The sequence below is a fragment of the Leclercia sp. M-A074-M genome, assembly GCF_965195605.1.
Lineage (GTDB): Bacteria > Pseudomonadota > Gammaproteobacteria > Enterobacterales > Enterobacteriaceae > Enterobacter.
Genome location: NZ_CBDAHM010000011.1, coordinates 1 through 115343, shown reverse-complemented (window position 1 = coordinate 115343; position 115343 = coordinate 1). Strand labels below are relative to the sequence as shown.

The window sequence follows — 115343 nt, the reverse complement described above, 5'->3', positions numbered from 1 at the left end:
AAATACTTCACAACCCTATGACACAAACAATCCCATCCGAATTTAACTTTACGCCCGACGAGAGCGCGACCTTTGTCCCCATGCGGGGCCTGTCGAATCGACACCTGCAGACCATGCTGCCGCGTCTTATCCGTCGTAAAGTGCGTTTTACCCCTTTCTGGCAGCGCCTTGACCTGCCGGATGATGACTTCGTTGACTTAGCCTGGAGCGAAGATCCGCTTCAGGCACAGCACAAACCCCGGCTGGTGGTCTTTCACGGTCTGGAGGGCAGCCTGCACAGCCCCTATGCTCATGGTCTGATTGAGGCGGCGAAAGCGCGCGGTTGGCTGGGCGTGGTAATGCATTTCAGAGGCTGTAGCGGCGAACCCAATCGCCAGAAACGCATCTATCACTCTGGCGAAACAGAAGATGGTACCTGGTTCCTGCGCTGGCTGGCAGAGACTCACGGCCCTGCCCCCACCGCTGCGGTAGGCTATTCGCTGGGGGGAAACATGCTGGCCTGCCTGCTGGCAAAAGAGGGGGACGCTATTCCGCTGGACGCCGCCGTTATCGTTTCTGCTCCGTTTATGCTGGAACAGTGCAGCTATCATATGGATAAGGGCTTTTCGCGCGTCTATCAGCACTACCTGCTTAACCTGCTGAAAGGCAACGCCTCACGTAAACTGAAAGCCTATCCGGGCTCGCTGCCGGTCAACCTGGAGCAGCTCAAGCGCATGCGACGCATTCGTGAATTTGACGATCTGATCACCGCGAAAATCCATGGCTTTGCCGATGCGATTGACTACTATCGCCAGTGCAGCGCCATGCCGTTGCTGAATCAAATCACCCGGCCTACGCTGATTATTCACGCGAAAGACGATCCGTTTATGGATCATCACTCGATTCCGGCGCCGGAACATTTACCGGCAAACGTAGAGTATCAACTGACCGAACATGGTGGGCACGTGGGCTTTATCAGCGGAACGCTGCGTAGACCGCAGATGTGGCTGGAGACACGTATCCCGGACTGGCTAACCCCCTATCTGGAAAAATAGACATGATCATTCCCTGGCAGGATCTGGCTCCCGAAACGCTGGATAATCTGATTGAAAGCTTTGTGTTACGCGAAGGCACCGATTATGGTGAAGAGGAACGTTCGCTTGAGCAGAAGGTCGCTGATATCAGGCGCCAGCTGCAAAGCGGTGAGGTGCTGGTCGTATGGTCCGAGTTGCACGAAACTGTCAACATCATGCCTCGCAATCAATTTCGCGGTTAACCGCGACATCTTTCCACTCAGGGAGTTGCTATGTCCGCCAGACATCCGGTTATCGCCGTCACAGGGTCGAGTGGTGCAGGTACCACCACCACCAGCCTCGCCTTTCGTAAGATCTTCTCGCAACTGCATCTGCGTGCCGCGGAGGTCGAAGGCGACAGCTTTCACCGCTACACCCGCCCTGAGATGGATATGGCCATCCGCAAGGCCCGTGATTTAGGCAAACATATCAGCTACTTTGGCCCCGATGCTAACGACTTTGGCCTGCTGGAGCAGACCTTCGCAGAGTACGGGCGAAGCGGCACGGGCCAGTCGCGCAAATACCTGCATACCTATGACGAAGCGGTACCGTGGAACCAGGTTCCGGGCACCTTTACGCCCTGGCAGCCGCTGCCAGAACCCACCGACGTGCTGTTTTATGAAGGTCTGCACGGCGGGGTCGTCACGCCGCACCATGACGTGGCGCGCCATGTCGATCTGCTGGTGGGCGTCGTACCCATTGTAAACCTGGAGTGGATCCAGAAGCTGACGCGGGATACCAGCGAACGCGGCCATTCCCGAGAAGCGGTGATGGATTCGGTGGTTCGCTCCATGGAAGATTACATTAACTTCCTCACGCCGCAGTTTTCCCGCACCCATATTAATTTCCAGCGCGTCCCGACTGTGGACACCTCTAACCCCTTTGCCGCAAAAGCGATCCCGTCGCTGGATGAGAGCTTTGTGGTGATCCATTTCCGCAATCTGGACAATATCGATTACCCCTGGCTGCTGGCGATGCTGCAGGGCTCGTTTATCTCGCACATGAATACGCTGGTGGTCCCGGGCGGGAAGATGGGACTGGCGATGGAGTTGATCATGACGCCGCTGGTACAGCGGTTAATGGAAGGGAAGAAGATCGATTGAGGCTTGTAGGCCGGGCAAACGAAGTGCCGCCCGGCGTTTGATCCGGGACTTACGCCTCGATCACTTCATACGAATGGGTAATATTGACCGCTTTTTCCAGCATCAGCGCCACGGAGCAGTACTTCTCCGCAGAGAGATCCACCGCGCGGGAGACCGCAGCATCTTTCAACGCTTTGCCAGTGACCACGAAATGAAGGTTGATATGGGTAAAGAGACGCGGCGCTTCATCCCGGCGCTCTGAGGTCAGTTTCACTTCGCAGTCGGTCACATCGTGACGCCCTTTTTGCAGAATCGAGACCACGTCGATAGCGCTGCATCCCCCTGCCGCCATCAGAACCACTTCCATCGGGCTGGGTGCTTTATCACCGGAGTTGCCATCCATCAGAATCTGGTGCCCCGAGGCGGACTCACCGAGGAACGTTAACCCTTCAACCCATTTCACACGTGCTTGCATTTTAACTCACTCCAGGCTTGCATTTTTTCTGTCAGATTACGCGCCAGTAACAATTCTGGCAAAGGAAGTCGACCTGCATCAAGCTGAAGCGAGACACCAGGAGACACGCGGCAAAACCTATGCTAAAACAGTCGTGATGCTACAGTAATACATTGACGTTGCACATGTATGCAGAGGACATCACACATTACAGGCTGCTAATTATTGTGACAGCCAGATCCCCAGGTAAGGGGAAGAATTCGATTGCAACCCCAGAGCGAAGGTAGAAAGCCTGACTCTGGAGACAGCTTATAACAGAGGATAACAGCGCATGGTGCTTGGCAAACCGCAAACAGACCCGACTCTCGAATGGTTCTTGTCTCATTGCCACATTCATAAGTACCCATCGAAGAGCACGCTGATTCACCAGGGTGAAAAAGCGGAAACGTTGTATTACATCGTCAAAGGCTCAGTGGCAGTGCTGATCAAAGATGAAGAAGGCAAAGAGATGATCCTCTCTTACCTGAATCAGGGAGACTTTATCGGTGAACTGGGCCTGTTTGAAGAAGGTCAGGAGCGTAGCGCCTGGGTCCGGGCAAAAACTGCGTGTGAAGTGGCTGAGATCTCTTATAAGAAATTCCGCCAGCTGATCCAGGTTAACCCGGATATCCTGATGCGCCTCTCTTCGCAGATGGCTCGCCGTCTGCAGGTCACCTCTGAGAAAGTGGGTAACCTCGCCTTCCTGGACGTGACGGGCCGTATCGCTCAGACGCTGCTGAACCTGGCGAAACAGCCAGACGCCATGACCCACCCGGACGGTATGCAAATTAAAATTACCCGTCAGGAGATCGGTCAGATCGTCGGTTGTTCCCGTGAGACAGTGGGTCGTATTCTGAAAATGCTGGAAGATCAGAACCTGATTTCCGCCCACGGTAAAACCATCGTGGTTTACGGAACACGTTAATTCCGCTCAGACGGCGTGGCATCGCATGATGACACGCCGTTTTTGTCTCTCTCACCCATGTGGCGCAGGCTCATTTATCACCCGGAAGTTAACTACGCACTACGGCAAACCCTGGTGTTGTGTCTCCCTGTGGCTGTGGGGTTAGTACTCGGTTATCTGCAATACGGCCTTCTGTTTTCTCTTGTTCCCGCCTGCTGCAACATTGCGGGTCTCGACACGCCCCATAAACGCTTTTTTAAACGCCTGATAATTGGCGGCTGCCTGTTTGCTGGCTGTAGTCTGGCGGTACAATTGCTGCTGGCGCGTGATATTCCGCTGCCCCTCATTCTGACCGCACTGGCGATGACGTTAGGGGTCACGGCGGAGATCAGCGCCCTCCACGCCCGCCTGCTGCCCGCCTCGCTGATTGCGGCCATCTTTACCCTGAGCCTGGCGGGGAATTTACCGATCTGGGCGCCGCTGCTGATCTACGCCCTGGGGACACTCTGGTACGGGCTGTTTAACTGGTTCTGGTTCTGGCTGTGGCGGGAGCAGCCGCTGCGTGAATCCCTGAGCGTACTCTACCGCCAGCTGGCTGATTACTGTGAAGCCAAATATACCCTGCTGACCCAGCACACCGACCCGGAAAAATCGCTGCCGCCGCTGCTGGCGCGCCAGCAGAAGGTGGTGGACCTGATTAGTCAGTGTTACCAGCAACTGCATATGCTGGCGGCGAACAGGAATCATGAATACAAGCGGCTGCTGCGTATCTTCCAGGTGGGGCTGGATCTGCAGGAGCATATCTCCGTTAGCCTGCATCATCCGCAAGAGGTGCAAAAGCTGGTCGAGCGCAGCCACGCTGAAGCGGTGATCCGCTGGAACGCGCAGACCGTCGCCGCCCGGCTGCGGGTACTGGCCGACGATATTCTCTATCACCGCTATCCCACCCGCTTTAACATGGACAAACAGCTCGGCGCGCTGGAGAAAATTGCCCGCCAGCATGCGGATAACCCGGTCGGCCAGTTCGCCGCCTGGCACTTCAGCCGTATTGCCCGCGTGCTTCGCACCCAACGCCCGCTCTACCCGCGTGACCTGATGGCGGATAAGCAGAAGCGCCTGCCGCTGATCCCCGCCCTGAGAAGCTATCTGTCGCTAAAGTCTGCCGCCCTGCGTAATGCGGCACGTATCAGCGTCATGCTGAGTATCGCCAGCCTGATGGGTATGGCGCTGCACCTGCCTAAGCCTTACTGGATCTTAATGACCGTTCTGCTGGTGACGCAAAACGGCTACAGCGCCACGCGGGTGCGCATCCTCCACCGGGCAGGCGGCACGATGGCGGGGCTGATTATTGCGGGGATCACCCTGCACCTTCACGTCCCGGAAGGCTATACCCTGACGGGTATGCTGCTGGTAACGCTGGTGAGTTACCTCATCATCCGTAAGAACTACGGCTGGGCGACGGTGGGCTTTACGCTGACCGCGGTCTACACCCTGCAACTGATTACGCTCAATGGTGAGCAGTTTATTATCGCCCGGCTGGCAGATACGCTGATTGGCTGCCTGATTGCCTTTGGCGGCATGGTGTGGCTGTGGCCGCAGTGGCAGAGCGGATTGCTGCGACAGAACGCCCACGACGCGCTGGAGGCCGACCAGGAGGCCATCCGCCTGATCCTCAGCGACGATCCGCAACCCACGCCGCTGGCCTGGCAGCGCATGAAGGTCAACCAGGCGCATAATGCCCTGTTCAACTCCCTCAACCAGGCGATGCAGGAGCCGGGCTTCAATTCGGCCTATCTGGCGGATATGAAACTGTGGGTGACGCACAGCCAGTTTATCGTCGAGCATATCAACGCAATGACGACCCTGGCGCGGGAGCATACGATGCTGACGCCAGACCTGGCGCAGCGTTATTTGCAGTCGTGTGAAATCGGCCTTCAGCGCTGCCAGCAGCGCCTGGAGTATGATGAGCCGGGTGAGAGTGGGGACAGCAATATTCTGGAAGCGCCAGAGACGCTGACGCACGGCCCGATGAGCACGCTGGAACAACATCTGCAGCGCATTCTGGGGCATCTGAATACTATGCACACCATTTCGTCGGTGGCCTGGCGCCAGCGTCCACATCATGGCATCTGGTTGATCCGGCGTTTGAAACGCACACCGTATTAAACGCCGGGTGGCGCTGCGCTTACCCGGCCTACGGTCTTGTAGGCCCGTGCAAGCGTAGCGCCGCCGGGCTACACAGCTACTGCTGAACCACCCGCTTCACCGCCTGCGCAAAGCGGGTCATCCCCTCTTCGATATCCTGGCTTTCCACCAGCAGCGACGGCGCAAAGCGCATCACGTCCGGCCCGGCGTTGAGCACCATCGTCCCTTCGCTGGCGGCGGCGTAGAGAAAATCGCGCGCCCGGCCTTTGTACTGCGGCTTCAGTTCGGCACCAATCAACAGTCCCATGCCACGGATATCACTGAAGACATCGTACTGCGCATCGATCTGCTGGAGATGCTTCACAAACTGCTCGCGCTTCGTATTGACGCCGCTCAGCACTTCCGGGGTATTGATGATATCGAACGCCGCTCCGGCAACCGCGCACGCCAGCGGGTTGCCGCCATAGGTCGAGCCGTGAGAGCCCACGTGGAATGCCGATGCGATATCCTGCGTGGTGAGCACGGCGCTCACCGGGAAGCCACCCCCGAGCGCTTTGGCGCTGGTCAGGATGTCCGGCGTCACGCCGTAGTGCATATAAGCAAAGAGATCCCCAGTACGGCCCATGCCGCTCTGCACTTCGTCAAAGACCAGCAGGGCCTGGTGCTGATCGCACAGATCGCGTAGCCCCTGCAGGAATTCTGGCGTTGCCGCCATCACGCCGCCTTCACCCTGGATCGGCTCAACCACCACCGCGCAGGTGTGATCGTCCATCACCGCTTTTACCGCATGCAGATCGTTAAACGGCACGTGGATGATGTCGGCCGGTTTCGGGCCAAAACCATCGGAATATTTTGGCTGACCGCCCACGGTCACGGTAAACAGCGAACGGCCATGAAACGCATTGTGGAAGGCGATGATTTTGGTTTTAAACGGGCTGTGGCGGGTGGAGGCGTAATAACGGGCCAGCTTGAAAGCGGTTTCGTTGGCTTCGGTGCCGGAGTTCATAAACAGCACACGCTCGGCAAAGGTAGCCTCGATGATTTTGCGCCCGAGACGTAGCGCAGGTTCGTTGGTAAAGACGTTGCTGGTGTGCCACAGGGTTTCGCCCTGGGTTTTCAGCGCCTCGACCAGCGCCGGGTGGCAGTGACCTAACGCCGTCACCGCAATGCCGCCCGCAAAATCAATGTACTCTTTGCCCTGCTGATCCCAGACGCGGCTGCCTTTCCCCTTCACCGGGATAAACTCAGCCGGTGCATAAACTGGCAGTATCACTTCATCGAATGTTGCGCGCGTAATTGCAGATTGTTCAGTTGCCATGTAACCCCACCCTTTTTTAAGTACAAAGCAGAAGTGAAAATATAATCACGAAATATGCTTAAAAAATCACTTTATGGCAACTAAAAATCAACGATTGAGGAAATTAGCCAGCAGCTGGTGGCCCTGTTCGCTGAGAATGCTTTCGGGGTGGAACTGCACCCCTTCCAGATCCCATTCACGGTGACGGATACCCATGATCTCCTGCGTTTCGCTCCAGGCGGTGACCTCAAAGCAGTCGGGTAAGGTGGGCGGATCGATAATCAGTGAGTGATAGCGGGTGACGGTAAGGGGGTTGTTCAGACCGCAGAAAACTCCGACGCCGTTGTGCGTCACCGGGGAGGTTTTGCCATGCATCACTTTCGCTGCCCGCACAATGGTGGCGCCAAAGACCTGGGCGATGGCCTGATGCCCGAGGCAGACGCCCAGAATCGGCACTTCACCGGCATAGCGCTGGATCACCGCCAGCGAGATGCCAGACTCATCCGGCGTGCAGGGGCCGGGGGAGATAACGATTTTTTGCGGATTGAGCGTGGCGACATCCTCCAGCGAGAGTGCGTCGTTGCGCCGGACCACCACCTCCGCCCCCAGCTCGCAAAAATACTGGTACAGGTTCCAGGTGAAGGAATCGTAGTTATCAATCAGCAGAATCATGGCGGCTCCTGAAAAAATGGCCGCCCTATTCTACTCAATTTCCCCGGCTTCGCTTACCACTTTACTGAAGATTGCGTTCAACGCGCTCAGATCCCCCATCGCACCGCTCTGGTTGGCCTGCGCCCACTCTTCCGGATCGATATCGCGCCAGTCAAGCTGGTAGCCCGCATGGATCGCCAGCTGCTCAAAGAAGATGCGCTGAACAATACCGTTGCCGATGCGGAACGGATGCAGAACGTTGATCTCGCAATAGTAGTGGCTGAGGCGGTTAATGAACTCCTCTCTCTCCAGCCCAACGAGATAGCCCTCCTCCTCCAGATCCTGCATCAGGGCGTTGCCCTCTTTTTCGATGTAGGCGAAGTGGCAGAAGCGGGTATCGCCCTGGTAAATATCCATCTCACGAATATCACCCGCCCAGTCAAAGATATCCTGATAGATATGCTGATGAATGGCGCACAGATGTGGGAGGCCGCGCAGCAGCGGCCCCAGCCCCAGGGTTGCCGCTCGCAGTGCGGTAAATTCATACGCCGCCTGCGCCAGACGCTCCGCCTGGCGGATGCCCAGCCGGTTACGCATGACATTCAGGCCGGGATAGAGATAGGGATCGCGATCGTTGCCGTATTTATCGCTCATACTGCCTCCTGAGCTCCTCAAGACGCAGTTCTGCCTCGTCGGCATTGAGCGTGACTAAGGGACTATCGACGCCTTCAAGACGGCGACTGGCCTGAAAATTCGCGTTTCGCTGTTGTTCCCAAAGACGGGATTTTTGCTTATCAGTGAGTTTTTTCACCCTTTTCCTCCCTGCTTGTGCCCGTGTTGCCACAAGTATAAGCAGCAAACTGCGGTTTCGCAGGGAGGTAAAGGCAACGCGGGCAAAACCTGCCCGCGCCATTACGGATTAAGGCAGGACTTTCGCAGAGAGGATAACTATCGGTTTTGACGGCACATTCTGGTAAGGGCCGACGTCGTGCGTCTGCACCTGAGAAATTTTATCGGCTACATCCATGCCTTTCACAATTTTACCAAATACCGCATAGCCAAAGTCACGCTGGCCGTGGTCAAGGAAGGCGTTGTCCGCCACGTTGAGGAAGAACTGGCTGGTTGCGCTGTCTTTATCGGCGGTACGCGCCATAGAGATGGTGCCGCGGGTGTTACGCAGGCCGTTATCCGCTTCGTTCTTGATTGGCGGGTTTGGCTGCTTCTGCTGCATCTGATCGTTGAAGCCGCCGCCCTGCACCATAAAGCCCGGGATCACACGGTGGAACGTAGTGCCGTTATAAAAACCGCTGTTGACATAATCGAGGAAGTTTTTCACAGAAACGGGAGCTTTCTGACTGTTCAGTTCCAGCTCAATGTTGCCGGCAGAGGTGGTCAACAGAACGTGCGGGTCTCCTTTCGCTGCCAGCGCAGCAGGAGAGAGGGCTGAAAGAGCGAATACAGCCGCGACAGCCGCCAGAGTTGATTTGAGCATGAGAATTCCTTAACAAAGCGCAGTAAAGAAAGCGAATGGCTTGATTCTAAAGAGCAGTATGAATCCAGGCCAGCCCTTTACCTAATTTTACCTATTTGAAACAGATGTAACCGCCCGGCAAAGTCGTGCCAGCACCATTAACGTGATTAATATCACTATTTATAATGCAATGAATGATTAATTTGACCTAAAAGATTTAATTAGATCACATTCACGATTAAAATCTGGCCGCTCGCAGCGCAGCCAATGCGCTTTACACTTCTCTTCACAGGCCAGTCATGACTAACAGCAATCGTATCAAGCTCACATGGATCAGCTTCTTCTCCTACGCCCTCACCGGTGCGTTGGTAATTGTCACCGGGATGGTGATGGGAAATATCGCAGACTATTTCAACCTGCCCGTTTCCAGCATGAGTAACACCTTCACCTTTCTTAACGCCGGGATCCTGATCTCCATTTTTCTCAATGCCTGGCTGATGGAAATCGTCCCACTGAAAACCCAGCTGCGTTTTGGCTTTGTGCTGATGGTGCTTGCCGTGGCGGGTCTGATGCTCAGCCATAGCATCGCATTGTTCTCCGCCGCCATGTTTGTGCTGGGTCTGGTCAGCGGCATCACCATGTCGATTGGTACCTTCCTCATTACCCACATGTATGAAGGCCGTCAGCGCGGCGCGCGACTGCTCTTCACCGACTCCTTCTTCAGCATGGCAGGGATGATCTTCCCGATTGTGGCCGCCGCGCTGCAGGCCCGCAGCATTGAGTGGTACTGGGTTTACGCCTGCATTGGTCTGGTCTACGTGGCGATCTTTATTCTGACCTTCGGCTGTGACTTCCCGGTCCTGGGCAAAAAAGCGCAGACCACCAGCGAGCCGGTGGTGAAAGAAAAATGGGGGATTGGTGTCCTGTTCCTCTCCATCGCCGCCCTCTGCTACATCCTGGGTCAACTGGGCTTTATCTCTTGGGTGCCGGAGTATGCCAAAGGTCTGGGGATGAGCCTGAACGATGCCGGTAAGCTGGTGAGTGACTTCTGGATGTCCTACATGTTCGGCATGTGGGCGTTCAGCTTTATCCTGCGCTTCTTCGATCTGCAGCGGATCCTCACCGTGCTGGCGGGCGCCGCCACCGTGCTGATGTACCTGTTTATCAACGGCTCTCCGGAGCAGATGCCGTGGTTTATCCTGACGCTCGGCTTCTTCTCCAGCGCCATTTACACCTCGATCATCACTCTGGGCTCCCTGCAGACCAAAGTGGCTTCGCCGAAGCTGGTTAACTTCGTGCTGACCTGCGGCACCATCGGCACCATGCTGACCTTCGTGGTAACCGGCCCGATTGTGGCGCACAGCGGCCCGCTGGCAGCGTTACACACCGCCAATGGTCTTTATGCCGTGGTATTTGTAATGTGCCTGGTGCTGGGCTTCGTCACCCGCCACCGCCAGCATAACGCGGCGGCAGCGACGCACTAATCCTTATGCCCCTTTGCGCTCAGTAAAGGGGCTGTTTTTGGTAAAGCATACCTCTTCCCCACCGCTGTCCATCTGAACCCATGTCTGGGCTAACTGCGTGGCGGCAATGACCCTGCCCTGACGAATCGACCAGCGCACAGGCACCTGACAACGCACCGCCTCAAAGCCACTTTCCGCGGGCAGAATCACCAGATTCGCCGGATTCCCCGTCTCAATACCGTAATCGCTCAGCCCAAACGTTCTGGCGCTGTTATAGGTGATCAAGTTAAGTCCGCTATCAATTTGCTGATACCCCATCATCTGACAGACATGCAGCCCCATATGCAGCACCTGCAACATATTGCCGGTGCCCAGCGGATACCACGGATCAAACACGTCGTCATGGCCGAAGCAGACGTTGACGCCCGCCTCAAACAGCTCCTTCACGCGGGTAATGCCGCGCCGCTTCGGATAATCATCAAAGCGCCCCTGCAGATGGATATTCACCAGCGGATTGGCCACAAAGTTAATCCCGGAGAGCTTCAGCAGACGAAACAGCCGCGAAGTGTAAGCCCCGTTATAAGAGTGCATGGCGGTGGTATGGCTGGCAGTGACGCGCGGGCCGATCCCGGCCTCATACGCCAGCGTCGCCACCGTTTCGACAAACCGTGACTGTTCATCGTCGATCTCATCGCAGTGAATATCCAGCGGCCGGTCGTACTTCTTCGCCAGTTCAAAGGCGATATGCAGGGACTGGACGCCATACTCCCGGGTGAATTCGAAGTGCGGGATGGCGCCCACCACATCCGCCCCGAGCTTTAAGGCCTCTTCCAGCAGCGCCGCGCCATTCGGGTAAGAGAGAATCCCTTCCTGCGGGAAGGCCACAATCTGCAGCGTCACCCACGGGGCGACCTCCTGCTTCACCTCCAGCATCGCTTTCAGGGCGGTCAGCGTCGGGTCGGAGACATCCACATGGGTGCGCACAAACTGGATGCCGTTGGCGATCTGCCACTTCAGGGTTTTCCAGGCCCGGGCTTTGACATCCTCATGGCTGAGCAGCGCTTTGCGCTCTGCCCAACGCTCTATGCCTTCAAACAGCGTCCCGGACTGGTTCCAGTTCGGCTCACCTGCGGTCTGGGTGGTATCCAGGTGGATATGCGGTTCGATAAAAGGCGGGATGGCTAACCCTCCGCGGGCATTCAACACTTCATAGCTCTCACCCTGCTTTTCGCCCGTCGGGGTGATTTCGCCAAAACGACCGTTCTCAATAGCCAGTTGCCAAAAGCCTTCACGGCCCGGTAAACGGACGTTCTGAATAAGCCAAAGCGGTGCTGTAGACATCATATTCTCCCTAAGATGGGGGCTGAAATTCAGGAGTAGCTGAAATTAAAAATTAGCCTCCTGATTTGTACACATAATCATCGATTATGAAAAGCCTGCGATTTCCACGACTTATAAAAAACCTGACAAATCAGGCATCTACCCACTAAGGAGTAGTTGAAGGCGTATTTGATTTGCATCAATAAGCGCCGTTGCTGAATCGTTAAGGTAGGCAGTAATAGAAAAGAAATCGAGGCAAAAATGAGCAAAGTCAGACTCGCTATTATCGGTAACGGCATGGTCGGTCACCGCTTTATTGAGGATCTACTCGATAAAGCCGATGCCGCCCAGTTCGACATTACCGTGTTCTGTGAAGAACCCCGTAAGGCGTACGACCGCGTGCACCTCTCCTCCTATTTCTCTCACCACACCGCCGAGGAGCTCTCTCTGGTGCGCGAAGGTTTTTACGAGAAACATGGCGTGAAGGTGCTGGTGGGCGAGCGCGCTATCACCATCAACCGTCAGGAAAAAGTGATTCATTCCAGTGCGGGACGCACGGTTTTTTACGACAAGCTGATCATGGCGACTGGCTCCTATCCGTGGATCCCGCCGATCAAAGGCTCGGAAACCCAGGACTGCTTCGTCTATCGCACCATTGAAGATCTCAACGCCATCGAATCCTGCGCCCGTCGCAGTAAACGCGGCGCGGTGGTCGGCGGCGGCCTGCTCGGCCTCGAAGCCGCTGGCGCACTGAAGAACTTAGGCGTTGAAACCCACGTCATCGAATTTGCCCCGATGCTGATGGCAGAGCAGCTTGACCACATGGGTGGCGAGCAGCTCAAACGCAAAATTGAGAGCATGGGTGTGAAAGTTCACACCAGCAAAAATACCAAAGAGATCGTGCAGGAAGGCACCGAGGCGCGTAAAACCATGCGCTTTGCCGACGGCAGCGAGCTGGAAGTCGACTTTATCGTCTTCTCCACCGGTATTCGCCCGCGCGACAAGCTGGCCACCCAGTGCGGCCTGGCGGTTGCCCAGCGCGGCGGGATCATGATCAACTCTACCTGCCAGACCTCCGATCCGGATATCTACGCCATCGGCGAGTGCGCCAGCTGGGAAAACCACGTCTACGGTCTGGTCGCCCCTGGCTACAAAATGGCGCAGGTCGCCGTTGACCATATCCTCGGCAATGAAAACGCCTTCGAAGGCGCGGACATGAGCGCCAAGCTGAAACTGCTGGGCGTGGACGTAGGCGGTATCGGCGATGCGCATGGCCGTACGCCAAACTCCCGCAGCTACGTCTATCTCGACGAAAGCAAAGAGGTCTATAAACGTCTTATCGTCAGCGAAGATAACAAAACCCTGCTCGGCGCGGTGCTGGTGGGTGACACCAGCGATTTCGGCAACCTGCTGCAGCTGGTGCTGAACGCTATCGAACTGCCGGAGAACCCGGATGCGCTGATCCTGCCTGCTCATGCGGCCAGCGGCAAACCCTCTATCGGTGTCGATAAGCTGCCGGACAGCGCGCAGATCTGCTCCTGCTTCGATGTCACCAAAGGCATGCTGATTTCTGCCATCAACAAAGGCTGCCACACCGTGGCGGCGCTGAAAGCGGAAACCAAAGCCGGTACCGGCTGCGGCGGCTGTATCCCACTGGTGACCCAGGTGCTCAACGCCGAGCTGGCGAAACAGGGTATCGAAGTGAACAACAACCTGTGCGAGCACTTCGCTTACTCTCGCCAGGAGCTGTACCACCTGATCCGCGTGGAAGGCATCAAATCCTTCGACGAGCTGCTGCAAAAACATGGCCAGGGTTATGGCTGTGAAGTGTGTAAACCGACCGTCGGTTCTCTGCTGGCCTCCTGCTGGAATGAGTATGTGCTCAAACCACAGCACACGCCGCTGCAGGACACCAACGACAACTTCCTGGCGAACATCCAGAAAGATGGCACCTACTCGGTGATCCCACGCTCTGCCGGCGGCGAAATCACCCCGGAAGGGCTGGTGGCGGTCGGCCGCATCGCCCGCGAATTTAACCTCTACACCAAAATCACCGGCTCCCAGCGTATCGGCCTGTTCGGTGCGCAGAAAGATGACCTGCCGGAAATCTGGCGTCAGCTGATTGAAGCGGGCTTCGAAACCGGTCACGCCTATGCCAAAGCGCTGCGTATGGCGAAAACCTGCGTCGGCAGCACCTGGTGCCGTTACGGCGTGGGCGACAGCGTCGGCTTCGGCGTCGAGCTGGAAAACCGCTACAAAGGTATTCGTACCCCGCACAAAATGAAGTTCGGCGTCTCCGGCTGTACCCGTGAATGTGCCGAAGCGCAGGGTAAAGATGTGGGCATCATCGCCACTGAGAAAGGCTGGAACCTGTACGTCTGCGGTAACGGCGGGATGAAACCACGCCATGCAGATCTGCTGGCGGCGGATATCGACCGTGAAACGCTGATCAAATACCTCGACCGCTTCATGATGTTCTACATCCGTACCGCGGACAAACTGACCCGTACCGCGCCGTGGCTGGATAACCTGGAAGGCGGCATCGACTACCTGAAGTCCGTCATCATCGACGACAAGCTCGGCCTGAACGCGACGCTGGAAGAAGAGATGGCTCGCCTTCGCGACGCCGTGATTTGCGAATGGACAGAAACCGTCAACACCCCGTCGGCGCAGGTTCGCTTCAAACACTTTATCAACAGCAACCAGCGCGATCCGAGCGTGCAGGTCGTGCCTGAGCGCGAGCAGCATCGCCCGGCAACGCCGTATGAACGTATTCCGGTGATGCTGGTGGAGGAAAACGTATGAGCCAGTGGGTAAACATCTGCAACATCGACGAGATCCTGCCTGCCACCGGCGTATGCGCGCTGTTAGGTCATGAGCAGGTTGCCATTTTCCGTCCGCGCCACGACGAACAGGTTTTTGCCATCAGCAATATCGACCCGTTCTTTGAGGCCAGCGTGCTTTCCCGTGGGATTATCGCTGAGCATCAGGGGGAGCTGTGGGTTGCCAGCCCGCTGAAAAAGCAGCGCTTCCGCCTGAGCGACGGCCACTGTATGGAAGACGAAACCCGCTCCGTTAAACACTATGACGTTCGCGTGAAGGACGGCAAGGTGCAGCTGAGAGGCTGATTGAAACGGGGGCGCAATGCCCCCGCTATTTGTTTTGATTTTGATGTTGTAGGCCCGGCAAGCGCTGCGCCGCCGGGCAGTTGCCGGGTGGCGGAGCAGGCTCCTTATCCGGCCTACAACGTATTTATTCTTTCTTTCATTACTATTCTGGATAATCAAATGTTTACAGACACCATCAATAAGTGTGCGGCTAACGCTGCCCGGATTGCACGCCTCAGTAAAAACAGTCCTCTCGGCTTCTGGATCAGCTCCGCCATGGCGGGCGCCTATGTCGGCCTGGGGATCATTTTAATTTTCACTCTTGGTAACCTCGTCGACCCGTCTGTGCGTCCGCTGGTGATGGGCGCCACCTTCGGGATCGCTTTAACCCTGGTCATCATCGCCGGTTCTGAACTGTTCACCGGTCACACCATGTTCCTGACGCTGGGTGTCAAAGCGGGCACCATCACTCAGGGCCAGATGTGGGGCATTCTGCCGCAGACCTGGCTCGGTAACCTGGTGGGCTCGGTGTTTGTCGCGCTGCTGTATAGCTGGGGCGGCGGAAGCCTGTTGCCGGTCGATACCAGCCTCGTGCACACCGTCGCGCTGGCAAAAACTACCGCCCCGGCGATGGTGCTCTTCTTTAAAGGCGCGCTCTGTAACTGGCTGGTTTGCCTGGCTATCTGGATGGCAATCCGTACTGACGGCGCCGCGAAGTTCATCGCTATCTGGTGGTGTCTGCTGGCCTTTATCGCCTCTGGCTACGAACACTCCATCGCCAACATGACGCTGTTTGCCCTCTCCTGGTTCGGTCACCACAGCGAAGCGTATACCCTGTCAGGTATCGGCCATAACCTGTTGTGGGTAACGCTTGGCAATACCCTTTCCGGGGTTGTATTTATGGGTTGGGGTTACTGGTATGCTACCCCTAAAGCGGAGCGTCCGACTCCTGCAACCATCGCAACCGTTCAGGCGAAAGCCAACCAGTAAGAGGTAATGTCGTGGATCACCTGCCAATATTCTGTCAATTACGCAATCGTGACTGCCTGCTCGTAGGTGGTGGCGATGTGGCTGAACGCAAAGCCCGCCTGCTGTTAGACGCAGGTGCCCGACTTACCGTCAACGCCCTCGACTTCGCCCCGCAATTCACCGTGTGGGCGCAGGAAGGGATGCTCACCCTCGTTGAGGGTGAGTTCAACGAAACGCTGCTCGATACCTGCTGGCTGACCATCGCCGCCACCGACGACGATGCGGTTAACCAGCGCGTCAGCGACGCCTGTGAAGCGCGGCGGATCTTCTGCAACGTGGTGGATGCGCCGAAAGAGGCGAGCTTTATCATGCCGTCGATTATCGACCGCTCGCCGTTGATGGTCGCTGTCTCCTCCGGTGGCACCTCGCCGGTACTGGCGCGCCTGCTGCGTGAAAAGCTGGAAGCCATTCTGCCGCAGCATTTAGGCCAGGTGGCCCAGTATGCGGGGCAGCTGCGAAGCCGTGTGAAAAAGCAGTTTGCCACCGTGGGCGAACGCCGTCGTTTCTGGGAAAAATTCTTTGTGAACGACCGGCTGGCGCAGTCGCTGGCGAATCAGGATCAAAAGGCCGTGGATGAAACCACCGAGCAACTGATCAATGCCCCGCTCGATCACCGGGGCGAAGTGGTGCTGGTGGGTGCCGGTCCGGGTGATGCCGGCCTGTTAACCCTGAAAGGGCTACAGCAGATCCAGCAGGCGGATATCGTGGTCTATGACCGCCTGGTCTCTGACGACATTATGAACCTGGTGCGCCGGGATGCCGACCGGGTGTTTGTCGGCAAGCGCGCAGGTTATCACTGCGTTCCGCAGGAAGAGATTAACCAGATCCTGCTGCGTGAAGCCCAGAAGGGTAAACGCGTGGTGCGGCTGAAAGGCGGCGATCCGTTTATCTTCGGGCGCGGCGGCGAGGAGCTGGAGACGCTATGCGAAGCGGGCATTCCCTTCTCGGTGGTGCCGGGCATTACCGCAGCCTCCGGTTGCTCCGCCTATTCCGGCATTCCGCTGACCCATCGCGATTACGCCCAGAGCGTACGTCTGGTTACCGGCCATCTGAAAACCGGCAGCGAGCTGGACTGGCATAACCTGGCCGCAGAAAAACAGACTCTGGTCTTCTATATGGGGCTGAACCAGGCGGCGACGATACAGGCGAAACTGCTTGAACATGGCATGGATGCAGAAATGCCGGTTGCGCTGGTAGAGAACGGCACATCGATTAAACAGCGCGTGGTCAGCGGCGTGTTAACCCAGTTGGGCGAGCTGGCGCAGCAGGTTGAAAGCCCGGCGCTGATCGTGGTGGGTCGCGTGGTGGCGCTGCGTGACAAACTCAACTGGTTTTCAAACCATTAAGCCAGGCTGAACATATTCCCCGCTAAATGAGTAGTCCTGTAATGGACTACTCCTCTCCTGACGCTGCCGATAACATACCTTCCGCGAAAGCACATTTTCTATATATTCCCTCACGTTACAGACAAGGAAGCGTTATGTTTAAACTGGCAAAGATTGCCCTGGTTGCAGGCATCTTAACAACCCTGACGGCGTGCACTGGCCACGTGCAAAACACCAAAAATAACTGCAGCTACGATTACCTGCTGCACCCGGCGATCTCCATCTCTAAGATCATCGGTGGCTGCGGCCCGGCAGCGAATCAGTAACCGTTTCGCAGGCAATAAAAAAACCGGGAAATTCCCGGTTTTTTTATATCCCGTAGGCCGGGTAAGGCGAAGCCGCCACCCGGCAAACAAGCTTAAGGCTTCGCCACAAACCCAATCGCTTCGTAGACCGCTTTCAGGGTTTCTGAGGCGCGTGCGCTGGCCTTCTCGGCGCCCTCTTTCATCACCTTCTGCAGGTAAGCTTCGTCATTGCGGAACTGGTGATAGCGCGCCTGCAGCTCGGTGAGCATGCCGGAAACCGCTTCAGCCACTTCACCTTTCAGATGGCCATACATCTTACCTTCGAAGTGCTGCTCCAGCTCCGGAATGGTACGGCCCGTCACGCCAGAGAGAATATCCAGCAGGTTAGAGACGCCCGCTTTGTTCTGCACGTCGTAACGCACCACAGGCGGCTCGTCCGAATCGGTCACCGCACGCTTGAGCTTTTTCACCACCGCTTTCGGATCTTCCAGCAGGCCGATAACGTTGTTGCGGTTATCGTCCGACTTGGACATCTTTTTGGTCGGCTCCAGCAGGGACATCACGCGGGCGCCGGACTTCGGAATAAACGGCTCCGGCACTTTGAAGACATCACCATACAGCGCGTTAAAGCGCTGGGCGATATCGCGGCTCAGCTCCAGATGCTGCTTCTGATCTTCACCCACCGGCACCTGGTTGGTCTGGTAGAGCAGAATGTCAGCGGCCATCAGCACCGGGTAATCAAACAGACCGGCGTTGATGTTTTCCGAATAGCGGGCCGATTTGTCCTTGAACTGGGTCATGCGGCTCAGTTCGCCAAAGTAGGTGTAGCAGTTCAGCGCCCAGCCCAGCTGCGCATGCTCCGGCACGTGAGACTGAACGAAAATGGTGCTTTTCTCCGGGTCGATACCACAGGCCAGATAGAGCGCAAGCGTATCCAGCGTGGCCTTACGCAGTTTCTCAGGATCCTGACGCGCGGTGATAGCGTGCAAATCCACGATGCAATAAATGCAGTGGTAATCATCCTGCATGCCAACCCACTGACGCAGCGCACCCATATAGTTGCCAATGGTCAGTTCACCTGAGGGCTGTGCGCCACTAAATACGATGGGCTTAGTCATTTTTCAATTCCTGATTTTCACTGTGCGAAAGCCCGAGAACGGGCAACAAATCTTTGAAGTGGTCGAAGACAAAATCCGGCTCACTCAGCGTAATGGATTCACCGTAGTTATAGCCATAAGTCAGGCCAACGGACGGGCAGCCTGCGGCCCTGGCAGCCAGAATATCATTGCGCGAATCACCCACAAAGAGCAGCGCTTCAGGCGGTAAGGATAATTTTCCTGCCACCAGCAGTAGCGGTTCGGGATGCGGCTTCTTGTTCTGCACATCGTCGCCGCCGACAATAACCGAGAAATAGTGAGCGATATCGAGCGCTTCCAGCAGCGGGGCGACGAACGCCGTCGGCTTGTTGGTCACCAGCCCTAGCGGCAGACCCTGAGCATGCAGCGCGCTCAGCGTAGCGGCCACATCCGGGAACAGGAAGCTACCCTCTTCCACCGTCTCTTCATAAAAACGGTTAAACAGCTTACGCAGGATACGCACCTGCTCTTCCTGAGGGATGTCTGCATGATCGACACCCGGCTTGCCCTGCGCCGCACGTTGAACAGCACGCTCCTGGCGCGCCCAGGTCAGCGCGCGCTCCATCAGCACGTCAGCCCCGTTACCGATCCACGTCACCACACGTTCTTCGCCCGCCACCGGCAGCTCCAGCGCGTACAGCGCCTGATCGACCGCCGCGGTTAAACCCGGTGCGCTGTCCACCAGCGTACCGTCGAGGTCAAATGCAACACCCCGAATTGCCTGCAAATTATCCATGACTTACCTTCGCCAGTTCACTGCGCATTTCATCAATGACTTTTTTGTAGTCCGGCTGATCGAAAATAGCCGAACCCGCGACAAACATATCTGCCCCCGCCGCCGCGATTTCGCCGATGTTGCTGACCTTCACGCCGCCATCCACTTCGAGGCGGATATCAAAGCCAGACTCGTCGATACGGCGACGTACTTCCCGCAGTTTATCCAGCGTATGCGGAATGAAAGACTGCCCGCCAAAGCCCGGGTTAACGGACATCAGCAGGATCACGTCCAGCTTGTCCATGACGTAATCCAGGTAGCTCAGCGGCGTGGCCGGATTGAAGACCAGGCCCGCCTTACAGCCGTGCTCTTTGATCAGCTGTAGCGTACGGTCAACGTGTTCGGAGGCTTCAGGATGGAAGGTGATGATGCTGGCACCCGCGGCGGCAAAATCTGGCACGATGCGATCGACCGGTTTTACCATCAGGTGCACGTCAATCGGTGCGGTCACGCCATAATTGCGCAGCGCCTTCAGGACCATCGGGCCGATGGTCAGGTTAGGCACGTAGTGGTTATCCATAACGTCGAAATGAACGACATCCGCACCGGCAGCCAGTGCTTTCGCGGTATCTTCGCCCAGCCGGGCAAAATCAGCCGAAAGAATTGAGGGTGCAATCAAATACTGTTTCATCCGCATCTCCTTGAACTTTGTTTAACGGCGGGCGAAACGGCTCAGGGCAGATAGAGTGCCAGCAGTTCGTCCACCTTTTTACGTGTGCCGCCGTTGCTGCTGATGCTGCGCCGGACTTTGACCTGAAAATGCTCCGCGGCCTTGTACCATTCGCGCGTATCGGGCGTATCGTGATTCGAAATTAACACCGGGATACTTTTGCTGACCAGCTTTTCCGCCATCCCCGCCAGATGCGCCTGCTCGGCAGGGCTAAAGCTGTTGGTGTGATAAGCGGTAAAGTTCGCCGTAGCAGACAGCGGTGCGTACGGGGGGTCACAGTAAACCACCGAATTGACGTCAGCAAGGTTCATACACTCTTCATACGAGAGGCAATAAAACTCTGCATTCTGCGCTTTTTCAGCAAAGTGATACAGCTCGGCCTGAGGGAAATAGGGACGCTTGTAGCGGCCAAACGGCACATTGAATTCACCACGCAGATTATACCGGCACAGGCCGTTGTAACCGTGGCGATTAAGATAGAGGAACAGCAGCGCACGGCGGAACTTATCCTGGCACTGATTAAACTCAGCGCGGTGCTGATAGTAAACGTCCGGGGTGTTGTTCTCTGGCGTAAACAGCTTGCGCGCCTCATCGACGTACTCATCGGTACGCTCTTTTACGATGTTGTAAAGACTGATCAGGTCGCTGTTGATATCCGCAAGGATATAGCGGGAGTAGTTGGTATTGAGAAATACCGAGCCCGCACCAACAAAGGGTTCGACAAGACACTCGCCGTCTGGCAGGTGTTTTTGAATATCATCGAGCAGGGGGTATTTCCCCCCTGCCCATTTCAAAAAAGCGCGATTTTTTTTCATGCTGACTAACTGATTACACCTTCTCCGGCTGTGGAGAAAGCTCCGACAGCATCCTGCGCTTCACAGATTACTTCAAATCGGACTGAACCTGACGGATCGGCTTCGCCCACGGATTTTTCGCCTGAACGTCGGCTGGCAGTGTGGCAACCGCGCGTTTTGCTTCGTCTTTCGATGAGTACACACCGCTTACCAGCACATACCATGGCTGACCGTTACGGGTGGTCTCATAGACAACAAAGTTTTTCAGGTTCGATTTTTTCGCCCAGCCGTTGAGGTTGTCATAGCTGGAAGAGCTGCTCAGCTGCAACGTGTAGTTGGTGGACGGCGCAGACTTCAGTGAACTCACGTTCCCTGTCGATTTACCGGTGCTGGCAGAAGCCGCCGGGGCGCTCGCCGCTGGCGTCGATGCTGTTGCGGTCGGCGCTGGCGTTGCTTTCGGTGCCGTCGCGGTTGTCGCAGGCGCTTTCGCCGGGGCGCTGGTTGCCGTCTCAGTGTGCTTCGGCTGCGCGGCTGCTTTAGGCGCTTCTGCTTTCGCAACAGGCTGCGGCTTCGCTTCACGCTTCGGCTCAATTACCGCCTGCTTACGCTCCTGATGCTGCGCAGGTTTAGTCTGACGTGGCGCAGATTCTGCCGCCGCCGTCTGCTGTTGCCCGGTAGCACCACGGATTGGCGCTACGGTCGCAGGCTCGGTCGGCAGGGTGGAGTTCACCACTACATTGTTAACCTGCTGCTCGCTCTGCGGCTGCGTCAGGGCGTTATTCAGATTGCCCTGAACCTCAACGCGCTGCTGGCCTTCAGGAGTAGCCGGAGACTGGCCCTGAGTCGGCGTGGAGGCAACAGGCGGCAGAGAGATCTCCTGCTGCGTATTCTCTGCGGAGGTAGCGCCTGGCGCTGGCTGCGAGCCATTTGCCTGGTCGGCAGCGCTGCCGGAAAGATCGATACTCTTCTCGCCGGAAGCAGTTTGTTCAGCAGGCGAGGTGGACGGGGCTTTCAGTGCGGAGCCGACGCCGATAATCAGCAGCAGCAGGACCAGCACCCCCAGGCCCATCATAATATACTGGCGGGAAGCGGGTTTCGCCGCAGCGGCCTTACGCTTGCGCGGGCGACGCTGTACGGGCGCTTCGTCCATTGAATCATCTTCGGACTCATAATCCTCTTCTTCACGCTCCTCGCGGGCGGCGCGGCCACGCGAAGGACGAGGATCGTCATTGTCCAGATCGACCTCATCAAAGTTGATTTGCGGCTCGTTATCGCGTTCTGAAGATTGGCGAGTACGACCAGTACGACGATCGCTGGGATCGGGTTTCAGCTCGTCTTCTGGTTTGAATTCATCCATTTAACACCCCACTAAAAGGCTTATGCCTACGACTTTGCACATCACCTGAAGCAAAATGGCTACGTATTACCGCAGCCGGACCTTTCTAATAGTTACGCTTGCTGGCAATCAGCAATAGCGCCAAGAACGACATCGTGCGGCACACCGCCACGAACTTCACTCTTTCCGATTGCAAGCGGGAGTACCAGACGCATCTCGCCTGCTAATACTTTTTTATCACGCATCATGTGCGGCAAGTAGGCCTGCGCTGACATTTCGCGCGGTCCCGTCACCGGTAACCCGGCACGCTCAAGCAACGTGATAATGCGTTGTGTATCCGCCTTGCTGAACTGACCCAGACGCTCCGAGGTGCGAGCGGCCATCACCATCCCTGCCGCCACGGCCTCGCCATGCAGCCAGTTACCGTAGCCCATTTCGGCTTCGATAGCATGGCCATAGGTGTGCCCCAGATTCAGTAAAGCACGTAAGCCTGTTTCGCGCTCGTCTGCGGCAACCACTTCTGCTTTCAGCTCACAACAACGGCGAATACAGTACGCCATCGCCTGACCATCCAGGCGCAATAAGGCGTCCATATTCTCTTCAAGCCAGCTAAAGAACTCGCCATCCAGAATAATGCCGTACTTGATCACTTCCGCCAGGCCAGATGCCAGCTCGCGCTTCGGCAGCGTTTGCAGGCAGTCGAGATCCACCACCACCGACGCGGGCTGATAGAACGCGCCAATCATGTTTTTGCCAAGCGGATGGTTTACGGCGGTTTTGCCGCCAACAGAAGAGTCAACCTGCGACAACAGCGTGGTCGGGATCTGAATAAAACGGACGCCACGCTGATAGCTTGCTGCCGCAAACCCGGTCAGATCGCCAACAACACCGCCGCCTAATGCCAGCAGTGTTGTGTCGCGACCGTGCGGTTTTTGCAGTAATGCGGTGAAGACGGTATCAAGTACCGTCAGGCTTTTATACTGCTCGCCATCAGGCAGAATCACACTGTCGACCTTCACGCCAGCCTGTTCAAGCAGCTGACGTACGCGGTCGAGATAAAGCGGAGCCAGCGTCTCATTGGTGACCAGCATTGCCTGATCACCCGCTTTCAGTGGTAAGAAGGAAGCTGGGTCGTTAAACAAACCAGCCGCGATAGTGATAGGGTAACTCCGTTCACCGAGAGTGACTGTAATCCTCTCCATAGCGCGACATCCACCTTAAATACTTTTTACCCGCAGGCGAGTATATATAAAGCCAGAATCAGTTGCTTTCCAGCATATGAATAATCTGGTTTGCGACCACTTTAGCGCTCTGATCGTCTGTGCGAATGGTGACGTCAGCAATCTCTTCGTACAGGGGATTGCGTTCATCTGCCAGCGCTTCCAGAACTTCACGTGGAGGCGTCTCAACCTGCAGCAACGGGCGTTTTTTATCACGCTGCGTACGCGCCAGTTGTTTTTCGATGGTCGTTTCGAGATAGACCACGACACCGCGGGCGGAGAGACGGTTGCGAGTTTCGCGAGATTTTACAGAGCCGCCGCCAGTAGCCAGCACAATGCCCTGTTTTTCCGTAAGTTCATTGATGACTTTTTCTTCTCGGTCACGGAAACCCTCTTCGCCTTCTACATCGAAGACCCAGCCCACATCAGCTCCGGTTCGTTTCTCAATCTCTTGATCAGAATCGTAAAATTCCATATTGAGTTGTTGAGCTAACTGGCGCCCAATAGTGCTTTTGCCGGCACCCATAGGCCCAACCAGAAAGATATTGCGTTTCTCTGCCATTTTTTCGGTACTACTAAGACTATTCGTTAATGGTAAACCCGCTTCGCCGATACCTGGCGTAACAGGACATGAACTGAAACCTCATATGCGATAGAGCGAGAGTCAGACTAAAAATTATCTCAATACTCCAGCTTGTTTGGCAACAGAATAAATCACCCTGCCTGCCGCTTAAGTTGTTAAGGTGTGAGATTGAGTAGGCTGATTCTCAAATCGGTACTCCTTGTATGCTAATTAATGCCCCACGTCAAACATCTGCAACAAACAGAATGCAAAATCAGGTGGGGCGTTACCGCTTATCAGGGTGTCGCAACCAGACGAGGGGTAATAAAAACCACTAATTCCCGGCGCTCGTTGTCTTTACCCTGATGGCGAAAAAACTGCCCCAGGATAGGGATACGGCTCAAGCCTGGCACATTTTCACTCCCGCTTTTATGTCTCTGAGAAAAAATTCCACCTAAGGCCAGCGTTTCACCACTTTTGACCTCTACCTGGGTTTCGATCTCCTGCTTGTCTATTGTCATGGTTTCACTGTCGGCCTGCTTCAGCACCTGGCCCGGGCTGTTCTCGCTGATGCGCAGCTTCAGGCGTACACGTCCATTGGCCAGCACCACCGGGGTCACCTCCATACCCAGTACCGCCTCTTTAAATTCCACCGACGTCGCGCCGCTCTCTCCGCTGGAGACCTGATAGGGAATTTCACTCCCCTGTTTAATGCTGGCAGGCTGCATGTGCGACGCCAGCAGACGCGGGCTGGCGATAATATCCACCTGCTGTTTTTGTTCCAGGGCGGAGAGCTCAATATCCAGCAACCGGCCATTAATCCGGCCGATAGTGAAACCCACCTGCGTCGTGGCGTTGGTCACCGCAAGATCGCTGTTGAGTATCGTCAGCTCACCGGGCTTACCGGGCTGCTGCGCCTGCCCCAGACTCCACTTCACGCCCAGCTCCCGCAGGCTTTTTTCACTCATGCTGACAATGTGTGCCGCCAACTCGACCTGGGCTACCGGCAGATCCATCTGCCCCACCCAGTGCTGTAACGCATCCAGCGCAGTCCGGCTGTCGCGCACCAGCAGACGGTTGGTGCGTTTGTCCACCGCAAGGCTGCCTTTTGGGCTGAGGAACTTTTCGGCAGCCTGCCTGAGATCGCCCGCATCCGCATAGGAGAGAGAAAAACTGCGCGCCTCCAGCGGCACACTGAGCTGACGCTTAGCGCGCTCCGCCTCTTTTCTGGCCTGCTGCTGTTGTTGCCAGGCGGCGCTGTGGATATAAAAGATGCCCTCCTGCTGGCGCATCACCAGCCCGGCGCTGGTCACCACCGTCTGTATCGCCTGTAACCAGGGAACCTTTTGCAGACGCAGAGAGACATTGCCGCTCACGTCCGGTGCGATAATCATATTGCGGTTCTCCTGCTCCGCCAGGGCCTGCAGAAGCTGGGCGACCGGCACATCATCCACGACCAGATTCACGGCCAACGGTTCCGCTGCCAGCGTCTGGCCGCCGATCAGCAGCAATGCCACCATCCCTCTTTTCATCCTGTTTCGTTCCTTGTCGTTGCCATCGCCATAACGGCGGTTCACACGCCTCAGACGTGTCGATGACCAACTCCTTTTCATCCAGCACCCTTACCCGCCAGCCCTGAGGCAACGTGTCGCCGCGACGCACCCGCAACCAGCGGGACTTTTCATCCCTGACGATGCCCACCGGCACCGCGCCGGATACCAGCCCGGCATAATGCCACTGGCTCAGGGCTGCATCGGGGCAGCGTGACACCGGAGCCTGAAACGGATCGCGCATGCCGAGAAGAAGCGGCAGCAGAAGCAGTACGCCACCGCTAACCCGCATTCTGGCGCTCCAGGTGCAGGGTGAGGCGCAGCTTTTGCTGTTCTGGCTGGAGCGTGAAACGCGCCACCGCCACGTCGCGTTGGGCGAGAGTGGCAAACAGCCCGGGGATCTGCCCCCAGACCGCCTCGACCACCAGTTCGCCTCCAGCACTGACGGGTTGCCAGCGCACCATGCGTAGCTCACCGGTATCGAACTCCAGCGGCGAAAAGGGCCGTGACGCCACGGACGATGGCGCCTCCTCAACGGGCGAGAGCTTACGCACCGCGGTCCATAAGCGGCCGTTGATCGCCGCGTCACGCGCGTGCTGAGCCTGATGCGTGGCAAGCTGTTGCTGCTGCATGCCTAGCTGCCCCCCGATCACGCAGAGCAGCATCAACCCTGAGCTGAGGCCCCAGCACAGCCAGCGCCAGCGCGGGGACAACGCGTACCAGATGTCAGGAGGGATCCGCATCAGCCTGCTCCTTGCGGGTCAGCGCCCAGCTAAATTGCCAGCGCCCCTGCGCGTCCTGGCGCATCTCGCCGGGCGCGGCGGGGGTAAACCCCGGCAGCTGGCGTAGCGCTCTCTCCAGCGCCGCAAGCGCCGGTAACGTGGCGGCGTAGCCACTCAGGGAGAGGGTAGAGTGCTGGAAACGGAGCTGCGCCAGCCATGCCTGCTCCGGCAGGGCGCGGGCCAGGGCGATGAGGATCGTCTGCCATGCCTCCGTCTGCGCTTTTTTTTGCGCCCAGCGCTGCTGTTGCTGGCGCTGAACAATACGCGCCGTCCACTGCGTTTGCCGCTGCGCCAGCGCCTGCCTCAGCGCCACATCGCTGGCCTGTCGCTGCGCGAAAACCTGCGCTTGCAGCGGGGCGTCGGCCCGCCGGGCGGTCCAGAGCCCCAGCGTTACCAGCAGCGAGCCGGTGAACAGCAAGCCCCAGAAGCGCAGGCAGTGGCGTTTTTGTTGCTGACGCCACGGCAGCAGATTGGCCGCGCTCATCGCGCATAGCCTCCCGTCGCCAGCGCTAACGCCAGTGCGACGCTAAAATCCGCGCCATTTTCAGGCAGCGGCGGTTGCCGGTGGGACAACACGTTCCAGGGGTCGAAACTGCGCATATCGCAGCAGGCGATCTCCTCAACCCTTAGCGCCAGCAGGGCTGCAAGGCTTTCAACATCGGGCGCCTCCGCCAGCCCACGCCTGCCCCACTGGTGACGCATCGCCCATAGCCATTGATCCCGATCGCGCCAGGCAACGCACTGGGCAGGCGCGTCTACAAAAGGCAGAAAATGGGCCAGCGCCCCGGCATCGGGTGTGATCGCGGTCAGCCGCAGACGCAACACCCGGGCCAGCTCCAGCAGCGTGGCGATCTCTTTATTTTGTGCCGCGGTAACCTGATACCCCTGGCTGAACGTATCTTCCGCATAATCAAAACGCAGGGCATCGGGTGCCATCTCCAGCTCGCGGCTCAAGGCCGCGCCAATCCAGGCCGTCTCTTCGCTGTCGCGCAGGGTTATCGCCGGGCGCGGAAAGGTGCGTTGCAGGGTGCGGGCGGCCGGAAAGGCGAGAAGTACCTGATGCTGGTAAGGCAGCCACTGTCGCCACTCGCGCAGCGCTGCAGCCAGTTGTTCGGGCTGAAGAATTTGCCCGTCGCGGATAACACCCTCCGCGAGGGGGAGCTGCCACCAGCGGCGCAGCCCCCAGCCCGACTTTCTGCGTACCAGCGCGACGGCCAGCACCTTATCCTGTTGAATATGAACGCCTGTTCGCCATGTTTTAAATACCATGTTTCACGATCTCCTTATCGTCCGGGGGGATAACGGCTATATCAATGCTACAGGCTTGCCTTTATACTACCGCGCGATTGTTTAGAAACTGCCCAGTTCAAACTAAATGGGAAATCTCCAGTGAAGTTCGTAAAGTATTTATTGATCCTTGCAGTCTGTTGCATTCTGCTTGGAGCAGGCTCGATTTTTGGTTTGTACAAATATATTGAGCCGCAACTGCCTGATGTCGCTACGCTTCGTGACGTACGCCTTCAGATCCCGATGCAGGTTTATAGCGCCGATGGCGAGCTGATTGCCCAGTACGGCGAAAAGCGGCGTATCCCGCTGACGCTGAATCAAATTCCGCCAGAAATGGTGAAAGCCTTTATTGCCACAGAAGATAGCCGCTTTTATGAGCACCACGGCGTCGACCCGGTGGGGATTTTCCGTGCCGCAAGCGTGGCGCTCTTCTCCGGCCATGCTTCGCAGGGGGCGAGTACCATCACCCAGCAGCTGGCGCGTAACTTCTTCCTGAGCCCTGAAAAAACGCTGATGCGTAAGATTAAGGAAGTCTTCCTGGCGATCCGCATTGAGCAGCTGCTGAATAAAGATGAGATCCTTGAGCTTTACCTCAACAAGATCTATCTCGGCTACCGTGCCTATGGCGTGGGCGCGGCGGCGCAGGTCTATTTCGGTAAATCCATCGAACAGCTGACCCTGAGTGAAATGGCGACCATCGCCGGTTTGCCGAAGGCGCCTTCTACCTTCAACCCGCTCTACTCGCTGGATCGCGCGACAGCACGTCGCAATGTGGTGCTGTCGCGTATGCTGAGCGAGGGCTATATCAGCCAGACGCAGTACGATCAGGCGCGCAGTGAGGTGATTGATGCCAACTATCACGCGCCGGAAATTGCCTTCTCCGCTCCCTATCTGAGTGAAATGGTTCGTCAGGAGATGGTCTCCCGCTACGGCGAACAAGCCTACGAGGATGGCTACCGCGTCTACACCACCATCAGCCGCAACATCCAGCAGGGCGCGCAGCAGGCGGTGCGTAACAACGTCATTGATTACGATATGCGCCACGGCTACCGCGGCCCGTCAAACGTGCTGTGGAAGGTGGGTGAATCCGCCTGGAGCAGTAAAAAAATTACCGACACCCTGAAGCCGCTGCCGGGCTATGGGCCCTTCGTGGCGGCGGTGGTGACCCAGGCCAATCCGCAGGAAGCCACGGCGATGCTCGCCGACGGCACCTCCGTGTCGCTGCGGATGGAAGGGGTACGCTGGGCACGTCCGTATCGCTCTGATACACAGCAGGGCGCGACGCCACGCAAAGTGACCGACGTAGTACAGGTGGGCCAGCAAATCTGGGTCCGCCAGGTTAATGACGCCTGGTGGCTGGGACAGATCCCGGACGTTAACTCGGCGCTGGTCTCTATCGACCCGCATAACGGCGCGGTCCTGGCGCTGGTGGGCGGCTTCGACTTCAATCAGAGCAAGTTTAACCGTGCCACTCAGGCGCTGCGTCAGGTCGGTTCCAATATCAAGCCGTTCCTCTACACCGCGGCAATGGACAAGGGTCTAACCCTCGCCAGTATTCTCAATGACGTGCCGATCTCCCGCTGGGATGCCGGGGCCGGTTCCGACTGGCGGCCAAAAAACTCACCGGCAGAGTACGCGGGTCCGATTCGCCTGCGTCAGGGACTGGGGCAGTCGAAAAACGTAGTGATGGTGCGCGCCATGCGTGCCATGGGCGTCGATTATGCGGCGGAGTACCTGCAGCGCTTCGGCTTCCCGGCGCAGAATATTGTGCATACCGAGTCGCTGGCGCTGGGCTCCGCGTCGTTTACCCCGCTACAGGTCGCCCGCGGTTATGCGGTGATGGCCAACGGCGGCTTCCTGGTCGATCCGTTCTTCATCAGCAAAATCGAGAACGACCAGGGCGGCGTGCTGTTCGAGGCCAAGCCGAAGATCGCCTGCGCCGAGTGTGACATTCCCGTCATCTATGGCGATACGCCTAAGTCAGACGCACTGAACAACCAGGACATGGAGGATGTGGCGATTTCACAGGAGCGGCAAAATGCGGCGGTGCCGATGCCGCAGCTCCAGCAGGCGAACCAGGCGCTGGTCGCCCAGACCGGTGCTCAGGAGTACGCCCCGCACGTGATTAACACTCCGCTGGCGTTCCTGATCAAGAGCGCGCTGAACAGCAACATCTTTGGTGAACCGGGCTGGCAGGGTACAGGCTGGCGTGCCGGTCGTGATTTGCAGCGCAAGGATATCGGCGGCAAAACCGGCACCACCAACAGCTCCAAAGATGCCTGGTTCTCAGGTTATGGCCCGGGCGCGGTCACTTCGGTGTGGATCGGCTTTGACGATCACCGTCGCGATTTAGGTCGTACCACGGCTTCCGGGGCGATTAAAGATCAGATCTCCGGTTACGAGGGCGGAGCCAAAAGCGCGCAGCCCGCGTGGGATGCCTTTATGAAGATCGTTCTTGATGGCGTACCGGAAGAGCCGCTCACGCCACCGCCGGGCATCGTAACGGTCAATATCGATCGCAGCAGCGGTCAGCTGGCTAACGGGGGTAACAGTCGTGAGGAGTATTTCATCGAAGGTACGCAGCCAACGCATCAGGTGGTGCATGAGGTGGGTACAACGTTGATAGATAACGGCGAAACGCAAGAACTCTTCTGATCTATCTCCCCCTTCCCTGTGGAGGGGGACTTTCCGCTACAGCCTTCCCTGCCCTTTCAGCCACTCCCGCACCAGAAACAGTGCGCTCACGTTTCGGGCTTCGTTAAAATCGGGCTCTTCAAGCAGATCCATCAGATGCGCCAGCGGCCAGCGTACCTGCGGCAGCGGTTCAGGTTCATCGCCTTCCAGCGATTCAGGATAGAGATCTTCCGCCAGCACGATATTCATCTTGCTGGAGAAATAGGAGGGCGCCATGCTGAGTTTTTTCAGGAAGGTAAGCTCCTTTGCGCCAAAACCTACCTCTTCTTTCAGTTCACGGTTCGCAGCTTCATAAACCGACTCGCCGGGATCGATAAGTCCTTTGGAGAAGCCCAGCTCATAAGATTCCGTTCCCACCGCGTATTCGCGGATCAGGATCAGATGCTCGTCGACAATAGGCACAATCATGACGGCTTCGCGCGTGGAGGGACGCATACGCTCGTAGACGCGGCGCACGCCGTTACTGAACTCCAGGTCCACGCTCTCAACGTTAAACAGCCGCGATTTGGCGACGGTCTCCACATTCAGGATAGTGGGCTTTTGTAAGGGTTTGCTCATTTTGACGGGTCTTTGCTGGGTGAACTGGCCTCATTGTGCGATACGCCGCACGGTTTCGGCAATGTCATTCGCGCTTTATTTACATTTGTGCAACCTAATCAGATTCATTACGCATTTCAACACAAAAGTCAATAGGTTGAAATTATTCCAGGAATTTGCTGATATTCCGCCACGGTTGCCTTTGCTATCATCAGCGAACACTGGGATGCGCTTCAAATTGCTCAAGTTCAACGCCTTACATGCCGATAGCCAACCACAGACACGCATTCACTGTTATAAGGTGCTACTGACTACACCTGTAAGAAAAGTAAGATGGGGAAAGCATGAGCACCATTTTAATAATTATCGCTGCTATGCTGGCCTGCGCATTGATTGCAGGGTGGTTGTTCAGACGTCGTTCGCAGCGTCGATATCGCCTGCCTTATCTCAACGCCTTTACCGGGGCGAGCACACGTAAACTCGCCGCCGAAGAGCGCAGCGCGATTGAGCAATATCTCGAGTCGTTTAACCGCATTCAGCAGATGCCTGCGACAGGTGCCAGCGCGGCCCCGGTCTCGTTAAGCCTGAACGCTGAGAGCAATACCGTGCTCTGCCTGACGCGCTCCATTACCCGCTATGGCATTACTACAGACGATCCCAATAAATGGCGCTACTACCTCGACTCCATCGAAGTGCACCTGCCGCCGTTCTGGGAGCAGTACATCAATGATGAAAACAGCGTTGAGCTGATCCACACCGACACTATCCCGCTGGTGATTGTCCTGAACGGCCACTCCATCGCCGAGTATGTCCAGGAAGCGCCGCATCTGGCGCTGGAACATGTCAGCTCAACCCAGGCGTCGATTCGTGGCGAAGAGACAGAGCAGATCGAGCTGCTGAACATTCGTCAGGAGACCCACGAAGAGTATGCCCTCAGCCGCCCGGATGGCATTCGTGAAGCGCTGCTGATTGTCGCCGCCTTCCTGCTGTTCTTCTTCTGCCTGCTGAGCCCGGATGTGTTTGCTCCGTGGCTTGCCGGTGGCGGCGTGCTGCTGCTGGCGGCGGGCTTATGGGGATTATTTGCCCCGCCAGCGAAAAACGCGCTGCGTGAGATCCACTGCCTGCGCGGAACGCCAAAGCGCTGGGGTCTGTTTGGCGAAAACGATCAGGATCACGTCAACAACATCTCGATGGGCATTATTGACCTGATCTACCCGCGCCACTGGCAGCCGTGGCTGGCCCAGGATTTAGGGCAAAAGACCGACGTTGATATCTATCTGGACAGGCATGTGGTGCGCCAGGGACGTTACTTATCCCTGCATGACGAAGTGAAAAACTTCCCGCTGCAGCACTGGTTGCGCAGCACGGTGATTGCCTGTGGCGCAGCGCTGGTGCTGGCGATGCTGATTTTCCTCGTGCCGCTGGATATGCCGATTAAATTTACCCTGTCGTGGATCAAAGGCGCCCAGACCATCGAGGCCACCAGCGTCGAGCAGCTTGAAAACGCCGGCGTGCGTGTCGGCGATACGCTGAATCTGAAGGGAACGGGAATGTGTAATATCCACGCGCCGGGCAACTGGAACGCCCGCCAGAGTTCGCCTTTTGCGCCTTTTGACTGCTCGCAGCTGATCTGGAATGACGCGGCCCCGCTGCCGCTGCCGGAATCGGACACGGTTAACAAAGCCACGGCGCTGACCCAGGCCCTGAGCCGACCGCTCCATCCAAAACCGGAAGATATAACGCGAGTCAGCCCGGCGTTGCGCTCCGCCATTCAGAAATCGGGCATGATCCTGCTGGATGATTTTGGCGATATCGTACTGAAGACCCAGGATCTGTGCGCAGAGGCGGATGAGTGCATCCGGCTGAAGAACGCGCTGGTGAACCTCGGCAACAGCAAAGACTGGGAAGCGCTGGTGAAACGTGCCACGAATGGCCGTCTTGATGGTGTTAACGTCCTGCTGCGTCCGGTGAGCGCCGAGTCGCTGGAAAACCTGGTCGCCACCTCTACCGCGCCATTCGTTATGCGCGAAACTTCACGTGCCGCGCAGGCGCTTAACAGCCCGGCACCCGGCGGCTTTGTGATTGTCAGCGATGAAGGCAGCGATCTGGTCGATCAGCCCTACCCGCCGGTAGCGCTGTATGACTACCCTGCGCAGGAGCAGTGGGAAGAGTTTCAACGACTGGCGCAGATGCTGATGCGTACGCCGTTCAGCGCCGAAGGGATTGTCACCGGCATCTTTACCGATGCCAATGGCACCCGTCATATCGAGCTGCACCGGATACCGGATAGCGCCGTTTTATGGCGCTACATTGCCACTTCGCTGCTGATGCTGGCGATGGTGGTCTGCATTATCTGGAACGGCGTGATGGCGTTACGCCGCTACCAGCGCTCGCGCACCCGCCTGGCGGAGATCCAGCAGTACTACGAAAATTGCCTCAATCCGAAGCTTGTTCCTACCCCTGAGAGCCTGATCGGATAACCTCTGTGCGCGAGCAGATATGCTACCCTGTCGCGCACGATTCTTCTGGCTGGAGTTGGAGTATTCCCTATGCATCTTGATATCGCCTGGCAGGACGTTGATACCGTTCTGCTGGATATGGACGGCACGCTGCTGGACCTCGCGTTTGATAACTACTTCTGGCAAAAACTGGTGCCGGAAACCTACGGCGAGCAGCAAGGGATCACCCCGCTGGAGGCGCAGGAATTCATACGCCAGCAATATACCGCCGTACAACATACGCTAAACTGGTACTGTCTGGACTACTGGAGCGAACGCCTTGGTCTGGATATTTGTGCCATGACCACTGCTCAGGGCCCGCGCGCCGTTTTGCGTGAAGATACCGTCCCCTTTCTGGAGGCACTCAAAGCCAGCGGCAAGCGGCGCATTTTGCTGACCAACGCGCACCCGCATAATCTGGCGGTGAAGCTGGAACATACCGGGCTGGGTTCACACCTTGATTTATTACTTTCCACCCACACATTTGGTTATCCGAAAGAGGATCAGCGATTGTGGCAGGCGGTGGCAGAAGAGACCGGCCTGCAGCCAGAAAGAACGTTGTTCATTGATGACAGCGAACCCATTCTGGATGCGGCGGCAAAATTTGGCATTCGTTATTGCCTTGGCGTGACCAATCCTGATTCTGGCCTGGCTGAAAAAAGCTATCTGCGACATCCGGGGATGAACGACTATCGCCGGATGATCCCCTCACTCACCGTGAAGGAGACGCCATGAAAGAGAAACCCTCTGAAGGGGTAAGACTGGATAAATGGTTATGGGCTGCCCGCTTTTACAAAACGCGCGCCCTCGCCCGCGAAATGATTGAAGGCGGCAAGGTGCATTACAACGGGCAACGCAGCAAGCCGAGCAAGCTCGTGGAGCTGAACGCCACCCTGACCCTGCGTCAGGGCAACGACGAGCGGACGGTGATCGTGAAGAACGTGACCGAACAACGTCGCCCGGCAGTGGAAGCCAGCACCCTGTACGAAGAGACGGCAGAAAGCGTGGAGAAGCGCGAAAAGATGGCGCAGGCGCGAAAGCTGAATGCCCTGACCATGCCGCATCCCGACAGACGCCCTGACAAGAAAGAACGTCGCGATCTGATTAAATTTAAAAATGGCGAGAATGAGTGATTCTTGCTGAACGAGAGATGACTATGGCCCAACACGACCAATTACACCGCTATCTGTTTGAACAATTTGCCGTTCGCGGCGAGCTGGTTACCGTATCCGAAACCTGGAAACAGATCCTGGAAAACCACAACTACCCGCTGCCGGTGAAAACCGTGCTGGGCGAGCTGCTGGTCGCGACCAGCCTGCTGACTGCGACCCTGAAATTTGCCGGTGATATCACCGTGCAGCTGCAGGGTGATGGCCCGATGAGCCTGGCGGTGATCAACGGCAACAACCAGCAGCAGATGCGCGGCGTGGCGCGCGTACAGGGCGATATCCCTGAAAACGCAGACCTGAAAACGCTGGTGGGCAATGGCTACCTGGTGATCACCATCTCCCCGGAAGAGGGCGAGCGCTATCAGGGGGTCGTCGGTCTGGAAGGCGATACGCTGGCAGCCTGCCTGGAAGACTACTTCCTGCGCTCCGAACAGCTGCCGACGCGCCTGTTTATCCGTACCGGCGAAGTCGACGGCCAGCCGTGTGCCGGCGGGATGCTGCTCCAGGTACTGCCAGCCCAGAACGCGCAGGCAGATGATTTCGATCACCTGGCCACCCTGACTGAAACCATCAAAGCCGAAGAGCTGTTCACCTTACCGGCGAACGAAGTACTGTGGCGTCTGTATCACGAAGAAGAGGTGACGCTCTACGATCCGCAGGATGTCGAGTTCAAGTGCACCTGTTCCCGTGAACGCTGCGCGGGTGCGCTGAAAACATTGCCGGATGAAGAGATTGACAGCATCCTGGCAGAAGATGGCGAAATCGACATGAACTGCGATTACTGCGGCTCTCACTACGTCTTTAACGCAATGGACATTGCCGAGATCCGCAACAACGCCTCCCCGGCCGATCCGCAGCTGCACTAAGTCCTGCCGTTAACTGCCCTCTTGAGGGGGCAGTTAACCTTTCCCCCTCCCCTACTCATTAATTTCATTCACTATTTACCCCAATCTGCTGAATCGTTATCAGTGATGTAAGACTTTCGTAATTTTCTTTCATGTATGCGCTTACATTCACATTCTCGCAGTTTAATTTATCGCTCATTAACCTTTTCGGAACATTTTCCCCAACCGAAAAGTGATTCCTGCCATAATCTGCACCGCAAAGTGACAGGAGTCACAGCGTTTTCCGTCATAAAGGGTTTTTGTCCAGATACGCAAATCTATGAGCCCGGTCGCGGTTAACATTCGAAGAAAACCCCTACAATTTCAGGCAGTATAAATTGGCTAAGGAGCAGTGATATGCGTGTTAATGGTTTAACCCCGCAAGATCTCAAGGCTTATGGTATCAACGACGCTCGCGATATCGTCTATAACCCTGATTACGATACGCTTTATCAGGAAGAGCTCAATCCAGCACTCGAAGGATACGAGCGCGGTATATTGACGACGACCGGCGCTATCGCTGTCGACACCGGTATTTTTACCGGCCGTTCGCCGAAAGATAAGTACATTGTTCGTGACGACACCACCCGCGACACCTTTTGGTGGGCGGATAAGGGCAAAGGGAAGAACGACAACAAAGCGATCTCCCCTGAAATCTGGCAGCATCTGAAATCCCTCGTCACCCAACAACTTTCCGGTAAACGTCTGTTCATTATCGACGCTTACTGCGGTGCCAACGCCGATACCCGCCTTTCCGTTCGTTTTATCACTGAGGTCGCCTGGCAGGCCCATTTCGTGAAGAACATGTTCATTCGCCCGACCGAGGAAGAGTTACAGAGCTTCGAGCCTGACTTTGTGGTGATGAACGGTGCGAAATGCACCAACCCGCAGTGGAAAGAGCAGGGGCTGAACTCGGAAAACTTTGTCGCCTTTAACCTGACGGAGCGTATCCAGCTTATCGGCGGCACCTGGTACGGCGGCGAAATGAAGAAAGGGATGTTCTCGGTGATGAACTACCTGCTGCCGTTAAAAGGTATTGCCTCCATGCACTGCTCGGCGAACGTGGGCGAGAAAGGCGACGTGGCGGTCTTCTTTGGCCTCTCCGGCACCGGTAAAACTACTCTCTCCACCGATCCGAAACGCCGCCTGATTGGCGATGACGAGCACGGCTGGGATGACGACGGCGTGTTTAACTTCGAAGGCGGCTGTTACGCCAAGACCATTCGTCTGTCGGCTGAAGCGGAGCCGGATATCTTCCAGGCGATCCGCCGTGATGCGCTGCTGGAGAACGTGACGGTACGTGCTGACGGCACGGTCGATTTTGACGATGCGTCAAAAACGGAAAACACCCGCGTCAGCTACCCTATCTACCACATCGACAATATCGTTAAGCCTGTTTCAAAAGCGGGCCACGCGACCAAGGTGATCTTTCTCACCGCCGACGCGTTTGGTGTGCTGCCGCCGGTTTCACGCCTTACCGCCAGCCAGACGCAGTATCACTTCCTCTCCGGGTTTACCGCCAAGCTGGCCGGTACCGAACGGGGTGTGACTGAGCCGACGCCTACCTTCTCCGCCTGCTTTGGCGCAGCCTTCCTGTCGCTGCACCCGACGCAGTACGCCGAAGTGCTGGTGAAACGCATGCAGGCCTCGGGTGCCCAGGCGTATCTGGTCAACACCGGCTGGAACGGCACTGGCAAACGTATCTCCATCAAAGATACCCGCGCCATTATCGACGCCATTCTGAATGGTTCGCTGGATGATGCGGAAACCTTCACCCTGCCGATGTTCGATCTGGCAATCCCGACCGAACTGCCGGGCGTGGACAGCCATATCCTCGACCCACGCAACACCTACGCGTCGCCGGAGCAGTGGCAGGAAAAAGCCACCACGCTTGCGAAGCTGTTTGTGCAAAACTTTGAGAAGTACACCGATACGCCAGCGGGTGCGGCGTTGGTGAGTGCGGGTCCGAAGCTGTAAAAATTGTGCCGGGTAGCGCTGCGCTTACCCGGCATGCCCATAAAAACGGTAACCTGCGGGTTACCGTTTTGCTGTTAACTCTCTTTCGCCTGCCCCGCGCGGAAATGGAACCGGCAGCCAGGCGCGGATACTCAACCCACCCCGTTCGCTGGTGCCAATCTCCAGCAGACCGTTATGGTTATCCACAATACGCTGCACAATCGCCAGACCTAAACCGGTGCCGCTGGTGCTGCGCGCGCTGTCGCCGCGCACAAACGGCTGGAACAGGTGTTTACGCTGCTCCGGTTTGATCCCCGGGCCGTCATCTTCCACCTGGAACCAGGCGCGGCTCAGCTCGGAGCCGCTGCTGACCTTGATCCAGCCGTTGCCGTACCGGGCGGCATTGACCACCATATTCGCCACGGCGCGCTTAATGGAGAGCGGGTGCATCCGCACGGTGATATCGCCCGGCTGCAGATCGGTTTCGATCTCACGCTCGTAGCCGCTTTCGGCCGCCACCACTTCACCCAGCACCGCGTTCAGATCCGCCATCTCCATCGGCATCTCCTGCCCGGTGCGCAGGTAGTCGATGAACTGCTCGATAATGGCGTTGCACTCTTCGATGTCCTTGTTGATGGACTCCGCCAGGTAGCCATCTTCCTCGCCCATCATTTCGGTCGCCAGACGGATACGCGTTAACGGGGTGCGCAGGTCATGGCTGACGCCAGCCATCAGCAGGGTACGGTCATCGGCCAGTTGTTTCACCCCCGCCGCCATATGGTTGAACGCGCGGGTAACGGAACGCACTTCCGACGCACCATATTCGCGCAGCGGAGGAGGAATAATCCCTTTACCGACCTGGAGCGCCGCATGCTCCAGGTCGACCAGAGGTCGGTTCTGGATGCGGATAAACAGCCACGCGCCGCCTATCGCCAGCAGCATGATCGCCAGGGTGTAGCGGAACAGCGGCGAGAAGTCGCCCTGATGGATTTCGGTGAGGGGCACGCGTACCCAGATGTTGGGTGAGAGCCAGGTTTTTAGCCAGACCACCGGCGAGCTTTTGTTGACCTCAACGCGTACTTCCGTTGGGCCGCCCAGCTGCTGCGCCATCTGCTGGCTTAAAAATTCATAATGTTGCGCCCAGCGCAGACCTGCGTCTTCCGCCGCTTCGTTAGAGTAGAGCGATATCCCCAGCTCACGGTAGATTTCACGGCGAAACGCAGGGGGAACCACCAGCTGCGTGCCATCTTCCAGCTGCAGTTTATCGGTCATCAGCATACGCACTTCGTAGGCCAGGACCTTATTAAACTGCTGAAGGCTCGGTAGGATCGCAAAGTTCAGCACCACCAGATAGGTCGTCACCAGGCTGACAAACAGCAGGGTGACGATCAGTAACAGGGTGCGGGCAAACGAGCTTCGCGGCGAAAAACGCATTCGCCTCATGCTTTAGAGCCGTCCGGGACAAACACGTAGCCCAGACCCCAGACGGTCTGGATATAGCGCGGATGCGCCGGATCCTCTTCCACCATGCGGCGCAGGCGGGAGATCTGTACGTCGATGGAACGCTCCATCGCGGAGTACTCACGGCCACGGGCCAGATTCATCAGCTTATCGCGCGACAGCGGCTCGCGCGGGTGGCTGACCAGCGCTTTCAGCACCGCGAACTCACCGCTGGTGAGCGGCATCGGCTCATCTTCGCGGAACATCTCGCGGGTGCCGAGATTCAGCTTGAACTTACCGAAGGCTATTACCGCCTCTTCCTGCGACGGTGCGCCAGGCAGTTCGTTCGCCTGACGGCGCAGTACGGCACGGATACGCGCCAGCAGCTCACGCGGGTTAAACGGTTTTGGAATGTAGTCGTCGGCGCCAATTTCCAGCCCCACGATACGGTCAACCTCTTCCCCTTTCGCCGTCACCATAATGATCGGCATTGGGTTGCTTTGGCTGCGCAGACGACGGCAGATAGAGAGGCCATCTTCGCCCGGCAGCATCAGATCCAGCACCATCAGGTGGAAGGATTCGCGGGTCAGCAGGCGATCCATCTGTTCGGCGTTAGCCACGCTACGAACCTGGAAGCCCTGCTCGGTCAGATAACGCTCAAGGAGCGCACGCAGGCGCATGTCGTCATCCACCACCAGAATCTTATAATTCTCTTGCATTGTCAGTACTCCCAAAGGTTCGGATAATCTTGCAGATGCGTATTCTAAAAAAGTGCGCGTCTACGACCAGCTAATTCTGGTATAAATTCTAGTCGAAATTGTTACAAAGCATATTTAACAGCAGCTTATATATACATTCCATCACATAACTCATTATTAATCCTGTCTGTTAAGATAAGTGATACGTAATGTGCGCAAGGTAAGCAACCTCGTCGTAAGGCAAAAGAATGAAAACGCCCCTGATCACCCGCGAAGGGTATGAAAACCTGAAGAAAGAGCTGGACACCCTGTGGCGGGAAGAGCGCCCGGAAGTGACGAAAAAAGTGACCTGGGCAGCAAGTCTCGGCGATCGCAGTGAGAATGCCGACTACCAGTACAACAAAAAGCGGCTGCGCGAAATCGACCGCCGGGTGCGTTATCTGACCAAATGCCTCGAGAACCTGAAAATCGTCGACTATTCCCCGCAGCAGGAGGGCAAAGTCTTCTTCGGCGCATGGGTCGAAATTGAAAACGACGATGGCGATCTCAAGCGCTTTCGTATCGTCGGTTACGATGAAATTTTTGGTCGTAAGGATTACATTTCTATCGATTCGCCAATGGCCCGCGCGCTGCTGAAAAAAGAGGTGGGCGATCTGGCTATCGTCCAGACCCCGGCGGGAGAAGCCAGCTGGTATGTAAATGAAATCGAGTACGTAAAATAGTCCTGGAGCGCCCTCCGCGACTGGCATTTTGCTGTGCCAGTCCGTATAACTATCCCCTGATTTTTTGACCCACAAGATGAAATAGCCATGATGAAAGATTCGCTCTGCCGCATTATTGCGGGTGAACTTCAGGCAAGGGCTGAACAGGTAGAAGCTGCCGTTCGCCTGCTTGATGAAGGGAACACCGTGCCGTTTATTGCACGTTATCGTAAGGAAGTCACCGGCGGTCTGGATGATACGCAGCTGCGTAACCTGGAGACCCGCCTTGGCTATCTCCGTGAGCTGGAAGAGAGGCGCCAGGCGATTCTGAAATCCATCGGCGAACAGGGCAAGCTGACCAGCGATCTGGAAAAAGCCATTAATGGCACCCTGAGCAAAACCGAGCTGGAAGACCTCTATCTTCCCTATAAACCCAAGCGCCGTACCCGCGGGCAGATTGCCATCGAAGCCGGCCTGGAGCCGCTGGCCGATCTGCTGTGGAACGAACCCGCACACGACCCGGAAACCGAAGCCGCGAAATTTATCGATGCCGATAAAGGCGTGGCCGATACCAAAGCCGCCCTTGATGGCGCTCGCTACATCCTGATGGAGCGCTTCGCCGAAGATGCAGCCCTGCTGGCAAAAGTGCGTGATTATCTGTGGAAGAATGCCCATATCGTCTCCACCGTGGTCAGCGGCAAAGAGGAAGAAGGGGCGAAGTTCCGCGACTACTTCGATCACCATGAACCGATTTCAACCGTGCCCTCTCACCGTGCGCTGGCGATGTTCCGCGGTCGCAACGAGGGCATTTTGCAGCTCTCCCTGAACGCCGACCCGCAGTTCGACGAGCCGCCGAAAGAGAGCCACGGCGAGCTGATCATCACCGATCATCTCGGTCTGCGCCTGAACAACGCCCCGGCAGACAGCTGGCGCAAAGGGGTGGTGAGCTGGACCTGGCGTATCAAGGTGCTGATGCATCTCGAAACCGAACTGATGGGCACCGTGCGCGAGCGCGCCGAGGACGAAGCGATCAACGTCTTTGCCCGTAACCTGCACGACCTGCTGATGGCTGCCCCTGCCGGCCTGCGCGCCACCATGGGCCTCGATCCGGGTCTGCGTACCGGCGTGAAGGTCGCCGTGGTGGATGGCACCGGCAAGCTGGTGGCCACCGATACCATTTATCCGCATACCGGCCAGGCGGCAAAAGCTGCGGTCGCGGTTGCGGCGCTGTGCGAAAAGCACAACGTCGAGCTGGTGGCGATCGGTAACGGCACCGCCTCCCGCGAAACCGAGCGTTTCTTCCTCGATCTGCAAAAGCAGTTCCCGAAAGTGACCGCCCAGAAGGTGATTGTCAGCGAAGCGGGGGCCTCGGTCTACTCGGCGTCCGAACTGGCTGCGCAGGAGTTCCCGGATCTCGATGTTTCCCTGCGCGGCGCGGTCTCTATCGCCCGCCGTCTGCAGGATCCGCTGGCGGAGCTGGTGAAGATCGACCCGAAATCCATCGGCGTGGGCCAGTACCAGCATGACGTCAGCCAGACCCAGCTGGCGCGTAAGCTGGACGCGGTGGTGGAAGACTGCGTGAACGCCGTGGGCGTTGACCTGAATACCGCCTCCGTTCCCCTGCTGACCCGCGTGGCGGGCTTAACCCGCATGATGGCGCAGAACATCGTCGCCTGGCGTGATGAGAACGGTCAGTTCCAGAACCGCCAGCAGCTGCTGAAGGTAAGCCGTCTCGGGCCGAAAGCGTTTGAGCAGTGCGCGGGCTTCCTGCGCATCAACCACGGCGATAACCCGCTGGACGCCTCCACCGTTCACCCGGAAGCCTACCCGGTGGTCGAGCGCATTCTGGCCGCTACCCAGCAGGCGCTGAAGACGCTGATGGGCAACAGCAGCGAGCTGCGTAACCTGAAAGCCGTTGACTTCACCGACGAGAAATTCGGTGTGCCGACCGTGACCGACATCATCAAAGAGCTGGAAAAACCTGGCCGCGACCCGCGTCCGGAGTTCAAAACCGCGCAGTTTGCGGAAGGCGTCGAGACGATGAACGACCTGCTGCCGGGTATGGTGCTGGAAGGCGCGGTCACTAACGTCACCAACTTTGGCGCGTTTGTGGATATCGGCGTGCATCAGGATGGCCTGGTGCATATCTCCTCTCTGGCCGACAAGTTCGTGGAAGATCCACATACCGTGGTGAAAGCTGGCGACATCGTAAAAGTGAAAGTGCTGGAGGTGGATCTGCAGCGCAAGCGTATCGCCCTCACCATGCGTCTGGACGAGCAGCCTGGCGAGACCAACGCCCGTCGTGGCGGCGGTAACAGCGAGGCACGTCAGCAGCGTCCGGCGGCGAAACCGCGCGGGCGTGAAGCACAACCCGCCGGCAACAGCGCGATGATGGATGCGCTGGCGGCGGCGATGGGTAAGAAACGCTAGCTTACGTAATGCCCGGTGGCGCTTCGCTTACCGGGCCTACGGTTTTGTCGCCCAACGCACGAATTACATTAAAATGTACTCACTCATTTCTTTATCAATATGTAACCTATTGCACATCCATATTTAAACCGATAATTATCACTCCGTTAACAATAAATCTTTTTATCTCTTCCCTTCAGCGCCGTAAATATTGAGCAAGGTCAACCAGGCTGCAAATTAATAGCGCCATGCACATTCCGTCACATATTTAATATTGATGATAGAAACCATTCTCATTACCATTGTGTCTGTTGATTATTTAACCTTCCGTTAAGTAGGCACTATGCAATTTACTCCAGACAGCGCGTGGAAGATCACCGGCTTCACCCGCGAAATCAGCCCGGCCTATCGCCAGAAGCTGCTCTCTTTGGGGATGCTTCCCGGCTCCTCATTCCACGTTGTACGTGTGGCCCCGCTGGGCGATCCGGTCCATATCGAAACCCGACGTGTGAATCTGGTTCTGCGTAAGAAAGATCTCGCCTTAATAGAAGTTGAAGCTCTGTCACAATAAAACGCCAGCTCTCGTAGCGAGTCTGAAAAAATGAAAAAATTAACCATTGGCTTAATTGGCAACCCCAATTCCGGCAAGACAACGTTATTTAACCAGCTTACCGGCGCCCGTCAGCGCGTCGGTAACTGGGCGGGCGTCACGGTCGAGCGTAAAGAGGGCCAGTTTACGACCACCGACAATCAGGTCACCCTCGTCGATCTGCCCGGCACCTACTCGTTAACCACCATCTCCTCCCAGACCTCGCTCGATGAGCAGATCGCCTGCCACTATATTTTGAGCGGCGACGCCGACCTGCTGATCAATGTGGTGGACGCCTCAAACCTTGAGCGAAACCTCTACCTCACGTTGCAGCTTCTGGAGCTGGGTATCCCCTGCGTGGTGGCGCTGAACATGCTCGATATTGCGGAAAAACAGCAGATCCGCATCGATGTCGACGCGCTTTCCGCCCGTCTCGGTTGCCCGGTGGTGCCGCTGGTCTCAACCCGCGCCCGCGGTATCGACGCCCTGAAGCTTGCCATTGACCGCCACAGCCGCAATGCTGAGGTGGAGCTGGTGCACTATGCCCAGCCCCTGCTGCGTGAAGCCGGGATCCTCGCAAAGGCAATGGCGCACAGCATGCCGTTCAGACAGCGCCACTGGCTCGGCCTGCAAATGCTGGAAGGCGATATCTACAGTCGTGCCTATGCCGGTGATGCCGCCCACCAGCTGGATGCCTCCCTTGCGCGACTGAATGACGAGCTGGACGACCCTGCCCTGCACATTGCCGATGCCCGCTATCAAAGCATCGCTGCCATTTGCGACGTGGTCAGCAATGCCCTTACCGCCGAGCCGAGCCGTTTTACCCAGGCGATGGACACGGTCATCCTCAACCGTTTCCTCGGTCTGCCGGTCTTTCTGCTGGTGATGTACGTGATGTTCCTGCTGGCCATCAACATTGGCGGCGCGCTGCAGCCGCTGTTTGACGTCGGCTCCGTCGCCCTCTTTATTCACGGCATTCAGTGGCTGGGTTATACGCTGCATCTGCCGGAATGGCTGACTATCTTCCTCGCTCAGGGGCTGGGCGGCGGGATCAACACCGTCCTGCCGCTGGTGCCGCAGATCGGCATGATGTATCTGTTCCTCTCTTTCCTGGAGGACTCCGGCTACATGGCCCGCGCCGCCTTCGTGATGGATCGTCTGATGCAGGCCCTTGGCCTGCCGGGCAAATCGTTCGTGCCGCTGATTGTCGGCTTCGGCTGCAACGTGCCGTCGGTGATGGGGGCGCGCACGCTGGATGCGCCCCGCGAGCGCCTGATGACCATCATGATGGCGCCGTTTATGTCCTGCGGCGCACGGCTGGCGATCTTCGCGGTGTTTGCCGCCGCCTTCTTTGGCCAGGAGGGGGCCCTGGCGGTCTTCTCGCTCTACGTGCTGGGGATCGTGATGGCGATCCTTACCGGTCTGATGCTCAAGCACACCATCATGCGTGGTGAGGCGACCCCGTTTGTGATGGAGCTGCCGGTCTACCACGTTCCACACCTGAAAAGCCTGCTGATCCAGACCTGGCAGCGGCTTAAAGGCTTTGTGCTGCGGGCGGGTAAAGTGATTGTGGTGGTCAGCATCTTCCTCAGCGCGCTCAACAGCTTCTCCCTGAACGGCAAGGCGGTAGACAACATTGACGACTCCGCCCTGGCCTCCGTCAGCCGCGTTATCACCCCGCTGTTCAAACCCATTGGCGTGCATGAAGACAACTGGCAGGCTACCGTCGGGCTGTTCACCGGCGCAATGGCGAAAGAGGTGGTGGTGGGTACGCTTAACACCCTCTATACCGCCGAGAATATTCAGGAAGCCGCGTTTAACCCGGCCGATTTCCACCTCGGCGACGAGCTGGTCAGCGCCGTGGATGAAACCTGGCAGAGCCTGAAAGCGACCTTCAGCCTGAGCGTTCTTGCAAACCCGATTGAAGCCAGCAAAGGCGACGGCGAGATGGCGACGGGCGCAATGGGCGTGATGAGCGAGAAGTTTGGCAGCGCCTCAGCGGCCTACAGCTACCTGATCTTCGTTCTGCTCTACATTCCCTGCATCTCGGTCATGGGAGCCATCGCCCGCGAATCGAGCCGCGGCTGGATGGGCTTTTCGGTGCTGTGGGGGCTGAATATCGCTTACTCGCTGGCGACGGTCTACTACCAGACGGTCAATTTTACTCAGCATCCGCAGTACAGCCTGGTCTGCATCCTGGCAGTGGTACTGTTTAACGTGGTGGTGATCGGGCTGTTACGCCGGGCCCGCAGCCGTGTGGACGTTAATCTGCTGGCGAAAGGCAGAACCGCGGCGGCCTGCTGTGAAAGTCCGGTAAGCGACTGTCATTAGGAGGCGGCATGGCATCGTTAATTGAAGTACGTGATTTACTGGCACTACAGGGAAGAATGGAGGCCACCCAGCTTAGCCAGATGCTGCATACCCCGCAGGCGATGATCGAGGCCATGCTGCAACGTCTTGAGGCGATGGGCAAAGCGAAGCGGATTCAGGAAGATGCCGACGGCTGCTTAACCGGCAGCTGTAAAAGCTGCCCCGAAGGAAAAGCCTGCCTCAGGGAGTGGTGGGCGCTGCGTTAAGTGTGAATAAAGCCGGGCAACTCTGCCCGGCTTTGTGCAATTATTTGTAGACTTCTGCGGTCGCGCGGATGTCTTTCGAATCTTTGTTGGCGCTGGTGACGACAAAGTACTTACCGCCCATCTCATCAGCTTTCTGTGAAAGCTCTTTTCGCGCATCCATTGGCGCGGTGGTGTCAGACGTAGAGATATGGCCAACTTTCGTCAAATTCATCTCTTTCACTTTGTCTTTCTGGATCTCTTCCGCCGCCATAACACCGAAAGAGAGTGATCCAATAACCAGAGAAGCAACAATACCTGTGACAAGTTTCATAGTCATGACTCCCAAAGATGATTGTAATTTTGATTATCGAACGCGGGATAACCGCAACGATATATTGAGTATTGTTGCGGTACGTCACTTTTTCCAGCTGAAATGAAAAATAATCAGTTTAAACGACGACTTAAGGCGATCAACGCCGCGCAAAATTCGTCGGAGTGAGAGATAAAGGGCGCATGCGCCGCTTTAGCGATGATCAGGGCTTCACTCTGCGGCCATTGCTCATCCAGCAGCGGCACGATTTTGCGCGGCACCAGTCCGTCGAGATAGCCATAAATTCGCAGGTGCGGCAGCGAAAGCGTCGCCAGCGGTGCGCGGAGATCGGCTGTTTTCAGGATCTCCAGCCCGCCATTCAGCACCGCCACCTCCGGCATCGGCAATGACAGCACCGTGGTTTTCAGCGTGCGGGCATCCTGGCGCGCCGTTTCTGTGCCCATGGTTTGCAAGGCGAGGAAGCGCTCCACCGTGCGCTGGAAGTCATTGCTCAGCTGCTGCTGGAAGCCGGCCAGCACCTCAGGTTTGATCCCCGGCCACTCCTCCTGTGCGCTAAAACAGGGGGAAGAGGCGACGGTCACCAGAGCATGCACCCGCTCAGGGTGCGTCAGGGCAATCTGGCTCGCCACCAGCCCGCCCAGGCTCCAGCCTAGCCAGATCGCCCGATCCGGAGCCTGAGCCAGCACCTGCTCCGCCATCTCCTCAAGCGTCATTGCGCCAAAATCCCGGCTGCGGCCAAAGCCCGGCAGATCCACCAGGTGCAGCGTAAAATGCGAGGCCAGTTCCTCACTGACGCAACGCCATACTTCGGCATTCAGCCCCCATCCGTGCAGCAGCACAAGATGACAATTTCCTGTCCCGACGGTCTGCCACCAAAGGTTGTTCATCGATTACTGTTCTCTTTTTTCACAAGGAGGTTGTCTATGCTAACAGTGCCCGGCTTGTGCTGGCTATGCCGGATGCCGCTGACCCTCGGCCATTGGGGAGTCTGTTCCGTATGTGAAAGGGGAATAGCCCCTCGGGGGAGCTGTTGCCCCCGGTGCGGCTTGCCGGCCATTCACCCTCGCCTGCCCTGTGGGCGCTGCCTCTGTAAACCGCCGCCGTGGCAGGCACTGGTGGCGGTGTGCGGTTACAGGCCGCCGGTGAGCCTGCTTGTCCATCAGCTAAAATTTTCCCGCCGCAGCCAGCTGGCCCAGCCGCTGGCGAGGCTGTTACTGTTGGCGCTGTTGCGGGCCAGGCGCAGCCACGGTTTACCGCGTGTCGATATGATGGTCAGCGTGCCGCTCTGGTCCCGGCGGCACTGGCGGCGCGGTTTTAACCAGAGTGACCTGCTCTGTCGCCCGCTGGCCCGCTGGCTAAACTGCCGCTATGTTCCCGACGCGCTTCGCCGCATCCGCGCGACCCCGGCCCAGCATCGGCTCAGCGCGCGACTGCGTAAACGCAACCTGCGGCACGCCTTTGCGCTTGAATTTCCGGTGGCAGGGCGCCATATCGCTCTGGTGGATGATGTCGTGACAACAGGTGCTACCGTTGCGGAGCTCTCCCGCCTGCTTTTGCGAAGCGGCGCGGCGTCGGTTCAGGTATGGTGTCTGTGTCGAACCTTGTAGCGCCCTCAGGTTGGGCGTATTATACCCAGGTAATTTAGTCAACTATTAGGCCAATTCTATGATCCGTATTTCCGATGCTGCACAAGCGCACTTTGCCAAACTGCTGGCAAATCAGGAAGAAGGGACCCAGATCCGCGTTTTCGTGATCAACCCTGGCACCCCGAATGCAGAATGCGGCGTCTCTTATTGCCCACCGGATGCTGTGGAAGCAACTGACACCGCCCTGAAATTTGAGCAGCTCACTGCCTATGTCGATGAGCTGAGCGCCCCGTATCTGGAAGATGCGGAAATCGATTTTGTCACCGACCAGCTGGGCTCGCAGTTAACGCTGAAAGCGCCAAACGCCAAAATGCGTAAAGTAGGCGATGACGCTCCGCTGATGGAGCGCGTGGAGTATCTGCTGCAGTCCCAGATCAACCCGCAGCTGGCGGGCCACGGCGGTCGTGTTTCCCTGATGGAGATCACCGACGAAGGCTTCGCCATTCTGCAGTTTGGCGGCGGCTGTAACGGCTGTTCAATGGTCGACGTAACCCTGAAAGAGGGGATCGAGAAGCAGCTGCTGAACGAGTTCCCGGAGCTGAAAGGCGTACGCGATCTTACCGAACACCAGCGCGGCGAACACTCTTACTACTGATTGCCCGTTTGCTTGCCCGGTGGCGCTACGCTTACCGGGCCTACAAACGCACATCCCCTCTTCCCTTGCCTCATAACATGACCTGCGTCTCAGAATTCACATTTTGACCGCGGGGGTCATTCTCAAGCCGCACATGTTACCCGTATCATTCTCACGGGCACTAAAACAGCTTTACGCCGACCGACTAAACTAAAGATTTAGAAGGCAGCCTCTCTGTGTGCCATCAGTTAGCCGTTCCCAGTTGGGGCAACATTAGTATGTCGTTGAAATAATGACGTTACCCATAACAATTTTTAAGGCCAGATAATCATGCCATTAGTCATTGTCGCTATCGGTGTAATCCTGTTACTGCTCTTGATGATCCGTTTCAAAATGAACGGTTTTATCGCCCTTGTTCTGGTGGCACTTGCTGTCGGCCTGATGCAGGGTATGCCGCTGGTAAAAGTTATCAGCTCCATTAAAGCTGGCGTGGGCGGTACGCTCGGTAGCCTCGCGCTGATCATGGGCTTCGGCGCCATGCTCGGTAAAATGCTGGCTGACTGCGGTGGCGCACAGCGCATCGCAACCACGCTGATTGCTAAATTCGGCAAAAACAACATTCAGTGGGCGGTGGTTTTAACCGGCTTCACCGTTGGTTTCGCGCTGTTCTACGAAGTGGGCTTCGTGCTGATGCTGCCGCTGGTGTTCACCATCGCCGCTTCTGCCAGCATCCCGCTGCTCTATGTCGGTGTGCCGATGGCTGCTGCACTGTCAGTGACACACGGCTTCCTGCCGCCGCACCCGGGCCCGACCGCTATCGCCACCATCTTCCATGCGGACATGGGTAAAACCCTGCTGTTCGGTACCATCCTTGCGATCCCGACCGTAATCCTGGCAGGCCCGGTATTTGCCCGTGGCCTGAAAGGTATCGACAAGCCGATCCCGGAAGGGCTGTATAACGCCAAAACCTTTACTGAAGCCGAAATGCCAAGCTTTGCCGTCAGCGTCTGGACCTCTCTGGTACCGGTTGTGCTGATGGCCCTGCGCGCCGTCTGTGAAATGGTGCTGCCGAAAGGCCATCCGGTTCTGGGCGTGGCGGAGTTTCTGGGCGACCCGGTAATGGCGACGCTGATCGCGGTTCTGATTGCGCTCTTCACCTTTGGTCTGAACCGTGGCCGCTCCATGGATCAGATTAACGACACCCTGGGCTCCTCGATCAAAATCATCGCCATGATGCTGCTGATCATCGGTGGTGGCGGTGCGTTCAAACAGGTTCTGGTGGATAGCGGCGTGGACAAGTACATCGCCTCCATGATGCATGAAACCAACATCTCTCCTATCCTGATGGCCTGGTCTATCGCGGCGGTTCTGCGTATCGCGCTGGGTTCTGCCACCGTGGCCGCTATCACTGCGGGCGGTATCGTGGCGCCACTGATTGCGACGACGGGTGTCAGCCCTGAGCTGATGGTTATCGCGGTGGGTTCCGGTAGCGTGATCTTCTCTCACGTCAACGATCCGGGCTTCTGGCTGTTCAAGGAGTACTTCAACCTGACCATCGGTGAGACCATCAAGTCCTGGTCGATGCTGGAGACCATCATCTCCGTCTGCGGCCTGATTGGGTGTCTGCTGCTGGGTATGGTGGTGTGATGTGATAGTGCCGGGTGGCGGCTGCGCCTTACCCGGCCTACATAAACAGAACATGCACATTCCGTAGGCCCGGATCGCTACGCGTCACCGGGCAATAAAAAACCCGCCATCCGGCGGGTTTTTTTATCACTTCTTCGCAGCCGCTTTTCGCCGCTTATCCAAATCCTTAATCAGCTTGTTCACGCCGTCATCGGCAAACATCGCCTCAAGGGAGGTGGAGAGCTTGCGACGCCAGTTCTTGTACTGGTAGCTGGTGCCCGGGATGTTAACCGGCTCCGCCATACCCAGCCAGTCTTCCGGCTGCAATCCCAGCAGCGCACTGTTGCTGTCGGCAATGTAGCGCTGCAAACCGCGGTTGAGCGTGGCGGTCATCGACATCAACGACGCCTTATGCCCGGTGCGTTTTGGCAGGCAGCCGTGCTCATGCAACGCATCCAGCAGCCCCTGCTTCGACAGCTCACGATCCTGATAGAGCCCGCGGAGCATCACTTCGTCAGGGTAGAGACCCAGCGTCTTGCCCAGGGTAAGGTCGCCGCTGTCCCACCAGCCACGAAGCGTAGGAAGGTCATGCGTCGTCGCGACTGCCATTGATTGTTCTGGATACGCCTCCGGCGCGCGGAAGTTCTTTTCAAGGTCGTTTTCAAAATAGAGCACCTTGTAGGAGTACACGCCGCTGTCACGCAGCTTGCTGACAATTTCTACCGGTACGGTACCGAGATCTTCGCCGATCACCATACAGTTATGGCGCTTACTCTCCAGCGCAAGGATAGAGAGCAGATCGTCCACCGGATAGTGAACGTAGGCGCCGTGGTCGGCGGTTTCGCCGTAGGGGATCCACCACAGACGCAACACCGACATCACATGGTCGATACGCAACGCACCGCAGTTCTGCATGTTGGCGCGCAATAGTTCGATAAAGGGCTCATAGGCGCGAGCCGCAATCACGTGCGGGTCCATCGGCGGCAGACCCCAGTTCTGGCCGAGCGGGCCCAGAATATCCGGTGGTGCGCCGACCGAGGCTTTCAGGCAGTAGAGCTCGCGATCGCACCAGGTTTCCGCCCCGCCTTCAGCCACGCCAACCGCCAGGTCACGGTAGAGACCAATCGGCATGTCGTAACCCTGGCTCTCCTGCCAGCAGGCTGCGAACTGGCTGTAGGCCAGCCACTGCAGCCAGAGGTAAAAATCGACCTCATCGGCATGTTCGTCGCAAAACGCTTTCACCGCCGGGGACTCGACGGACTGATACTGCTCAGGCCAGACCGGCCAGCCCCAGCGCATTTCATCCTCTTGCACCTGATGCGCATGCAGCGCGTCGAACGCCGCCTGCCAGTAGAGGCTCTCCCCTTCGCGGGCAACAAACGCCCGGAAGGCCGCCATCTGGTCGTCGTCACGCTGCGCAAAGCCTTTCCACGCCATACGCAGCGCGGCCATCTTCAGCGCGGTGACGGAGGCATAATCGACCCACTCGGCATCGCGGGCGCGTTGCAGCGTCTGCCGGGTAGTCTCCATCTTCCACCACGCCTGCGCCTCGTCGCTGTTGCGGAAATCCTCCACGGCGTTCACGTCGATATAAATCACGTTCAGCCAGCGACGGGACGACGGGCTGTACGGGCTGGCGCTCTCTGGGTTGGCCGGATAGAGCGCATGGATCGGGTTAAGGCCGATAAAGGCCCCGCCGCGCTTGCCGACATCCGCCAGCATCTTTTTCAGATCGCCAAAATCGCCGATCCCCCAGTTAGCCTCCGAGCGCAGCGTGTAGAGCTGCACACAGGCGCCCCACAGCTTTTTGCCCTCTTTCAGCGCCTGCGGCTCGTAGCAGCGTTTTGGCGCCACAATCACCCGGCAGTGCCAGCGCTGGCCGTCCTGGGTGAGCGTCAGCGTGTGGTAGCCCTCCGGCAGTTTTGCCGGAAGGTTGAGGTTTTTGCCGCCCGTGGCGTGGCCCTTGTGCTGATGTCCCTCTTCGGTGGTCAGCAGCCAGCTAAAGTCGCCGCTGCCTTCGATCGTCAGCGGCATCTTTTTCCCGGCGGTGTAGACCATCACGTTCGGGACGGGGGTGACCGCCGCTTTCGCGACGGGTTTGGCTTTATGCATGGCATCCAGCAAACGCCTCTTGGTTTCAGCACCAATAGACTGCGGTTTACCATGAGCATTGATGTAGCTGGGGCTGATGCCCGCCGCCAGTGCGGCATTATCGAGACGTTTACTTTCCATCGCGCTTCCTTAGCGTTTTGCCTGCCAGATGCGGGCCTGGTAGTCGCGGATTGAACGGTCAGAGCTGAACATGCCACAGCGCGCGGTGTTCAGAATGCACGCCCGGGTCCAGGCTTCCTGGTCGCGGTACAGAACATCGACCTGTTTCTGCGCCTCAACGTAGCCGGCAAAGTCCGCCATCAGCAGGTACGGGTCGCCGCCCTCTTTGCCGATGCTGTGCAGCATCTGGTCGAACGCATGCTTGTCGCCATCGCTGTATTTGCCGCTCTCCAGCTCTTTCAGTACCGCATCCAGCAGTTTGTCTTTTTTACGCCATTTCACCGGGTCGTAACCTTTGGCTTTAATGGCTTTCACCTCTTCCACAGTATGGCCGAAGATAAAGATGTTCTCGTCGCCCACCTGCTCGGCAATCTCAACGTTCGCCCCGTCCAGAGTACCCACCGTCAGCGCGCCGTTCAGGGCCAGCTTCATGTTGCCGGTGCCGGAGGCCTCTTTACCGGCAGTAGAAATCTGCTCAGAAACGTCCGCTGCCGGGATTAACAGCTCGGCCGCCGAGACGCAGTAATCCGGCAGGAAGACCACTTTCAGCTTGTCGCCCACTTTCGGATCGTTGTTCACCGCGTCGGCCACTTTATTGATAGCGAAGATGATGTTTTTTGCCAGGTAGTAGCCCGGCGCCGCTTTCGCGCCAAACAGGAACACGCGCGGCACGCGATCGGCCTGCGGGTTCTCGCGGATCTCTTTGTACAGCGCCAGAATGTGCAGCAGGTTCAGGTGCTGACGCTTGTACTCGTGCAGACGTTTAATCTGAATATCAAACAGCGCGTTCGGGTTGATCTCAATCCCGGTACGGGCTTTGACGTACGCCGCCAGGCGCACTTTGTTGTCCTGCTTGATGGTGCGGTAAGACTCGCGGAATGCCGCATCGTCGGCATATTTCTCCAGGTTGATCAGCTGATCGAGATCGTTGGCCCACTCTTTATCCAGCGAAGAATCCAGCAGCGCGGAGAGTGCCGGGTTGCACTGCTTGATCCAGCGACGCGGGGTGATGCCGTTGGTCACGTTGTGGAACTTGTTCGGCCACAGCTGGTGATATTCCGGGAACAGATCTTTCACCACCAGGTCGGAGTGCAGCGCAGCCACGCCGTTTACCGCAAAACCGCTCACCACGCAGAGGTTAGCCATGCGCACCTGTTTGTCGAACACCACTGCCAGCTTCGCCCATACCGCTTTATCGCCCGGCCAGGTTTTCTCGACCCGCTTTTTGAAGCGGTTGTTGATCTCGGTGATGATCTGCATATGGCGAGGCAGCAGGGTTTTAATCAGCTTCTCGTCCCAGCACTCCAGCGCCTCTGGCATCAGGGTGTGGTTGGTGTAGGCGAAGGTCTTGCTGGTGATCGCCCAGGCGTCGTCCCAGCTCAGCTGATGCTCGTCGATCAGCACACGCAGCAGTTCCGGAATGGCGATGGTTGGGTGGGTGTCGTTCAGCTGGATCACTTCGTAATCCGCCAGCTCCGCCAGTTTGCGGCCCGCCTGGTGGTGGCGACGGAGAATGTCGGCCACGGAGCAGGCGCACTGGAAGTACTGCTGCATCAGGCGCAGCTTTTTGCCCGCCAGATGGTTGTCGTTCGGGTAGAGAACCTTGGTCAGCTTGTCGGCGTCGATCCCCTGCTGCTCGGCACGCAGGAAATCGCCGTCGTTGAATTTGGTCAGGTTGAACGGATGGGCATGGGTCGCCTGCCACAGACGCAGCGGCTGCGCCACGCCGTTACGGTAGCCCAGCACCGGCAGATCCCAGGCCTGGCCGGTGATGGTGAAGCCCGGCTCCCACTGGCCCGCTTTGGTCACTTTACCGCCAATACCCACCTGCACATCCAGCGCTTCGTTGTGGCGGAACCACGGGTAGCTGCCACGATGCCAGTCATCCGGGGCTTCCATCTGCTGGCCGTCGGCAAAGGACTGACGGAACAGGCCGTACTGATAGTTCAGACCATAGCCGATCGCCGACTGGCCTACCGTCGCCATGGAGTCCAGGAAGCAGGCCGCCAGACGCCCCAGGCCGCCGTTGCCAAGCGCCGGGTCGATCTCCTCTTCCAGCAGGTCGGTCAGGTTAACGTTGTGCGCGTTCAGCACATCGCTCACCTCCTGATACCAGCCCAGGTTAAGCAGATTGTTGCCGGTCAGACGGCCAATCAGGAATTCCATTGAGATGTAGTTAACGTGGCGCTGATCTTTCGCCGGTTCTACTGCGGGTTGGGCGCTCAGTAACTCGGCGAGCGCTCCACTGACGGCCTGCCACCACTGGCGGGAGGTCATCTCTTCAGCGGCATGTAAACCAAAACGCTGCCACTGACGCGTCAGGGCAGCCTGGAATTGAGCTTTGTTGAAAGTAGGCTGTGACATAGGGAATCTGCATCCTGTAGAGAGAAAATAAAACGTTGGCGCTAGTGTGCCTGGCTACTTATGGCTCTTCCTCCTCCTGCCGGGGATTAGGCGGGGAGGAGTAGCGGGGATGAGCGATAAAGTGTGATCGCGGCCACTTTCCACAGCCAGAGTGTGGGGCATTGCAGACGAGATCACCGGGAAGAGTGTCAAAAAATGAAACAGGTTTTCAGAAGAAATATATGAGCGCAGTAATAATTACTTACCTGAAATAATAACTGTAGGATTTTACTGTATCGCAGAGGGTTATTTTACCAGGGTAACCATCCCGAGACTTTATTAACTTTTCACAGCCTTTACGATTCTATATTCCTTTTTATGCTTAACCTTCCGCATGCTCGCCAAACCAGTATCCATGCGCTTTCGAGGCCCATCGGAAAAGTTCCCGCACCCCAGCATATATTTTTGTGACCGAGTGCAAATTAAGGGATATAAAACCCGGACATAACTTGCAATAAAGAGGTTTCTGACCGACCTTATATGCATTAATTACGAAGCGCAAAAAAAATCAAAAATCTCGATTTCCACACAGTGAAGTGAAAACTATGTTGATTCCGTCCAAATTAAGTCGCCCGGTTCGTCTTGACCATACTGTGGTCCGCGAACGCTTGCTGGCGAAACTTTCCGGCGCGAACAATTTTCGACTGGCGCTGGTAACGAGCCCTGCCGGGTACGGCAAAACCACGCTCATTTCGCAGTGGGCATCCGGCAAGACCGATCTTGGCTGGTACTCCCTTGATGAGGGCGATAACCAGCAGGAGCGCTTCGCCAGTTATCTGATCGCCGCCATTCAGCAGGCGACCAACGGACACTGCGTAACCAGCGAAAGCATGGTGCAAAAGCGGCAGTACGCCAGCCTCTCCTCACTGTTTTCCCAACTGTTTATCGAGCTGGCCGAATGGCATCGCCCGCTCTATCTGGTCATTGACGATTATCATCTGATCACCAACCCGGTGATCCATGAGTCGATGCGCTTCTTCCTGCGCCATCAGCCGGAAAACCTGACCCTGGTGGTACTGTCGCGCAACCTGCCGCAGCTGGGCATTGCTAACCTGCGCGTGCGCGATCAGCTGCTGGAAATCGGCAGCCAGCAGCTCTCCTTTACCCATCAGGAGGCGAAGCAGTTCTTTGACTGCCGCCTGAAATCCCCTATCGAGGTGGCGGAAAGCAGCCGCCTGTGCGACGACGTAGCAGGCTGGGCGACCGCCCTGCAGCTTATTGCGCTGTCGGCGCGGCATAACAATAGCCCGACGCAGCAGTCCGCCCGTCGTCTGTCGGGGATCAATGCCAGCCACCTCTCCGATTACCTGGTGGATGAAGTGCTCAACAGCGTCGATCAAACCACCCGTCAGTTCCTGCTGAAAAGCTCCCTGCTGCGCTCGATGAACGATGCCCTGATTGTGCGCGTCACCGGCGAAGACAACGGCCAGATGCGCCTGGAAGAGATTGAGCGTCAGGGGTTGTTCCTGCAGCGTATGGACGACTCCGGCGAATGGTTCAGCTACCATCCGCTGTTTGGCAGCTTCCTGCGCCAGCGCTGTCAGTGGGAGCTGGCGACCGAACTGCCGGAAATCCACCGCGCCGCGGCAGAAAGCTGGATGGCGCAGGGGTTCCCGAGCGAGGCGATTCATCACGCGCTGGCAGCGGGCGATGCCCATATGCTGCGCGATATCCTGCTCAACCACGCCTGGAGCCTGTTTAATCACAGCGAGCTGGCCCTGCTGGAAGAGTCGCTGCGCGCCCTGCCGTGGGAGAGCCTGCTGGAAAATCCACGCCTGGTGCTGCTCCAGGCCTGGCTGATGCAAAGCCAGCATCGCTACAGCGAAGTGAACACCCTGCTGGCCCGCGCCGAGCAGGAGATGAAGGGCGAGATGGATGCCGCCCTGCACGGCGAGTTTAACGCCCTGCGCGCGCAGGTGGCGATCAATGACGGCGACCAGGAAGAGGCCCAGCGCCTGTCGATGGTCGCGCTGGAAGAGCTGCCCCTGGCGAACTTCTACAGCCGTATCGTTGCCACCTCGGTGCATGGGGAAGTGCTGCACTGTAAAGGCGATCTCACCCGCTCCCTGTCGCTGATGCAGCAGACCGAACAGATGGCGCGCCGTCACGATGTCTGGCACTACGCGCTGTGGAGCCTGATCCAGCAGAGCGAAATTTTGTTTGCCCAGGGCTTCCTGCAGGCCGCCTGGGAGACGCAGGAAAAAGCATTCAACCTGATCCGCGATCAGCATCTGGAACAGCTGCCAATGCACGAGTTCCTGCTGCGCATTCGCGCCCAGCTTCTGTGGGCGTGGGCACGTCTGGACGAAGCCGAAAGCACCGCCCGTCTTGGGGTCAATGTGCTCTCCACCTATCAGCCGCAGCAGCAGTTGCAGTGTCTGGGCCTGCTGGTGCAGTGCTCCCTGGCGCGCGGCGATCTCGACAACGCCCGGAACCATCTCAACCGCCTGGAAAACCTGCTCGGCAACGGTCAGTACCACAGCGACTGGGTATCGAACGCCGATAAGGTGCGGGTGATCTACTGGCAGATGACCGGCGACAAGAAATCGGCGGCCAACTGGCTGCGCCAGACGCCGAAGCCGGCGTTCGCCAATAACCACTTCCTGCAGAGCCAGTGGCGCAACATTGCCCGGGCGCAGATCCTGTTAGGCGAATTTGAACCGGCCGAGATGGTGCTGGAAGAGCTGAACGAAAATGCCCGCAGCCTGCGTCTGATGAGCGATCTCAACCGCAACCTGCTGCTGCAAAACCAGCTTTACTGGCAGTCAGGCCGTAAGAATGACGCCCAACGCGTGCTGCTGGAAGCGTTGCAGCTGGCGAACCGCACCGGCTTTATCAGCCACTTTGTGATTGAAGGCGAGACTATGGCGCAGCAGCTGCGCCAGTTGATTCAGCTCAACACGCTGCCGGAGCTGGATCAGCACCGTGCCCAGCGCATTCTGCGTGAGATTAACCAGCATCATCGCCACAAGTTTGCCCACTTCGACGAGACCTTTGTGGAGCGTCTGCTGAATCACCCGGAAGTGCCGGAGCTGATCCGCACCAGTCCGCTGACCCAGCGCGAGTGGCAGGTTCTGGGGCTGATTTACTCAGGCTACAGCAACGAGCAGATTGCCGGTGAGCTGGCGGTGGCGGCCACCACCATTAAAACGCATATCCGTAACCTGTATCAGAAGCTGGGCGTCGCCCACCGTCAGGATGCGGTGCAGCATGCGCAGCAGCTGTTGAAGATGATGGGGTACGGCGTGTAGGGCATTGCCCGGCGGCGCTGCGCTTGCGCGGGTCTACGGTTTTGTTGCCATTTATTGCCCGGCGACGCTACGCTTGCACGGGCCTACGGTTTTGTAGGCCGGGTAAGGCGAAGCCGCCACCCGGCACAAACTCAGCACAGTTCTAACTGCAACTTATGATCGCGAATCACTTTTAACACCCCTTCCGGCGGCATCACATCCGTATAGACCGCATTCACCATACTTATGCTGCCCATATTCACCATCGCGTTACGGCCAAACTTGGAGTGATCCACCACCAGCATGACATGGCGCGAGTTCTCAATGATCGCCCGTTTGGTGCGCACTTCGTGGTAGTCAAACTCCAGCAGCGAGCCGTCCGTATCGATACCGCTGATGCCGAGAATGCCAAAGTCGAGGCGGAACTGGGAGATGAAGTCGAGGGTCGCCTCGCCAATAATGCCGCCGTCACGGCTGCGCAGCTCGCCGCCCGCCAGAATGATGCGAAAGTCCTCTTTCTGCATCAGGGTGGTGGCGACGTTGAGGTTGTTGGTCACGATACGCAGGTTTTCATGGCCGAGCAGGGCATGCGCCACCGCCTCCGGCGTGGTGCCGATGTCGATAAACAGCGTCGCGCCGTTGGGGATCTGACTGGCGACCTTACGGGCGATACGCTCCTTTTCCGAGGTCTGCGTCGCCTTGCGGTCATGCCAGGGGGTGTTGACCGAACTGGAGGGCAGCGCCGCGCCGCCGTGGTGGCGCAGGATACGGTTCTGATCGGCCAGGTCGTTGAGGTCGCGGCGGATGGTCTGCGGGCTGACGGCAAACTGCTCCACCAGCTCTTCGGTACTGACGTATCCCTGCTTTTTCACCAGGTCAATAATGGCATCATGACGTTGTGTTTGTTTCATCGGAGTTCCCTGCCAGATTTATGTTCGTTTTCGCGCATTGAGCGTATCGGCAAACGCCATCGCCAGCCCGACCGCCAGCCCGGCAACGTGAGCACCGTTGGCAATCGCCATACCAAACAGATCAAACCATCCGGCAATAATCCAGATTAACGCGAAAGTCATTAACCCGCGCTGCAGGTAGATACCGCTCTCTGGATCGCGCTCGCCGCGCAGCCAGACATAGCCCATCAGCGCGTAGACCACGCCAGAAAGCCCACCAAACCACGGGCCGCTGAATTTATGCTGGATAAAGCCGCTAAGCAGCGCGCTGATGAGGGTGAGCACGATGAGCTTGCCGCTGCCGAGCCGTTTCTCCACCGCCCCGCCGAGATACCACCACCACAGCAGGTTAAAGAGAATATGCAGGAACGAGAAGTGCATCAGCGCGTGGGTGAAGTAGCGCCAGAATTCGAACTCTAACGAGGCGTCATAGGGCCAGGCCAGCAGCAGCATGATCTGCTGATCGCCCACCACGCTCATCATAATGAAGACCAGAATGCAGGCCGCCATTAACCCCAGGGTAAACGGCCCCGCGCGTTCGCGCACGGTCGCAAGGAAAGGAAAGCGCTGATAACGCAGGCCGCTACCGGTATGGCCGGACTGCCAGCTCGCCGCCAGATAGCGCGCATCGCCGGGATTTTCCAGAAAACGCGCCAGCTCTGCCTCAACCCGGGCAGCCTGGCTCTCATCCGCCAGCCAGACGTCGGTTTGCGTATGTTGTTGAATGGTAAGAATGACACCCTGCGTCGCCATGTAGTCGACAAACGCCTGGGCGACGCGCGGGTTGTTAAAAGAGGTGATCAGTAGCATCGGCGGCAGTCGCTTATTCCACACAAAAGGGGACAGTATATACCCTAAATGCCCGCGTGCTCGACTTCTGCCGGGAAATGACGGTGCCAGGCATCGAAGCCGCCGTCCACGCTGTAAACCGAGTCATAGCCCTGTTGCAGCAGATATTGCGCCGCCCCCTTACTGCTGTTGCCGTGATAGCACATCACCATCACCGGGGTGTCGAAATCGTTGTCACGCATAAACTCGGCGAGCGAGGCATTGGTCAGATGGAATGCGCCCGGGGTGTGGCCCATCGCAAAACTTTGCGGATCGCGAATATCCACCAGCACTGCGGTGCCCTGGTGCATCTTCTGATGGGCTTCTTCTACGTTAATACATTCAAATTGTTCCATGGTGCTCTCTGTTGTCTGTTCACGTGCCGTGCGGCCTGGGACCGCACTATTTTAACGGTTAGTGTACGTCGTGGCGGCGGGTAAACGCCATTATGTTAGCTCTATCACTCAAAAATGTTTTTTTGATGTTACTAAAATCCATTTCCTTTGCTAATATGAGCGATATCGAACATTTTTGAGCTTTAACGAAAGTGCTGAGGGTACAATGGAAACTAAAGATCTGATTGTAATAGGTGGCGGTATCAACGGTGCAGGCATTGCGGCTGATGCGGCCGGGCGCGGGTTATCTGTCCTGATGCTTGAAGCGCAGGATCTCGCCTGTGCCACCTCCTCCGCCAGCTCCAAACTGATCCACGGTGGCCTGCGTTACCTGGAACACTACGAGTTCCGCCTGGTGAGTGAAGCCCTGGCGGAACGTGAAGTGCTGCTGAAAATGGCTCCCCATATCGCCACGCCGATGCGTTTTCGTCTGCCGCACCGCCCGCATCTGCGCCCGGCATGGATGATCCGCATTGGTCTGTTTATGTACGATCACCTGGGCAAACGCACCAGCCTGCCCGCCTCTGCCGGTGTGCGTTTTGGCGCAGACTCGGTGCTGAAGCCTGAAATTGTGCGCGGATTCGAATATTCCGACTGCTGGGTGGACGATGCCCGCCTGGTACTGGCCAACGCGCAAATGGTTGAACGTAAAGGCGGCGAGGTGAAAACCCGCACCCGCGCCATCTCCGCCCGTCGGGAAAAAGGGCTGTGGATCGTCGAAGCGGAAGATATCGATACCGGCGAGCGCTTCAGCTGGCAGGCACGCGGGCTGGTGAACGCAACCGGCCCCTGGGTGAAGCAGTTCTTTGACCAGGGGATGCAGCTGCCGTCGCCGTATGGCATCCGCCTGATCAAAGGCAGTCACATTGTAGTGCCGCGCGTCCATACCCAGAAGCAGGCCTATATTCTGCAAAACGAAGACAAGCGCATCGTGTTTGTCATCCCGTGGATGGATGAGTTCTCCATCATCGGCACCACCGACGTGGAGTACAAAGGCGATCCGAAGAACGTTGAGATCGACGAGAGCGAAGTCAGCTACCTGCTGAATGTCTATAACGCGCACTTTAAAAAGACGCTGACGCGCGAGGATGTGGTCTGGAGTTACTCTGGCGTGCGTCCGCTGTGCGACGACGAATCCGATTCACCGCAGGCTATTACTCGCGACTACACGCTCGATATTCACGACGATCACGGCAAAGCGCCGCTGCTGTCGGTGTTTGGCGGCAAGCTCACCACCTACCGTAAGCTGGCGGAACATGCGATGGAAAAACTGGCCCCCTTCTACCAGGGTATCGGCCCGGCATGGACCAAAGGCGCGGTGCTGCCCGGCGGTGATATCGGCGGCAACCGCGATGACTATGCGGCAAAACTGCGCCGTCGCTATCCGTTTATCAGCGAATCCATGGCCCGCCACTTTGCCCGCACCTACGGCAGCAATAGCGAGCTGATCCTGAACGGGGCGAAGGATCTGACCGATCTGGGCGAACATTTTGGCCATGAGTTTTACGAGGCGGAACTGCGCTACTTAGCCGACCACGAGTGGGTACGCCGCGCGGACGATGCGCTCTGGCGTCGCACCAAAGAGGGGATGTGGCTCAATGCGGAACAACAGTCGCGCGTGGCGCTGTGGCTGGCGCAGCGTATGGGAAAGCGTGAGTTGTCGTTAGCATCATAAAAAATGCCCGGTGGCGCTAACGCTTACCGGGCCTACAGGTTTCATGCGGGCTTCGTGCCCGGTGGCGCTGGCGCTTACCGGGCCTACAAAAGACAAATGAACGTAGGCCGGGTAAGGCGCAGCCGCCACCCGGCGTTTTTTACAACCGCACCGGTTTGATATGCCAGATGTTCTCGGCATACTCCTGAATGGTGCGATCCGACGAGAAGTAGCCCATATTGGCGATGTTGTGCATCGCTTTGGTGGCCCACTCTTCCGGCTTACGGTACAGCTCGTCCACCCGGTCCTGACAATCCACATAGCTGCGGTAGTCCGCCAGCACCTGGTAGTGGTCACCGAAGTTAATCAGCGAATCCACCAGGTCGCGATAGCGGCCAGGCTCATCCGGGTTAAATACCCCGGTGCCGATCTGGGTCAACACCTGACGCAGCTCTTCATCCTGCTCGTAATAATCACGCGGCGAGTAGCCCTTAGCACGTAGCGCCTCCACCTCTTCTGTGGTGTTACCGAAGATAAAGATGTTCTCTTCACCCACGTGCTCCAGCATCTCAACATTGGCGCCATCCAGCGTGCCGATGGTCAGCGCGCCGTTGAGGGCAAACTTCATGTTACTGGTGCCCGACGCCTCGGTGCCTGCGGTGGAGATCTGCTCCGAGAGATCGGCGGCCGGAATGATCAGCTGGGCCAGACTCACGCTGTAGTTCGGGATGAAGACGACCTTCAGCTTGTCGCCAATCTGCGGATCGTTATTGATCACCTTCGCCACGTCGTTGATCAGATGAATAATGTGCTTCGCCATGTAGTAGGCCGACGCCGCTTTCCCGGCGAAAATGTTCACGCGTGGCACCCAGTCCGCATCAGGGTCGGCCTTGATGCGGTTGTAGCGGGTGATCACGTGCAGCACGTTCATCAGCTGACGCTTGTACTCGTGGATACGTTTGATCTGGACGTCAAACAGCGCTTTCGGGTTAGCGACTACGTTCAGATGCAGCGCCATCCACACCGCCAGCCGCTTTTTATTGAGCAGCTTGGCATCACGCACCGCTTTATTCACCGTCGGGAAGTCAGCATGCTGCTCAAGCTCGCTCAGCTGGCTTAAATCGGTCCGCCAGGTGCGACCGATGTTCTCGTCGAGCACATCGGAGAGCGGCTGGTTCGCCAGCGCCAGCCAGCGGCGCGGCGTTACCCCGTTGGTGACGTTGCAGAAACGCATCGGGAAGATTTTCGCAAAGTCTGCGAACAGCGACTGCACCATCAGGTTCGAGTGCAGCTCAGACACGCCATTGACCTTGTGGCTGATCACCACCGCCAGCCACGCCATGCGCACCCGGCGGCCATTGGATTCATCAATGATCGAGGTGCGGCTCAGCAGGCCGGTGTCGTGCGGATACTGCTCCTGCAACGTTCTCAGGAAGAAGTCGTTAATCTCAAAGATAATCTGCAGGTGGCGCGGCAGGATTTTGCCCAGCATATCCACCGGCCAGGTTTCCAGCGCTTCGCTCATCAACGTGTGGTTGGTGTAGGAGAAGACCTGGCAGGTCACCTCAAACGCCTCGTCCCAGCTGAACTTATGCTCGTCAATCAGCAGGCGCATCAGCTCAGGGATCGACAACACCGGGTGGGTATCATTCAGGTGAATCGCGATCTTATCCGCCAGATTGGCGTAGGTTTTGTGCAGCTGGTAGTGACGGCTCAGGATATCCTGAATGGTCGCGGAGACCAGGAAGTACTCCTGACGCAGGCGCAGCTCGCGCCCGGAGTAGGTGGAATCATCCGGATAGAGCACCCGGGAGACGTTCTCGGAGTGGTTTTTATCTTCCACCGCCGCGAAGTAGTCGCCCTGGTTGAACTTACCGAGGTTAATCTCGCTACTGGCCTGGGCGTTCCACAGGCGCAGCGTGTTGGTGGCGTCAGTGTCGTAGCCGGGAATGATCTGATCGTAAGCCACGGCCAGGATCTCTTCGGTCTCGACCCAGCGGCTCTTCTTGCCTTCCTGCTGAATACGGCCACCGAAGCGGACTTTATAACGGGTATTGTGGCGCTTGAACTCCCACGGGTTGCCGTACTCCAGCCAGTAGTCCGGAGACTCTTTCTGTCGGCCATCGACAATGTTCTGTTTGAACATGCCGTAATCGTAGCGGATACCGTAGCCACGCCCTGGCAGGGCGAGGGTCGCCAGCGAATCGAGGAAGCAGGCTGCCAGACGACCCAGACCACCGTTGCCGAGGCCAGGGTCGTTCTCTTCGTCAATCAGCTCTTCTAAATCTAACCCCATCTCTTCCAGCGCGGTTTTGACGTCGTCATAGATACCCAGCGACAGCAGCGCGTTGGAAAGGGTGCGGCCAATCAAAAACTCCATCGACAGATAGTAAACCTGGCGAGTCTCCTGTGAGAGCTGAGCGCGGTTGGAGCGCAGCCAGCGCTCAACCAGCCGGTCACGCACCGCAAACAGGGTGGCGTTGAGCCATTCATGTTTGTTGGCGATGACCGGGTCTTTGCCAATGGTGAACATCAGCTTGTAAGCAATGGAGTGCTTTAACGCCTCAATGCTTACCGTGGGAGACGCATAGGAAAAGGGTGCATTCATATCTCTGATTCCAGCATTGTTACATCAAGCGTTGATAAAGATCGCGGTAGGACTGCGCCGCAACTTGCCAGCTAAAATCCATGGCCATCGCCTGACGTTGAACAAAACGCCATAAAGAAGGACGTGACCACAACACGAAAGCACGACGAATCGCGCGTAACAGCGACCAGGCATTACTGTCTTCAAAGACAAATCCGGTGGCGATCCCATCCGCCAGATTCTCCAGCGAGGTGTCGGATACGGTATCCGCCAGCCCGCCAGTACGCCGCACCAGTGGCAGTGTGCCGTACTTCAGACCATACAGCTGGGTTAAGCCGCAGGGCTCAAAACGGCTCGGCACCAGAATAACGTCTGCGCCCGCCATGATGCGGTGCGAAAACGCTTCGTGATAGCCAATCTGCACACCCACCTGTCCCGGATGTTCGGCGGCGGCGGCGAGGAAGCCCTCCTGCAGTACCGGATCGCCCGCCCCCAGCAGCGCCAGTTGTCCGCCCTGCTCCAGCAGGCCCGGCAGCGCCTCGAGCACGAGATCGAGTCCTTTCTGGCTGGTCAGACGGCTTACCACCGCAAACAGCGGCACCTTGTCGTTGACCTTCAGTCCCATGGCAACCTGCAGCTGACGTTTGTTCTCGGCCTTATCTTCCACGGAGTCGCGGTTATAGCGCGCGCCCAGCAGCAGATCGGTTTCCGGACTCCAGATTTTTTCATCCACGCCGTTGAGAATGCCCGACAGTCGGCCTTCGCGATGGCGCTGGCTGAGCAGCCCCTCCATCCCATAGCCAAACTGCGCTTCGGTGATCTCCCGCGCGTAGGTTGGACTGACGGCGGTAATGTGATCGGCGTAGTAAAGCCCGGCCTTGAGGAAGGAGATCTGCCCCTTAAACTCCAGCCCGTGCATATTAAAGAATGACCATGGCAAATCGATGTCATCCATATGTTTGGCGAAATACATGCCCTGGTATGCCAGGTTATGCACGGTAAAGACCGACTTCGCCGGATGGCCGCGTGCCGCCAGATAGGCTGGCGCTAACCCGGCGTGCCAGTCGTGGGCATGCACCACGTCCGGACGCCAGAACGGATCCAGCCCACAGGCCATCTCCGCCCCTACCCAGCCGAGCAGCGCGAAACGCAGCACGTTATCGGTATAGGCAAACAGGTTAGTGTCGTGGTACGGGCTCCCTGGGCGGTCATAAAGATGCGGCGCGTCAATCAGGTAGATGCCCACGCCGTTGTAATGGCCAAACAGTAATGTGATGCGCCCGGCAAAGGTCTCGCGGCGGCTGACGATCTGCGCGTCAGGCACGCCGCGACGAATATCTGGAAAAGCGGGTAACAGCACGCGGGTATCAACCCCACCTGCAATTTGCGCCGCCGGTAACGCCCCTATCACATCCGCCAACCCGCCGGTTTTGAGCAACGGGAACATTTCAGAACAAACGTGTAAAACCTGCATCATCGCTCCTGTTTGATCTGCAGTTTACGCAGCATTTCACGCGTAACCAGCACGATACCTTCTTCTGAGCGGTAGAAACGGCGCGCGTCCTCTTCCGCATTTTCTCCAATTACCATGCCTTCCGGAATCACGCAGGCACGGTCGATAACGCAACGACGCAGGCGGCACGAGCGGCCCACCCAGACGTCGGGTAACAGCACTGATGAATCAATATTGCAGAAGGAGTTCACCCGCACGCGCGGGAACAACACCGACTGCACCACCACCGAGCCGGAGATAATGCACCCGCCGGAAACCAGCGAGTTCAGGGTCATGCCGTGGCTGCCCGAACGGTCCTGGACAAATTTTGCCGGCGGCAGAGACTCCATATGAGTACGAATCGGCCAGTTATGGTCGTACATATCCAGTTCCGGCGTGACAGAGGCCAGATCGAGGTTAGCCTTCCAGTACGCCTCCAGGGTTCCTACATCGCGCCAGTACGGTTCTGAATTCGGATCGGACTGCACGCAGGAGAGCGGGAAAGGATGTGCATAGGCCATGCCAGATTTGGTGATTTTCGGGATGATGTCTTTGCCGAAGTCGTGGCTGGATTTTTCATCCTTGTCGTCCTCTTCCAGCAGCTGGTAAAGGTAATCTGCATCAAAGACATAGATACCCATGCTGGCAAGCGCTTTAGTGTCATCGCCCGGCATTGAAGGTGGGTTTGCCGGTTTTTCCACGAAATCGATCACCTTGTCGTTTTCGTCCACCGCCATGACGCCAAACGCCGTCGCCTCGGCAACGGGCACCGGCAAACAGGCTACGGTGCAGCGCGCCCCTTTTTCGACATGGTCGATAAGCATGCGCGAGTAGTCCTGCTTGTAGATATGGTCCCCGGCAAGGATCACCACATACTCGGCGTTATAACGGCGGATGATATCGAGGTTCTGCGTGACCGCATCGGCGGTGCCGCGGTACCAGTTTTCGCCATGTACGCGCTGTTGGGCAGGCAACAGATCGACAAACTCGTTCATCTCCTCACTGAAGAACGACCAGCCGCGCTGAATGTGCTGCACCAGAGTGTGTGACTGATACTGGGTAATGACGCCAATACGGCGAATGCCTGAGTTGAGGCAATTGGACAGAGCAAAATCGATAATACGGAATTTACCGCCGAAGTGGACGGCGGGTTTGGCGCGCTTGATCGTTAAATCTTTTAATCGGGTACCGCGGCCGCCAGCAAGAATCAGGGCAACAGACTTCAATGGCAGCTGACGCGCCAACATTAGAGGGTCGTTCTTATCTAACCTAACCATGATCAACTCCTTTTATTATCATCTCTGGAATACACATACACCGTGCGCAGGCCCATGCCAGACAGTCATAACGACCGGATTATCCTCTCCGGCAAATGGGGGGATAGCCCGCCACTCCCCTTCAGGTAAAATAATTTCTGCGACCTCATCTGTGGCATTGAGGGTGATGAGCCAGCAATCCGAAAGCAGGATTTGCAGGCGCGGCACACCGTTCTGCCACTCGTGCGCACCTAACGGTTGCGCCATTTTATTTAACCAGCGAACGTTGCCGTCGCCCTCTTCCCACCACCGATCCTCGGTGAGCGCCGGGAGCTGCTTACGCAGATGGACCAACGCGGCAGTAAAGGCGACGAGTCCCTCGTTTGCCTGCTGCCAGTCAAGCCAGGTTAACGCGTTATCCTGGCAATAAGCATTGTTGTTGCCGTGCTGACTGTGGCCATGTTCATCGCCCGCCAGCAGCATCGGCGTACCCTGTGACAGTAAAAGCGTCGTCAGCAGCGCATGCACGCTGGCGCGGCGCCGCTCGATCACATCCAGATTGCCACTTAACCCTTCAACGCCATGGTTAAAACTGTGGTTACTGGAGGTGCCGTCACGGTTCTCTTCACCGTTTGCTTCATTGTGTTTCTGATTGAAACAAACGCAGTCGCGCAAGGTGAAACCGTCGTGCGCCGTCAACAGGTTGATCGACGCGGAAGGCAAGCGCCCGTTGCGTTTAAACAGATCGCTGGAAGCGGCGAAACGTCCGGCAAATGTTCCCAAAGAGAGATCGCGCGCCAACCAGAAGCGGCGCGCCGCATCACGATAGTGATCGTTCCACTCCGCAAACGGCGGCGGGAAATTTCCCACCTGGTAGCCGCCCGGGCCGATATCCCAGGGTTCTGCAATCAGCTTCACACCTGAGAGCAGCGGGCAGTTTTTTATCGCCTCAAACAGCGGCGACTGCTGGCTGAATTCCGGCGTGCGTCCCATCACCGACGCAAGATCAAAACGAAAACCGTCGACATGGAAGGTTTCAACCCAGTACTTCAGGCAGGCATACGCATAGTCTGTCACTGCCGGATGGCTGAGATTGAGAGTGTTACCGCAACCGGTCCAGTTGTGATAATCACCATCCTCTCTTAACCAATAATAGCTAGGGTTATCAATTCCGCGCAGGGAGAACGTCGGCCCCTCAAGATCCAGCTCGGCGCTGTGATTGAGGACGATATCCAGAATGACCTCGATACCCGCTTCGTGCAGCGCCTTCACCGCGTCACGAAACTCATCTCTTGCCCGGTCGGGATGCGAGGCATAGCGCGGTTCAAGGGCGAACATCGCCATTGGGTTATAGCCCCAGTAGTTACTGAGACCGAGGCGTTGCAGGCGCGGCTCGCTGGCGAAATGGGCCACCGGCAATAATTCCAGCGCAGTGATGCCGAGGTGCTTAAAATAAGCAATCATCACCGGGTGGCTGAGCGCTTTGTAGGTGCCGCGGATATCTTCGGGGAGGTCAGGGTGCAGCCAGGTCAGCCCTTTGACATGGGCTTCATAGATAACCGTTTTGCCCCACGGTATGTTGGGCGGGGCGTCCTCTTCCCAGTCGTAGTGATCGCTGACCACGACGCTTTTTGGCGCAACGGCCGCGCTGTCACGGTGATCCGGGGTATCTTTGCCGCTGTGCAGCAGGGGATCATCATTCAGCGTGCCTTCGACCTGATACGCGCGCGGATCAAGCAGCAGTTTTGCCGGGTTAAAGCGCAGCCCCTTTGCTGGATCCCACGGGCCATAAACCCGAAAGCCATAGCGCATGCCGGGGCGGGCATGTTCCAGATAGCCATGCCAGATATCGCCGCTGCGCGCCACCATATCGTACCGATGTTCAATGCCTTTGCCGTCAAACACGCAGAGTTCAACCCGATCAGCGTGGGCGGAAAAGAGAGTGAAATTCACTCCTTTTCCGTCATAGCATGCGCCGAGCGGAGCGGGTTTACCTGCGGCGAGTTGCGTCATTCCCCCTCCCGGACCAGCCAGATAGTGGCTAGCGGCGGCAACGTAATGCTCAGAGATTGTGGACGACCGTGGCTCTCCTGCTCATCGCTCTGTACCAGCCCCCCGTTACCCGCGTTGCTGCCGTGATAGTGCATGGAGTCGGTATTCAGCACTTCACGCCATTTGCCTGGCTGATTGATGCCGAAACGGTAGTGATGGCGCGTCACCGGGGTGAAGTTACTGGCGACGATAATTTCGTTACCCGCCTTGTCGCGACGGACAAAGATCAGCACCGAGCGCTCGTGGTCATCTACCACCAGCCACTCAAAGCCGTAATCATCAAAGTCGAGTTCGTGCAGGGCTTTGTGGTGACGGTAGGTATGGTTGAGGTCGCGCACCAGGCGCTGAACGCCGTGGTGCCAGTTGTCGCCCCCTTCCAGCAGATGCCAGTCGAGGCTCGCATCGTGGTTCCACTCGCGGCCCTGGGCGAACTCGTTGCCCATAAACAGCAGCTTTTTCCCCGGGAAGGCGAACATCCAGCCGTAGTAAGCGCGCAGATTGGCAAATTTCTGCCACGCGTCTCCTGGCATACGGTCGAGAATCGATTTTTTGCCGTGCACCACTTCATCGTGGGAGAGCGGCAGGACAAAGTTCTCGGTGCCGTTATAGAGCATGCCGAAGGTCAGTTTGTCGTGATGATACTGACGATGCACCGGATCCAGCTTCATGTAATCCAGGGTGTCATGCATCCAGCCCAGGTTCCACTTGTACCAGAAGCCCAGCCCGCCCATTGACGGCGGACGGGAGACGCCCGGGAAGTCAGTGGACTCTTCAGCCATCGTTACCGCCCCTGGCGCCTGTTCGCCAAGAATGCGGTTGGTGCTGCGCAGAAACTCAATCGCTTCCAGGTTTTCACGTCCGCCGAACTCGTTCGGGATCCACTCGCCCTCTTTGCGGCTGTAGTCGCGGTAGATCATCGAGGCGACGGCGTCCACGCGCAGGGCATCAATGCCGAAACGCTCGATCCAGTAGAGGGCGTTGCCCACCAGGTAGTTGGTCACTTCCCGACGGCCATAGTTATAGATCAGGGTATTCCAGTCCTGGTGATAGCCTTCCCGCGGGTCGCTGTGCTCATACAGGCTGGTGCCGTCAAATTGCGCGAGGCCAAAATCATCGGACGGGAAGTGGCCTGGCACCCAGTCGAGGATCACGTTCAGCCCGGCGGCGTGCGCGGCGTTGATAAAATAGCGGAAGTCGTCGCGGGTGCCGAAACGGCGGGTCGGGGCATACATCCCGGTTGGCTGGTAGCCCCAGCTGCCATCAAACGGATGCTCGTTAATGGGCAGCAGCTCCAGATGGGTAAAGCCCATCCACTTCACATAGGGGATCAGCTGGTCGGCCAGCTCCCGGTAGCTAAGCCAGAAATTGTTGTCGGTATGACGACGCCAGGAGCCAAGATGGACTTCGTAAATAGAGATCGGCATATCGAACTGGTTCGCCCGGATACGCTCTTCGCTCTGGACGACTTTCTCCGGCAGGCCGCAAATGAGTGACGCCGTTTCCGGGCGCATCTGCGCTTCGAAGGCATACGGGTCAGCCTTGATGCGCAGCTTGCCCTGCGCATCGATCAGCTCATATTTGTAGAGCTGGCCGTTCAGGGCTCCGGGGATAAATAGCTCCCAGATGCCGGTTTCACGCCGCAGACGCATCGGATGGCGACGGCCATCCCAGTAGTTGAACTGCCCCACCACGGAGACACGCTGGGCATTCGGCGCCCAGACGGTAAAACGGGTGCCGGTGACGCCATCCATGGTGTCGGCATGGGCGCCAAGCGTTTCATAAGGACGCAGGTGCGTACCTTCAGACAGTAGCCAGGCATCCATCTCCTGCAACAGCGGACCAAAGCGATAGGGATCGTCGATCAGATTCTGTTGTCCATGCCAGATCACAGCGAGCTGGTAGCGGAAGAAATTTTTACGGCGGGCCATCACGCCAGCGAAAAAGCCGCGTGAATCGAGACATTCGAGTTTCCCGACCTTGCGGCCGGTTTTAGGTTCAATCACCCACACTTCCGTTGCGTCAGGTAACAGTGCCCGGACTTCCAGGCCGGCATCAGTGCGGTGCATGCCAAGTACAGAAAACGGATCCGCAAAGTGACCCGTAATAAGCGCATTAATCACGTCTCTATCAATACGAACGGACATGGTATTCATCCTGTTTTTTTAGTTGCCGCCCCTTTCGCGCGCCGGGTACGACCTTGATGTGACCTGAACGGAACCGCACATTGTGCATCCTCTCTGTTCCGTTCAACCTCCAGGCGGAATATGTGACATCCCGCATAAAGCATAGCCAACGCTTTATATGACTCCTGAAAAATTATGGACCATTTGGCGTTTACTCCATGTAGTACGCAAAAAAAGGGGTGATAAATCACCCCTTAGTATTAAGTATTTATTACGCGAGCTGGCGCAGCATTCTGCGCAGCGGTTCGGCAGCACCCCACAACAGCTGGTCGCCGACGGTAAAGGCGGAGAGGTACTCCGGCCCCATATTTAGTTTACGCAGACGGCCTACCGGGGTAGATAATGTGCCGGTGACGGCCGCAGGGGTCAGTTCGCGCATGGTGATGTCGCGGTCGTTTGGCACCACTTTCGCCCACGCATTGTGTGATGCGAGCAGTTCTTCCACGGTTGGGATAGACACATCTTTTTTCAGTTTAATGGTGAATGCCTGGCTGTGGCAGCGCAGTGCACCGATGCGCACGCACAGGCCATCAACCGGGATCGCGGAAGCGGTACGCAGGATTTTGTTGGTCTCAGCCTGGCCTTTCCACTCTTCGCGGGTCTGGCCGTTATCCAGCTGTTTGTCGATCCACGGGATCAGGCCACCGGCCAGCGGTACGCCGAAGTTATCCACCGGCAGCTCGCCGCTGCGGGTCAGCTGAGTCACTCTGCGTTCGATATCGAGGATAGCGGACGCCGGGTTTGCCAGCTCATCAGCAACACTGTGGTGCAGTTGGCCCATCTGGGTCAGCAGTTCGCGCATATGGCGCGCGCCGCCGCCGGAGGCCGCCTGGTAGGTCGCCACAGAGACCCACTCCACCAGATCCTGAGCAAACAGGCCACCCAGCGACATCAGCATCAGGCTGACGGTGCAGTTGCCGCCCACGAAGGTCTTCACGCCCTTGTTCAGGCCGTCGGTAATGACATCCTGGTTAACCGGGTCAAGAATAATGATGGCGTCGTCTTTCATGCGCAGCGAAGAGGCCGCGTCAATCCAGTAGCCCTGCCAGCCGCTTTCACGAAGCTTTGGATAAATTTCGTTGGTATAATCGCCGCCCTGGCAGGTGACAATAATATCCAGCGCCTTCAACGCTTCCAGATCGTAAGCATCCTGCAATGTGCCTGTGGTACCCCCAAAGGACGGTGCAGCCTGGCCGAGCTGGGAAGTGGAGAAGAAGACCGGACGGATAGCGTCGAAATCGCGCTCTTCAACCATGCGTTGCATGAGTACAGAGCCGACCATACCGCGCCAGCCGATAAAACCAACGTTTTTCATAGCATTTTTTTCCTGCAGAGGGTGTGTGCTGTTTGTGCAAGCCAGTATTGAACTGGGATATGCTTCACATTACAAAATGCTGCCAAAGTCGCAAGCGAAATTAATCGATGATTGCCCGGCTATCAGAAAAAGAGCTAATCATCGGGGAAACCATACAAGTATCAGGGATAATTTACGATGAGTGAAATCATTTCCGCAGCTGTTTTATTGATCCTAATTATGGATCCACTCGGAAACTTGCCTATTTTCATGTCGGTGTTGAAGCACACCGAGCCGAAGCGCCGTCGGGCCATCATGATCCGCGAGCTGCTCATCGCTCTGCTGGTGATGTTTATCTTCCTGTTTGCCGGCGAGAAAATTCTCGCATTCCTGAACTTACGCGCTGAAACGGTCTCCATTTCCGGCGGGATCATTCTGTTCCTGATTGCCATCAAAATGATTTTCCCGAGCACCGAAGGCAACAGCAGCGGCCTGCCTGCGGGTGAAGAGCCGTTTATTGTGCCGCTGGCGATCCCGCTGGTCGCCGGGCCGACCATCCTGGCGACGCTGATGCTGCTGTCGCATCAGTATCCGAACCAGATGAGCCATCTGGTGATTGCCCTGCTGATTGCCTGGGGCGGAACGTTCATCATTCTGCTGCAGTCGTCGCTGTTTTTGCGCCTGCTGGGGGAGAAAGGGGTAAATGCGCTGGAGCGGCTGATGGGGCTGATTCTGGTGATGATGGCGACACAGATGTTCCTGGATGGGATTCGGGCGTGGATGAAGGGGTGAGGGTTTATGGGGTGATGGGGTGAGAATATGCGGCGGGGGTGGTAGTTCCGTTCACTTTACTGCCAGTACTTCTCTGTTACACCCGCGCCGGTGAACGTGCCAGGGTGGCTCAGTCGCCACCACCCTGGCAACCCGGGCTACCGGCAAGAAAATCGCCGCTTCGCGGATTGTTCGCCCCATCTCTGGGGCTCACCCCTTCGGGGCCAGCGCAAGCGCTGTCCAAAATTGCTCCCGGCAATTTTGTCTTCGTCTTTTTCCCTCCGGCTATCGGGTCGGGCACCAGCCTGCATCCATGCAGGCTATGCCCTCTCGGCGCGTCCATGCGCCTCGCCCCGGCCTGGGGGAAACGACTCAGCGATTTTCAGCCGGACCTGGGTGCCGCTGTAGCTTTTTTACTTTCCTGTAATTTGGCCATCGCGTTAAGAAATGTAGGCCGGGTAAGCACAAGCGCCACCCGGCGTTTTACAGCAGCACGACACCTTCATCTGTGCGCAGCCAGCGCGGTGCTTTTAGCGTATCGCTATAAAAACTGACCAGTTCCTGGAGTAAATCTCCTGCCACTCTTTCATCACTTTTTGACAGGGATTGACTGAGAAGTAGCTGTGTTAATAGCTGGCAGTAACGCCCAAGCTGATCTGCTTCCGGCTCAAAGACCGGCACGTCCAGCGGCAAGTCATCCACCGTCAGGCTCGCTTTTAAATGCTCGGGTACAGGTTCAAGCAGGGTTGGCTGAAGCAGAGCAAGACAAGCTGAAAGCCGCCCGCACAGCGCCATCTTTTGCGCCGGATCGTCGCACTCGGCCAGTACATCAACAAAGCGCGCACAGTTATCCGCCAGCGCAGTGAAATCCGTGTTGTGATCGAAGGGTGTGGTGAATAAAGAGTGAGAAAAGCTAAGGGTAGTAGTCATAAGACAGCCTCTGATGAGTTAATTTGACCACCACAGAAGGGACCAACCTTACTGGTGATGGACTGAACGGAGTTGGTCCTACCGGCCTCATCAGCTACCGGCGCACCTTGCGGTGCCACCGTCCAGCCCACCATTGAGGTGTAACGGGCTGCGCGATAAAAACGAGCTTTATCACGGATGAGAATAACAGGGGACCAACCCTGACGCCCGATTTTGCAGGCGTGGCGAGAAGATACCGCTTTGCTGAGGGTGTATCAAGCGAGGCTCTGGAAGGCTGCTCGCATAACCCGAAATTAAATCTCCAGCGGCAAAAGTAGTCAGATAAGCACAACACCCGCAGCGGCTCCCTGTTCCGGCTGAAAATCGCCGAAGCGTTGACGGGAGGCCGGGGCGAGGCGCAGGGATGCGCCGAGAGGGGGCGACCTACAGGGATGTAGGATCGCCCCCGACCCGATAGCCGGAAGGAATAAGCTGAGGGCACCGCGAAGCGGCGATTTTCCTGGCCGGGAGCCGGGGTGGTCAGGGGGGCGGCGGCGAGCCCCCCTGACACGTTCACGGGTTCTGGCGCCCCAGAGAAGCATTGAACGTAAAGTGAACGGAACCGCCAACGGAGCCGCATGTTCTCCTGCACGCACAAAAAAGCCGGGTGGCGGCTACGCCTTACCCGGCCTACATCCCTGCCCACATAACCCGAAATTAAATCTCCAGCGGCGAAAGTATTCAGATAAGCACAACACCCGCAGCGGCTCCCTGGTCCGGCTGAAAATCGCCGAAGCGTTGACGGGAGGCCGGGGCGAGGCGCAGGGACGCGCCGAGAGGGGGCGACCTACAGGGATGTAGGATCGCCCCCGACCCGATAGCCGGAAGGAATAAGCTGAGGGCACCGCGAAGCGGCGATTTTCCTGGCCGGGAGCCGGGGTGGTCAGGGGGGCGGCGGCGAGCCCCCCTGACACGTTCACGGGTTCTGGCGCCCCAGAGAAGCTTTGAACGTAAAGTGAACGGAACCACCACCATTGCCACATGTTCACCGCCGGGTAGCGGCTATGCCTTACCCGGCCTACGTTTCCTGCACGCACAAAAAAGCCGGGTGGCGGCTACGCCTTACCCGGCCTACGGTTTACGGTAGCCGCTAGCTCAACAACGTAAACGCAATCATCCCGACAATCGCCCCGGTCGTCCCGAGGATAGTTTCCATCATCGTCCAGGTCTTCAGCGTCTGCGCTTCCGTCGCCCCGGTAAATTTACCGAACAACCAGAATCCCGCGTCGTTCACATGAGAGACCACAATAGATCCCCCCGCGATACAGATAGAGAGCGCCGCCATCTGCGCGCCGGAGTAGTTCAGCTGTTCAATCACCGGCATCACCAGCCCGACGGCGGTCAAACAGGCCACGGTAGCGGAGCCCTGAATGATACGCACCGCCGCAGCCAGCACGAAGCAGGTCACCGCAATCGGCAGACCCATACCGGTAAGCGCCCCACCTAACGCCGGGCCAACGCCGGAATCCACCAGCACCTGCTTGAACACCCCACCCGCACCGATCACCAGCAGAATAATACCCGCCGGTTGCAGCGCTGCACCGCAGATCTCCATCACGCGGTCTTTCGCCATGCCCTGGCGCATTGCCAGACCATAAATCGCCACCAGACAGGCCACCAGGATCGCCGTGAACGGGTGACCGATAAACTCAAACCATTCGTAGGCGGTAGAGCCTTCCGGCACAAAGCGCGCGGCGATGGTTTTGAGCCCGACCAGCACCAGCGGCAGCAGGATCAGGGCGAGGCTAAAGCCGAAGGAGGGCATTTTGTTTTCGCCCAGATGCGGCTCGGTGATCTCGTCAGGAATGTGCAACTCAACGTAACGGCTGATAAAGTTACCCCACAGCGGACCGGCAATGAGCATGCCCGGGATTGCCGCGCACAGGCCGATGAGGATCATCCAGCCAAAATCAGCGTGCATCTGCGAGGCCAGCAGCATCGGCGCGGGGCCAGGCAGCAGGAACGCGGCGGCGGCGGCGACACCGGCAAACAGCGGAATAACAAGCTTCACAAGGTTGGTGCCGGTGTGGCGCGCCATCGAAAACGCCACGCTAATCAGCAGCACTACCGCCACTTCAAAAAACAGCGGCAGGGCGCAAATCAGACCGGCCAGACCGATGGCGTAATGCGCCCGGCTGTGACCGAAAGATTTCAGCATCTTGACGGCGATCTGATCGACCGCGCCGGTTTCATGCAGGATTTTGCCAAACATCGCGCCAAGCGCGACCACAATCGCCAGGAAGCCCAGCGTGCCTCCCATCCCTTTTTCCATGGTCGCAGCGATTTTGTCGAGCGGCATGCCGGAAAAGAGACCTGCACCAATAGAGACCACCATCAAAGCCACGAAGGCGTGCATACGGGCCTTCATGACCAAAAACAGCAGTAGCAGCACGGAGCCTACTGCTGTTAAAACAAGCGTTAACGTACTCAAAACTTACTGCCTTTTGTTGATGACCTCAATGGTGCTTGCCACAACACCGTCTAACGGTTGATCGATATCGACCACCAGCACATCGCTTTCATCTGCGCCCGGCTCTTGCAGGGTTTCAAACTGCGTCACCAGCATCTGGGTCTTAAAGAAGTGCCCTTTGCGCGCTTTCAGACGGCTTTCGATCACCTCAAAGTCGCCCTTCAGGTAGATGAAAGAGAGGTTGGCGTTACCTTCGCGAAGCTGGTCGCGGTAGGCTTTTTTCAACGCAGAGCAGACGATCAGCGAGACTTTGTTGGTGCGCTGCATGGCAAACGCCGCATCGTTCAGGGCCTGCAGCCATGGTTTACGATCGTCGTCGTTCAGCGGCTCACCTGAGGCCATTTTGTTGATGTTGCTGCGCGGATGGAGAAAATCACCATCAAGAAACGCAGCATGGATTTGATGTGCCACTTCGCTGGCAACGGCGGACTTACCGCTACCGGAAACGCCCATCAGGACATAAACGTGGTGATCTGGATTTGTGGTGCTCAAAGTATGTCCCTCAGTCGATTGTTACGGGTAACAGTTATCGGTAACATTGTCCTGCCGGGGCTGAAGAGAAGCAATATCCAAACGTGCGCGAAGTGAATAAGTGTGAGCTAGTTCAAACTTGTCACGCTAAATAGATCCGCCTGGTGACAGGGTGAAACCTAAATCTAACATTTTAGGCGACACCGCTTCACCACGAATGCGCGCCAGCAGGCGTTCCGCACCGATACGGCCCATGCGTTCACGCGGCGTCAGGACGCTCGCCAGACGCGGCTCCATGACCTGGCCGATGTCGTGACCGTGGAAACCGGCAATCGCCATATCCTGCGGGATTTTCAGGCCCAGACGCTGGCATTCAAAAGCGGCGCCCACCGCGAGGTCATCGTTAGTACAGAAGAGGCCATCAAGCTGCGGATATTCACGACGCGCCTGACGCATCAGCTCAATGCCGGAGGTGTAGGAAGAGGACTGCTCTACCATCACACTGTAGGGCGTTAAGTTCGCGTCGAGCATCGCCTGCTCGTACCCCTTCTGTTTGATGATAGTACGTTCGTCCAGACGTGCGCCAAGATAGGCGACATGACGATGGCCGCGGGCGATGATCGCCGCCGTCATCTGCCGGGCCGCTTCAAAGTTATCGAACCCGACCGCGATATCCAGGCACGGCGACTGGCTGTCCATCAGCTCCACCACCGGAATACCCGCCACTTCGATCATCTTCAGCGTGCGTGGGGTGTGGGTGCGTTCGGTCAGGATCAGGCCGTCAATGTTCCAGGAAAGCATAGATTCGAGACGCTCCTCTTCCAGCTCCGGCTTGTAGCCGTAGTGGGCGAGCATGGTCTGATAGCCAAAGGCGTCGGTAACGCTTTCGATGCCGCGAAGCACCTCGGCGAAGACCTGGTTGGTTAAGGAGGGAAGCAGGACGCCCACCGCACGGCTGGTCGCATTGGAGAGAATGTCGGGTGCACGGTTGGGGATATAACCCAGTTCATCGAGAGCAGCAGCAATCTTGCCACGTAAGGCCACGGAAACCTGTTCCGGGTTACGTAAAAAACGGCTGACCGTCATTTTGGTCACACCGACGCGATCGGCGACATCCTGAAGTACGGGGCGTTTCTTTTTCATCGTCCTGAGAAATCATGAGTGAGAGATTTTCTCAGTTTATCACGGACAAAGCGCAACCTTCCCCGTTTAAAGGGAAGGTTGCGTAATTATTTAGACCGGCGGCAGGTCGAACAGCAGGATTTCAGCGGCGCTGTCAGCATGGACAGAGATCGCCTGCTCATCCCAGATGGCCAGACCGTCGCTGGTGGTCGCTTTAGTGCCGTTGATGGTCACGTCGCCTTTCACCACCTGGATCCACACTTTACGGTTGGCGGCAATCTGGTGCACAGACTGCTCATCTTTCGCCAGCGCCCAACGGTACAGCTCCATATCCTGATGCACTTTCAGCGAACCTTCACGCGCATCCGGTGACAGGACCAGCTGTTTACCCTGCTGCGCGTCAAAGCGGCGTTGCTCGTAGCGCGGGGTGATGCCTTTCGCTTCTGGAATGATCCAGATTTGATAGAGGTGCAGTTTTTCCGTTTTGCTCGGGTTGTATTCAGAGTGACGCACTCCGGTACCCGCACTCATAATCTGGAACTCACCCGCTGGCACCTGCTCTTTATTACCCATGCTGTCCTGGTGCTCCACCGCCCCTTCCAGCACGTAAGTCAGGATTTCCATATCTTTGTGCGGGTGGGTACCGAAGCCCTGGCCTGCGTCAATCACGTCATCGTTGATCACGCGCAGTGCCGAGAAGCCCATAAAATTCGGGTCGTAATAATCGGCGAACGAGAAGCTGTGCCATGAGTCCAGCCAGCCATGATTTGCGTGTCCACGGTCGTTTGCTTTGCGTAAGAAGATCATTGTTTTTACCCTCAGTTCGTTTCGATGGAGTAAGTGTGGACGCAATCGACCTGGGATCATAGAGGGTGAAAATTGACTCCTCTGTTCAAAATATCTGAACAAGCACAGAGGAGTCATTCAGGCTTATCGGGCAAGGGTTATCGTGGCAGGTGATGCCTGTTCGAAGGCGCGTTCAAGGATTTCCAGGTTGGTCATCACTTCAATTTCCTTGACGTAATTTGGCGCGCCGCAGGTGAGGGTCTGGTACAGCGCATCGTAGACCTGGCCATAGTCGCCGGTGCCCGGTTTGATCTCCTCTTTCACCGTCACACCCGCGTCGTTAACGTACTCCAGCACGCCCACGGAATCGTCCGCCGCAAACCCTGGTTCACCCGGCATGATATTAGCCTTCAGGCTGGTCTCCTGCTGGTCGATACCGTATTTGATAAACGAGCCTTTGGTGCCGTGAACGATAAATTTCGGGTAATCGGTCTTTACCAGATGGCTGGTTTTGACAATCGCTTTCAGGTCGCCGTAGAAGAGCTGTGCTTCAAAGGTATCGTCCGGGTTGGCTTTATTACGCAGGCTGCGGATGTCATAGGCCACGTGATCCGGGCGGCCAAACAGGCTGATTATCTGGTCCATGGTATGGACGCCAAGGCCATAGAAAGAGCCATCCTGCGGCAGGCCGGGTTTGGTCTCCGCCACCGGGCGGTAGTAATCGAAGTGGCTTTCGATTTCGACAATCTCGCCCAGCTTGCCGCTCTCAATCGCCTGCTTCGCGGTAAGGAAGCAGGTGTCAAAGCGACGGTTCTGATAGGGCGTGACGGTCAGCCCTTTGCTGCGCGCCAGCTCGAACAGCGTTTTCGCCTCGGCCATCGTCGGGGTAAATGGCTTCTCCACCAGCACGTTTTTACCCGCTTCCAGCGCGCGTTTCGCATACTCAAAATGGCTGTCGGCATGGGTACAGACGATCACCAGCTTCACCTCGGGATCGTTCAATACCTCGTCGAGATCGCTGGTGAAGTGAATATGGGAGTACTGCGGAGACTGCTCTTCCGGTTTCGGGTGGCGGCGGAAGATATGCGCCACATGCCAGCTGGCTTTACGGGTAAGTACATAGGGAAGGTGATAGCGGGTGGTGCTTTTGCCAAATCCAATAAATGCGCAGTGTAGTGTCATGATGTTGTTCCTGGCTAAGGTCTCTGCCTTCAACCATAGCGCAACCTGCTGGCGAATTTAACCCCATCAATCTTTTAGGCTTATTCCGGGGGGAAAACCGCGCGGTGAATATATTGCTATATCGAATCCGAAAATAAGGGGCATAACCTTGACCCTGCTGCTGAATCCCAGGATAAGAAGGCAGTCAAATTAACATGCTCGCGAAAGGAGTCGCGCTCATTTTCTATGGACAGAAAATACCTCGCGTTAAATAGCGCACTTCTCTTCTGGCTGCTCGCCCTGGTCGCCTGGGGCTTCAACGCCCGCTCCCTGACGTGGCTGTTCGCGGCATTAACCCTAATGGCTTTTAGTCTCCCTCTCCTATCTAATCAGGTTAACCTCATGTTTAAAAAACAAAAAAAGATCGAAACTGACAAGCAAGAAATCCTCCCTCAGGCACCGGTCATTGAAAAAGAACCTACTGCGGTGGAGAAGTACGGCACCACCGTCATAGCCAGCGATGTGCAATTTGAAGGCAATATCGTTTCCGGCGGGCACGTCTATGTTCACGGCACACTGAACGGCAATATCGACTCTAAAGAGAGCCTGATAAAAATTATGCGTGGCGGCCAGGTGGAGGGAAACATCACCTGCCGGGAGCTGATCGTGGACGGTAAGGTCATCGGTCAGTGCAGCAGCGATACTATTGAAATCTGCGAAAATGGTCAGATTACCGGCACCCTGCTCTACCGGACCCTGGCGATCAAAAAAGGCGGCGTCTTTTCCGGGCAGGCGGAGGTCTTACCGACTGTGACGGAGAAGAACAACGTGGTGGGTATGATAAAAGAGAACCTGTCTGATATGCCGGATCGCCTGCATTCACAAAAGCTTTAAACAAAAAAAAGCCAGCGAGACGCTGGCTAAAATAATACTGGAAGCAATGTGAGCAATGTCGTGCTTTCAGGTTTCCGTCGTGGACTCCCTGAACGCAAGACAATAATAATCATTCTCATTCGCACTTGTCCAATACTTTTTTGCAAAAAATGGCGGTTGACGCACATTTCAAACTCATGGATGTTGGAAAGGAACCTAACTGACTGAGGAAGAAGGAATGAGTGAGATAGTGATACGCCACGTTGAAGCCGCCGATGCCGAAGCTTTACGCCTGCTTAATACCCATCCGGGGGTGTATCACCAGACACTACAGCTTCCTCATCCATCGATGGAGATGTGGCAGGAACGGGTAATGAAAAAGTCGGGCAGACGCCATCTGGTGGCCTGCCTGGACGATAAGGTTGTCGGTCATCTGGCGCTGGACGTGATGGAAAACCCCCGACGCAGCCACGTGGCGACCTTTGGCATCAGTGTCTCTGCCGAGGTGCAGGGGCGCGGGGCGGGCAGCGCATTGATGCGGGAGATGATCAACCTGTGCGATAACTGGCTGCGCATCGAGCGCATTGAATTGACGGTGTTTGCCGACAACGCGCCTGCCATTGCCTTGTACCGCAAGTATGGATTTGAGGTGGAAGGCACCGGGAAGAGATTCGCCCTGCGTGACGGCGAATTTGTGGATGCGCTCTATATGGCGCGGGTTAAGTGAGTATTGCCCGGTGACGCGTAGCGATCCGGGCCTACGAAACCTTGTAGGCCGGGTAAGGCGGAGCCGCCACCCGGCAAACCGTTTAATACCCCGCCGTCAAATCCCCTGGCGAGCGCGGATCCGATGCCCCATACAGCGCGCCATCGGGCCCGACCATAATGCTTTGGGTGCTGCCCATCGCCTCTTTCACCGCCACTTTTTGTCCGCGCTGCTCCAGCAGCTTCAGCGTATCCGGGCTAAAGCCCTTCTCCACCCGCAATTCATCCGGCAGCCACTGGTGATGGAAGCGCGGGGCGTTGGTCGCCTCGGCCACGTTCATCCCGAAATCGATGCTGTTTACCACCATCTGCAGTACGGTGGTGATAATCCGGCTGCCGCCCGGGCTGCCGGTCACCAGCCAGGTTTTGCCATCTTTCACCACAATCGTCGGCGACATTGACGACAGCGGACGCTTCTTCGGCCCCACGGCGTTGGCATCCCCGCCCACCAGCCCGTAGACGTTCGGCACGCCCGGCTTGGCAGAGAAGTCATCCATCTCGTTGTTGAGCAGAATGCCGCTGTTGCCCGCCACGATCCCGGTCCCAAAGGTGGTATTGAGGGTATAGGTCACCGCCACCGCGTTACCATCTTTATCCACCACCGAGAAGTGGGTGGTCTGGTTGCTCTCATACGGCGCCAGCTTGCCGGGGCGGATCTCGCTCGACGGTCTGGCCTTGTTGATATCAATCTGATCGGCCAGGGTTTTGGCGTAGGCTTTATTGGTCAACGCCTGCCACGGCACCTTAACGAAGTCCGGGTCGCCCAGATACTCCGAGCGGTCGGCATAGGCATATTTCTCCGCCTCGGCCATCACCTGCAATGTGTCGGCACTGCCGAAGCCAAACTTATGCAGATCGAAATTTTCGAGGATGTTGAGGATCTGCACGATGTGGATCCCGCCGGACGACGGAGGCGGCATGGAATAAACCTGGTACCCGCGGTAGTCGCCGCTAATCGGCGTGCGCTCCACCGCCTTGTACTCCGCCAGATCCGCTTTGGTGATCAGCCCGCCGTTCTTACTCATCTCTTCGGCAATCTGGTCGGCAATCGCCCCTTTATAGAAGGCGTCCGGGCCGTTCTCCGCGATCATCTCCAGGCTTTTGGCGAGGTTCTTCTGCACCAGCTTATCGCCCTTCTTCAGCGGCTCGCCCTCCTTCCAGAAGATCGCTTTGCTGTTCTCATGGTTGGGGATCACTTCGCTGCCGTAGGTTTTCAGGTCGTCGGCCAGCGCGTCGTTGACCTCAAAGCCGTCCCGCGCCAGTTTGATGGCGGGCTGCACCACCTTGTTCAGCGGCAGGGTGCCATATTTATCCAGCGCCAGCGAGAAGCCCGCTACGGTGCCCGGCGTACCGGTCGCCAGATGGGAGGTAAGCGATTTTTTACTGTCGGCATTGCCCTGGTCATCGAGGAACATGTCCCGCGTGGCCTGGTTCGGCGCCATTTCGCGGAAGTCGATCGCCGTGGTGGTGCCATCTTTGGTACGCAGCATCATAAAGCCGCCACCGCCGAGGTTGCCCGCCTGCGGGTGGGTCACCGCCAGCGCATAGCCCACCGCCACCGCCGCATCCACCGCATTACCGCCCTGTTTGAGGATATCCACCCCCACCTGAGTAGCGAGGGCGTCTACTGAGGAGACCATCCCCTTCTGCGCCCGCACGGGATGGAACACATCCTCTTCCACACCATAGGAGACCGGCGGTGCCGCCGGCGGATTCGCTGCCACGCAAAACGTACCGCCTGCCGTCAGGGCAGCAATCGCCACCCAGCGTAAAAACGTTGGTTTCATCATTGTTATTCTCCAGGTACAGGGACTCATGCTCCCGCTTAAGCCTGGTTCATAACTCTTAAAAAATCATCGTAATGGCGGATTCGAGATAAACTTACAGAAGGCTTCAGATGGAGGGAATGACCATGAAACGTCTCATTCTTGTGGCGACATTACTGCCGTTTGCCGTATTCGCGCAGCCTATCAACACCCTGAATAACCCCAATCAGCCGGGCTATCAGAACCCCAGCCAGCAGCGAATGCAAAATCAGATGATGATGCAGCAGCAACAGCAAACAGGGATGCTAAACCAGCAGCTGCAAACGCAAACCCGCGTTCAGCAGCAGCACCTGCAAACGCAGATGGATAACAACACCCAGCGGATTCAGCAGAGCCAGCCGGGGGGGCAGGTACTGCCTAATACCAGCGGCGGGATGCTCAGCGGCGGCAGTGTCGACTCTGGCGGCGTGCAGCAGCAACATATGCTGCCGCAGCGGCAGAATGGCGACATGCTCAATAACCCTTAGGGCTGAAAGTCCGGGCCGATAAGGGCAATCGCATCGGTACAGATACAATCGACGCCCCAGCGCAGCAGTTCCGCTGCTCGCTGGGGCTGATTGACGGTGTAAACCAGGATACGTAATCCGGCGTTTTTCAGTGTGCTTACCCGCGCTTCATCCAGCAGGCGATGGTTCAGGTGAATGGATACGCACGCCAGTCGAGTGGTCAGCTCGCGCCAGTCATCACGCCAGGCATCCAGCAGTAACCCACGCGGCAATTCAGGCGCAGCAGCCTGCGCGGCTTCCAGCGCGTCAATCTCAAACGACGACAGCAGCGGTGGAGTCATTCCTGCCCATAGCTCACGCGCCGCCAGCGCAATCACCTTGCCGGTTAACGGCCCCGTACCGGTGGTCGGTTTAATTTCGATGTTGGCCATCATCCCGTGTTGACGACAGCGGTCGGCCACCTCAGTCAGCAGCGGCAGCGGCTCGCCTTTAAACTCGCCGCTAAACCAGCTTCCGGCGTCCACCTTCAGCAGATCGCGCCACGGCAGGTGACCCGCCACGCCCCAGCCGTTGCTGGTGCGCTCAAGATTGTCGTCATGCAGGAGGAAAATCTCCCCGTCTTTCGACAGCTTGGCATCGAACTCAATCATGGTATGACCGTAACGCGCGCCAACGTCGATGGCCGCCAGGGTATTTTCCGGTGCCAGTTTACCGCCGCCCCGGTGGGCGACGATGCGGGGATAAGGCCAGTTACTCATATGCGTTGTCCTGTTTCACCATCAAATAAGTGCAGATGATTTTCCGGCAGATGCAGCCATAGCGTGCTGCCCGCTTTCGGGCGCTCCTCGTGCGACATACGCACCACCAGCTTCTGCTCGCCCCAGCGTCCGTGCGCCAGGTTATCGGCCCCCAGCATCTCCAGGGTGTCCATCACCAGCGGTACGCCGCCTTCCGCCTGCGAGCTTAGCGCAATATGTTCCGGGCGGATACCCAGGGTCATCTTACGCCCGGCGTAGCCGCGATAGTACCAGTTGATCGGCAGCGCCATGCCGCTCTCCAGTTCGAAATGGGTGCCCGCAGTGCTGATGCGCCCTTCCAGCAGGTTCATCGCCGGGCTGCCGATAAAGCTCGCCACAAAGCGGCTGGCGGGCTTTTCATACACCTCCACCGGGGTGCCAATCTGCTCGGCCACCCCTTTGTTCATCACCATCACCCGCTGGGCGAGGGTCATCGCCTCCACCTGATCGTGGGTAACGTACAGAGAGGTGGTGTTCAGTCGTCGGTGCAGCTGCTGTAACTCAAGGCGCATCTGCACGCGCAGCTTGGCATCGAGGTTGGAGAGCGGTTCATCGAACAGGAATACCGCCGGGTCACGCACGATAGCGCGGCCCATCGCCACGCGCTGGCGCTGGCCGCCGGAGAGCTCGCGCGGGCGGCGCTTCAGCAGGCCATCCAGCTCCAGAATGCGCGCCGCCTCTTTGACGCGCTCGTCGATGTGGCTTTTACCCATCCCACGAATTTTCAGCCCCCAAGCCATGTTCTCTTCCACGCTCATGTGCGGATAGAGGGCATAGTTCTGAAACACCATCGCGATGCCGCGATCTTTGGGTTCCATCTCGGTCACGCGCTGGCGGTCAATCCAGATATCGCCCGAGGTGACGCGCTCGAGCCCCGCCACCATGCGCAGCAGGGTGGATTTGCCGCAGCCCGACGGGCCAACCATCACAATAAATTCGCCGTCCGCCACGTCGAGGGTCAGCGGCTGAATCACCTGGGTCTTGCCATCCCAGCTTTTGGTTACTGCCTGTAATTTAAGTCCTGCCATCTTATTTCTCGCTATCGACCAGGCCGCGGACAAAGGCACGCTGCATGGCTAAAACAATGACTACGGGTGGGATAAGGGTGAGCAGCATCGCCGCCATCACCTGGTTCCAGAGGGTGGTGCCTTCGCCGGTTGAAATCATGCCCTTGATGCCCGCCACGGCGGTGCCGAGGTTGACGTCCTGGATAATCAGCAGCGGCCACAGGTACTGGTTCCAGCCGTAGATAAAGGTGATGACAAAGAGCGCCGCGAGGTTGGTTCTCGACAGCGGCAGCACGATGTCGCGGAAAAAGCGCATCGGCGAGGCGCCGTCGATCCGCGCGGCCTCAATCAGCTCGTCCGGCAGGGTCATAAAGAACTGGCGGAACAGGAAGGTGGCGGTGGCCGAGGCCATCAGCGGCAGGGTTAAGCCCGCATAGCTGTCGAGCATGCCGAGATTGGCGATCACCTCCACCGTCGGGAAGATACGCACTTCCACCGGCAGCATCAGGGTGATGAAGATCATCCAGAAGAAGAGGTTACGCAGCGGAAAGCGGAACCAGACGATGGCGAAGGCCGAGAGCATCGACACCGTAATTTTGCCCACTGTAATACCGAACGCCATGATGAAGCTGTTGAGCATCATCAGCCAGAACGGGGCGCTGTTAACCCCCACACCCTGGGTCCAGATGGTCGCCATGTTTTCGAAGAGATGCGAACCCGGCACCAGGGTCATTGGGGTTTCAAAGATGGCGTTTCTGTCCAGCGTGGCGGCGACAAAGGCGACGTACAGCGGGAACAGGATAACGACGATCCCCAGGATCAGCATGGTATGGCTGAAAATCGTCAGCCCGCGACGGTTCTCAATCATTGGTAGCGCACCTTACTTTCAACATAGCGGAACTGCACCACCGTGAGGATGATGACGAGGAACATCAGCACCACCGACTGGGCGGCAGAGGCCGAGAGATCCAGACCGGCAAAGCCTTCGCGGTAGATCTTATAGATCAGCGTGGTGGTGGCCTGCACCGGGCCGCCTGCGGTGGCGGCGTCGATCACCGGGAAGGTGTCGAAGAAGGCGTAGACCAGGTTGACCACCAGCAGGAAAAAACTCACCGGGGCGATCAGCGGCAGCGACAGCCGGAAGAAGCGGCGGATCGGGCCTGCGCCGTCAATCGCCGCAGCTTCTACCAGCGAACGCGGAATGGACTGTAGCGCGGCAAAGAAGAAGAGGAAGTTGTAGCTGATCTGCTTCCACACCGAGGCGAAAACCACCAGGAACATCACCTGGCCGCTGTGCTGGGCGTGGTTCCAGTCATAGCCCAGCTCGGCCAGGAAGTGGGTAATCAACCCGCGCCCGGGGTTAAAGAGGAAGATCCACAGCACCGCGGCGACGGCGGGGGCCACGGCATAAGGCAGCAGCATCAGCGTCTGGTAAAGACGGCTGCCGCGCACCACGTAATCCACCAGCGCGGCAAAGAAGAGCGAGGCGAGAAGACCGCTCACCGTCACCAGGGTGCTGAATTTGATCGTCGTCCAGAAGGCGTCGATGTAGTAGCTGTCGTGCCACAGGGCAGCGAAGTTATCCAGGCCAACAAACTGGCTGGAGAGCCCGAACGGATCGACGCTTTGCACCGAGTACCACAGCGCTTCGCCCGCAGGCCAGATAAAGAAGATAACGGTGATGACCAGTTGCGGCGCGACCAGCAGGTACGGCAGCCAACGGGAGCGAAACACCGGACGGGATGAGGACATGAGGGTTGTATTCCTGAACAGCGCCGGGTGGCGGCTACGCCTTACCCGGCCTACGGTCTTCCAGGCCCGGATCGCTACGCGTCACCGGGCATTTCACATTACGATTTGGTCGACTGCTCAAAGCGGCGCAGCAGCTGGTTTCCGCGCTCGACTGCCGCATCCAGCGCCTGCTGAGGGGTTTTCTTGCCGGTCCAGACGCTTTCCAGCTCTTCATCCACGACGGTACGGATCTGCGGCATGTTGCCCAGACGCAGCCCTTTGGTGTACGGCAACGGTGGTTTGTTCAGCATCTGACGCGTGGCGATGTCTGCCCCCGGGTTCTTGTCATAGAAGCCCTGTTCGCGGGTCAGGTCATAAGCGGCTTTGGTGATCGGCAGGTAGCCAGTCTTCTGGTGCCATTCGGCGGCGTTTTCCGGCTTCGCCAGGAAGTCGAGGAACTCCGCCACGCCCTTGTAAGTGTCCTTGTCTTTACCCTGCATTACCCACAGGCTGGCCCCGCCGATGATGGCGTTCTGCGGCGCGCCTTTTGAGTCGGCGTCGTATGGCATCATCCCCACGCCGTAGTTAAATTTGGCGTAGTGACGGATATCCGCCAGCGAGCCGGACGAGGCGGTGGTGATGGCGCAGTCGCCGCTGTAGAACTTCTCGGTGGATTCGTCTTTACGTCCGAAGTAGCTGAAATCGCCCTTCTTGTTCAGATCGGCCAGCAGGGCAATGTGCTTCACCTGCTCCGGCTTGTTGAACTCCAGGACCGCGTTGGTGCCGTTGAAACCGTTGTTCTCGGTGGCTACCGGCTGGCCGTGCCAGGCGCTGAAGTTTTCGATCTGGATCCAGCCCTGCCAGCCGCTGGCGTAGCCGCACTTCATGCCGGCCGCTTTTAGTTTGGCGGTGTACTCCGCCAGATCCTGCCAGGTTTTCGGCGGCTGCTCCGGATCTAAACCGGCTTTCTTAAAGGCGTCTTTGTTGTAGTACAGCACCGGGGTGGAACTGTTAAACGGCTGGGAGAGCAGATGGCCGGATTTGGAATCGGTGTAATAGCCCGCTACGGTTGGCACGAACTGCGATTCGTCGAAGTTAATGCCCGCCTCGTTAAACACCTCATAGACCGGCTTGATGGCTTTGGAGGCCATCATGGTGGCCGTACCCACTTCATAGACCTGCAACAGCGCCGGGGCGTTACCGGTACGGAACGCGGCAATGCCCGCGCTCAGGCTCTGCTCGTAGTTGCCTTTGTACACCGGCACAATTTTATAATCCGGGTGGCTGTCGTTGAAACGCTGCGCCAGGGAGTCAACCTCTTTACCCAACTCCCCTTCCATGGAATGCCAGAACGGAATAGTGGTGACGGCCATTGCGTTAGTCGCAAAAGCCAGACCTATTGCCAGACCCAAAGCTGTGTGTCGTAACGATGTCATTGTCATCTCTCTTATTGTGCCGGATGCGCGATATCACGCGTTTTGTGCTCGCGAGGTAACATGACATGCTCGAATGACAGAAAAATAACCGTTTGTTTACAGAGATATGACAACAGGGCGTCAGGGGGATGATGGTTGTGTGAAGGGGTTTATGTGAAAAAGCCGGGTGGCGGCTTCGCCTTACCCGGCCTGGGCGATCCCGTAGGCCCGGTAAGCGTAAGCGCCACCGGGCAATAGAGACGGCTCAGCCGCCTAAATACGCGCTCCGCACCGCCTCGTTCGCCAGCAGCGCGTCGCCGGTGTCTTCCAGCACCACCCGACCATTCTCCAGCACGTAGCCGCGATCCGCGAGCTTCAGCGCCTGGTTGGCGTTCTGCTCCACGAGGAAGATGGTCATCCCCTCGCTGCGCAACTGCTCGATGGTGTCGAAGATCTGCTGAATGATGATCGGTGCCAGCCCGAGCGAGGGTTCGTCGAGCAGCAGCAGGCGCGGCTGGCTCATCAGCGCACGGCCAATCGCCAGCATCTGCTGTTCCCCGCCGGACATGGTGCCCGCCCGCTGAATACGGCGTTCAAACAGGCGCGGGAAGAGGTCATACACGCGCTTGATGCGGGTCTGGAACTGTTCGCGCTCGGCAAAGAAGCCGCCCATCGCCAGGTTCTCTTCTACCGTCATGCGGGAGAAGACGCGCCGTCCTTCCGGGACAATCGCCACCGCTTCACGCATGATTTTTGCGGTCTGCCAGTCGGTGATGTCTTTACCGTCAAAGACGATACGCCCGCTGGTGGCGCGCGGGTCGCCGCACAGGGTGCCGAGCAGGGTGGTTTTCCCCGCGCCGTTGGCGCCAATCAGGGTGACGATTTCGCCCTGATTGATGTGCAGACTGACGTCGTGCAGGGCCTGGATCTTGCCGTAGTGGGCATTAACCTTGTCAAAAGATAACATCGCTTTTTCCATCTTATGCCTCACCCAGGTAAGCACGGATCACGTCCGGGTTGTTGCGGATCTCTTCCGGCGTGCCGTTCGCCAGCGGCGTCCCCTGGTTCACCACGTAAATACGATCCGAAATGCCCATCACCAGCTTCATATCGTGCTCAATCAGCAGGATAGTGGTGTCGTGATGGTTACGCAGCTCGACAATCAGTTCGTCCAGCTCTTTGGTCTCTTTCGGGTTAAGCCCTGCCGCCGGTTCGTCGAGCATCAGGATCTCCGGCTGGGTCACCATGCAGCGGATAATCTCCAGACGACGCTGATCGCCGTAAGCGAGGTTGCTCGCCTGGCGGTTGGCATGCTGAAGCAGGCCGATACGATCGAGCCAGGTGGCGGCGCGATCTAATGCTTCGTCCTGGGCACGGCGAAACGCCGGGGTTTTCAGCAGGCCGGAGAAGAGCCCGGTTTTCAGCTGCTGATGCTGGGCTACCAGCAGGTTTTCAATTACCGTCATCTCGCGGAACAGACGCACGTGCTGGAAGGTACGCACCACGCCCATGCGGGCAATCTGCTGGCCCGGCAGCCCTTCCAGGTGCTGGTCGCGCAGCATGATGGTGCCGCCCGTCGGCTTGTAGAAACCGGTCAGGCAGTTAAAGACCGTGGTCTTACCGGCACCGTTCGGGCCGATCAGCGACACAATCTCTTTTTGATGCAGATCCAAAGAGACATTGTTGACCGCCAGCAGGCCGCCAAAACGCATCATCAGGCCGTTAACGGATAATAATGGCTGACTCATGCCTGCTCTCCTTTTGTCTGCCCGTTCTTCAGCTTCAGCTGCGGACGGGTCATCGGCAGCAGACCCTGCGGACGCCAGATCATCATCAGCACCATCAAACCACCCAGCATCAGCATGCTGTATTCGTTAAAGTCGCGCATCAATTCACGGGAGACCACCAGCAGGATCGCCGCGAGAATAACCGCGAACTGCGAGCCCATCCCGCCCAGCACCACAATCGCCAGCACGAAGGCGGATTCCGCAAAGGTGAACGACTCCGGGCTGACGAAGCCCTGACGCGCGGCAAACAGCGTTCCGGCAAAACCGGCAAACGCGGCGCTGATGGTAAAGGCAGTCAGCTTGATGCGGGTCGGGTTCAGGCCCAGGGAGCGGCAGGCGATCTCATCTTCACGCAGCGCTTCCCATGCCCGCCCCAGCGGCATACGCAGCAGGCGGTTAATCACGAACAGGGTGAGAACCACCAGCAGCAGCGCCACCAGATAGAGCCAGATCACGCGGTCGGACGGGTCGTACTTCACGCCGAAGAAGTTGCTGAAGGTGTCCCAGCCGCCTTCACGGGCGGAACGGCTGAACTCCAGGCCGAAGAAGGTCGGTTTCGGGATCTGGCTAATGCCGTTCGGGCCGCCGGTCACTTCGGTATTGTTGAGCAGCAGGATACGGACGATTTCGCCGAAGCCTAAGGTCACAATCGCCAGATAGTCACCGCGCAGGCGTAGCACCGGGAAGCCGAGCAGGAAACCGGCGGCAGCAGAGACCAGCCCCGCCAGCGGCAGACAGGTCCAGAAGCCAAGACCGTAATAGTGGTTCAGCAGGGCGAAGGTGTAGGCGCCGATGGCATAGAAACCGCCGTAGCCCAATACCAGCAGGCCAGAGAGCCCCACCACTACGTTCAGGCCGAGGCCGAGGATCACGTAAATCATGGTCAGGGTGGCGATATCCACCGTCCCACGCGAAACCACGAAGGGCCACGCCACGGCCGCCACCAGCAGCGCCACGAGGAACAGCTTCTGTTTAACGGTTGAGCCGTCGATAGCCGGCAGAACGAACTTCGGCCCGGAGACGCTTTTCAACGTCTTCTGGAAAACCGGACGCAGCAGCTGGAAGAAGAAGACCACTGCGGTGCCAACAAAGACCCACTGCCAGCGGATATCCGACGCGGAATCCACCACCAGCTTAGTGCCGCTCAGCTCCAGCTGAACGCCCATAAAGACCGCCGCCAGCACGAAGAACATCGCCGCAGAGAGCAGTGCCATAGCAAAATGCATCGGTTTCATACTTTCTCTACCTCCGGACGACCCAGAATACCGGTAGGCATGACCAGCAGAACCAGAATCAGCAGGGCAAACGACACCACATCTTTATATTCGGTACTCAGATAGGCCGAGGAGAGCGCTTCGGCCACGCCCAGAATCAGGCCGCCGATCATCGCGCCCGGAATACTGCCGATACCGCCCAGTACCGCCGCGGTGAAGGCTTTCATCCCGGCCATAAAGCCGATGTACGGGTTAATCACGCCGTAGAACTGACCGAGCAGAACACCGGCAACCGCCGCCATCGCCGCACCAATCACGAAGGTCAGGGCAATCACGCGGTCGGTGTTGATACCGAGCAGGCTCGCCATTTTCAGATCTTCTGCACAGGCGCGGCAGGCGCGACCCATGCGGGAGTAGCGGATAAACAGCGTCAGGGCCAGCATCGCAATAAAGGTCACAACCCAAATCACCAGCTGCATGGTGGTGATGGAGGCGGAGAAGTTCTCGCTGGCACCGACAATCCACTGGCCGTTAAACAGGCTTGGCAGCGCCACGTCGCGCGACCCTTCGGTGAGGCTGACGTAGTTTTGCAGGAAGATGGACATACCAATCGCGGAGATCAGCGCAATCAGACGCTTGGAGCTACGCACCGGGCGGTAGGCCACCCGTTCGATACTCCAGCCGTAGGCGCTGGCAATGACAATCGCCCCGACAAATCCGGCGGCCACCAGCAGCCAGCTACTGTCGATGCCCATCATCATCAGCGCGGCGATAATCATAAAGGAGACATAGCTGCCGATCATATAGACCTCGCCGTGGGCGAAGTTGATCATGCCGATAATGCCGTACACCATCGTGTAACCGATGGCGATCAGTGCATAGGTGCTTCCCAGCGTGACGCCGTTAAACATCTGCTGCAGAAAATAGAGAAACTGCTCGGACATAAGGTAACCTTTCTATTCCCGCCCGGTCCTGCCGGGCGGTGGGATAATTATTTGGCGGCCGAGGATGAACCGTCGGCGTGCCACTTAAAGACACCAAACTCAAATCCCTTCAGATCGCCTTTCTCATCCCAGTTCAGCGGCCCAATCACGGTGTTAGCCCCGTGTGCTTTTAAATCTTTAATCAGATCCTGCGGCGCTTTGCTGCCGGTACGATCCATGGCGGTAGCCAGAGACTGTACGGCGGCATAGGTGATCCAGACGTACGGACCACTCGCATCTTTCTTCTCGGCTTTCAGGGCGTTAACGATAGCGCTGTTCGCCGGATCCTGGTCATAGCGTTTTGGCATCGTCACCAGCATGCCTTCGCCCGCATCGCCTGCAATGTTCGACAGGGAGGCGTTACCTACCCCTTCCGGCCCCATAAACTGGGTTTTCAGGCCGATAGCGCGCGCCTGGCGCAGCATCTGCCCCATTTCCGGGTAGTAGCCGCCGTAGTAGACGAAATCGATGTTCTCTTTTTGCAGACGCGCCAGCAGTGCGGAGAAGTCTTTTTCGCCTGCGGTGATGCCGTCGAAGAAGACCACATTGGCGCCGCCTTTTTTCAGGCCATCCTGTACAGAGCGGGCCAGCCCTTCGCCGTACTGCTGCTTATCATGAATGATGGCAATACGCTGCGGCTTCACGCTCTCGAGAATGTACTTCGCCGCAGTCGGCCCCTGTGAAGAGTCGAGCCCTGCGGTACGCATGATGTACTGATAGCCGCGCTGGGTCAGCTCAGGGTTAGTGGCGCCCGGCGTGATCATCAGAATGCCTTCATCCTCGTAGATATCGGAGGCAGGCTGGGTGGAGGAAGAGCAGAGATGGCCAATCACATACTGAATGCCATCGTTCACAATTTTGTTGGCAACGGCCACGGCCTGTTTCGGGTCGCAGGCATCGTCATATTCCACACCGACCAGTTTGTCGCCTTTTATGCCGCCTTTGGCGTTGATGTCTTTAATTGCCTGGCGCGCGCCGTTGAACTCCATATCACCCCACTGGGCAACCGGACCGGACAACGCACCTACCACAGCAACTTTAATATCCTCCGCCATGGCCGCCTGCGAAACTGCCAGTGCAACCATTCCCGCGATCAATGTCTTCGCGTTCCTTTTCATTGATGAATCCCCATTCGTGACGTGATGTATATATTTTGTTTTATTATGGTTAAAAAGCATTCTGTACTTTTATTAAACAACGCAACTTTTGCTATTGCCTTTAATGGTTTAGCACAGTTTTTTCACAAAAATCAGAGTAAAATCTCTATATTTCAGGTGATTAAGCAAAGATAATATTCTGAAATCAGGCAGAGATAAACAACTAAAAGTACAAATTGCAGCATAAAATAACGGTACAAAGAGCGGAATAAAACGCTGCCTTTTAGGTTAATATTCTGCTTATTTTTCGATCCCTGCGTTTTCTGGCTGCACATTTGGCTGCTAAAAAAGTAATCACCTGGAGAATGGATTGAAAAAGGAGAAGCCGCCAGCAGGATAAATTGAGTACACTGCCTGTACTTTTTTTACGTGGATAAGCTGCTAATGAAACTGACTATCGTTCGTCTGGTGACCTTTAGCGACCAGGATCTTATCGATCTTGGCAAAATCTGGCCGGAATACTCCCCCGCCTCCCTCACCGTTGATGATACCCATCGAATTTATGCTGCGCGCTTTAACGAGCGGCTGTTAGGCGCGGTGCGCGTCACGCTGAGCGGGACGGAAGGCGCGCTGGACTCCCTGCGCGTGCGTGAAGTCACGCGTCGTCGCGGCGTAGGGCAATATCTGGTTGAAGAGGTGGTGCGCGATAACCCGAGCGTAGCCTCGTGGTGGATGGCGGACGTGGGCGTCGAAGACCGCGGCGTGATGGCGGCCTTTATGCAGGCGCTGGGGTTCGTGGCGCAGCAGGATGGATGGGTCCATCACGGGCAGGAATAAACCCGGCCTTAATTGTATTTAATAAACTCGGTGGCGAATTTAAACCGGTTATAGCGGTGAGTGGCGACCGAGTATTCAAACAGCTTACCGTTATCTAAATAGGCGGTCTGCTCAACGTGAATAACCACCTCCGGCTCTGCCAGCTGCAATAGCTGGCTTTGCTGCTCATCAGCTATGGAGGCGGTGATCATCATATGGCTGCTGTGGATCTGATAGCCCAGCGCGTCGGTAATATAGCTATATATGGAGTCCGCCACGTTGGCATAGTTGAGGCCTGGAATAACGTTCACCGGCATAAAGGTTTTTTCGATAATGGCCGGCACGTCGTTAATAACCCTGACGCGAAGGATCGAATAGACCATCTCATCGCCACCAAGCTGGAGCTTTTCCTGCACGTCGGCCGGGGCGGGAATGGCGGAAAAAGCAATTACTCGCGTTGTTATTGTCTCGCCTGATTCATCACAGCGCGCTTTCGTGCCCTTCAGATGGCTATTAATTGACGAGGTATTAAACGGTAATTTAACAAAAGAGCCGAGACCTCTTTTTCTGACGACCAGCCCCTCTTTAACCAGAATATCCAGCGCCTTGGTAATAGTCAGTTCGCTGCAATCAAAAAGCAGTGCGAATTTCTTTCCTTCCGGCAGCTGGCTATTCTGTGCGTAATAGCCAGAAAGTATTCTTTTTTTAATCTCTTTATATATTGCAAGATACTTCGGCATTCTGACCACAATACAGACCTATAAACATAGGCCTGTTATACTATAAATACAGGTAGATAGAAATCTCAACGCCTTATAGATGAGGCCATTCGAACCCAGGTGTGCCTCTTTCCTCTTACGGCAATCGACAGGCGGTAAATCGCTTCCGGGTCGGCTATTCCCGCGCAGCCAGCATCCCCAAAGCTATGGATGTCGCTGCCGCAGCGCTTGCTGGCAAGACCAATCTGGCTCACCGTTGCGCCGTCTGCCCCCTCCTGACTGGTACTGATGGTGGTGATAGCCAGCGCACCCGCCAGGTGTACGGCATCAACGATCGCGCTCACCTCCCCCTCACGGCTCCCCTGACAGGTTCCTGGTGCGGGGATCACTACCGCGTGGGCGCCCGCCGCCGCGTACTCCGCATATTCCGCCGCCGCCATCAGCCCCCGGGCGCTGAACTTTGCCACCATGATAAAGCCAGGGAAGTGCGCCTTCGCAAGGCTTATCGCCTGAAGCATGCTGTGCCGATCCACCCCCGGCTTGTCGTAGCCGGTCAGGCAGAGGAAATCCGCACCCTGCACCTGTTCAAGCGCGTGCCGCGACAGGCTGCGCGGGTTATCGGCGTCGTTTTCGGGCGTCACCTCAAGGCTGACGCCCACCAGCCTGCCGGTAAGGGCTTTGACCTGCTCAATTCCCCCCGCCACGGGCGCTCCGGCGACCACATGGGTGGCGGTATTGTATCCCTTGAGCAGAACCATATCGGCACCAAACGCCGCCACCAGCTCGGCATTGGTGACGTCCGGGTAGAGTGGCGGGGTTTCCGCCGCCACTTCGGCGAGCACGACCCGCCCCTCAGAGGCGCGAATAGCCGCCACTAACTCTTCTGCTTCAGACTGACGCTGAAAATCGGATGCCCGACAATTTAATATCCGTTTCATAGTATTAATCCAAATCGATAACGAAAGGCGTGGCGCGGCTAAAACCGCCCTCAAGTATTTCCAGGTTGGTCAACATATCCTGCTCGCTGACGTAATTGGCGGCACCGTTCATTATGGTGTCGTAGAGCGCGTCATACACCCGGCCATAATCGCCGCGCACCGCAGGCACCTCGCGCTTAACCGTCTGCTGCTCCTCATTCAGATATTCAATAATGCCCGGCTGGTTATTGGCACAAAATGTCGGGTGGTCCGGCATGATATTCTCTTTCAGGTAACTCTCCTGCTGGTCGATCTGCATCTGAATAAAGGAGCCGCGGGTGCCGTGAACGATAAATCGCGGATAGGGCGTCATCACCAGATGGCTGGTTTTAATGATCGCCTTCAGGTCGTCGTAATAGAGCTGGGCTTCAAAGGTATCGTCGGGATTTTGCTTCAGCCGCAGGCTACGGATGTCATAGGCTACCTGGCGCGGCCGGCCAAACAGCGCCAGCATCTGGTCAAGGGTGTGGATCCCAAGGCCATAAAATGCGCCGTTGAAGGGGTGGTTAACCTGCGGCTGCGCCTCGGGGCGGAAATAGTCGAAGTGGCTCTCAATTTCCACGATATCCCCGAGCAGGCCGCTCTTAATTACCTGCTGCACGGTCAGGAAACAGGAGTCGAAGCGGCGGTTCTGAAACGGCGTGACGGTGACGCCGTGCTGCTTCGCCAGCGCCAGCAGCGTCTTCGCCTCGTCCAGCGTGGTGGTGAACGGCTTCTCGACCATGACGTTTTTGCCGTGCTCGATACAGGCCTTTGCCCAGGAATAGTGGCTGTCCGGGTGGGTGCAGATAACCACCAGGCGGATGGTGTCATCCGTAAGGATCTCGTTAACTTCACGGGTAAAAGTAATTCCGCGGTATTGCGGCCGGGACTCAATCTCCGGCTTAGCGACAATATCGTAAATCGTTTTCACACGATATTTATCGTTGCGGATCAGGACGTAGGGCAAATGGTAGCGGGTAGCACTTTTACCAAAGCCAATAAATGCGCAATTAATCATATAACTTCCTTATTTTAACAACGTGACGGCATGCTCAATGAGCGCCTGACCATCCATATTTGAAAAATGCTGCGGGTTAACCCGCGCCACGAGGCAGCGATCTCCTGCCGTTTCCCGAACGTTGCTTTCCATATAGGTAAGCTGCGGCGAGAGGAGTATCAGGTCAGCTTTTTGCACGGTTTCTTCGAGGTTGCCGATATGGGTGGCGCTAATCGACGCGGTACAGTGGATGCTCTCTGCATATTGCCGCATCTTTTTTGCCACCAGCGAGGTGGACATGCCCTCGTTACACACCAGCACGATGGTTTTATTGTCCAGCGGGTGGGCCTCGCCCTCGCGCAGCGGCTGCGCGATTGCCGGTTCTGGCTGAGGATCTGCTGGCGGCGTCGTGGCGATGGTCTCGATGACCTGCTGCGCTTTTTTCGCGCTGATTGAGCGCTCATAGGCCAGCAGGAAGGGAAGGTAAATCACGACCCCAACCCCAATCAGGATAATTTGCAGCACCACGTTGCGCAGATCGCCCCCCGATCCCAGCCAGCCGGAAAGCAAAGGCGGTACCGACCAGGGCACGTAGGCGACAATATGCGATACCCAGCCCCAGGCGGTGGCGTAATAGGCGATGATAAAGTTTATCTGCGGGTAGAAAATAAACGGGATCATCATCAGCGGGTTGAGGATCACCGGCAGGCCAAAAATCACCGGCTCGTTGATATTAAACACCCCAGGGGCAATCACCGTTCTGGCGAACTTTTTATGGCTGCTCATGCGGCTGCGCAGCAGGATCGCCAGCAACAGCGCCAGCGTTGAACCCGTTCCGCCCATGTGACCATACAGGTCGCGAAACGGCAGCACGATAATGTGCGGCGGCGGCAGGCCAGCGGCGAAGGCGGCCATGTTCTCCTGCATGGCGACCAGCAGCGGCGGCTCCAGTACCGGGTTGATAATACCTGAGGGATGAATACCCAGCGAAAACAGCAAGTTCGTCAGGGTGGTTAAGGTAATAAAGCCCGGCAGGCTGGTGGTCAGATGGACCAGCGGCTTTTGCACCAGGGTCTGGATCAGCGCAAACAGCTCGGTATGCGTCAGGCTGGTAATGGCAAAGGTGGCGACGGAGAAGAAAGCCACGGTGATCATGATGGCAGAGAGGGCGTTAAACGACTGCTGCACCATAGGAGGCACCTCCTCTCCCAGCGAGATCCGCAGCGCCGGGGAGCCGGAGATCTTCAGAAAAATGCTGGTAGAGAGAAAGGCGCACAGAATCGCCAGAAATACCCCACCCGCGTTGGTCTGCGCGTAGGGCACCACGCCCGTCACACTCACCGTCTCGCCGGTGGCAGCGGTAACGGAGGCGGTGACCGGCATCAGCACAAAAAAGCAGGCCAGCGAAACCATCGCGGCAATGATCGGGCTTTCGAACTTACGCTTGCTGGCCAGCGAATAGGCCACCAGCACCGCCAGCATAATGGACAAAATGTTCATGGTGCCGTTCAGCGCCCGCTCGCCGATCCCCCGCCACTGCACCATGGTGTCGGCAGAGAGCACGTGACGCATAAAGCCGTTGGTATCAAGAAAGACGTAGTTGACCATAATAAAAAGCCCGGCCAACACTAAAAACGGGATAGCGATAATAAAGCTGTCGCGCAGGCTGCGCAGATGCACCTGGCCAGCCAGTTTTTGCGAAAAACCGGCTATCGTATCTAAAACCGTCATGATCTGCCTTCCGCTCTGTTCTGGTGGACCTTTTTCGCCCCGGCTAACAGACGCTGCACCTGATCATGATCCTGTCGTTTCGCCCCCTGAAGCGCAGCGAAAGCCAGGCTGTTGCAGCTGCCGGCATGGGTAATCAGCCCCGTAATCATTCCTTCGTAATTTTCTGGCATAGGTATTCTCCCTTTATGCAAAACCCCTGTTTTTGTGCAGAGCGGCAATAAGTTATTCGCGGATAAATGCCATTTGGGCGCAGGCGGGCCAAACGCTATCGGCAAAGCGATATTGTCTATTATCCTCAGCAATTATTTATTGTCGTAATAAGCGGCAAATATAAGGCTTTAACAGAAAAATATTTAAAGCGCAGTTGCACGCCGTAGCGGTCGTCGGAATCATTGCCGTCGCGCTGCAAGTTATATACATCCCATTGTATTAACGAGCTGTATATATCAAAATAAATTTTTAAAGTTATCCATATATAAAACGTTATCCATCAGCCTGCAATAGCGACATATTAAAACTATATAGTTTTAAAAAATAAGGTATATGATCACATTTTATGAGATTAGAAAGAGGGAATAGCAGCGAGCGCTAAGCGGCGGGGATGATGCCAGAGGAGAGAATTCGAGAAGATAAGAAAAGGGCGAGCGTTTCATCGCTCGCCCTGAGGATTATTTGGCGTCGGTCGCCGTACCGTTGGCATGCCAGTCAAACACGCCGAATTCAAAGCCTTTCAGGTCGCCTTTCTCATCCCAGGAGAGCGGCCCCATTACGGTTTCAACGGAGTTCGCTTTCAGCCAGGTAGCGATGTCAGCCGGTTCAGCGGACTGATTCAGGCCCGCCTGCAGGGTTTGCAGCGCAGCGTAGGTGGTCCAGACGAAGGCACCGCTTGGATCCTGTTTCTTCGCCTTGATGGCGTCTACGATCGGTTTGTTGGCAGGAACCTGGTCGTAGTTCTTCGGCTTGGTCACCAGCAGGCCTTCAGCAGATTCACCGGCGATGTTAGACAGGGAGACGTTCGCCACCCCTTCCGGACCCATGAACTGCGTTTTCAGACCGGCAGCGCGAGACTGACGCAGGATCTGGCCCATCTCCGGGTGATAACCCCCGTAGTAAACGAAATCGATGTTCTCTTTCTTCAGGCGCGCCACCAGAGTAGAGAAATCTTTCTCACCGGCAGTGATACCGTCGAAGAAGACCACGTTAGCGTTCGCTTTTTTCAGGTTGTCCTGCACGGAACGCGCCAGGCCTTCACCGTACTGCTGCTTGTCATGGACAATGGCGATACGCTTCGGCTTCACTTTCTCAACGATATATTTCGCTGCGGTTGGGCCCTGGTCAGAGTCCAGCCCGGTGGTACGCATGACCATCTTATAGCCACGGGAGGTCAGCTCCGGCGCGGTAGCCGCTGGGGTGATCATCAGAATGCCTTCGTCTTCGTAGATGTCAGACGCGGGCTGCGTGGAAGAGGAGCAGAGATGGCCGATAACGTATTTGATGCCGTCATTCACCACTTTGTTGGCAACCGCAACCGCTTGTTTCGGGTCGCAGGCATCATCATATTTTACGATCTGCAGTTTTTCGCCTTTGATGCCGCCCTTGGCATTAATGTCGGCAACCGCCTGCTCTGCACCAGTGAATTCCTGGTCGCCGTACTGGGCTACCGGACCGGACATTGCGCCGACAACGGCCACTTTGATATCAGCCTGAGCGGTGCCGAAAGCCAACGCGATACATCCTGCCAGTAAGGCTTTACCCTTCATATTCATCCTGAGAATCCCCATTGTGATGGTTATTGTGTTTGTTGTGATGTTGTTTTTTGGCGCTTTATTTCAATTATGCGTCTGCCGTGCGCGCCTTTTCAGCATACTCTGCTAAAACATACCCCATTTTTATCGAATTGGAATAGCTATTTTGTAATGTATATAAGGTAAGCGAGGCTTTAACGAGTCAGCACACGGCATCAGGTAACTGTTTGCCAGGAGGGGAGTATTTGCCAGTACGGGCGCTAAAAAAACAAAACCCCCGAATTTGCATTCGAGGGTTATCGGGGAACTTCGCGAGGATTACGCTTCGATAGCGGCGCGAAGTTTTTTCATGGCGTTCTTTTCCAGCTGACGCACACGTTCAGCGGAGACACCATAGCGGTCGGCCAGCTCCTGCAGGGTGGACTTGTTGTCTTCGTCCAGCCAGCGGGCACGGATGATATCCTGGCTACGCTCGTCAAGGCCTTCCATTGCATAGGTCAGCTTGTTGGCGGCCTGCTCCTCCCAGTTATCATCTTCAATGCCGTCGGCAAAGTTAGATGACTTATCCTGCAGATAGAGGACCGGGGCCATCGGCTGGCTGTCGGAGGCATCGTCGTCAGAGGACATATCAAAGGTCATGTCCTGCGCGGCCATCCGCGATTCCATCTCACGCACGTCTTTGCTGGAGACGCCCAGCTCGCGGGCAACCATTTCCACTTCGTCCTGGTTGAACCAGCCCAGACGCTGCTTGGTTTTACGCAGGTTAAAGAACAGTTTACGCTGTGCTTTGGTGGTGGCGACCTTCACGATACGCCAGTTACGCAGCACGTATTCGTGGATTTCCGCCTTGATCCAGTGCACAGCAAAGGAGACCAGACGCACACCCACTTCCGGGTTGAAGCGACGCACCGCCTTCATCAGGCCAATGTTACCTTCCTGGATCAGGTCTGCCTGCGGCAGGCCGTAGCCCGCGTAATTACGAGCAACGTGAACAACAAAGCGCAGGTGAGACAGGATCAGCGTCTTAGCTGCTTCCAGATCGCCCTGGTAATGCAGCTTTTCAGCAAGCTCCTTTTCTTCCTCGGCCGTCAACATCGGCCAGGTGTTAGCGGCCCGGATGTAAGATTCCAGGTTACCAACAGGGGCTAAAGCTAAAGTTTGCATTTCTTTGGTCATTCATTCCTCTCAATCAATTTTTCTGGCGGCGGTTAGTCCCCATCAGGCAACGAACATGCCAGAATTAATGAGCAACGAGAATATCACTCACTCTTTTATCAGACAGTGATTTTATCCACAAGTTCCGAGTGAAACTGTGAATAAATTACGCACAAAATGTGACGTGAAGATGATGATGCGGGTCAGAGTCAACGAAAGGCTCTTTCCCTGCACGGTGATTCTCAATGCAGGGAAAGATTATACCAGAGATTTTTTAGTCAGGGGTAAAGTGACGTAAATGTTGCACGGTTGCTAACCAGGCCGCTATCCAGCCGATCATCGAGCAAACCAGCAGCAATAAGAGGCACTCGTCAAAGGATAAACCGCTGATATTAAACTTAGTTCCAAAAACCTGCGCCACTTCGGTTACCGCGGCGGAAAGTCGCATCACCAAAATTTCTGACAAAATCAGTGAAAGAAATGCACCGGCAAAACCGAGCAGTGCGCCGCCATACAGGAACGGACGCAGGATGAAGCCATCGGTGGCGCCGATCAGCTTCTGTACGTTAATGGTGTCACGACGGGCAAAGATGCTCAGGCGCACGCTGTTGCCGATAACGAGGAACACCGCCGCTACCATCAGCACGCCGATCATCGCCGCAACGCGCCCCACAAGGCCCGTCAGCGCCGTCAGACGGGCGAACCAGCTGTCGTCCATCCGCACCTCATCAATGCCGTGAATACGGGAGACGCGATCGCGCAGGGTGTTTAGCGACTCGGTGCCCTGGAAATCGAGTTTTGGGATCACCACCGCCACCGCAGGCAGAGGGTTCTCTTCCAGCATATCCAGCGCGCCGCCAAACCCGGACCAGTTACGGAACTCGCCCAGCGCGTCTTCCCGCGACAGGTAGTTCACCTTCTCAACCCCCTGCTCGGCCTGTAGCTGACCCACAACCTGGGCAGCGGCGTTATCGTCGAGGGATTTATCGAGATAAACGGTGATCTGCGGAGAAGGATAGTACTGCGACGCCGCCTGATTAACGTTTTTATAGACCATGTAGCAGACGCTGGGCAGGGTCAGGGAGATGGCGATCACCATGACCGTCAGGAAGGTGGCGAACGGTTTGCTTTTCAGATCCTGCAGCGCGCCCTGGAAGGCGTAACGCACCTGCTCGTTAAACACGTTGGTTTTGCGCGAGTTGGGTCTTGGCGCGGATTTGCTGCGCTTCGGCGCATTGCGGTTGCCCTCTCCCGGGCCGCCTGCCGATTTACGAAAACGGTCAAGTTTGCTGCCAAACTGCCGCATCTGGTTCATTGCGTCACGCTTATTCACCGAGGCCTCCGTGCAAATGACCGTCGCTGAGCGTCAGCATGCGGTACGAACGACGAGCAATCAGCCCCATGTCGTGCGTCGCCATCAGTACTGTCACCCCCACGCGGTTAAACTCCTCAAACAGACGCAGGATCCCTTCGGAAAGGGCGTCGTCCAGGTTACCGGTCGGTTCATCCGCCAGCAGCACCGCCGGTTTATTCACCACCGCGCGGGCAATGCCCACGCGCTGCTGTTCACCGCCGGAAAGCTGGATAGGGAAGTTCTTCGCTTTGTCCAGCAGCCCGACCTTATCCAGCGCCGCCGATACGCGACGACGAATATCATCCCCGCTGGCGCCCGCGATAATCAGCGGGATCGCCACGTTGTCGAAGACCGTGCGGTCCATCAGCAGATGGTGATCCTGGAAAATCATACCGATCTGCCGACGCAGAAACGGCACTTCGCGGTTTTTCAGGCGGCTGATGTCGTGGCCACTGAACCAGATTTTCCCGGCGCTTGGCCGTTCGATCCCACAGATAAGCTTGAGCAGGGTGCTTTTCCCCGCGCCGGAGTGGCCGGTCAGAAATGCCATCTCGCCCGGCTGCAGGTGGAATGTCACTCCCTGCAGCGCTTGTCTCCCACCGAGATAGGCCTTGCTGACATGTTCAAAGCGAATCATTGTTAATCCTCTCGGGCAAAAAGTGCCTCAATAAAGTCGCCCGATTTAAACGGACGTAAATCTTCGATACGTTCGCCAACACCGATGTAGCGGATAGGAATACCAAACTGATCCGCTACCGAGAAGATCACCCCGCCTTTCGCGGTGCCATCCAGCTTGGTCAGCGTGATCCCGGTCAGTCCTACCGCTTCATGGAACAGCTTCGCCTGGCTGATGGCGTTCTGTCCGGTGCTGGCATCAATAGTCAGCATAATTTCATGCGGTGCATCTTCGTCCAGCTTTTTCATCACGCGGACGATCTTCTTCAGCTCTTCCATCAGATGCGATTTATTCTGCAGACGCCCTGCGGTATCGGCAATCAGGACATCAACATTGCGCGCTTTCGCCGCCTGAATTGCATCGAAAATCACCGATGCGGAGTCTGCGCCGGTGTGCTGGGCAATCACCGGAATATTGTTGCGCTGGCCCCACACCTGCAGCTGCTCAACGGCGGCAGCACGGAAGGTATCCCCCGCGGCCAGCATCACCGATTTACCCTGCTGTTCAAACTGACGCGCCAGCTTGCCGATAGTGGTGGTTTTACCCACGCCGTTTACGCCCACCATCAGAATAACAAAAGGCATTTTGCCTTCAATATTAAGCGGTTCGTCAACTTTTGCGAGGATTTCACCCATCTCTTCTTTCAGCAGGCCGTAGAGCGCTTCGGCATCGCGCAGCTGTTTACGGCTGGCGCTCTCCGTCAGGCTGCTGATGATTTTGCGGGTGGTTTCCACGCCAACATCGGCAATCAGGAGCTGTTCTTCCAGCTCTTCAAAGAGATCATCGTCGATTTTCTTGCCGCGGAACAGACTGATAAATCCGGAACCGAGGTTCTCTTTGGTTTTGATCAGGCTGCGTTTCAGGCGCGCGAAGAAACCTTCTTTGGTCGGCTTTTCCTGCTCCTGAACAATCTCTTCAACCGGCTCGTTCTCGTCGGCGACCGGGACAACCATCACCGCCTCTTCTGCCGCCTCAGCCGCCAGCGCCTGCGCTTCGAGCTCTTCGTCGCTGATCGTCTCTTCTTCGGTTTCTTGCAAATACTCTTCCGGGATCGCCTCTTTACTCTCTTCAGCGATCTCTTCCGGCAGCGGTAATTCTTCATGCTCGACAGCCTGCGGCGGGACCGCCTCCGCGACCGGCTCGACAATCTCCTCGACCGCGACAGGTTCTGGCTCAACGGCGACAGGTTCTGGCTCAACGGCGACAGGCTCCGGTTCAACCGGCTGCGGTTTTTCACGCTCCTGAACCTGCTCTGTGACCTCAACCACCTCTTCAGCAAAGGCTTCAGTCTCTTGCGGGCTGTGGGTGCGCGCTTCTGCTTCTACGTCAGCGACGGTTTCAACAGGGGTTTCAGGCTGCGGCTGTTCAACCGCTGCGGGCTGTTCTGCGCTCTGTTGTTCTTCGTTCTGCTGCTCGGTTTCCTGCTCTTTTTGACCAAATCCCAGCCAGGAAAAGAAGCCACGTTTTTTCTCTTTTGCCATCTGCGACTACACCCCTCGCGGTTAATTACTGGCGCTATATACATGGAAGCTAAAAAAATGATGAAATAGTTTATCACTTAACTTAACGCACATCACCGCCTGCAAACGCAGGCCGTACGAGTGACCTGAGCAACAATATGAAGAAACCCAACCGTGCTGCCGCGGGCCAAATTCGTATTATCGGTGGCCAGTGGCGTGGCCGTAAACTTCCCGTCCCGGACAGCCCCGGCCTGCGCCCGACCACCGACCGCGTCCGTGAGACGCTGTTTAACTGGCTGGCACCTTCAATGGTAGATGCCCGATGCCTGGACTGCTTCGCCGGAAGCGGCGCGCTCGGCCTTGAAGCCCTTTCACGCTACGCCGCCAGCGCCACGCTGCTGGAGATGGATCGCAGCGTCGCCCAGCAGTTGCAGCAAAACCTGGTGACGCTGAAAGCGGCGCACGCCCGCGTCGTTAACACCAACACCCTCGCGTTTCTGGCCCAGGCGGGCACCCCGCACGATGTAGTATTTGTCGATCCGCCGTTTCGCAAAGGGCTGCTGGAAGAGACGCTGTCGCTGCTGGAAAACAACGGCTGGCTGGCGGATGATGCGCTAATCTACGTCGAGAGCGAGGTAGAAAACGGTTTACCGCCGGTGCCCGCCCACTGGGATCTGCACCGGGAGAAAGTGGCCGGCCAGGTCGCCTATCGTCTTTATCACCGTCAATCACAAGGAGAGACTGATGCCGGTACTGATTAATCTGGGTCGTTTGCTGATGCTGGGGGTCTGGGCATTTTTGCTCCTCAACCTCGTCCACCCGTTCCCACGCCCGATGAACATTTTTGTTAACGTGGCGCTGATTTTTACCTCGTTTATGCATGCCCTGCAGATGGTGATGCTAAAAAACGGCTTACCGAAAGACGGTCCGCAGATGACCGGCTGGCAGCAGGCCCGCGTCTTTATCTTCGGCGTGTTTGAGCTGCTGGTGTGGATGAAGAAATTTAAAGCGCAGGCGAAGAAGTAACCTGCGGCCTTCTGCCCGGTGGCGCTGCGCTTACCGGGCCTACGTTTCGTGCGGGCTGGCTGACTACGGCGCCGGATCAAACCCCTCAAACCGTGACCCCTTGTAACGCAACGTTCCTTTATCCCCCACCGTCAGCTGATGGTACTGCTTCTCGTCGAGGCGAAAGGTCATCTCCAGACCGCCGCTTTCCGGCTTAAAGCTCGCTTCATAGCGCATGCTGGTGCCGGCAGGCGTAACCTGCTGCTGACGCGATCGACGATCGTTTAGCGCTTTTTCCCGTTTATTGCTCACCACCACCCGCTTTTGCAGCAGCGGCGCGGCGTCGTTATCGGCCTTTTCCCGACGCTGCTGCACAAAGCGAAATGACGCGGCAACGACGATAATTGCCAGAACGATAATAAAAAAGAGCGGCATCTTGCTCATTAGACAATCCTTAAGACCAGGCTGAAATCAGGATAGCGTGCCACGCTGTGCATTGCTATTGGCCCGTCTGCACCACTACACTGAAGTGAAACTGTTTATTCAACAATAACAGATACAGGGACTTAATATGCTTTGGTCATTTATCGCTGTCTGTTTCTCCGCATGGCTGTATGTCGATGCGTCCTACCGCGGCCCTGCCTGGCAGCGCTGGCTGTTTAAACCCGTCACCCTCCTGCTGCTACTGCTGCTGGCCTGGCAGGCGCCGATGTTCAACGCCATCAGCTACCTGGTGCTCGCAGGGCTCTGCGCATCGCTGGTGGGCGATGCCCTGACCCTGCTGCCGCGCCAGCGCCTGCTCTATGCCGTGGGGGCGTTTTTCTTATCGCATCTGCTCTACACCATCTATTTCGCCAGCCAGATGACGCTCTCCTTCTTCTGGCCGCTGCCGCTGGCGCTGCTGGTCGTTGGCGCGGTGCTGATAGCGGTGGTCTGGACGCGTCTGGAGGAGATGCGCTGGCCAATCTGTACGTTTATCGCCATGACGCTGGTGATGGTGTGGCTGGCAGGTGAGCTGTGGTTCTTCCGTCCGACGGCCCCGGCGCTGTCGGCTTTCGTGGGGGCCACGCTCCTGCTGCTGAGCAATATTGTCTGGCTGGGCAGTCATTACCGTCGCCGTTTCCGCGCCGATAATGCCATTGCCGCCGCCTGCTATTTTGCCGGGCACTTCCTGATCGTGCGTTCGCTCTATATTTAACGCTTGACTCTGGAGTCGACTCCAGAGTGTATGCTGCGGTTAATGAGAAAATTATCATTGCCGGAGAGTGCCATGTCGACTCCAGAAACACCGAAAAAAGTGCCGCAGTTCGCGGCGCTTAAACTCGCCCCCCTTCCTGCTAAAGAGGCCTGTTGTAGCGTGGATCACACTCCACCGCAGGCCGAAACCGTGCTGCCTGCCGAGGGCGAGCGTTACAGCTGGGTGGTCAATGGCATGGACTGCGCCGCCTGCGCGCGCAAAGTGGAAAACGCCGTTCGCCAGGTGGCGGGGGTGAACCATGTCCAGGTGCTGTTTGCCACGCAAAAGCTGCTGGTTGATGCCGCAAGCAACGTCAGCGGCCAGGTCGAGGCCGCGGTAGTGAAGGCAGGCTACACGCTGCGCAATGAAAACGCGCCGGTCGAAAAATCCTCCATGCTGCGCGATAACCTCCCGCTCCTCACGCTGATAGTGTTGATGGCCCTGAGCTGGGGTCTGGCGCAGGTTAACCCTCCCCTCGGCAATATCGCCTTTATCGCCACCACGCTGGTCGGGCTCTGGCCGGTGGCCCGTCAGGCGCTGCGTCTGATGAAGAGCGGCAGTTGGTTCGCCATTGAGACGCTGATGAGCGTCGCCGCCATCGGGGCGCTGTTTATCGGTGCCACGGCGGAAGCGGCGATGGTGCTGCTGCTGTTTTTAACCGGCGAACGGCTGGAGGGCTGGGCGGCGAGCCGGGCGCGCAAAGGGGTGAGCGCGCTGATGGCGCTGAAACCGGAAACCGCCACGCAGATAATCAACGGCGAGCGCAAAACGGTGCCCATTGCCGGGCTGCGCCCGGGGGATGTGATCGAAGTCGCCGCTGGTGGACGCCTGCCCGCCGACGGGACGCTGCTTACCGCCGCCGCCAGCTTTGATGAAAGCGCCCTCACCGGCGAGTCCATCCCGGTCGATCGCACCGCGGGCGAAAAGGTGCTAGCGGGAGCCACCAGCGTCGATCGTCTGGTCGAGCTGACGGTCTTGTCGGAGCCGGGCGAGAGCGCCATCGACCGCATCCTGAAGCTGATTGAAGAGGCGGAAGCGCGCCGCGCCCCGGTGGAGCGCTTTATCGACCGCTTCAGCCGCCTCTATACCCCGGTGATTATGCTCATCGCCCTGCTGGTTGCTGTAGTGCCACCGCTGCTGTTCAGCGCGCCCTGGGAGGGCTGGATCTACAAGGGGCTGACCCTGCTGCTGATTGGCTGTCCATGTGCGCTGGTGATCTCGACGCCAGCGGCGATCACCTCCGGGCTGGCAGCCGCAGCGCGACGTGGCGCGTTGATTAAGGGCGGCGCGGCGCTGGAGCAGCTGGCGCAGGTGCAGCGGGTGGCCTTCGATAAAACCGGTACCCTGACGGTCGGCAAACCTCAGGTGACGGGCATTTATCCGCTCGACAGCGGCGAAAACGCCCTGCTGGCGCTGGCGGCGGCGGTAGAGCAGGGTTCCACCCACCCGCTGGCGCAGGCGATTGTGCGTGAAGCAAAAGCCCGCGGCCTGACGATTGCGGCGGCGACCGCGCAGCGGGCGCTAATGGGCTCCGGGATTGAAGCCGAGGTCGCGGGCAGTAAAGTGCTGATTTGCGCCGCGGATAAATTCCCTGCCCCGCACCTGGCGGTGCAAACCACTACCCTGGAGCAGGCCGGACAGACGGTGGTGATGGTGGTTCAGGAGGGCGTGGCCAAGGGACTTATTACGCTGCGCGACACCCTACGGGATGATGCGAAAGAGGCCGTGCAGGCCCTGCATCAGCTGGGGATCAAAGGTGTGATTCTCACCGGGGATAACCCGCGCGCCGCCGCGGCCATTGCCGGCGAACTGGGGCTGGATTTCCGGGCGGGGCTGCTGCCCGCCGATAAAGTGCAGGCGGTGACGGCGCTGAATGACACCGCGCCGCTGGCGATGGTAGGAGACGGTATTAACGACGCCCCGGCAATGAAGGCGGCAACCCTTGGCATTGCAATGGGCAGTGGCACCGATGTGGCGCTGGAGACCGCCGACGCGGCCCTCACCCACAACCGCCTGAGCGGGCTGGCGCAGATGATCAGCCTCGCGCGCGCCACCCGCGCCAATATCCGGCAGAATATTACTATCGCGCTGGGGTTGAAGGGAATTTTCCTGCTGACCACCCTGCTGGGCATGACGGGATTATGGCTGGCGGTGCTGGCGGATACCGGGGCGACGGTGCTGGTGACGGCCAACGCGCTGCGGTTATTGCGCCAGAGGTAAGAAAAAGCCCGGTGGCGGCTGCGCCTTACCGGGCCTACGATTTTCCAGGCCGGGCAAGCGCAGCGCCGCCCGGCCCCATCGTTACTGCATTCCCAACGTGTGCGGCAACCACAGCGATATTGCCGGAATGTAGGTCACCATCCCTAACACTATCAGCAGCATGGCATAGAACGGCAGCATCTCCTTCACTACGGCTTCGATCTTCTGCTTGCTCACCGCGCTGGCGACAAACAGCACCGAGCCTACCGGCGGGGTAATCAGGCCGATCCCGAGGTTAACCATCATGATCATGCCGAAGTGCACCGGATCGATACCCAGGGCGTTGGTCACCGGCAGCAGGACCGGCGTCAGGATCAGGATGATCGGCGCCATGTCCATCAGGGTGCCAATCAGCAGCAGCATGATGTTGAGGTACATCAGAATGACGTACTTGTTATCCGACAGCGACGTAAAGAATGCGGTGATGCGCATCGGCAGCTGCATGTAGGTCATCACCGCGCCAAAGGCCGCGGCAAAGCCAATCAGGATCATCACGATGGTGACCGTTTTGACCGTGCGGCACATCAGCTTCGGCAGCTCGTTCCACTTATAGTCGCGATAGATAAACATGGTGACGAAGAAGGCCCACAGGCAGGCGACCGCCGCAGACTCCGTTGCGGTAAAGATACCCGACAGGATCCCGCCGAGAATAATCACCACCGTCATCAGGCCCCACAGCGCATCCAGCATGGTTTTTAACGCCTGCTTGAACGGAATGCGCTCCCCTTTCGGGTAGCCGCGCTTGCGCGCGAAGCATAAACAGAGCGCCATCAGCCCCATGCCCAGCAGCAGACCCGGCAGTACGCCCGCGATAAACAGCGTGGCGATAGAGACCGTGCCGCCTGCCGCCAGGGAGTAGATCACCGAGTTGTGGCTCGGCGGGATCAGAATCGCCTGCACAGAGCCGCTGGCGGTGACCGCCGCCGCATATTCGCGCGGATAGCCCTTCTTCTCCATCTCCGGGATCATCACGGTCCCGATGGAGGCGGTATCCGCCACCGAGGAGCCGGAAATAGCGCCGAAAAAGGTCGAAGCGACGATATTCACCAGCGACAGCCCGCCGCGAATAAAGCCGACAAAGATATAGGCGAAGTTAACCAGCCGCCGGGCAATGCCCCCTTCCGCCATGATCGCCCCCGCGAGGATAAAGAACGGGATCGCCAGCAGGGTAAATTTGTTCACCCCGCTGGTGATTTGGATCATTAATGCTTCAAGCGGCAGATCAATCCACAGCGCGCCAGCCACGGCGCTTAAGCCGACGGCAAAAGCCACCGGCATCCCCAGCGCCAGCAGAATGGCGAGGGTGAATAACAAAACAAAGGCATCCATTGTTCACCCCTTAACTGTGGTTGCCGATCAGCACGACCGGGCGACTTTCCTGAGAGCCAAACAGCAGGCGCTCAAGCACAAACAGGATCAAAATCGCCGACCCCACCGGCAGCGGCAGATAACTTTCGCCGGAGGTCAGGATCGGAAACTCCGCGACCGGCTGGTCCCAGAGTTCAATGCACAGCAGGTAGCTGTACCAGAACATGATGCCGGAGATGACCAGCATCAGCAGATCCACCACCCGTGCGCAGACCGTTTTCAGTGAGTCTGGCAATCTGTCTGTGAGCATGTTCACCGCAATATGTGAGCCGGCGCGGTAGCTCACCGCCGCGCCGATAAAGGTGAACGTCACCATGCAGATAATGGCAATCGGCTCCGGCCACGACTCACCGCGGTTGAGTACGTAGCGCGAAAAGATGCCAATCGGGATAACGATGGTCATCACCAGCAGCGACAGCCCGGCAATGGCCATCGCCAGCAGGTAGAGACGGTCCATCCATTTCAGATAGAGTTCGGACATAAATACTCCGGCTTACTTAACGTCAGCGATGGCTTTCATCAGATCCTGATGTTTTTCACCATACTGGGCGCGCACCGGCTCGGTCGCTTTAACGAACACCGCCTTGTCGATGTCGTGGAACTGCACGCCGCCCGCCTTCATCTTCGCCAGCGCTTCGTCGTTGTAGGCCTGCCACAGCTTACGCTGCTCCATCTGCGCTTCACGGGCCAGGGTCTTAATTTTTTCCTGCTCGTCGGCGCTCAGCTTGTCCCACTTCACTTTGGAGTAGAGCAGCATTTCCGGAGTGATAAAGTGGCCGCTCAGGGTGTAGTTTTTGGCCACCGGCATGTAGTTGTGGGCGATATAGGTCGGTGGGTTATTCTCAGCGCCGTCGATAACGCCGGTCTGCATGCCGCTGTAGACTTCACTTACCCCCATCGCCACCGAGTTGGCGCCCATATCTTTCAACGTCGCCAGCGCCACCGGGCTGCCCTGAACGCGGATTTTCTTACCTTTCAAATCTTCCGGTTTAACAATCGGATCTTTGGTGATCAGGTTACGGGTGCCGGAGTCCATCCAGCCGAGGAAGACCAGCTTCGATTTCGGGTTCGCCGTCAGTTTTTCGCCGATCTGCTTACCGATGTCGCCGTCGATCACTTTGTGCATATGGTCTTCATCGCGGAATACATACGGCAGGGTAAAGACTTCGATATCCGGCAGGATGGCCGCAACCGGCGCCATGGAGACGCGGATCATATCGATGGCGCCCATCTGCGCCTGCTCAATCATCTGCTTTTCATCACCCAGTACGCCGCCAGGGAAGACTTTGATCTCCAGCTTGCCGTCGGTTTGTTGTTTAAGTTTTTCACCCATATGCTCCACCGCCACCACGTTCGGGTAGCCTTCAGGATGCACATCAGCAGCTTTAATGGTTTGAGCAGAGACAGAGGCAGCAAAAGCAGACAGACACAGAGCGGCCAGCAACGGCTTGATGGTCGTTTTCATTGAGTCAACTCCAGGGTATGAGGTAAGCGTTGGAACGGCGTTTTAGTTTTCAGCTTCAAAACTAGCCTAAGGCCTGGAAAACGAGGGTGAAGCGCCTCACAAAAAAGCGCTAAAATTTGAAACAATGGTTCAAATTGGTGATGGAGTTCAAACGAATGGCCTTTCAGGCCCGTGCAGGAGGGCGTGCCGGAGGGCGGCTACGCCTTACCCGGCCTACGCGTAGGCCCGTGCAAGCGCAGCGCCGCCGGGCAAAATGGCATTAGCCTTTGCGGATCAGATAGCGATAGGGCAGCGAGGCGGTTTCCTGTGCCAGCAGCTCATGTTCCATAAAGGTACAAAAGCCGGGAATATCGCGGGTGGTGGCCGGATCGTCGGCAATAATTAATAGCGTCTCGCCGGTTTGCATCGTGCGCACGGTTTTGCGCACCATCATCACCGGTTCCGGGCAGCGCAGGCCCTGGGCGTCAAGAGTATGGTCTGGGCTGGAAAACAGATCGGTCATCGTCGTCTCGTTCAGATAAAAAACGGCAGTAGTTTACGCCCCAGGCCGGGCAAAGCAAACCAGGTTAACGATTGCGTAAAAATTAGCCGTTGCAAAGCACAATGAAAGCAGTATGATGCGGCCGGTTTATTGGGTTCCCTCACCCCAACTCTTAAAAAGGTCACAATATGACGCAGTTCTCTCAATCGCAGCGCGTAAAAGCGTTGTTCTGGCTTTCGCTTTTCCATCTGCTGGTGATTACCTCCAGTAACTACCTGGTACAGCTGCCGATCTCCATTTTTGGTTTTCATACCACCTGGGGCGCGTTCAGTTTCCCGTTTATCTTCCTTGCGACCGATCTTACCGTCCGTATCTTTGGCGCACCGCTCGCCCGACGCATTATTTTTGCCGTCATGCTTCCGGCGCTATTTGTGTCATACGGGATCTCCTCGCTGTTCTATATGGGAAGCTGGCAGGGCTTTGAGGCGCTGACGCACTTTAACCTTTTTGTCGCCCGTATCGCCGCCGCCAGCTTTATGGCCTATGCGCTGGGGCAGATCCTCGACGTGCATGTCTTTAACCGCCTGCGCCAGAACCATCTCTGGTGGATGGCGCCGACCGCCTCCACGCTGTTTGGCAACGTCAGCGATACGCTGGCCTTTTTCTTTATCGCCTTCTGGCGCAGCCCGGATGCGTTTATGGCCGAACACTGGATGGAAATTGCCCTCGTGGATTACGCCTTCAAGGTGCTTATCAGCCTGGTCTTCTTCCTGCCGATGTACGGCGTACTGCTGAATATGTTGCTGAAAAGATTCGAGGATAAATCTGAAATTTCAGCATTACGGGCAGGTTAAAGGTTCCCCTGAACAGTTGTGATAAGATGGATTGATGCGCCGTTATGGCCGTTTATCGAAAGGAAGAATGTAATGCGCAATCTGGTTAAATATGTCGGGATTGGCCTGCTGGTGATGGGGCTTGCCGCTTGTGATAACAGCGACACGAAAGCACCTGCTCAGGCTGCGTCTGCGGAAAGCAACGCCACGGGTCAGCCGGTCAGCCTGATGGATGGCAAACTCAGTTTCTCACTGCCCGCGGATATGACCGATCAGAGCGGCAAGCTGGGTACGCAGGCGAACAATATGCACGTCTATTCCGATGCCACCGGGCAGAAAGCAGTGATTGTGATCGTCGGCGACGACACCAGTGAAGACCTGGGCGTGCTGGCGAAACGTCTGGAAGATCAGCAGCGCAGCCGCGACCCGCAGCTGCAGGTGGTCACCAACAAAGCCATCGATCTGAAAGGCCACACCCTGCAACAGCTGGACAGCATCATCTCTGCCAAAGGCCAGACCGCTTACTCCTCCGTGGTGCTGGGCAAAGTGGACAACAAGCTGCTGACCCTGCAGATCACGCTGCCTGCTGACGACCAGCAGAAAGCGCAAACTGCCGCAGAGAACATCATCAATACCCTGGTGATTCAGTAAGTCATCACGATGAAATGGCCTCCTCCGGAGGCCATTTTTTTAGCCGCCACGTCAGCAGTAACGCCACCGCCACCAGCCCCGCC

At 57.2% G+C, this 115343-nt stretch carries 106 protein-coding genes; 38 read left to right on the top strand and 68 right to left on the bottom strand.

The features are described from left to right. The first annotated feature begins 17 nt into the window (after positions 1-17). From ACOKCT_RS20015 to ACOKCT_RS20005, 3 genes are read left to right on the top strand one after another with little or no spacing between them, the layout of a single operon-like run. Entirely contained in the window at positions 18-1034 is a 1017-nt protein-coding gene (locus ACOKCT_RS20015) for a hydrolase (RefSeq protein ID WP_103177281.1), read from the top strand. Between the two features lie 2 nt (positions 1035-1036). Next, on the top strand, positions 1037-1255 hold the full coding sequence (locus tag ACOKCT_RS20010) for a YheU family protein (protein WP_103177282.1): 219 nt from the start codon (positions 1037-1039) through the stop codon (positions 1253-1255). Between the two features lie 30 nt (positions 1256-1285). Continuing rightward, positions 1286-2155 carry a phosphoribulokinase gene (locus ACOKCT_RS20005; protein ID WP_103177283.1) on the top strand — a complete coding sequence of 290 codons (870 nt, stop codon included), beginning with the start codon at positions 1286-1288 and terminating at the stop codon, positions 2153-2155. 49 nt (positions 2156-2204) lie between these two features. Here the strand turns inward: ACOKCT_RS20005 and ACOKCT_RS20000 are convergent, their stop codons facing one another. Further along, positions 2205-2609, bottom strand: coding sequence for an OsmC family protein (locus ACOKCT_RS20000; RefSeq protein ID WP_103824831.1), 405 nt, complete (start codon positions 2607-2609; stop codon positions 2205-2207). A 310-nt stretch (positions 2610-2919) separates the two neighbouring features. On the opposite strand from ACOKCT_RS20000, the gene crp reads away from it, so the two are divergent. Both crp and ACOKCT_RS19990 read left to right on the top strand, forming a co-directional pair. Further along, on the top strand, positions 2920-3552 hold the full coding sequence (gene crp / locus ACOKCT_RS19995; RefSeq protein WP_000242758.1) for a cAMP-activated global transcriptional regulator CRP: 633 nt from the start codon (positions 2920-2922) through the stop codon (positions 3550-3552). 57 nt (positions 3553-3609) lie between these two features. Beyond that, the gene (locus ACOKCT_RS19990; protein WP_159340230.1) at positions 3610-5697 is read left to right on the top strand and encodes a YccS/YhfK family putative transporter; all 2088 of its coding nucleotides are present in this window, start codon (positions 3610-3612) and stop codon (positions 5695-5697) included. A gap of 76 nt (positions 5698-5773) precedes the next feature. Here ACOKCT_RS19990 and argD read toward each other — a convergent pair whose 3' ends face one another. From argD to ppiA, 5 genes are all read right to left on the bottom strand, one after another. Continuing rightward, entirely contained in the window at positions 5774-6994 is a 1221-nt protein-coding gene (argD, locus tag ACOKCT_RS19985; protein WP_159340225.1) for a bifunctional acetylornithine/succinyldiaminopimelate transaminase, read from the bottom strand. A gap of 87 nt (positions 6995-7081) precedes the next feature. Further along, positions 7082-7645 (bottom strand): aminodeoxychorismate synthase component 2, encoded by a 564-nt coding sequence (gene pabA, locus ACOKCT_RS19980; RefSeq protein ID WP_156655299.1) that lies wholly within the window; start codon positions 7643-7645, stop codon positions 7082-7084. A gap of 30 nt (positions 7646-7675) precedes the next feature. Continuing rightward, positions 7676-8278, bottom strand: coding sequence for a putative adenosine monophosphate-protein transferase Fic (locus ACOKCT_RS19975; RefSeq protein ID WP_159340224.1), 603 nt, complete (start codon positions 8276-8278; stop codon positions 7676-7678). Then, positions 8268-8435, bottom strand: a complete 168-nt coding sequence (locus ACOKCT_RS19970; RefSeq protein ID WP_103177289.1) for a YhfG family protein — start codon at positions 8433-8435, stop codon at positions 8268-8270. Before ACOKCT_RS19970 ends, ACOKCT_RS19975 begins: the two co-directional genes overlap by 11 nt. Before the next feature lie 108 nt (positions 8436-8543). After that, positions 8544-9116, bottom strand: a complete 573-nt coding sequence (gene ppiA, locus ACOKCT_RS19965) for a peptidylprolyl isomerase A (RefSeq protein WP_159340223.1) — start codon at positions 9114-9116, stop codon at positions 8544-8546. A 278-nt stretch (positions 9117-9394) separates the two neighbouring features. On the opposite strand from ppiA, the gene tsgA reads away from it, so the two are divergent. Beyond that, entirely contained in the window at positions 9395-10579 is a 1185-nt protein-coding gene (tsgA, locus tag ACOKCT_RS19960) for an MFS transporter TsgA (protein WP_420193807.1), read from the top strand. 3 nt (positions 10580-10582) lie between these two features. Here the strand turns inward: tsgA and ACOKCT_RS19955 are convergent, their stop codons facing one another. Beyond that, positions 10583-11899, bottom strand: coding sequence for a cytosine deaminase (locus ACOKCT_RS19955; RefSeq protein ID WP_156655301.1), 1317 nt, complete (start codon positions 11897-11899; stop codon positions 10583-10585). Between the two features lie 240 nt (positions 11900-12139). Between ACOKCT_RS19955 and nirB the strand changes: the two genes are divergently transcribed. From nirB to ACOKCT_RS19930, 5 genes are all read left to right on the top strand, one after another. Beyond that, entirely contained in the window at positions 12140-14683 is a 2544-nt protein-coding gene (gene nirB, locus ACOKCT_RS19950; protein WP_103177293.1) for a nitrite reductase large subunit NirB, read from the top strand. Next, positions 14680-15006: a nitrite reductase small subunit NirD gene (nirD, locus tag ACOKCT_RS19945; protein ID WP_103177294.1), complete on the top strand. Its 327-nt coding sequence runs from the start codon at positions 14680-14682 to the stop codon at positions 15004-15006. Before nirB ends, nirD begins: the two co-directional genes overlap by 4 nt. Positions 15007-15165: 159 nt before the next feature. Beyond that, complete coding sequence (nirC, locus tag ACOKCT_RS19940) at positions 15166-15975, top strand: nitrite transporter NirC (RefSeq protein ID WP_103177295.1); 810 nt, start codon at positions 15166-15168, stop codon at positions 15973-15975. 11 nt (positions 15976-15986) lie between these two features. Next, positions 15987-17360, top strand: a complete 1374-nt coding sequence (gene cysG, locus ACOKCT_RS19935; protein ID WP_103177296.1) for a siroheme synthase CysG — start codon at positions 15987-15989, stop codon at positions 17358-17360. A gap of 134 nt (positions 17361-17494) precedes the next feature. Further along, positions 17495-17665, top strand: coding sequence for a YhfL family protein (locus tag ACOKCT_RS19930; RefSeq protein WP_032614785.1), 171 nt, complete (start codon positions 17495-17497; stop codon positions 17663-17665). A gap of 92 nt (positions 17666-17757) precedes the next feature. Here the strand turns inward: ACOKCT_RS19930 and trpS are convergent, their stop codons facing one another. The 12 genes from trpS to ACOKCT_RS19870 all read right to left on the bottom strand — a co-directional run bounded on the left by trpS (position 17758) and on the right by ACOKCT_RS19870 (position 27738). Continuing rightward, the gene (gene trpS / locus ACOKCT_RS19925) at positions 17758-18762 is read right to left on the bottom strand and encodes a tryptophan--tRNA ligase (protein ID WP_103177297.1); all 1005 of its coding nucleotides are present in this window, start codon (positions 18760-18762) and stop codon (positions 17758-17760) included. Further along, positions 18755-19516 carry a phosphoglycolate phosphatase gene (gph, locus tag ACOKCT_RS19920; RefSeq protein ID WP_103177298.1) on the bottom strand — a complete coding sequence of 254 codons (762 nt, stop codon included), beginning with the start codon at positions 19514-19516 and terminating at the stop codon, positions 18755-18757. The genes trpS and gph overlap by 8 nt, the downstream gene beginning before the upstream one ends. Further along, on the bottom strand, positions 19509-20186 hold the full coding sequence (gene rpe, locus ACOKCT_RS19915) for a ribulose-phosphate 3-epimerase (RefSeq protein ID WP_103824819.1): 678 nt from the start codon (positions 20184-20186) through the stop codon (positions 19509-19511). Before rpe ends, gph begins: the two co-directional genes overlap by 8 nt. Before the next feature lie 41 nt (positions 20187-20227). Then, complete coding sequence (gene dam, locus ACOKCT_RS19910) at positions 20228-21040, bottom strand: adenine-specific DNA-methyltransferase (protein ID WP_103177300.1); 813 nt, start codon at positions 21038-21040, stop codon at positions 20228-20230. A 67-nt stretch (positions 21041-21107) separates the two neighbouring features. Continuing rightward, positions 21108-22376, bottom strand: a complete 1269-nt coding sequence (gene damX, locus ACOKCT_RS19905) for a cell division protein DamX (RefSeq protein WP_103177301.1) — start codon at positions 22374-22376, stop codon at positions 21108-21110. A gap of 92 nt (positions 22377-22468) precedes the next feature. Further along, positions 22469-23557 (bottom strand): 3-dehydroquinate synthase, encoded by a 1089-nt coding sequence (gene aroB, locus ACOKCT_RS19900; RefSeq protein WP_103177302.1) that lies wholly within the window; start codon positions 23555-23557, stop codon positions 22469-22471. 58 nt (positions 23558-23615) lie between these two features. Further along, positions 23616-24137, bottom strand: a complete 522-nt coding sequence (aroK, locus tag ACOKCT_RS19895; protein ID WP_003861630.1) for a shikimate kinase AroK — start codon at positions 24135-24137, stop codon at positions 23616-23618. Positions 24138-24433: 296 nt separating this feature from the next. Next, on the bottom strand, positions 24434-25669 hold the full coding sequence (gene hofQ / locus ACOKCT_RS19890) for a DNA uptake porin HofQ (RefSeq protein WP_420193806.1): 1236 nt from the start codon (positions 25667-25669) through the stop codon (positions 24434-24436). Then, positions 25584-25979 carry a HofP DNA utilization family protein gene (locus tag ACOKCT_RS19885; protein ID WP_103177304.1) on the bottom strand — a complete coding sequence of 132 codons (396 nt, stop codon included), beginning with the start codon at positions 25977-25979 and terminating at the stop codon, positions 25584-25586. Before ACOKCT_RS19885 ends, hofQ begins: the two co-directional genes overlap by 86 nt. After that, positions 25969-26430 (bottom strand): HofO, encoded by a 462-nt coding sequence (locus ACOKCT_RS19880; RefSeq protein ID WP_103177305.1) that lies wholly within the window; start codon positions 26428-26430, stop codon positions 25969-25971. The genes ACOKCT_RS19885 and ACOKCT_RS19880 overlap by 11 nt, the downstream gene beginning before the upstream one ends. Further along, positions 26414-26953 (bottom strand): PilN domain-containing protein, encoded by a 540-nt coding sequence (locus tag ACOKCT_RS19875; RefSeq protein ID WP_103177306.1) that lies wholly within the window; start codon positions 26951-26953, stop codon positions 26414-26416. The genes ACOKCT_RS19880 and ACOKCT_RS19875 overlap by 17 nt, the downstream gene beginning before the upstream one ends. Further along, entirely contained in the window at positions 26950-27738 is a 789-nt protein-coding gene (locus ACOKCT_RS19870) for a DNA utilization protein HofM (RefSeq protein ID WP_180209769.1), read from the bottom strand. The genes ACOKCT_RS19875 and ACOKCT_RS19870 overlap by 4 nt, the downstream gene beginning before the upstream one ends. A gap of 120 nt (positions 27739-27858) precedes the next feature. Between ACOKCT_RS19870 and mrcA the strand changes: the two genes are divergently transcribed. Further along, positions 27859-30411, top strand: coding sequence for a peptidoglycan glycosyltransferase/peptidoglycan DD-transpeptidase MrcA (mrcA, locus tag ACOKCT_RS19865; protein WP_103177308.1), 2553 nt, complete (start codon positions 27859-27861; stop codon positions 30409-30411). A 36-nt stretch (positions 30412-30447) separates the two neighbouring features. On the opposite strand, the gene nudE is transcribed toward mrcA, so the two are convergent. Then, positions 30448-31008, bottom strand: a complete 561-nt coding sequence (nudE, locus tag ACOKCT_RS19860) for an ADP compounds hydrolase NudE (protein WP_039031517.1) — start codon at positions 31006-31008, stop codon at positions 30448-30450. Between the two features lie 323 nt (positions 31009-31331). Here nudE and ACOKCT_RS19855 point away from each other — a divergent pair, with 323 nt between their 5' ends. The 5 genes from ACOKCT_RS19855 (at position 31332) to pckA (ending at position 37515) form a co-directional block, all read left to right on the top strand. Next, on the top strand, positions 31332-33467 hold the full coding sequence (locus tag ACOKCT_RS19855; RefSeq protein ID WP_420193805.1) for an intracellular growth attenuator family protein: 2136 nt from the start codon (positions 31332-31334) through the stop codon (positions 33465-33467). A gap of 69 nt (positions 33468-33536) precedes the next feature. Beyond that, positions 33537-34220, top strand: a complete 684-nt coding sequence (gene yrfG / locus ACOKCT_RS19850; protein WP_103177310.1) for a GMP/IMP nucleotidase — start codon at positions 33537-33539, stop codon at positions 34218-34220. Then, entirely contained in the window at positions 34217-34618 is a 402-nt protein-coding gene (gene hslR, locus ACOKCT_RS19845) for a ribosome-associated heat shock protein Hsp15 (protein WP_103177311.1), read from the top strand. The genes yrfG and hslR overlap by 4 nt, the downstream gene beginning before the upstream one ends. A 23-nt stretch (positions 34619-34641) precedes the next feature. After that, positions 34642-35520 (top strand): Hsp33 family molecular chaperone HslO, encoded by an 879-nt coding sequence (gene hslO, locus ACOKCT_RS19840; RefSeq protein ID WP_103177312.1) that lies wholly within the window; start codon positions 34642-34644, stop codon positions 35518-35520. Between the two features lie 375 nt (positions 35521-35895). Beyond that, positions 35896-37515: a phosphoenolpyruvate carboxykinase (ATP) gene (pckA, locus tag ACOKCT_RS19835; RefSeq protein WP_159340219.1), complete on the top strand. Its 1620-nt coding sequence runs from the start codon at positions 35896-35898 to the stop codon at positions 37513-37515. A gap of 60 nt (positions 37516-37575) precedes the next feature. Here pckA and envZ read toward each other — a convergent pair whose 3' ends face one another. Both envZ and ompR read right to left on the bottom strand, forming a co-directional pair. Then, positions 37576-38937 carry a two-component system sensor histidine kinase EnvZ gene (gene envZ / locus ACOKCT_RS19830; RefSeq protein WP_103177314.1) on the bottom strand — a complete coding sequence of 454 codons (1362 nt, stop codon included), beginning with the start codon at positions 38935-38937 and terminating at the stop codon, positions 37576-37578. Next, the gene (gene ompR / locus ACOKCT_RS19825; protein ID WP_001157751.1) at positions 38934-39653 is read right to left on the bottom strand and encodes a two-component system response regulator OmpR; all 720 of its coding nucleotides are present in this window, start codon (positions 39651-39653) and stop codon (positions 38934-38936) included. The genes envZ and ompR overlap by 4 nt, the downstream gene beginning before the upstream one ends. A gap of 227 nt (positions 39654-39880) precedes the next feature. Between ompR and greB the strand changes: the two genes are divergently transcribed. From greB to feoC, 5 genes are all read left to right on the top strand, one after another. Next, the gene (gene greB / locus ACOKCT_RS19820) at positions 39881-40354 is read left to right on the top strand and encodes a transcription elongation factor GreB (RefSeq protein ID WP_103177315.1); all 474 of its coding nucleotides are present in this window, start codon (positions 39881-39883) and stop codon (positions 40352-40354) included. Positions 40355-40441: 87 nt separating this feature from the next. After that, the gene (locus ACOKCT_RS19815) at positions 40442-42763 is read left to right on the top strand and encodes a Tex family protein (protein WP_420193804.1); all 2322 of its coding nucleotides are present in this window, start codon (positions 40442-40444) and stop codon (positions 42761-42763) included. Positions 42764-43085: 322 nt separating this feature from the next. Next, positions 43086-43313: a ferrous iron transporter A gene (gene feoA, locus ACOKCT_RS19810; protein ID WP_103177317.1), complete on the top strand. Its 228-nt coding sequence runs from the start codon at positions 43086-43088 to the stop codon at positions 43311-43313. 30 nt (positions 43314-43343) lie between these two features. Beyond that, on the top strand, positions 43344-45662 hold the full coding sequence (feoB, locus tag ACOKCT_RS19805) for a Fe(2+) transporter permease subunit FeoB (RefSeq protein WP_156655306.1): 2319 nt from the start codon (positions 43344-43346) through the stop codon (positions 45660-45662). Positions 45663-45670: 8 nt separating this feature from the next. Next, positions 45671-45907, top strand: a complete 237-nt coding sequence (feoC, locus tag ACOKCT_RS19800; protein ID WP_103177319.1) for a [Fe-S]-dependent transcriptional repressor FeoC — start codon at positions 45671-45673, stop codon at positions 45905-45907. Between the two features lie 40 nt (positions 45908-45947). On the opposite strand, the gene ACOKCT_RS19795 is transcribed toward feoC, so the two are convergent. Then, positions 45948-46217, bottom strand: a complete 270-nt coding sequence (locus tag ACOKCT_RS19795; RefSeq protein WP_103177320.1) for a YdgH/BhsA/McbA-like domain containing protein — start codon at positions 46215-46217, stop codon at positions 45948-45950. A 113-nt stretch (positions 46218-46330) separates the two neighbouring features. Beyond that, a complete protein-coding gene (gene bioH, locus ACOKCT_RS19790; protein ID WP_214422483.1) occupies positions 46331-47104 on the bottom strand; it encodes a pimeloyl-ACP methyl ester esterase BioH in 774 nt (257 codons plus the stop codon). Positions 47105-47140: 36 nt separating this feature from the next. Here bioH and gntX point away from each other — a divergent pair, with 36 nt between their 5' ends. The 3 genes from gntX to gntT all read left to right on the top strand — a co-directional run bounded on the left by gntX (position 47141) and on the right by gntT (position 50084). Then, a complete protein-coding gene (gntX, locus tag ACOKCT_RS19785; protein ID WP_420193803.1) occupies positions 47141-47824 on the top strand; it encodes a DNA utilization protein GntX in 684 nt (227 codons plus the stop codon). A gap of 58 nt (positions 47825-47882) precedes the next feature. Beyond that, entirely contained in the window at positions 47883-48458 is a 576-nt protein-coding gene (gene nfuA, locus ACOKCT_RS19780) for a Fe-S biogenesis protein NfuA (protein ID WP_103177323.1), read from the top strand. Positions 48459-48767: 309 nt separating this feature from the next. Beyond that, positions 48768-50084, top strand: coding sequence for a gluconate transporter (gene gntT / locus ACOKCT_RS19775; protein WP_420193802.1), 1317 nt, complete (start codon positions 48768-48770; stop codon positions 50082-50084). A gap of 126 nt (positions 50085-50210) precedes the next feature. Here gntT and malQ read toward each other — a convergent pair whose 3' ends face one another. Beyond that, positions 50211-52295, bottom strand: coding sequence for a 4-alpha-glucanotransferase (malQ, locus tag ACOKCT_RS19770; RefSeq protein ID WP_420193801.1), 2085 nt, complete (start codon positions 52293-52295; stop codon positions 50211-50213). 9 nt (positions 52296-52304) lie between these two features. Beyond that, on the bottom strand, positions 52305-54698 hold the full coding sequence (gene malP / locus ACOKCT_RS19765; RefSeq protein ID WP_103177326.1) for a maltodextrin phosphorylase: 2394 nt from the start codon (positions 54696-54698) through the stop codon (positions 52305-52307). 584 nt (positions 54699-55282) lie between these two features. On the opposite strand from malP, the gene malT reads away from it, so the two are divergent. After that, a complete protein-coding gene (gene malT / locus ACOKCT_RS19760) occupies positions 55283-57988 on the top strand; it encodes an HTH-type transcriptional regulator MalT (RefSeq protein ID WP_103177327.1) in 2706 nt (901 codons plus the stop codon). A 131-nt stretch (positions 57989-58119) separates the two neighbouring features. Here the strand turns inward: malT and ACOKCT_RS19755 are convergent, their stop codons facing one another. Genes ACOKCT_RS19755 through glpE form a run of 3 tightly spaced genes read right to left on the bottom strand, consistent with a single transcriptional unit; the run spans position 58120 to position 60101 of the window. After that, a complete protein-coding gene (locus ACOKCT_RS19755) occupies positions 58120-58878 on the bottom strand; it encodes a DeoR/GlpR family transcriptional regulator (RefSeq protein ID WP_103177328.1) in 759 nt (252 codons plus the stop codon). An 18-nt stretch (positions 58879-58896) separates the two neighbouring features. Continuing rightward, positions 58897-59727, bottom strand: a complete 831-nt coding sequence (glpG, locus tag ACOKCT_RS19750; protein ID WP_103177329.1) for a rhomboid family intramembrane serine protease GlpG — start codon at positions 59725-59727, stop codon at positions 58897-58899. A 44-nt stretch (positions 59728-59771) separates the two neighbouring features. Further along, on the bottom strand, positions 59772-60101 hold the full coding sequence (glpE, locus tag ACOKCT_RS19745) for a thiosulfate sulfurtransferase GlpE (protein WP_103177330.1): 330 nt from the start codon (positions 60099-60101) through the stop codon (positions 59772-59774). A gap of 205 nt (positions 60102-60306) precedes the next feature. Between glpE and glpD the strand changes: the two genes are divergently transcribed. Then, the gene (glpD, locus tag ACOKCT_RS19740) at positions 60307-61815 is read left to right on the top strand and encodes a glycerol-3-phosphate dehydrogenase (protein ID WP_325941923.1); all 1509 of its coding nucleotides are present in this window, start codon (positions 60307-60309) and stop codon (positions 61813-61815) included. A 139-nt stretch (positions 61816-61954) separates the two neighbouring features. On the opposite strand, the gene glgP is transcribed toward glpD, so the two are convergent. From glgP to asd, 6 genes are all read right to left on the bottom strand, one after another. Beyond that, the gene (gene glgP, locus ACOKCT_RS19735) at positions 61955-64402 is read right to left on the bottom strand and encodes a glycogen phosphorylase (protein ID WP_103177332.1); all 2448 of its coding nucleotides are present in this window, start codon (positions 64400-64402) and stop codon (positions 61955-61957) included. 19 nt (positions 64403-64421) lie between these two features. Continuing rightward, positions 64422-65855 (bottom strand): glycogen synthase GlgA, encoded by a 1434-nt coding sequence (gene glgA / locus ACOKCT_RS19730; RefSeq protein ID WP_103177333.1) that lies wholly within the window; start codon positions 65853-65855, stop codon positions 64422-64424. Beyond that, positions 65855-67150 carry a glucose-1-phosphate adenylyltransferase gene (glgC, locus tag ACOKCT_RS19725; protein ID WP_103177334.1) on the bottom strand — a complete coding sequence of 432 codons (1296 nt, stop codon included), beginning with the start codon at positions 67148-67150 and terminating at the stop codon, positions 65855-65857. Before glgC ends, glgA begins: the two co-directional genes overlap by 1 nt. An 18-nt stretch (positions 67151-67168) precedes the next feature. After that, entirely contained in the window at positions 67169-69142 is a 1974-nt protein-coding gene (gene glgX, locus ACOKCT_RS19720) for a glycogen debranching protein GlgX (protein WP_159340213.1), read from the bottom strand. Continuing rightward, positions 69139-71325 carry a 1,4-alpha-glucan branching enzyme gene (gene glgB / locus ACOKCT_RS19715; RefSeq protein ID WP_156655311.1) on the bottom strand — a complete coding sequence of 729 codons (2187 nt, stop codon included), beginning with the start codon at positions 71323-71325 and terminating at the stop codon, positions 69139-69141. The genes glgX and glgB overlap by 4 nt, the downstream gene beginning before the upstream one ends. Positions 71326-71575: 250 nt before the next feature. Beyond that, the gene (gene asd, locus ACOKCT_RS19710) at positions 71576-72679 is read right to left on the bottom strand and encodes an aspartate-semialdehyde dehydrogenase (RefSeq protein WP_103177337.1); all 1104 of its coding nucleotides are present in this window, start codon (positions 72677-72679) and stop codon (positions 71576-71578) included. Between the two features lie 177 nt (positions 72680-72856). Between asd and yhgN the strand changes: the two genes are divergently transcribed. After that, on the top strand, positions 72857-73450 hold the full coding sequence (gene yhgN / locus ACOKCT_RS19705; RefSeq protein ID WP_103177338.1) for an NAAT family transporter YhgN: 594 nt from the start codon (positions 72857-72859) through the stop codon (positions 73448-73450). Positions 73451-73912: 462 nt separating this feature from the next. On the opposite strand, the gene ACOKCT_RS19700 is transcribed toward yhgN, so the two are convergent. The 6 genes from ACOKCT_RS19700 to ACOKCT_RS19675 form a co-directional block, all read right to left on the bottom strand. Further along, positions 73913-74359: a hypothetical protein gene (locus ACOKCT_RS19700; RefSeq protein WP_103177339.1), complete on the bottom strand. Its 447-nt coding sequence runs from the start codon at positions 74357-74359 to the stop codon at positions 73913-73915. A gap of 1129 nt (positions 74360-75488) precedes the next feature. Further along, the gene (gene gntU / locus ACOKCT_RS19695; RefSeq protein ID WP_103177340.1) at positions 75489-76829 is read right to left on the bottom strand and encodes a gluconate transporter; all 1341 of its coding nucleotides are present in this window, start codon (positions 76827-76829) and stop codon (positions 75489-75491) included. A 3-nt stretch (positions 76830-76832) separates the two neighbouring features. Continuing rightward, positions 76833-77360 carry a gluconokinase gene (gntK, locus tag ACOKCT_RS19690; RefSeq protein WP_103177341.1) on the bottom strand — a complete coding sequence of 176 codons (528 nt, stop codon included), beginning with the start codon at positions 77358-77360 and terminating at the stop codon, positions 76833-76835. A gap of 126 nt (positions 77361-77486) precedes the next feature. Next, on the bottom strand, positions 77487-78482 hold the full coding sequence (gene gntR / locus ACOKCT_RS19685) for a gluconate operon transcriptional repressor GntR (RefSeq protein WP_420193800.1): 996 nt from the start codon (positions 78480-78482) through the stop codon (positions 77487-77489). 90 nt (positions 78483-78572) lie between these two features. Next, positions 78573-79268 carry a pirin family protein gene (locus tag ACOKCT_RS19680; RefSeq protein WP_103177343.1) on the bottom strand — a complete coding sequence of 232 codons (696 nt, stop codon included), beginning with the start codon at positions 79266-79268 and terminating at the stop codon, positions 78573-78575. 123 nt (positions 79269-79391) lie between these two features. Then, entirely contained in the window at positions 79392-80429 is a 1038-nt protein-coding gene (locus ACOKCT_RS19675) for an oxidoreductase (RefSeq protein ID WP_159340211.1), read from the bottom strand. Between the two features lie 225 nt (positions 80430-80654). Here ACOKCT_RS19675 and ACOKCT_RS19670 point away from each other — a divergent pair, with 225 nt between their 5' ends. Both ACOKCT_RS19670 and yhhY read left to right on the top strand, forming a co-directional pair. Next, positions 80655-81302, top strand: a complete 648-nt coding sequence (locus ACOKCT_RS19670; RefSeq protein WP_103177345.1) for a bactofilin family protein — start codon at positions 80655-80657, stop codon at positions 81300-81302. A gap of 217 nt (positions 81303-81519) precedes the next feature. Further along, positions 81520-82008, top strand: a complete 489-nt coding sequence (gene yhhY / locus ACOKCT_RS19665; protein WP_156655315.1) for an N-acetyltransferase — start codon at positions 81520-81522, stop codon at positions 82006-82008. A gap of 82 nt (positions 82009-82090) precedes the next feature. On the opposite strand, the gene ggt is transcribed toward yhhY, so the two are convergent. Next, positions 82091-83836: a gamma-glutamyltransferase gene (gene ggt, locus ACOKCT_RS19660; protein ID WP_197431827.1), complete on the bottom strand. Its 1746-nt coding sequence runs from the start codon at positions 83834-83836 to the stop codon at positions 82091-82093. A 122-nt stretch (positions 83837-83958) separates the two neighbouring features. Here ggt and ACOKCT_RS19655 point away from each other — a divergent pair, with 122 nt between their 5' ends. After that, complete coding sequence (locus ACOKCT_RS19655; RefSeq protein ID WP_156655316.1) at positions 83959-84339, top strand: DUF2756 family protein; 381 nt, start codon at positions 83959-83961, stop codon at positions 84337-84339. Here the strand turns inward: ACOKCT_RS19655 and ugpQ are convergent. From ugpQ to livK, 10 genes are all read right to left on the bottom strand, one after another. After that, the gene (gene ugpQ / locus ACOKCT_RS19650) at positions 84336-85076 is read right to left on the bottom strand and encodes a glycerophosphodiester phosphodiesterase (RefSeq protein WP_156655317.1); all 741 of its coding nucleotides are present in this window, start codon (positions 85074-85076) and stop codon (positions 84336-84338) included. The two genes, ACOKCT_RS19655 and ugpQ, sit on opposite strands and share 4 nt — an antisense overlap. Continuing rightward, positions 85073-86143 (bottom strand): sn-glycerol-3-phosphate import ATP-binding protein UgpC, encoded by a 1071-nt coding sequence (locus ACOKCT_RS19645; RefSeq protein WP_103177348.1) that lies wholly within the window; start codon positions 86141-86143, stop codon positions 85073-85075. The genes ugpQ and ACOKCT_RS19645 overlap by 4 nt, the downstream gene beginning before the upstream one ends. Position 86144: 1 nt before the next feature. After that, positions 86145-86990 carry a sn-glycerol-3-phosphate ABC transporter permease UgpE gene (gene ugpE, locus ACOKCT_RS19640; RefSeq protein WP_156655318.1) on the bottom strand — a complete coding sequence of 282 codons (846 nt, stop codon included), beginning with the start codon at positions 86988-86990 and terminating at the stop codon, positions 86145-86147. Beyond that, positions 86987-87874 carry a sn-glycerol-3-phosphate ABC transporter permease UgpA gene (gene ugpA / locus ACOKCT_RS19635; protein WP_420193799.1) on the bottom strand — a complete coding sequence of 296 codons (888 nt, stop codon included), beginning with the start codon at positions 87872-87874 and terminating at the stop codon, positions 86987-86989. The genes ugpE and ugpA overlap by 4 nt, the downstream gene beginning before the upstream one ends. Positions 87875-87972: 98 nt before the next feature. Continuing rightward, the gene (gene ugpB / locus ACOKCT_RS19630) at positions 87973-89289 is read right to left on the bottom strand and encodes a sn-glycerol-3-phosphate ABC transporter substrate-binding protein UgpB (protein WP_263950178.1); all 1317 of its coding nucleotides are present in this window, start codon (positions 89287-89289) and stop codon (positions 87973-87975) included. A 244-nt stretch (positions 89290-89533) separates the two neighbouring features. Then, entirely contained in the window at positions 89534-90247 is a 714-nt protein-coding gene (gene livF, locus ACOKCT_RS19625; RefSeq protein WP_103177352.1) for a high-affinity branched-chain amino acid ABC transporter ATP-binding protein LivF, read from the bottom strand. Between the two features lies 1 nt (position 90248). Continuing rightward, entirely contained in the window at positions 90249-91016 is a 768-nt protein-coding gene (gene livG, locus ACOKCT_RS19620; RefSeq protein ID WP_039032512.1) for a high-affinity branched-chain amino acid ABC transporter ATP-binding protein LivG, read from the bottom strand. After that, a complete protein-coding gene (livM, locus tag ACOKCT_RS19615; protein ID WP_103177354.1) occupies positions 91013-92290 on the bottom strand; it encodes a branched chain amino acid ABC transporter permease LivM in 1278 nt (425 codons plus the stop codon). Before livM ends, livG begins: the two co-directional genes overlap by 4 nt. Continuing rightward, a complete protein-coding gene (gene livH / locus ACOKCT_RS19610; RefSeq protein WP_013099131.1) occupies positions 92287-93213 on the bottom strand; it encodes a high-affinity branched-chain amino acid ABC transporter permease LivH in 927 nt (308 codons plus the stop codon). The genes livM and livH overlap by 4 nt, the downstream gene beginning before the upstream one ends. 47 nt (positions 93214-93260) lie before the next feature. Further along, positions 93261-94370: a high-affinity branched-chain amino acid ABC transporter substrate-binding protein LivK gene (gene livK / locus ACOKCT_RS19605; RefSeq protein WP_103177355.1), complete on the bottom strand. Its 1110-nt coding sequence runs from the start codon at positions 94368-94370 to the stop codon at positions 93261-93263. 423 nt (positions 94371-94793) lie between these two features. Between livK and panM the strand changes: the two genes are divergently transcribed. After that, complete coding sequence (gene panM / locus ACOKCT_RS19600; protein WP_103177356.1) at positions 94794-95186, top strand: aspartate 1-decarboxylase autocleavage activator PanM; 393 nt, start codon at positions 94794-94796, stop codon at positions 95184-95186. 8 nt (positions 95187-95194) lie between these two features. Here panM and ACOKCT_RS19595 read toward each other — a convergent pair whose 3' ends face one another. From ACOKCT_RS19595 to ftsY, 10 genes are all read right to left on the bottom strand, one after another. After that, positions 95195-95905, bottom strand: coding sequence for a GntR family transcriptional regulator (locus ACOKCT_RS19595; protein ID WP_103177357.1), 711 nt, complete (start codon positions 95903-95905; stop codon positions 95195-95197). Between the two features lie 65 nt (positions 95906-95970). Beyond that, the gene (locus ACOKCT_RS19590) at positions 95971-96822 is read right to left on the bottom strand and encodes a hypothetical protein (protein ID WP_103177358.1); all 852 of its coding nucleotides are present in this window, start codon (positions 96820-96822) and stop codon (positions 95971-95973) included. 4 nt (positions 96823-96826) lie between these two features. Beyond that, entirely contained in the window at positions 96827-97861 is a 1035-nt protein-coding gene (locus ACOKCT_RS19585) for an oxidoreductase (RefSeq protein ID WP_420193798.1), read from the bottom strand. A 9-nt stretch (positions 97862-97870) separates the two neighbouring features. Further along, on the bottom strand, positions 97871-99571 hold the full coding sequence (locus ACOKCT_RS19580; protein ID WP_103177360.1) for a PTS transporter subunit EIIC: 1701 nt from the start codon (positions 99569-99571) through the stop codon (positions 97871-97873). Then, positions 99568-99741: a PTS lactose/cellobiose transporter subunit IIA gene (locus tag ACOKCT_RS19575; RefSeq protein ID WP_139156308.1), complete on the bottom strand. Its 174-nt coding sequence runs from the start codon at positions 99739-99741 to the stop codon at positions 99568-99570. The genes ACOKCT_RS19580 and ACOKCT_RS19575 overlap by 4 nt, the downstream gene beginning before the upstream one ends. A 498-nt stretch (positions 99742-100239) precedes the next feature. Next, positions 100240-101337, bottom strand: coding sequence for a branched-chain amino acid ABC transporter substrate-binding protein (locus ACOKCT_RS19570; protein ID WP_103791337.1), 1098 nt, complete (start codon positions 101335-101337; stop codon positions 100240-100242). A gap of 297 nt (positions 101338-101634) precedes the next feature. Beyond that, complete coding sequence (gene rpoH, locus ACOKCT_RS19565) at positions 101635-102492, bottom strand: RNA polymerase sigma factor RpoH (RefSeq protein WP_032614938.1); 858 nt, start codon at positions 102490-102492, stop codon at positions 101635-101637. A gap of 253 nt (positions 102493-102745) precedes the next feature. Then, a complete protein-coding gene (ftsX, locus tag ACOKCT_RS19560) occupies positions 102746-103804 on the bottom strand; it encodes a permease-like cell division protein FtsX (RefSeq protein WP_103177362.1) in 1059 nt (352 codons plus the stop codon). Further along, on the bottom strand, positions 103797-104462 hold the full coding sequence (gene ftsE, locus ACOKCT_RS19555; RefSeq protein WP_103177363.1) for a cell division ATP-binding protein FtsE: 666 nt from the start codon (positions 104460-104462) through the stop codon (positions 103797-103799). The genes ftsX and ftsE overlap by 8 nt, the downstream gene beginning before the upstream one ends. Before the next feature lie 2 nt (positions 104463-104464). After that, a complete protein-coding gene (ftsY, locus tag ACOKCT_RS19550) occupies positions 104465-105982 on the bottom strand; it encodes a signal recognition particle-docking protein FtsY (protein WP_420193797.1) in 1518 nt (505 codons plus the stop codon). Between the two features lie 137 nt (positions 105983-106119). Here ftsY and rsmD point away from each other — a divergent pair, with 137 nt between their 5' ends. Further along, positions 106120-106722: a 16S rRNA (guanine(966)-N(2))-methyltransferase gene (gene rsmD / locus ACOKCT_RS19545; RefSeq protein ID WP_103177365.1), complete on the top strand. Its 603-nt coding sequence runs from the start codon at positions 106120-106122 to the stop codon at positions 106720-106722. Then, complete coding sequence (locus ACOKCT_RS19540) at positions 106706-106987, top strand: DUF1145 family protein (RefSeq protein ID WP_103177366.1); 282 nt, start codon at positions 106706-106708, stop codon at positions 106985-106987. The genes rsmD and ACOKCT_RS19540 overlap by 17 nt, the downstream gene beginning before the upstream one ends. A 63-nt stretch (positions 106988-107050) precedes the next feature. On the opposite strand, the gene ACOKCT_RS19535 is transcribed toward ACOKCT_RS19540, so the two are convergent. Continuing rightward, complete coding sequence (locus ACOKCT_RS19535) at positions 107051-107410, bottom strand: DUF2500 domain-containing protein (protein WP_103177367.1); 360 nt, start codon at positions 107408-107410, stop codon at positions 107051-107053. 127 nt (positions 107411-107537) lie between these two features. On the opposite strand from ACOKCT_RS19535, the gene ACOKCT_RS19530 reads away from it, so the two are divergent. Further along, positions 107538-108164: a lysoplasmalogenase gene (locus tag ACOKCT_RS19530; protein ID WP_103177368.1), complete on the top strand. Its 627-nt coding sequence runs from the start codon at positions 107538-107540 to the stop codon at positions 108162-108164. Positions 108165-108236: 72 nt separating this feature from the next. Further along, positions 108237-110423 carry a Zn(II)/Cd(II)/Pb(II) translocating P-type ATPase ZntA gene (gene zntA, locus ACOKCT_RS19525; protein WP_263950174.1) on the top strand — a complete coding sequence of 729 codons (2187 nt, stop codon included), beginning with the start codon at positions 108237-108239 and terminating at the stop codon, positions 110421-110423. An 81-nt stretch (positions 110424-110504) separates the two neighbouring features. On the opposite strand, the gene ACOKCT_RS19520 is transcribed toward zntA, so the two are convergent. The 4 genes from ACOKCT_RS19520 to tusA all read right to left on the bottom strand — a co-directional run bounded on the left by ACOKCT_RS19520 (position 110505) and on the right by tusA (position 113797). Beyond that, positions 110505-111791, bottom strand: coding sequence for a TRAP transporter large permease (locus ACOKCT_RS19520; protein WP_103177370.1), 1287 nt, complete (start codon positions 111789-111791; stop codon positions 110505-110507). A gap of 10 nt (positions 111792-111801) precedes the next feature. Next, complete coding sequence (locus tag ACOKCT_RS19515; RefSeq protein WP_103177371.1) at positions 111802-112311, bottom strand: TRAP transporter small permease; 510 nt, start codon at positions 112309-112311, stop codon at positions 111802-111804. Positions 112312-112323: 12 nt separating this feature from the next. After that, a complete protein-coding gene (locus ACOKCT_RS19510; RefSeq protein ID WP_103177372.1) occupies positions 112324-113295 on the bottom strand; it encodes a TRAP transporter substrate-binding protein in 972 nt (323 codons plus the stop codon). Positions 113296-113554: 259 nt separating this feature from the next. Next, entirely contained in the window at positions 113555-113797 is a 243-nt protein-coding gene (tusA, locus tag ACOKCT_RS19505) for a sulfurtransferase TusA (protein WP_103177373.1), read from the bottom strand. A 167-nt stretch (positions 113798-113964) separates the two neighbouring features. On the opposite strand from tusA, the gene ACOKCT_RS19500 reads away from it, so the two are divergent. Both ACOKCT_RS19500 and ACOKCT_RS19495 read left to right on the top strand, forming a co-directional pair. Then, positions 113965-114630, top strand: coding sequence for a 7-cyano-7-deazaguanine/7-aminomethyl-7-deazaguanine transporter (locus ACOKCT_RS19500; protein ID WP_103177374.1), 666 nt, complete (start codon positions 113965-113967; stop codon positions 114628-114630). Positions 114631-114702: 72 nt separating this feature from the next. Beyond that, a complete protein-coding gene (locus ACOKCT_RS19495) occupies positions 114703-115260 on the top strand; it encodes a DcrB family lipoprotein (RefSeq protein WP_103177375.1) in 558 nt (185 codons plus the stop codon). A gap of 4 nt (positions 115261-115264) precedes the next feature. On the opposite strand, the gene ACOKCT_RS19490 is transcribed toward ACOKCT_RS19495, so the two are convergent. After that, a partial coding sequence (locus ACOKCT_RS19490; protein ID WP_420193809.1) for a hypothetical protein occupies positions 115265-115343 on the bottom strand: 79 nt, incomplete at its 5' end.

What these genes read in the sequence shown, in the direction of transcription:
- ACOKCT_RS20015 (WP_103177281.1), top strand. Translation starts at nt 18, where the DNA reads ATGACACAAACAATCCCATCCGAATTTAACTTTACGCCCGACGAGAGC.
- ACOKCT_RS20010 (WP_103177282.1), top strand. Translation starts at nt 1,037, where the DNA reads ATGATCATTCCCTGGCAGGATCTGGCTCCCGAAACGCTGGATAATCTG.
- ACOKCT_RS20005 (WP_103177283.1), top strand. Translation starts at nt 1,286, where the DNA reads ATGTCCGCCAGACATCCGGTTATCGCCGTCACAGGGTCGAGTGGTGCA.
- ACOKCT_RS20000 (WP_103824831.1), bottom strand. Translation starts at nt 2,609, where the DNA reads ATGCAAGCACGTGTGAAATGGGTTGAAGGGTTAACGTTCCTCGGTGAG.
- crp (WP_000242758.1), top strand. Translation starts at nt 2,920, where the DNA reads ATGGTGCTTGGCAAACCGCAAACAGACCCGACTCTCGAATGGTTCTTG.
- ACOKCT_RS19990 (WP_159340230.1), top strand. Translation starts at nt 3,610, where the DNA reads ATGTGGCGCAGGCTCATTTATCACCCGGAAGTTAACTACGCACTACGG.
- argD (WP_159340225.1), bottom strand. Translation starts at nt 6,994, where the DNA reads ATGGCAACTGAACAATCTGCAATTACGCGCGCAACATTCGATGAAGTG.
- pabA (WP_156655299.1), bottom strand. Translation starts at nt 7,645, where the DNA reads ATGATTCTGCTGATTGATAACTACGATTCCTTCACCTGGAACCTGTAC.
- ACOKCT_RS19975 (WP_159340224.1), bottom strand. Translation starts at nt 8,278, where the DNA reads ATGAGCGATAAATACGGCAACGATCGCGATCCCTATCTCTATCCCGGC.
- ppiA (WP_159340223.1), bottom strand. Translation starts at nt 9,116, where the DNA reads ATGCTCAAATCAACTCTGGCGGCTGTCGCGGCTGTATTCGCTCTTTCA.
- tsgA (WP_420193807.1), top strand. Translation starts at nt 9,395, where the DNA reads ATGACTAACAGCAATCGTATCAAGCTCACATGGATCAGCTTCTTCTCC.
- ACOKCT_RS19955 (WP_156655301.1), bottom strand. Translation starts at nt 11,899, where the DNA reads ATGTCTACAGCACCGCTTTGGCTTATTCAGAACGTCCGTTTACCGGGC.
- nirB (WP_103177293.1), top strand. Translation starts at nt 12,140, where the DNA reads ATGAGCAAAGTCAGACTCGCTATTATCGGTAACGGCATGGTCGGTCAC.
- nirD (WP_103177294.1), top strand. Translation starts at nt 14,680, where the DNA reads ATGAGCCAGTGGGTAAACATCTGCAACATCGACGAGATCCTGCCTGCC.
- nirC (WP_103177295.1), top strand. Translation starts at nt 15,166, where the DNA reads ATGTTTACAGACACCATCAATAAGTGTGCGGCTAACGCTGCCCGGATT.
- ACOKCT_RS19930 (WP_032614785.1), top strand. Translation starts at nt 17,495, where the DNA reads ATGTTTAAACTGGCAAAGATTGCCCTGGTTGCAGGCATCTTAACAACC.
- trpS (WP_103177297.1), bottom strand. Translation starts at nt 18,762, where the DNA reads ATGACTAAGCCCATCGTATTTAGTGGCGCACAGCCCTCAGGTGAACTG.
- gph (WP_103177298.1), bottom strand. Translation starts at nt 19,516, where the DNA reads ATGGATAATTTGCAGGCAATTCGGGGTGTTGCATTTGACCTCGACGGT.
- rpe (WP_103824819.1), bottom strand. Translation starts at nt 20,186, where the DNA reads ATGAAACAGTATTTGATTGCACCCTCAATTCTTTCGGCTGATTTTGCC.
- dam (WP_103177300.1), bottom strand. Translation starts at nt 21,040, where the DNA reads ATGAAAAAAAATCGCGCTTTTTTGAAATGGGCAGGGGGGAAATACCCC.
- damX (WP_103177301.1), bottom strand. Translation starts at nt 22,376, where the DNA reads ATGGATGAATTCAAACCAGAAGACGAGCTGAAACCCGATCCCAGCGAT.
- aroB (WP_103177302.1), bottom strand. Translation starts at nt 23,557, where the DNA reads ATGGAGAGGATTACAGTCACTCTCGGTGAACGGAGTTACCCTATCACT.
- aroK (WP_003861630.1), bottom strand. Translation starts at nt 24,137, where the DNA reads ATGGCAGAGAAACGCAATATCTTTCTGGTTGGGCCTATGGGTGCCGGC.
- hofQ (WP_420193806.1), bottom strand. Translation starts at nt 25,669, where the DNA reads ATGAAAAGAGGGATGGTGGCATTGCTGCTGATCGGCGGCCAGACGCTG.
- ACOKCT_RS19885 (WP_103177304.1), bottom strand. Translation starts at nt 25,979, where the DNA reads ATGCGGGTTAGCGGTGGCGTACTGCTTCTGCTGCCGCTTCTTCTCGGC.
- ACOKCT_RS19880 (WP_103177305.1), bottom strand. Translation starts at nt 26,430, where the DNA reads ATGCGGATCCCTCCTGACATCTGGTACGCGTTGTCCCCGCGCTGGCGC.
- ACOKCT_RS19875 (WP_103177306.1), bottom strand. Translation starts at nt 26,953, where the DNA reads ATGAGCGCGGCCAATCTGCTGCCGTGGCGTCAGCAACAAAAACGCCAC.
- ACOKCT_RS19870 (WP_180209769.1), bottom strand. Translation starts at nt 27,738, where the DNA reads ATGGTATTTAAAACATGGCGAACAGGCGTTCATATTCAACAGGATAAG.
- nudE (WP_039031517.1), bottom strand. Translation starts at nt 31,008, where the DNA reads ATGAGCAAACCCTTACAAAAGCCCACTATCCTGAATGTGGAGACCGTC.
- ACOKCT_RS19855 (WP_420193805.1), top strand. Translation starts at nt 31,332, where the DNA reads ATGAGCACCATTTTAATAATTATCGCTGCTATGCTGGCCTGCGCATTG.
- yrfG (WP_103177310.1), top strand. Translation starts at nt 33,537, where the DNA reads ATGCATCTTGATATCGCCTGGCAGGACGTTGATACCGTTCTGCTGGAT.
- hslR (WP_103177311.1), top strand. Translation starts at nt 34,217, where the DNA reads ATGAAAGAGAAACCCTCTGAAGGGGTAAGACTGGATAAATGGTTATGG.
- hslO (WP_103177312.1), top strand. Translation starts at nt 34,642, where the DNA reads ATGGCCCAACACGACCAATTACACCGCTATCTGTTTGAACAATTTGCC.
- pckA (WP_159340219.1), top strand. Translation starts at nt 35,896, where the DNA reads ATGCGTGTTAATGGTTTAACCCCGCAAGATCTCAAGGCTTATGGTATC.
- envZ (WP_103177314.1), bottom strand. Translation starts at nt 38,937, where the DNA reads ATGAGGCGAATGCGTTTTTCGCCGCGAAGCTCGTTTGCCCGCACCCTG.
- ompR (WP_001157751.1), bottom strand. Translation starts at nt 39,653, where the DNA reads ATGCAAGAGAATTATAAGATTCTGGTGGTGGATGACGACATGCGCCTG.
- greB (WP_103177315.1), top strand. Translation starts at nt 39,881, where the DNA reads ATGAAAACGCCCCTGATCACCCGCGAAGGGTATGAAAACCTGAAGAAA.
- ACOKCT_RS19815 (WP_420193804.1), top strand. Translation starts at nt 40,442, where the DNA reads ATGATGAAAGATTCGCTCTGCCGCATTATTGCGGGTGAACTTCAGGCA.
- feoA (WP_103177317.1), top strand. Translation starts at nt 43,086, where the DNA reads ATGCAATTTACTCCAGACAGCGCGTGGAAGATCACCGGCTTCACCCGC.
- feoB (WP_156655306.1), top strand. Translation starts at nt 43,344, where the DNA reads ATGAAAAAATTAACCATTGGCTTAATTGGCAACCCCAATTCCGGCAAG.
- feoC (WP_103177319.1), top strand. Translation starts at nt 45,671, where the DNA reads ATGGCATCGTTAATTGAAGTACGTGATTTACTGGCACTACAGGGAAGA.
- ACOKCT_RS19795 (WP_103177320.1), bottom strand. Translation starts at nt 46,217, where the DNA reads ATGAAACTTGTCACAGGTATTGTTGCTTCTCTGGTTATTGGATCACTC.
- bioH (WP_214422483.1), bottom strand. Translation starts at nt 47,104, where the DNA reads ATGAACAACCTTTGGTGGCAGACCGTCGGGACAGGAAATTGTCATCTT.
- gntX (WP_420193803.1), top strand. Translation starts at nt 47,141, where the DNA reads ATGCTAACAGTGCCCGGCTTGTGCTGGCTATGCCGGATGCCGCTGACC.
- nfuA (WP_103177323.1), top strand. Translation starts at nt 47,883, where the DNA reads ATGATCCGTATTTCCGATGCTGCACAAGCGCACTTTGCCAAACTGCTG.
- gntT (WP_420193802.1), top strand. Translation starts at nt 48,768, where the DNA reads ATGCCATTAGTCATTGTCGCTATCGGTGTAATCCTGTTACTGCTCTTG.
- malQ (WP_420193801.1), bottom strand. Translation starts at nt 52,295, where the DNA reads ATGGAAAGTAAACGTCTCGATAATGCCGCACTGGCGGCGGGCATCAGC.
- malP (WP_103177326.1), bottom strand. Translation starts at nt 54,698, where the DNA reads ATGTCACAGCCTACTTTCAACAAAGCTCAATTCCAGGCTGCCCTGACG.
- malT (WP_103177327.1), top strand. Translation starts at nt 55,283, where the DNA reads ATGTTGATTCCGTCCAAATTAAGTCGCCCGGTTCGTCTTGACCATACT.
- ACOKCT_RS19755 (WP_103177328.1), bottom strand. Translation starts at nt 58,878, where the DNA reads ATGAAACAAACACAACGTCATGATGCCATTATTGACCTGGTGAAAAAG.
- glpG (WP_103177329.1), bottom strand. Translation starts at nt 59,727, where the DNA reads ATGCTACTGATCACCTCTTTTAACAACCCGCGCGTCGCCCAGGCGTTT.
- glpE (WP_103177330.1), bottom strand. Translation starts at nt 60,101, where the DNA reads ATGGAACAATTTGAATGTATTAACGTAGAAGAAGCCCATCAGAAGATG.
- glpD (WP_325941923.1), top strand. Translation starts at nt 60,307, where the DNA reads ATGGAAACTAAAGATCTGATTGTAATAGGTGGCGGTATCAACGGTGCA.
- glgP (WP_103177332.1), bottom strand. Translation starts at nt 64,402, where the DNA reads ATGAATGCACCCTTTTCCTATGCGTCTCCCACGGTAAGCATTGAGGCG.
- glgA (WP_103177333.1), bottom strand. Translation starts at nt 65,855, where the DNA reads ATGCAGGTTTTACACGTTTGTTCTGAAATGTTCCCGTTGCTCAAAACC.
- glgC (WP_103177334.1), bottom strand. Translation starts at nt 67,150, where the DNA reads ATGGTTAGGTTAGATAAGAACGACCCTCTAATGTTGGCGCGTCAGCTG.
- glgX (WP_159340213.1), bottom strand. Translation starts at nt 69,142, where the DNA reads ATGACGCAACTCGCCGCAGGTAAACCCGCTCCGCTCGGCGCATGCTAT.
- glgB (WP_156655311.1), bottom strand. Translation starts at nt 71,325, where the DNA reads ATGTCCGTTCGTATTGATAGAGACGTGATTAATGCGCTTATTACGGGT.
- asd (WP_103177337.1), bottom strand. Translation starts at nt 72,679, where the DNA reads ATGAAAAACGTTGGTTTTATCGGCTGGCGCGGTATGGTCGGCTCTGTA.
- yhgN (WP_103177338.1), top strand. Translation starts at nt 72,857, where the DNA reads ATGAGTGAAATCATTTCCGCAGCTGTTTTATTGATCCTAATTATGGAT.
- ACOKCT_RS19700 (WP_103177339.1), bottom strand. Translation starts at nt 74,359, where the DNA reads ATGACTACTACCCTTAGCTTTTCTCACTCTTTATTCACCACACCCTTC.
- gntR (WP_420193800.1), bottom strand. Translation starts at nt 78,482, where the DNA reads ATGAAAAAGAAACGCCCCGTACTTCAGGATGTCGCCGATCGCGTCGGT.
- ACOKCT_RS19680 (WP_103177343.1), bottom strand. Translation starts at nt 79,268, where the DNA reads ATGATCTTCTTACGCAAAGCAAACGACCGTGGACACGCAAATCATGGC.
- ACOKCT_RS19675 (WP_159340211.1), bottom strand. Translation starts at nt 80,429, where the DNA reads ATGACACTACACTGCGCATTTATTGGATTTGGCAAAAGCACCACCCGC.
- ACOKCT_RS19670 (WP_103177345.1), top strand. Translation starts at nt 80,655, where the DNA reads ATGGACAGAAAATACCTCGCGTTAAATAGCGCACTTCTCTTCTGGCTG.
- yhhY (WP_156655315.1), top strand. Translation starts at nt 81,520, where the DNA reads ATGAGTGAGATAGTGATACGCCACGTTGAAGCCGCCGATGCCGAAGCT.
- ggt (WP_197431827.1), bottom strand. Translation starts at nt 83,836, where the DNA reads ATGATGAAACCAACGTTTTTACGCTGGGTGGCGATTGCTGCCCTGACG.
- ACOKCT_RS19655 (WP_156655316.1), top strand. Translation starts at nt 83,959, where the DNA reads ATGAAACGTCTCATTCTTGTGGCGACATTACTGCCGTTTGCCGTATTC.
- ugpQ (WP_156655317.1), bottom strand. Translation starts at nt 85,076, where the DNA reads ATGAGTAACTGGCCTTATCCCCGCATCGTCGCCCACCGGGGCGGCGGT.
- ACOKCT_RS19645 (WP_103177348.1), bottom strand. Translation starts at nt 86,143, where the DNA reads ATGGCAGGACTTAAATTACAGGCAGTAACCAAAAGCTGGGATGGCAAG.
- ugpE (WP_156655318.1), bottom strand. Translation starts at nt 86,990, where the DNA reads ATGATTGAGAACCGTCGCGGGCTGACGATTTTCAGCCATACCATGCTG.
- ugpA (WP_420193799.1), bottom strand. Translation starts at nt 87,874, where the DNA reads ATGTCCTCATCCCGTCCGGTGTTTCGCTCCCGTTGGCTGCCGTACCTG.
- ugpB (WP_263950178.1), bottom strand. Translation starts at nt 89,289, where the DNA reads ATGACATCGTTACGACACACAGCTTTGGGTCTGGCAATAGGTCTGGCT.
- livF (WP_103177352.1), bottom strand. Translation starts at nt 90,247, where the DNA reads ATGGAAAAAGCGATGTTATCTTTTGACAAGGTTAATGCCCACTACGGC.
- livG (WP_039032512.1), bottom strand. Translation starts at nt 91,016, where the DNA reads ATGAGTCAGCCATTATTATCCGTTAACGGCCTGATGATGCGTTTTGGC.
- livM (WP_103177354.1), bottom strand. Translation starts at nt 92,290, where the DNA reads ATGAAACCGATGCATTTTGCTATGGCACTGCTCTCTGCGGCGATGTTC.
- livH (WP_013099131.1), bottom strand. Translation starts at nt 93,213, where the DNA reads ATGTCCGAGCAGTTTCTCTATTTTCTGCAGCAGATGTTTAACGGCGTC.
- livK (WP_103177355.1), bottom strand. Translation starts at nt 94,370, where the DNA reads ATGAAAAGGAACGCGAAGACATTGATCGCGGGAATGGTTGCACTGGCA.
- panM (WP_103177356.1), top strand. Translation starts at nt 94,794, where the DNA reads ATGAAACTGACTATCGTTCGTCTGGTGACCTTTAGCGACCAGGATCTT.
- ACOKCT_RS19595 (WP_103177357.1), bottom strand. Translation starts at nt 95,905, where the DNA reads ATGCCGAAGTATCTTGCAATATATAAAGAGATTAAAAAAAGAATACTT.
- ACOKCT_RS19590 (WP_103177358.1), bottom strand. Translation starts at nt 96,822, where the DNA reads ATGAAACGGATATTAAATTGTCGGGCATCCGATTTTCAGCGTCAGTCT.
- ACOKCT_RS19585 (WP_420193798.1), bottom strand. Translation starts at nt 97,861, where the DNA reads ATGATTAATTGCGCATTTATTGGCTTTGGTAAAAGTGCTACCCGCTAC.
- ACOKCT_RS19580 (WP_103177360.1), bottom strand. Translation starts at nt 99,571, where the DNA reads ATGACGGTTTTAGATACGATAGCCGGTTTTTCGCAAAAACTGGCTGGC.
- ACOKCT_RS19575 (WP_139156308.1), bottom strand. Translation starts at nt 99,741, where the DNA reads ATGCCAGAAAATTACGAAGGAATGATTACGGGGCTGATTACCCATGCC.
- ACOKCT_RS19570 (WP_103791337.1), bottom strand. Translation starts at nt 101,337, where the DNA reads ATGAATATGAAGGGTAAAGCCTTACTGGCAGGATGTATCGCGTTGGCT.
- rpoH (WP_032614938.1), bottom strand. Translation starts at nt 102,492, where the DNA reads ATGACCAAAGAAATGCAAACTTTAGCTTTAGCCCCTGTTGGTAACCTG.
- ftsE (WP_103177363.1), bottom strand. Translation starts at nt 104,462, where the DNA reads ATGATTCGCTTTGAACATGTCAGCAAGGCCTATCTCGGTGGGAGACAA.
- ftsY (WP_420193797.1), bottom strand. Translation starts at nt 105,982, where the DNA reads ATGGCAAAAGAGAAAAAACGTGGCTTCTTTTCCTGGCTGGGATTTGGT.
- rsmD (WP_103177365.1), top strand. Translation starts at nt 106,120, where the DNA reads ATGAAGAAACCCAACCGTGCTGCCGCGGGCCAAATTCGTATTATCGGT.
- ACOKCT_RS19540 (WP_103177366.1), top strand. Translation starts at nt 106,706, where the DNA reads ATGCCGGTACTGATTAATCTGGGTCGTTTGCTGATGCTGGGGGTCTGG.
- ACOKCT_RS19535 (WP_103177367.1), bottom strand. Translation starts at nt 107,410, where the DNA reads ATGAGCAAGATGCCGCTCTTTTTTATTATCGTTCTGGCAATTATCGTC.
- ACOKCT_RS19530 (WP_103177368.1), top strand. Translation starts at nt 107,538, where the DNA reads ATGCTTTGGTCATTTATCGCTGTCTGTTTCTCCGCATGGCTGTATGTC.
- zntA (WP_263950174.1), top strand. Translation starts at nt 108,237, where the DNA reads ATGTCGACTCCAGAAACACCGAAAAAAGTGCCGCAGTTCGCGGCGCTT.
- ACOKCT_RS19520 (WP_103177370.1), bottom strand. Translation starts at nt 111,791, where the DNA reads ATGGATGCCTTTGTTTTGTTATTCACCCTCGCCATTCTGCTGGCGCTG.
- ACOKCT_RS19515 (WP_103177371.1), bottom strand. Translation starts at nt 112,311, where the DNA reads ATGTCCGAACTCTATCTGAAATGGATGGACCGTCTCTACCTGCTGGCG.
- ACOKCT_RS19510 (WP_103177372.1), bottom strand. Translation starts at nt 113,295, where the DNA reads ATGAAAACGACCATCAAGCCGTTGCTGGCCGCTCTGTGTCTGTCTGCT.
- tusA (WP_103177373.1), bottom strand. Translation starts at nt 113,797, where the DNA reads ATGACCGATCTGTTTTCCAGCCCAGACCATACTCTTGACGCCCAGGGC.
- ACOKCT_RS19500 (WP_103177374.1), top strand. Translation starts at nt 113,965, where the DNA reads ATGACGCAGTTCTCTCAATCGCAGCGCGTAAAAGCGTTGTTCTGGCTT.
- ACOKCT_RS19495 (WP_103177375.1), top strand. Translation starts at nt 114,703, where the DNA reads ATGCGCAATCTGGTTAAATATGTCGGGATTGGCCTGCTGGTGATGGGG.